Annotated in this window: 102 protein-coding genes, 3 tRNA genes and 4 pseudogenes (1 of these 109 running past the window's edge); 80 read left to right on the forward strand and 29 right to left on the reverse strand. The window is 71.5% G+C overall.

The features are described from left to right. Positions 1 to 240: 240 nt before the first annotated feature. Entirely contained in the window at positions 241 to 948 is a 708-nt protein-coding gene (locus DVR05_RS18650; RefSeq protein WP_116247201.1) for a DUF305 domain-containing protein, read from the reverse strand. A 281-nt stretch (positions 949 to 1,229) separates the two neighbouring features. On the opposite strand from DVR05_RS18650, the gene DVR05_RS18655 reads away from it, so the two are divergent. The 3 genes from DVR05_RS18655 to DVR05_RS18665 all read left to right on the forward strand — a co-directional run bounded on the left by DVR05_RS18655 (position 1,230) and on the right by DVR05_RS18665 (position 5,860). Then, positions 1,230 to 2,618 (forward strand): LVIVD repeat-containing protein, encoded by a 1,389-nt coding sequence (locus DVR05_RS18655; RefSeq protein ID WP_116247202.1) that lies wholly within the window; start codon positions 1,230 to 1,232, stop codon positions 2,616 to 2,618. Between the two features lie 135 nt (positions 2,619 to 2,753). Further along, a complete protein-coding gene (locus DVR05_RS18660) occupies positions 2,754 to 4,163 on the forward strand; it encodes an LVIVD repeat-containing protein (protein ID WP_116247203.1) in 1,410 nt (469 codons plus the stop codon). 269 nt (positions 4,164 to 4,432) lie between these two features. Continuing rightward, the gene (locus tag DVR05_RS18665) at positions 4,433 to 5,860 is read left to right on the forward strand and encodes an LVIVD repeat-containing protein (RefSeq protein WP_116247204.1); all 1,428 of its coding nucleotides are present in this window, start codon (positions 4,433 to 4,435) and stop codon (positions 5,858 to 5,860) included. An 84-nt stretch (positions 5,861 to 5,944) separates the two neighbouring features. On the opposite strand, the gene DVR05_RS18670 is transcribed toward DVR05_RS18665, so the two are convergent. After that, positions 5,945 to 7,201 carry a hypothetical protein gene (locus tag DVR05_RS18670; protein ID WP_116247205.1) on the reverse strand — a complete coding sequence of 419 codons (1,257 nt, stop codon included), beginning with the start codon at positions 7,199 to 7,201 and terminating at the stop codon, positions 5,945 to 5,947. A gap of 162 nt (positions 7,202 to 7,363) precedes the next feature. Here DVR05_RS18670 and DVR05_RS18675 point away from each other — a divergent pair, with 162 nt between their 5' ends. The 17 genes from DVR05_RS18675 (at position 7,364) to DVR05_RS18755 (ending at position 27,266) form a co-directional block, all read left to right on the forward strand. Continuing rightward, on the forward strand, positions 7,364 to 8,665 hold the full coding sequence (locus DVR05_RS18675) for a folylpolyglutamate synthase/dihydrofolate synthase family protein (protein WP_369974557.1): 1,302 nt from the start codon (positions 7,364 to 7,366) through the stop codon (positions 8,663 to 8,665). A 30-nt stretch (positions 8,666 to 8,695) separates the two neighbouring features. Then, complete coding sequence (locus DVR05_RS18680; RefSeq protein ID WP_116247207.1) at positions 8,696 to 9,088, forward strand: DUF4233 domain-containing protein; 393 nt, start codon at positions 8,696 to 8,698, stop codon at positions 9,086 to 9,088. A gap of 166 nt (positions 9,089 to 9,254) precedes the next feature. Further along, positions 9,255 to 9,662 (forward strand): nucleoside-diphosphate kinase, encoded by a 408-nt coding sequence (gene ndk, locus DVR05_RS18685; RefSeq protein WP_116247208.1) that lies wholly within the window; start codon positions 9,255 to 9,257, stop codon positions 9,660 to 9,662. A gap of 227 nt (positions 9,663 to 9,889) precedes the next feature. Then, the gene (locus tag DVR05_RS18690; protein ID WP_116247209.1) at positions 9,890 to 10,924 is read left to right on the forward strand and encodes a rod shape-determining protein; all 1,035 of its coding nucleotides are present in this window, start codon (positions 9,890 to 9,892) and stop codon (positions 10,922 to 10,924) included. 1 nt (position 10,925) lies between these two features. Next, a complete protein-coding gene (gene mreC, locus DVR05_RS18695; protein WP_116247210.1) occupies positions 10,926 to 11,825 on the forward strand; it encodes a rod shape-determining protein MreC in 900 nt (299 codons plus the stop codon). Further along, positions 11,822 to 12,382, forward strand: a complete 561-nt coding sequence (gene mreD / locus DVR05_RS18700; protein ID WP_116247211.1) for a rod shape-determining protein MreD — start codon at positions 11,822 to 11,824, stop codon at positions 12,380 to 12,382. Before mreC ends, mreD begins: the two co-directional genes overlap by 4 nt. Before the next feature lie 4 nt (positions 12,383 to 12,386). Then, a complete protein-coding gene (gene mrdA / locus DVR05_RS18705) occupies positions 12,387 to 14,546 on the forward strand; it encodes a penicillin-binding protein 2 (RefSeq protein WP_116247212.1) in 2,160 nt (719 codons plus the stop codon). 3 nt (positions 14,547 to 14,549) lie between these two features. Beyond that, entirely contained in the window at positions 14,550 to 15,722 is a 1,173-nt protein-coding gene (rodA, locus tag DVR05_RS18710; RefSeq protein ID WP_116247213.1) for a rod shape-determining protein RodA, read from the forward strand. A gap of 62 nt (positions 15,723 to 15,784) precedes the next feature. Beyond that, positions 15,785 to 17,725: a TIGR03960 family B12-binding radical SAM protein gene (locus DVR05_RS18715; protein WP_116247214.1), complete on the forward strand. Its 1,941-nt coding sequence runs from the start codon at positions 15,785 to 15,787 to the stop codon at positions 17,723 to 17,725. Between the two features lie 495 nt (positions 17,726 to 18,220). Beyond that, positions 18,221 to 19,000: a TIGR03936 family radical SAM-associated protein gene (locus DVR05_RS18720; protein WP_232832216.1), complete on the forward strand. Its 780-nt coding sequence runs from the start codon at positions 18,221 to 18,223 to the stop codon at positions 18,998 to 19,000. 157 nt (positions 19,001 to 19,157) lie between these two features. Continuing rightward, a complete protein-coding gene (locus DVR05_RS18725) occupies positions 19,158 to 22,166 on the forward strand; it encodes an Rne/Rng family ribonuclease (RefSeq protein ID WP_116247216.1) in 3,009 nt (1,002 codons plus the stop codon). A 456-nt stretch (positions 22,167 to 22,622) separates the two neighbouring features. After that, positions 22,623 to 22,934 (forward strand): 50S ribosomal protein L21, encoded by a 312-nt coding sequence (gene rplU / locus DVR05_RS18730; protein WP_116247217.1) that lies wholly within the window; start codon positions 22,623 to 22,625, stop codon positions 22,932 to 22,934. Positions 22,935 to 22,947: 13 nt separating this feature from the next. Next, positions 22,948 to 23,208 (forward strand): 50S ribosomal protein L27, encoded by a 261-nt coding sequence (gene rpmA, locus DVR05_RS18735; protein ID WP_075928003.1) that lies wholly within the window; start codon positions 22,948 to 22,950, stop codon positions 23,206 to 23,208. Positions 23,209 to 23,340: 132 nt separating this feature from the next. Beyond that, a complete protein-coding gene (gene obgE, locus DVR05_RS18740; protein WP_116247218.1) occupies positions 23,341 to 24,705 on the forward strand; it encodes a GTPase ObgE in 1,365 nt (454 codons plus the stop codon). A 96-nt stretch (positions 24,706 to 24,801) separates the two neighbouring features. Further along, positions 24,802 to 25,959: a glutamate 5-kinase gene (gene proB / locus DVR05_RS18745; protein ID WP_116247219.1), complete on the forward strand. Its 1,158-nt coding sequence runs from the start codon at positions 24,802 to 24,804 to the stop codon at positions 25,957 to 25,959. Continuing rightward, positions 25,956 to 26,762: an endo alpha-1,4 polygalactosaminidase gene (locus DVR05_RS18750; protein WP_116247220.1), complete on the forward strand. Its 807-nt coding sequence runs from the start codon at positions 25,956 to 25,958 to the stop codon at positions 26,760 to 26,762. Before proB ends, DVR05_RS18750 begins: the two co-directional genes overlap by 4 nt. A 57-nt stretch (positions 26,763 to 26,819) precedes the next feature. Next, positions 26,820 to 27,266: a type II toxin-antitoxin system PemK/MazF family toxin gene (locus DVR05_RS18755; RefSeq protein ID WP_116247221.1), complete on the forward strand. Its 447-nt coding sequence runs from the start codon at positions 26,820 to 26,822 to the stop codon at positions 27,264 to 27,266. 85 nt (positions 27,267 to 27,351) lie between these two features. On the opposite strand, the gene DVR05_RS18760 is transcribed toward DVR05_RS18755, so the two are convergent. Next, positions 27,352 to 28,314, reverse strand: a complete 963-nt coding sequence (locus DVR05_RS18760; RefSeq protein ID WP_116247222.1) for a cyclase family protein — start codon at positions 28,312 to 28,314, stop codon at positions 27,352 to 27,354. 168 nt (positions 28,315 to 28,482) lie between these two features. Between DVR05_RS18760 and DVR05_RS18765 the strand changes: the two genes are divergently transcribed. Next, on the forward strand, positions 28,483 to 29,535 hold the full coding sequence (locus DVR05_RS18765; protein WP_116247223.1) for an aldo/keto reductase: 1,053 nt from the start codon (positions 28,483 to 28,485) through the stop codon (positions 29,533 to 29,535). 112 nt (positions 29,536 to 29,647) lie between these two features. Here the strand turns inward: DVR05_RS18765 and DVR05_RS18770 are convergent, their stop codons facing one another. After that, positions 29,648 to 29,944, reverse strand: a complete 297-nt coding sequence (locus DVR05_RS18770) for a putative quinol monooxygenase (protein ID WP_116247224.1) — start codon at positions 29,942 to 29,944, stop codon at positions 29,648 to 29,650. Between the two features lie 240 nt (positions 29,945 to 30,184). Here DVR05_RS18770 and DVR05_RS18775 point away from each other — a divergent pair, with 240 nt between their 5' ends. Continuing rightward, entirely contained in the window at positions 30,185 to 31,405 is a 1,221-nt protein-coding gene (locus tag DVR05_RS18775) for an MFS transporter (protein WP_232832217.1), read from the forward strand. Positions 31,406 to 31,482: 77 nt separating this feature from the next. On the opposite strand, the gene DVR05_RS18780 is transcribed toward DVR05_RS18775, so the two are convergent. Further along, on the reverse strand, positions 31,483 to 33,102 hold the full coding sequence (locus tag DVR05_RS18780) for an FAD-dependent monooxygenase (RefSeq protein ID WP_116247226.1): 1,620 nt from the start codon (positions 33,100 to 33,102) through the stop codon (positions 31,483 to 31,485). A 146-nt stretch (positions 33,103 to 33,248) separates the two neighbouring features. Here DVR05_RS18780 and DVR05_RS18785 point away from each other — a divergent pair, with 146 nt between their 5' ends. The 7 genes and pseudogenes from DVR05_RS18785 to DVR05_RS27965 all read left to right on the forward strand — a co-directional run bounded on the left by DVR05_RS18785 (position 33,249) and on the right by DVR05_RS27965 (position 40,884). Further along, on the forward strand, positions 33,249 to 34,790 hold the full coding sequence (locus DVR05_RS18785; protein WP_116247227.1) for an MFS transporter: 1,542 nt from the start codon (positions 33,249 to 33,251) through the stop codon (positions 34,788 to 34,790). A 61-nt stretch (positions 34,791 to 34,851) separates the two neighbouring features. Beyond that, positions 34,852 to 35,913: an aldo/keto reductase gene (locus tag DVR05_RS18790; RefSeq protein ID WP_116247228.1), complete on the forward strand. Its 1,062-nt coding sequence runs from the start codon at positions 34,852 to 34,854 to the stop codon at positions 35,911 to 35,913. A gap of 141 nt (positions 35,914 to 36,054) precedes the next feature. Next, on the forward strand, positions 36,055 to 37,140 hold the full coding sequence (locus DVR05_RS18795; RefSeq protein ID WP_116247229.1) for a ScbA/BarX family gamma-butyrolactone biosynthesis protein: 1,086 nt from the start codon (positions 36,055 to 36,057) through the stop codon (positions 37,138 to 37,140). A 46-nt stretch (positions 37,141 to 37,186) separates the two neighbouring features. Then, positions 37,187 to 37,963 (forward strand): HAD family phosphatase, encoded by a 777-nt coding sequence (locus tag DVR05_RS18800; protein ID WP_116247230.1) that lies wholly within the window; start codon positions 37,187 to 37,189, stop codon positions 37,961 to 37,963. After that, a complete protein-coding gene (locus tag DVR05_RS18805) occupies positions 37,960 to 39,015 on the forward strand; it encodes a 3-oxoacyl-ACP synthase III family protein (RefSeq protein ID WP_116247231.1) in 1,056 nt (351 codons plus the stop codon). The genes DVR05_RS18800 and DVR05_RS18805 overlap by 4 nt, the downstream gene beginning before the upstream one ends. Positions 39,016 to 39,024: 9 nt before the next feature. After that, positions 39,025 to 40,512 (forward strand): annotated as a pseudogene (locus DVR05_RS18810) (acyl-CoA carboxylase subunit beta); the annotation flags it as partial. Between the two features lie 132 nt (positions 40,513 to 40,644). Continuing rightward, entirely contained in the window at positions 40,645 to 40,884 is a 240-nt protein-coding gene (locus DVR05_RS27965; RefSeq protein ID WP_116247232.1) for an acyl-CoA carboxylase epsilon subunit, read from the forward strand. Here the strand turns inward: DVR05_RS27965 and DVR05_RS18820 are convergent. The 3 genes from DVR05_RS18820 to DVR05_RS18830 form a co-directional block, all read right to left on the reverse strand. After that, the gene (locus tag DVR05_RS18820; RefSeq protein WP_116247233.1) at positions 40,817 to 41,272 is read right to left on the reverse strand and encodes a MarR family winged helix-turn-helix transcriptional regulator; all 456 of its coding nucleotides are present in this window, start codon (positions 41,270 to 41,272) and stop codon (positions 40,817 to 40,819) included. The two genes, DVR05_RS27965 and DVR05_RS18820, sit on opposite strands and share 68 nt — an antisense overlap. Before the next feature lie 113 nt (positions 41,273 to 41,385). After that, positions 41,386 to 42,351: an aldo/keto reductase gene (locus tag DVR05_RS18825; protein WP_116247234.1), complete on the reverse strand. Its 966-nt coding sequence runs from the start codon at positions 42,349 to 42,351 to the stop codon at positions 41,386 to 41,388. 92 nt (positions 42,352 to 42,443) lie between these two features. Continuing rightward, a complete protein-coding gene (locus DVR05_RS18830; protein ID WP_116247326.1) occupies positions 42,444 to 43,652 on the reverse strand; it encodes an AMP-dependent synthetase in 1,209 nt (402 codons plus the stop codon). Positions 43,653 to 44,237: 585 nt separating this feature from the next. Here DVR05_RS18830 and DVR05_RS18835 point away from each other — a divergent pair. The 5 genes from DVR05_RS18835 to DVR05_RS18855 all read left to right on the forward strand — a co-directional run bounded on the left by DVR05_RS18835 (position 44,238) and on the right by DVR05_RS18855 (position 49,166). Then, complete coding sequence (locus DVR05_RS18835; protein ID WP_116247235.1) at positions 44,238 to 45,512, forward strand: glutamate-5-semialdehyde dehydrogenase; 1,275 nt, start codon at positions 44,238 to 44,240, stop codon at positions 45,510 to 45,512. A 297-nt stretch (positions 45,513 to 45,809) separates the two neighbouring features. Then, positions 45,810 to 46,781, forward strand: a complete 972-nt coding sequence (locus tag DVR05_RS18840; protein ID WP_116247236.1) for a hypothetical protein — start codon at positions 45,810 to 45,812, stop codon at positions 46,779 to 46,781. A gap of 305 nt (positions 46,782 to 47,086) precedes the next feature. Then, a complete protein-coding gene (locus tag DVR05_RS18845) occupies positions 47,087 to 47,851 on the forward strand; it encodes an SDR family NAD(P)-dependent oxidoreductase (RefSeq protein ID WP_116247237.1) in 765 nt (254 codons plus the stop codon). After that, the gene (locus tag DVR05_RS18850; RefSeq protein WP_116247238.1) at positions 47,848 to 48,675 is read left to right on the forward strand and encodes an enoyl-CoA hydratase family protein; all 828 of its coding nucleotides are present in this window, start codon (positions 47,848 to 47,850) and stop codon (positions 48,673 to 48,675) included. The genes DVR05_RS18845 and DVR05_RS18850 overlap by 4 nt, the downstream gene beginning before the upstream one ends. Further along, complete coding sequence (locus DVR05_RS18855) at positions 48,675 to 49,166, forward strand: RidA family protein (RefSeq protein WP_116247239.1); 492 nt, start codon at positions 48,675 to 48,677, stop codon at positions 49,164 to 49,166. The genes DVR05_RS18850 and DVR05_RS18855 overlap by 1 nt, the downstream gene beginning before the upstream one ends. A 138-nt stretch (positions 49,167 to 49,304) precedes the next feature. Here DVR05_RS18855 and DVR05_RS18860 read toward each other — a convergent pair whose 3' ends face one another. Beyond that, entirely contained in the window at positions 49,305 to 50,180 is an 876-nt protein-coding gene (locus DVR05_RS18860) for a PaaX family transcriptional regulator C-terminal domain-containing protein (protein ID WP_232832218.1), read from the reverse strand. A 161-nt stretch (positions 50,181 to 50,341) separates the two neighbouring features. Between DVR05_RS18860 and DVR05_RS18865 the strand changes: the two genes are divergently transcribed. Genes DVR05_RS18865 through DVR05_RS18880 form a run of 4 tightly spaced genes read left to right on the forward strand, consistent with a single transcriptional unit; the run spans position 50,342 to position 56,296 of the window. Further along, complete coding sequence (locus tag DVR05_RS18865) at positions 50,342 to 51,499, forward strand: acyl-CoA dehydrogenase family protein (RefSeq protein ID WP_116247241.1); 1,158 nt, start codon at positions 50,342 to 50,344, stop codon at positions 51,497 to 51,499. A gap of 21 nt (positions 51,500 to 51,520) precedes the next feature. Continuing rightward, the gene (locus tag DVR05_RS18870; RefSeq protein ID WP_116247242.1) at positions 51,521 to 53,146 is read left to right on the forward strand and encodes a benzoate-CoA ligase family protein; all 1,626 of its coding nucleotides are present in this window, start codon (positions 51,521 to 51,523) and stop codon (positions 53,144 to 53,146) included. A 36-nt stretch (positions 53,147 to 53,182) separates the two neighbouring features. Further along, complete coding sequence (locus DVR05_RS18875) at positions 53,183 to 55,540, forward strand: bifunctional salicylyl-CoA 5-hydroxylase/oxidoreductase (protein WP_116247243.1); 2,358 nt, start codon at positions 53,183 to 53,185, stop codon at positions 55,538 to 55,540. 27 nt (positions 55,541 to 55,567) lie between these two features. Further along, positions 55,568 to 56,296: a S9 family peptidase gene (locus tag DVR05_RS18880; RefSeq protein ID WP_198659242.1), complete on the forward strand. Its 729-nt coding sequence runs from the start codon at positions 55,568 to 55,570 to the stop codon at positions 56,294 to 56,296. A 13-nt stretch (positions 56,297 to 56,309) separates the two neighbouring features. Here the strand turns inward: DVR05_RS18880 and DVR05_RS18885 are convergent, their stop codons facing one another. Beyond that, positions 56,310 to 57,356: a M48 family metallopeptidase gene (locus tag DVR05_RS18885; protein ID WP_116247245.1), complete on the reverse strand. Its 1,047-nt coding sequence runs from the start codon at positions 57,354 to 57,356 to the stop codon at positions 56,310 to 56,312. 229 nt (positions 57,357 to 57,585) lie between these two features. On the opposite strand from DVR05_RS18885, the gene nadD reads away from it, so the two are divergent. From nadD to DVR05_RS18905, 4 genes are read left to right on the forward strand one after another with little or no spacing between them, the layout of a single operon-like run. Next, positions 57,586 to 58,218, forward strand: coding sequence for a nicotinate-nucleotide adenylyltransferase (nadD, locus tag DVR05_RS18890; protein WP_116247327.1), 633 nt, complete (start codon positions 57,586 to 57,588; stop codon positions 58,216 to 58,218). A gap of 17 nt (positions 58,219 to 58,235) precedes the next feature. Beyond that, on the forward strand, positions 58,236 to 58,634 hold the full coding sequence (gene rsfS, locus DVR05_RS18895) for a ribosome silencing factor (protein ID WP_116247246.1): 399 nt from the start codon (positions 58,236 to 58,238) through the stop codon (positions 58,632 to 58,634). Positions 58,635 to 58,681: 47 nt separating this feature from the next. After that, the gene (locus DVR05_RS18900; RefSeq protein WP_116247328.1) at positions 58,682 to 59,314 is read left to right on the forward strand and encodes a histidine phosphatase family protein; all 633 of its coding nucleotides are present in this window, start codon (positions 58,682 to 58,684) and stop codon (positions 59,312 to 59,314) included. A 49-nt stretch (positions 59,315 to 59,363) separates the two neighbouring features. Beyond that, positions 59,364 to 59,639 (forward strand): hypothetical protein, encoded by a 276-nt coding sequence (locus tag DVR05_RS18905; RefSeq protein WP_116247247.1) that lies wholly within the window; start codon positions 59,364 to 59,366, stop codon positions 59,637 to 59,639. Between the two features lie 60 nt (positions 59,640 to 59,699). Here DVR05_RS18905 and DVR05_RS18910 read toward each other — a convergent pair whose 3' ends face one another. Both DVR05_RS18910 and DVR05_RS18915 read right to left on the reverse strand, forming a co-directional pair. Further along, a complete protein-coding gene (locus tag DVR05_RS18910; protein WP_116247248.1) occupies positions 59,700 to 59,873 on the reverse strand; it encodes a DUF397 domain-containing protein in 174 nt (57 codons plus the stop codon). Next, positions 59,870 to 60,643 carry a Scr1 family TA system antitoxin-like transcriptional regulator gene (locus DVR05_RS18915; RefSeq protein ID WP_116247249.1) on the reverse strand — a complete coding sequence of 258 codons (774 nt, stop codon included), beginning with the start codon at positions 60,641 to 60,643 and terminating at the stop codon, positions 59,870 to 59,872. The genes DVR05_RS18910 and DVR05_RS18915 overlap by 4 nt, the downstream gene beginning before the upstream one ends. Before the next feature lie 77 nt (positions 60,644 to 60,720). Between DVR05_RS18915 and DVR05_RS18920 the strand changes: the two genes are divergently transcribed. The 3 genes from DVR05_RS18920 (at position 60,721) to DVR05_RS18930 (ending at position 62,355) form a co-directional block, all read left to right on the forward strand. Next, a complete protein-coding gene (locus DVR05_RS18920) occupies positions 60,721 to 60,921 on the forward strand; it encodes a hypothetical protein (RefSeq protein WP_116247250.1) in 201 nt (66 codons plus the stop codon). 4 nt (positions 60,922 to 60,925) lie between these two features. Then, positions 60,926 to 61,138, forward strand: a complete 213-nt coding sequence (locus DVR05_RS18925) for a hypothetical protein (RefSeq protein WP_116247251.1) — start codon at positions 60,926 to 60,928, stop codon at positions 61,136 to 61,138. A 365-nt stretch (positions 61,139 to 61,503) separates the two neighbouring features. Then, positions 61,504 to 62,355: a hypothetical protein gene (locus DVR05_RS18930; protein WP_157982478.1), complete on the forward strand. Its 852-nt coding sequence runs from the start codon at positions 61,504 to 61,506 to the stop codon at positions 62,353 to 62,355. Between the two features lie 474 nt (positions 62,356 to 62,829). Here DVR05_RS18930 and DVR05_RS18935 read toward each other — a convergent pair whose 3' ends face one another. Next, the gene (locus tag DVR05_RS18935) at positions 62,830 to 63,816 is read right to left on the reverse strand and encodes a recombinase family protein (RefSeq protein WP_255423097.1); all 987 of its coding nucleotides are present in this window, start codon (positions 63,814 to 63,816) and stop codon (positions 62,830 to 62,832) included. Continuing rightward, a pseudogene (locus tag DVR05_RS27775) lies at positions 63,805 to 64,185 on the reverse strand (recombinase family protein); the annotation flags it as partial. The pseudogene DVR05_RS27775 and the gene DVR05_RS18935, both read right to left, overlap by 12 nt. A gap of 268 nt (positions 64,186 to 64,453) precedes the next feature. Here DVR05_RS27775 and DVR05_RS18940 point away from each other — a divergent pair. Both DVR05_RS18940 and DVR05_RS18945 read left to right on the forward strand, forming a co-directional pair. Then, a tRNA-Ala gene (locus tag DVR05_RS18940) sits at positions 64,454 to 64,526 on the forward strand. 308 nt (positions 64,527 to 64,834) lie between these two features. Then, positions 64,835 to 65,377 (forward strand): hypothetical protein, encoded by a 543-nt coding sequence (locus tag DVR05_RS18945; protein WP_116247254.1) that lies wholly within the window; start codon positions 64,835 to 64,837, stop codon positions 65,375 to 65,377. Positions 65,378 to 65,499: 122 nt separating this feature from the next. Here DVR05_RS18945 and DVR05_RS18950 read toward each other — a convergent pair whose 3' ends face one another. Both DVR05_RS18950 and DVR05_RS18955 read right to left on the reverse strand, forming a co-directional pair. Continuing rightward, positions 65,500 to 67,128: a glycoside hydrolase family 13 protein gene (locus tag DVR05_RS18950; RefSeq protein ID WP_116247255.1), complete on the reverse strand. Its 1,629-nt coding sequence runs from the start codon at positions 67,126 to 67,128 to the stop codon at positions 65,500 to 65,502. 26 nt (positions 67,129 to 67,154) lie between these two features. Beyond that, positions 67,155 to 68,174 carry a LacI family DNA-binding transcriptional regulator gene (locus DVR05_RS18955; RefSeq protein WP_116247256.1) on the reverse strand — a complete coding sequence of 340 codons (1,020 nt, stop codon included), beginning with the start codon at positions 68,172 to 68,174 and terminating at the stop codon, positions 67,155 to 67,157. Between the two features lie 218 nt (positions 68,175 to 68,392). On the opposite strand from DVR05_RS18955, the gene DVR05_RS18960 reads away from it, so the two are divergent. From DVR05_RS18960 to DVR05_RS18970, 3 genes are read left to right on the forward strand one after another with little or no spacing between them, the layout of a single operon-like run. Then, positions 68,393 to 69,703 (forward strand): ABC transporter substrate-binding protein, encoded by a 1,311-nt coding sequence (locus tag DVR05_RS18960; RefSeq protein WP_116247257.1) that lies wholly within the window; start codon positions 68,393 to 68,395, stop codon positions 69,701 to 69,703. Positions 69,704 to 69,758: 55 nt separating this feature from the next. Further along, positions 69,759 to 70,607 (forward strand): carbohydrate ABC transporter permease, encoded by an 849-nt coding sequence (locus DVR05_RS18965; RefSeq protein ID WP_116247329.1) that lies wholly within the window; start codon positions 69,759 to 69,761, stop codon positions 70,605 to 70,607. Then, positions 70,604 to 71,503, forward strand: a complete 900-nt coding sequence (locus tag DVR05_RS18970) for a carbohydrate ABC transporter permease (protein WP_116247258.1) — start codon at positions 70,604 to 70,606, stop codon at positions 71,501 to 71,503. Before DVR05_RS18965 ends, DVR05_RS18970 begins: the two co-directional genes overlap by 4 nt. A 200-nt stretch (positions 71,504 to 71,703) precedes the next feature. Here DVR05_RS18970 and DVR05_RS18975 read toward each other — a convergent pair whose 3' ends face one another. Continuing rightward, entirely contained in the window at positions 71,704 to 71,997 is a 294-nt protein-coding gene (locus tag DVR05_RS18975) for a co-chaperone GroES (protein WP_017597826.1), read from the reverse strand. A 153-nt stretch (positions 71,998 to 72,150) separates the two neighbouring features. Between DVR05_RS18975 and DVR05_RS18980 the strand changes: the two genes are divergently transcribed. Next, positions 72,151 to 72,223: transfer RNA gene (locus DVR05_RS18980), tRNA-Ala, on the forward strand. A gap of 531 nt (positions 72,224 to 72,754) precedes the next feature. Here the strand turns inward: DVR05_RS18980 and DVR05_RS18985 are convergent. Continuing rightward, positions 72,755 to 73,792 carry a LacI family DNA-binding transcriptional regulator gene (locus tag DVR05_RS18985; protein ID WP_116247259.1) on the reverse strand — a complete coding sequence of 346 codons (1,038 nt, stop codon included), beginning with the start codon at positions 73,790 to 73,792 and terminating at the stop codon, positions 72,755 to 72,757. A 216-nt stretch (positions 73,793 to 74,008) separates the two neighbouring features. On the opposite strand from DVR05_RS18985, the pseudogene DVR05_RS27970 reads away from it, so the two are divergent. From DVR05_RS27970 to DVR05_RS19030, 11 genes and pseudogenes are all read left to right on the forward strand, one after another. Continuing rightward, positions 74,009 to 74,581, forward strand: a pseudogene (locus DVR05_RS27970) (HAD family hydrolase); the annotation flags it as partial. Between the two features lie 455 nt (positions 74,582 to 75,036). After that, a pseudogene (locus DVR05_RS27500) lies at positions 75,037 to 75,300 on the forward strand (hypothetical protein); the annotation flags it as partial. Continuing rightward, entirely contained in the window at positions 75,230 to 75,589 is a 360-nt protein-coding gene (locus DVR05_RS27505) for an HAD hydrolase-like protein (protein ID WP_232832224.1), read from the forward strand. The pseudogene DVR05_RS27500 and the gene DVR05_RS27505, both read left to right, overlap by 71 nt. A gap of 10 nt (positions 75,590 to 75,599) precedes the next feature. Next, entirely contained in the window at positions 75,600 to 76,532 is a 933-nt protein-coding gene (locus tag DVR05_RS18995; protein WP_116247260.1) for a cell division protein FtsQ, read from the forward strand. Then, positions 76,529 to 78,289 carry an ABC transporter ATP-binding protein gene (locus DVR05_RS19000; protein ID WP_116247261.1) on the forward strand — a complete coding sequence of 587 codons (1,761 nt, stop codon included), beginning with the start codon at positions 76,529 to 76,531 and terminating at the stop codon, positions 78,287 to 78,289. The genes DVR05_RS18995 and DVR05_RS19000 overlap by 4 nt, the downstream gene beginning before the upstream one ends. Beyond that, complete coding sequence (locus DVR05_RS19005; RefSeq protein ID WP_116247262.1) at positions 78,282 to 79,112, forward strand: energy-coupling factor transporter transmembrane protein EcfT; 831 nt, start codon at positions 78,282 to 78,284, stop codon at positions 79,110 to 79,112. The genes DVR05_RS19000 and DVR05_RS19005 overlap by 8 nt, the downstream gene beginning before the upstream one ends. Positions 79,113 to 79,212: 100 nt before the next feature. Further along, positions 79,213 to 79,285 (forward strand) — tRNA-Ala (locus DVR05_RS19010). Positions 79,286 to 79,685: 400 nt separating this feature from the next. Further along, positions 79,686 to 80,132 carry a hypothetical protein gene (locus DVR05_RS19015; protein WP_116247263.1) on the forward strand — a complete coding sequence of 149 codons (447 nt, stop codon included), beginning with the start codon at positions 79,686 to 79,688 and terminating at the stop codon, positions 80,130 to 80,132. An 82-nt stretch (positions 80,133 to 80,214) separates the two neighbouring features. Next, a complete protein-coding gene (locus tag DVR05_RS19020; RefSeq protein ID WP_116247264.1) occupies positions 80,215 to 80,565 on the forward strand; it encodes a helix-turn-helix transcriptional regulator in 351 nt (116 codons plus the stop codon). Further along, complete coding sequence (locus DVR05_RS19025; RefSeq protein ID WP_116247265.1) at positions 80,558 to 81,031, forward strand: SRPBCC family protein; 474 nt, start codon at positions 80,558 to 80,560, stop codon at positions 81,029 to 81,031. The genes DVR05_RS19020 and DVR05_RS19025 overlap by 8 nt, the downstream gene beginning before the upstream one ends. A 92-nt stretch (positions 81,032 to 81,123) precedes the next feature. Further along, entirely contained in the window at positions 81,124 to 83,205 is a 2,082-nt protein-coding gene (locus DVR05_RS19030) for an ATP-dependent DNA helicase (protein ID WP_116247266.1), read from the forward strand. 72 nt (positions 83,206 to 83,277) lie between these two features. On the opposite strand, the gene DVR05_RS19035 is transcribed toward DVR05_RS19030, so the two are convergent. Beyond that, positions 83,278 to 83,802: a DUF6315 family protein gene (locus DVR05_RS19035; protein ID WP_116247267.1), complete on the reverse strand. Its 525-nt coding sequence runs from the start codon at positions 83,800 to 83,802 to the stop codon at positions 83,278 to 83,280. Between the two features lie 155 nt (positions 83,803 to 83,957). Continuing rightward, positions 83,958 to 84,305, reverse strand: a complete 348-nt coding sequence (locus DVR05_RS19040) for a hypothetical protein (protein ID WP_116247268.1) — start codon at positions 84,303 to 84,305, stop codon at positions 83,958 to 83,960. A gap of 209 nt (positions 84,306 to 84,514) precedes the next feature. On the opposite strand from DVR05_RS19040, the gene DVR05_RS19045 reads away from it, so the two are divergent. After that, positions 84,515 to 86,050: a hypothetical protein gene (locus tag DVR05_RS19045; RefSeq protein WP_116247331.1), complete on the forward strand. Its 1,536-nt coding sequence runs from the start codon at positions 84,515 to 84,517 to the stop codon at positions 86,048 to 86,050. Here the strand turns inward: DVR05_RS19045 and DVR05_RS19050 are convergent. Then, the gene (locus tag DVR05_RS19050) at positions 85,993 to 86,784 is read right to left on the reverse strand and encodes a glutamate racemase (RefSeq protein WP_198659244.1); all 792 of its coding nucleotides are present in this window, start codon (positions 86,782 to 86,784) and stop codon (positions 85,993 to 85,995) included. The two genes, DVR05_RS19045 and DVR05_RS19050, sit on opposite strands and share 58 nt — an antisense overlap. Before the next feature lie 278 nt (positions 86,785 to 87,062). On the opposite strand from DVR05_RS19050, the gene DVR05_RS19055 reads away from it, so the two are divergent. The 5 genes from DVR05_RS19055 to DVR05_RS19075 all read left to right on the forward strand — a co-directional run bounded on the left by DVR05_RS19055 (position 87,063) and on the right by DVR05_RS19075 (position 92,971). Continuing rightward, a complete protein-coding gene (locus DVR05_RS19055; RefSeq protein ID WP_116247269.1) occupies positions 87,063 to 88,508 on the forward strand; it encodes an FAD-binding oxidoreductase in 1,446 nt (481 codons plus the stop codon). 59 nt (positions 88,509 to 88,567) lie between these two features. After that, positions 88,568 to 89,902, forward strand: coding sequence for a cyclopropane-fatty-acyl-phospholipid synthase family protein (locus tag DVR05_RS19060; protein ID WP_116247332.1), 1,335 nt, complete (start codon positions 88,568 to 88,570; stop codon positions 89,900 to 89,902). A gap of 127 nt (positions 89,903 to 90,029) precedes the next feature. After that, a complete protein-coding gene (locus DVR05_RS19065) occupies positions 90,030 to 90,527 on the forward strand; it encodes a hypothetical protein (RefSeq protein ID WP_116247270.1) in 498 nt (165 codons plus the stop codon). A gap of 144 nt (positions 90,528 to 90,671) precedes the next feature. Then, positions 90,672 to 91,955: a sugar ABC transporter substrate-binding protein gene (locus DVR05_RS19070; protein WP_116247271.1), complete on the forward strand. Its 1,284-nt coding sequence runs from the start codon at positions 90,672 to 90,674 to the stop codon at positions 91,953 to 91,955. Positions 91,956 to 92,092: 137 nt separating this feature from the next. After that, on the forward strand, positions 92,093 to 92,971 hold the full coding sequence (locus DVR05_RS19075; protein ID WP_116247272.1) for a carbohydrate ABC transporter permease: 879 nt from the start codon (positions 92,093 to 92,095) through the stop codon (positions 92,969 to 92,971). Positions 92,972 to 93,021: 50 nt separating this feature from the next. On the opposite strand, the gene DVR05_RS19080 is transcribed toward DVR05_RS19075, so the two are convergent. Further along, complete coding sequence (locus DVR05_RS19080; protein ID WP_116247273.1) at positions 93,022 to 93,309, reverse strand: hypothetical protein; 288 nt, start codon at positions 93,307 to 93,309, stop codon at positions 93,022 to 93,024. Between the two features lie 176 nt (positions 93,310 to 93,485). On the opposite strand from DVR05_RS19080, the gene DVR05_RS19085 reads away from it, so the two are divergent. Beyond that, entirely contained in the window at positions 93,486 to 94,382 is an 897-nt protein-coding gene (locus tag DVR05_RS19085) for a carbohydrate ABC transporter permease (RefSeq protein WP_369974554.1), read from the forward strand. 441 nt (positions 94,383 to 94,823) lie between these two features. On the opposite strand, the gene DVR05_RS19090 is transcribed toward DVR05_RS19085, so the two are convergent. Next, positions 94,824 to 96,380 carry a long-chain fatty acid--CoA ligase gene (locus DVR05_RS19090; RefSeq protein WP_116247274.1) on the reverse strand — a complete coding sequence of 519 codons (1,557 nt, stop codon included), beginning with the start codon at positions 96,378 to 96,380 and terminating at the stop codon, positions 94,824 to 94,826. Positions 96,381 to 96,742: 362 nt separating this feature from the next. Here DVR05_RS19090 and leuS point away from each other — a divergent pair, with 362 nt between their 5' ends. The 3 genes from leuS (at position 96,743) to DVR05_RS19105 (ending at position 100,577) form a co-directional block, all read left to right on the forward strand. Next, positions 96,743 to 99,238: a leucine--tRNA ligase gene (leuS, locus tag DVR05_RS19095; protein WP_116247275.1), complete on the forward strand. Its 2,496-nt coding sequence runs from the start codon at positions 96,743 to 96,745 to the stop codon at positions 99,236 to 99,238. A 92-nt stretch (positions 99,239 to 99,330) separates the two neighbouring features. Further along, complete coding sequence (locus DVR05_RS19100; RefSeq protein ID WP_116247276.1) at positions 99,331 to 99,942, forward strand: hypothetical protein; 612 nt, start codon at positions 99,331 to 99,333, stop codon at positions 99,940 to 99,942. Further along, positions 99,939 to 100,577, forward strand: coding sequence for a hypothetical protein (locus DVR05_RS19105; RefSeq protein WP_116247277.1), 639 nt, complete (start codon positions 99,939 to 99,941; stop codon positions 100,575 to 100,577). The genes DVR05_RS19100 and DVR05_RS19105 overlap by 4 nt, the downstream gene beginning before the upstream one ends. Positions 100,578 to 100,593: 16 nt before the next feature. On the opposite strand, the gene DVR05_RS19110 is transcribed toward DVR05_RS19105, so the two are convergent. Next, a complete protein-coding gene (locus tag DVR05_RS19110) occupies positions 100,594 to 101,625 on the reverse strand; it encodes an alpha/beta hydrolase (RefSeq protein ID WP_116247334.1) in 1,032 nt (343 codons plus the stop codon). Positions 101,626 to 101,764: 139 nt separating this feature from the next. Next, positions 101,765 to 102,481 (reverse strand): transcriptional repressor LexA, encoded by a 717-nt coding sequence (gene lexA / locus DVR05_RS19115; protein WP_116247278.1) that lies wholly within the window; start codon positions 102,479 to 102,481, stop codon positions 101,765 to 101,767. A gap of 649 nt (positions 102,482 to 103,130) precedes the next feature. Between lexA and nrdR the strand changes: the two genes are divergently transcribed. From nrdR to DVR05_RS19140, 5 genes are all read left to right on the forward strand, one after another. Beyond that, positions 103,131 to 103,604 carry a transcriptional regulator NrdR gene (gene nrdR, locus DVR05_RS19120; protein ID WP_116247279.1) on the forward strand — a complete coding sequence of 158 codons (474 nt, stop codon included), beginning with the start codon at positions 103,131 to 103,133 and terminating at the stop codon, positions 103,602 to 103,604. 58 nt (positions 103,605 to 103,662) lie between these two features. Continuing rightward, positions 103,663 to 106,479, forward strand: coding sequence for a vitamin B12-dependent ribonucleotide reductase (locus tag DVR05_RS19125; RefSeq protein WP_116247280.1), 2,817 nt, complete (start codon positions 103,663 to 103,665; stop codon positions 106,477 to 106,479). Between the two features lie 91 nt (positions 106,480 to 106,570). Then, positions 106,571 to 106,987, forward strand: coding sequence for a prevent-host-death protein (locus DVR05_RS19130; protein WP_116247281.1), 417 nt, complete (start codon positions 106,571 to 106,573; stop codon positions 106,985 to 106,987). Further along, entirely contained in the window at positions 106,984 to 107,409 is a 426-nt protein-coding gene (locus DVR05_RS27510) for a cytotoxic translational repressor of toxin-antitoxin stability system (RefSeq protein ID WP_116247282.1), read from the forward strand. The genes DVR05_RS19130 and DVR05_RS27510 overlap by 4 nt, the downstream gene beginning before the upstream one ends. A gap of 93 nt (positions 107,410 to 107,502) precedes the next feature. Further along, positions 107,503 to 107,937 carry a CBS domain-containing protein gene (locus DVR05_RS19140; protein ID WP_116247283.1) on the forward strand — a complete coding sequence of 145 codons (435 nt, stop codon included), beginning with the start codon at positions 107,503 to 107,505 and terminating at the stop codon, positions 107,935 to 107,937. Between the two features lie 28 nt (positions 107,938 to 107,965). On the opposite strand, the gene DVR05_RS19145 is transcribed toward DVR05_RS19140, so the two are convergent. Next, a complete protein-coding gene (locus DVR05_RS19145) occupies positions 107,966 to 108,271 on the reverse strand; it encodes a hypothetical protein (protein WP_116247284.1) in 306 nt (101 codons plus the stop codon). A gap of 302 nt (positions 108,272 to 108,573) precedes the next feature. Between DVR05_RS19145 and DVR05_RS19150 the strand changes: the two genes are divergently transcribed. Both DVR05_RS19150 and DVR05_RS19155 read left to right on the forward strand, forming a co-directional pair. Then, positions 108,574 to 110,262 (forward strand): SPFH domain-containing protein, encoded by a 1,689-nt coding sequence (locus tag DVR05_RS19150; RefSeq protein WP_116247285.1) that lies wholly within the window; start codon positions 108,574 to 108,576, stop codon positions 110,260 to 110,262. Next, positions 110,259 to 111,710, forward strand: coding sequence for an SPFH domain-containing protein (locus DVR05_RS19155; protein WP_116247286.1), 1,452 nt, complete (start codon positions 110,259 to 110,261; stop codon positions 111,708 to 111,710). Before DVR05_RS19150 ends, DVR05_RS19155 begins: the two co-directional genes overlap by 4 nt. A 114-nt stretch (positions 111,711 to 111,824) precedes the next feature. Here DVR05_RS19155 and DVR05_RS19160 read toward each other — a convergent pair whose 3' ends face one another. The 3 genes from DVR05_RS19160 to DVR05_RS19170 form a co-directional block, all read right to left on the reverse strand. Beyond that, positions 111,825 to 112,016, reverse strand: a complete 192-nt coding sequence (locus tag DVR05_RS19160; protein ID WP_116247287.1) for a hypothetical protein — start codon at positions 112,014 to 112,016, stop codon at positions 111,825 to 111,827. Between the two features lie 171 nt (positions 112,017 to 112,187). After that, a complete protein-coding gene (locus tag DVR05_RS19165) occupies positions 112,188 to 112,847 on the reverse strand; it encodes a hypothetical protein (protein ID WP_116247288.1) in 660 nt (219 codons plus the stop codon). Between the two features lie 73 nt (positions 112,848 to 112,920). After that, entirely contained in the window at positions 112,921 to 113,511 is a 591-nt protein-coding gene (locus DVR05_RS19170; protein ID WP_116247289.1) for a DoxX family protein, read from the reverse strand. 116 nt (positions 113,512 to 113,627) lie between these two features. Here DVR05_RS19170 and DVR05_RS19175 point away from each other — a divergent pair, with 116 nt between their 5' ends. Next, positions 113,628 to 113,705, forward strand: the 5' end (the start) of a protein-coding gene (locus tag DVR05_RS19175; RefSeq protein WP_232832219.1) for a ribonuclease HII. It continues 675 nt past the right edge of the window; the window shows 78 of its 753 coding nt (coding positions 1-78); the start codon lies at positions 113,628 to 113,630; the stop codon falls past the right edge of the window.

Below are 113,705 nucleotides of genomic sequence, written 5' to 3' on the forward strand. Positions count from 1 at the left end.
GTGGGTCAGGTGATCATCACGCGGGAGACGGTGATCGACAACGTCAACCCCACCATCGTCCCCAGGACCCAGCGCGACGCCGGCCCCGAGGAGAAGTCCGCCTGAACCGAACTCCGATCCCCGCTCCCCCCGGGAGCGGGGATCGTCGTGTGTCACGGGGACGCCGCGGCGTCCACCCGGGGACCACCCGGCCGGTGGCCCCCGCGGTCCGCCGACGGCGACCGGTCACCGGGGGAGCGGTCAATCCTCCTGCAGGATCTGCTCCATGCGCTCGATGTCGGCGGTCTGCTCGGCGATGACGTCGTTGGCCATCCGGATCACGGTGCGGTCGTGCCCCTCGGCGAGCAGGTCCTCGGCCATGATGATCGCGCCCTCGTGGTGGGTGGTCATGAGTTCCACGAAGAGCCGGTCGAACTCGTCCCCCTCGGCCGCGGCCAGCCGCGCCATCTCCTCGTCGGAGGCCATCCCCGGCATGTCGTCGTGGTCGACCTCCAGGTCGCACCCGGGCAGGTCCTCGTCCCCGCCGCCGTGGTGGGAACCGTCGCCCTCCAGCCCGCAGAAGTTCCGGTAGGCGGGGTTGTCCCGGGCCGGACCCAGGACGTTCTCCTCCAGCCAGCTCTCCATGGCCGTGATCTCGGGGCCCTGCGCGGCCGCGATGCGGTCCGCGATGCTGTCGATCCCGTCCCGCTGGTGCCGGTCCGGGACCAGGTCGGTCATCTCCAGGGCCTGCCGGTGGTGCTCGATCATGAGCACGAGGTAGTTGACGTCGGCGGCGTTGTGGCCCTGCTCCTCGGCGAGGGCGGCGATCTGGTCGGACGTGGCGGGTGAGGACGACTCACCGGGCGCCCCGGGAGCGATGACGTTGGCCGACCCCTGTCCGTCGTCGGTGCAGGCCGAGACTCCGAGCAGTGTGAGGGCGGTTCCTGCCGCGAGTGCCAGGCGACGCACGGGTGTCCTCCAGACGGGGTTGGCGGATGGGGGTCCGCGAAGGGGCGTCAGCGCGACACCCTGCCGGTTTTCTACTCACTACGTGGGTGTCTTGTCCAGCCCCGCCGACGTGTCGGTTCCGGTTCCCGCGATCCCCGCCGAGTTCCCTGCCCAGGTCGGGGGGTGGTGGATACCGGGAGGGATGTCCGATCTCGGCGTTTCGCCTGGAGTGTGTTCTCTGCGTAGAGTATAACGCAAGGTAGTCAATTGACTGCTTTGTGTATCTGCCGGGGGTGTCTGTCATGGCCGCGTTCACACGACGAGGCGGGGTCGGTCCGGCGGGGTGGTGGGGCGCCCTCGGCGCGGGCTGCGCGCTGCTCCTGGGGACGGCGGCCCCCGGCGCGCTCGCGGACGACGCCGACGCCCCCGTCCTCGGCGGCGGCGTGGAGCACCTGGCCAACGTGCCCAAACCCGCCGCGCTGGCCGACTCCGCGGCCTACAACTCCGACCTGGCGTTCACCGGCGACTACGCCATCGGCGGCAACTACGACGGCTTCGTCGTCTACGACATCTCCGAGCCGGCCGCCCCCCGGATCGTCTCCGAGGTGCTGTGCCCCGGCGGGCAGGGCGACGTGAGCGTGAGCGGCGACCTGCTGTACTTCTCCGTCGACTACCCCAGGGCCGACGAGGAGTGCGGCTCGGCCCCGGTCTCCCCGGCGGACCCGGACGGTTTCGAGGGCATCCGGATCTTCGACATCTCCGACAAGGCCAACCCGCAGTACGTGGCGGCGGTGCGCACCGACTGCGGTTCGCACACCAACACACTGGTCCCGGGCGCGGACGGGCGGCGCGACTACGTCTACGTGTCCTCCTACTCGCCTTCGGAGGAGTTCCCCAACTGCCAGCCCCCGCACGACAGGATCACCGTCGTCGAGGTGCCCCACGACGCGCCCGAGGAGGCCGCGATCGTCAGCGAACCCGCCCTCTTCCCCGACGGCGGAGACGTGACCACCACGGGCTGCCACGACATCACCGCCTACCCTGAGCGGGGCCTGGCCGCCGCCGCGTGCCTGGGGGACGGGCTGCTCCTCGACATCTCCGACCCGGTCGCCCCGGTGGTGCTCGACCGGGTGCGCGACGAGAACTTCGCCTTCTGGCACTCGGCCACCTTCACCAACGACGCGGCCAACGTGGTCTTCACCGACGAGTTGGGTGGCGGGTCGGCGGCGGTGTGCACCGAGGAGGTCGGACCCGAGCGCGGCGCGGACGCCGTGTACTCGCTGGACCATGCGGGCGAGACGCCCACCCTGGAGTTCCGGAGCTACTACAAACTGCCACGTCACCAGTCCGAAACGGAGAACTGTGTGGCGCACAATGGGTCGCTGATCCCCGTGCCCGGCGGTGACTTCTTCGTCCAGTCCTGGTACCAGGGCGGGGTGTCGGTCATCGACCTCACCGACCCCGACCACCCGGAGGAGATCGGTCACCTCGACCGCGGCCCCTGGGACCCGAACACCCTGCGCACGGCGGGATCCTGGTCCGCCTACTACTACAACGGACACGTGTACTCGTCCAACATCCAGCGCGGTCTGGACGTGCTGCGCCTCACCGACCCGCGGTTGACGCCCGCGGCGGACGTCACACTCATGGAGTTCAACCCGCAGTCCCAGCCGTCACTTCCGGGTTCCTAGGCAGGGTGTGCAGACGGATCGGAGTGGGGGGACACAGTGTTAACGATCATGTTTCCTTTGTCTCCCCCTATACATTCCGACCTTTAACTGTGTACGTTCTTCGTGTTTCGCTCTAATCGGAACTCTGGAGTACATATGGCGTCATCCCCCCGCCCCCCTCGCGCCCGTTCCGGGCGCGGCGCCGCCGGACTCGCCCTCGCCGGAGCGGCGGCCCTCGTCACCGGACTCCTGGGCCCCTCCACCGCGCTGGCTCAGGAGACGTTCACCAGCGACGCCGAGACCAGCGACAACGTCACCCACGTGGCCAACGTCCCCAAGTCGGAGGCGATGGACGCGTTCAACTCCGACCTGGCGTTCACCGGCGACTACGCCATCGGCGGCAACTACGACGGCTTCGTCGTCTACGACATCTCCGAGCCGGAGTCGCCTCAGGTGGTCTCCGAGGTGCTGTGCCCCGGCGGGCAGGGCGACGTGAGCGTGAGCGGCGACCTGCTGTACTTCTCCGTCGACTACCCCAGGGCCGACGAGGAGTGCGGCTCGGCCCCGGTCTCCCCTGCGGACCCGGACGGCTTCGAGGGCATCCGGATCTTCGACATCTCCGACAAGGCCAACCCGCAGTACGTGGCGGCGGTGCGCACCGACTGCGGTTCGCACACCAACACCCTCGTCCCCGGCAAGGACGGCGAGCACGAGTACGTCTACGTGTCCTCCTACTCGCCCCGCAGCGCCTTCCCCAACTGCCAGCCCCCGCACGACAAGATCACCGTCATCGAGGTCCCGCTCGACGACCCGGCCTCGGCCCGGGTCCTGGACACCCCCGTGCTCTTCCCCGACGGCGGCAACGCCGGCACCTCCGGCTGCCACGACATCACGGCCTACCCGGAGGGCGACGTCGCCGCGGGCGCGTGCATGGGCGACGGCATCCTGATGGACATCTCCGACCCGGCGGCGCCGGTGGTCACCGACGTCGTCCGAGACGAGAACTTCGCGTTCTGGCACTCGGCGACCTTCACCAACCGGGGTGAGACGGTGCTGTTCACCGACGAGCTCGGCGGTGGCGGCGGTCCCACCTGCAACGAGGCTGTCGGCCCCGAGCGCGGCGCCAACGCCATCTACACGATCGGCGGCACCGACGAGGCCCCCGAGATGTCCTTCGAGGGCTACTACAAGCTCCCCCGCCACCAGGCCGACACCGAGAACTGCGTGGCGCACAACGGTTCGCTGATCCCCACCCCGGGCCGCGACTTCTTCGTCCAGTCCTGGTACCAGGGCGGCGTGTCGGTGATCGACTTCAACGACCCCACCGACGCGACCGAGATCGCCTACTTCGACCGTGACCCGATCGACGACAGCGCCCTCGTCCTGGGCGGCTCCTGGTCGGCGTACTACTACAACGGCTACGTCTACTCCTCCGACATCACTCGCGGCCTCGACGTCATCAGGCTCGAGGACCCGAGGTTCCGGGTGGCCGAGCGCGTCCGGATGGACGAGTTCAACCCGCAGTCCCAGCCGGTGTACCGGCCGGGCCGGGGCCACGGCCGCTAGGGCGTGTTCGGTGGGCGCTGCCCGTCGCACAGTGGGGCAGGCTGTCCGCGCCGACCACGCCCTGAAGCCGACGGACCTCCCGGCGGCTCCTCCTGGGGAGCCAGGGCAACGGGAGAGGGGCCGCGACCGCCACGGTCGCGGCCCCGCCGTCCGTTCCCCGACCAGGCCGTGCCCGGGGCCGACCGCCCCGGGCACGGCCCCCACCGAAGCGGGGTGACCGGCGACCGAGCCGGGAGCCCCGCGCAACCCCCGAGCGCACGAGGAGACCCATGCGCGTACCCCCCATCCACCGGTCCCGTCGCGGTCCGAGACGGTCGGCGACCCTGGCCGCGACGGCGGCGGCCTCGCTCGTCGTCGGCCTGCTGTCCCCGGCGGCGGCCCTGGCCGACACGCCGCCCGCCGACAGCATCACCAGCGACAACGTCACCCACGTGACCAACGTCCCCAAACCCGAGGCGGTCCGCAGCGTCAACTCCGACCTGGCGTTCACCGGCGACTACGCCATCGGCGGCAACTACGACGGCTTCGTCGTCTACGACATCTCCGAGCCGGAGTCGCCTCAGGTGGTCTCCGAGGTGCTGTGCCCCGGCGGGCAGGGCGACGTGAGCGTGAGCGGCGACCTGCTGTACTTCTCCGTCGACTACGCGCGGGCCGGCGACGAGTGCGGTGCCCCCGCCACCTCGACCAGCGACCCGAACGGTTTCGAGGGCATCCGGATCTTCGACATCTCCGACAAGGCCAACCCGCAGTACGTGGCGGCGGTGCCCACCGACTGCGGTTCGCACACCAACACCCTCGTCCCGAGCGAGGACGGCGAGAGCGACATCATCTACGTGTCCTCCTACTCGCCCCGCAGCGCCTTCCCCAACTGCCAGCCCCCGCACGACAAGATCACCGTCATCGAGGTCCCGCACGACGCGCCCGAGGAGGCGGCGATCGTCAACGAGCCGGTCCTGTTCCCGGACGGCGGCAACCACGACCAGGACGGTCTGCTGCTGCCGACCCAGGGCTGCCACGACATCACCGTCTACCCGGCCAAGGACCTCGCGGCCGGAGCCTGCATGGGCGACGGCATCCTGATGGACATCTCCGACCCCGTCAACCCGGTCGTCACCGCCAGGGTCACCGACCAGAACTTCGCGTTCTGGCACTCGGCGACCTTCACCAACAGCGGTGACACGGTGATGTTCGTCGACGAGCTCGGCGGCGGCGGCGCCCCCACCTGTACCGAGGAGATCGGCGGCGACCGCGGCGCCAACGCCATCTACACGATCGGGGGCGATGACGACGAGCCCACCCTGGAGTTCGCCAGCTACTTCAAGATCGAGCGCTACCAGGGCGACCAGGTGTGCGTGGCGCACAACGGTTCGCTGATCCCGGTCCCGGGCCGCGACTACTTCGTGCAGTCCTGGTACCAGGGCGGGGTGTCGGTGATCGACTTCAACGACCCGAAGCGACCGCGTGAGATCGGCTACTTCGACATGGACTCCCGTGTCGAGGACGGTGTCCAGGACAACGACACCTGGTCGACCTACTACTACAACGGCTACGTGTACTCCTCCGACATCGTGCGGGGCCTGGACGTCCTGCGCCTGGAGGACCCGAGGCTGCGCGCGGCCGAGCGGGTCGTGATGGACGAGTTCAACCCGCAGTCCCAGCCGGTGTACCGGCCGGGCCGGGGCCACGGCCGCGACTGACCGGCCGCTGACCCGAGAGGGTCCGCCGTTCGGGCCGAAGCGGGCACGGTGGGGGCCGGGGACCGCGGGTCCCCGGCCCCGACGTCAGTCCGGGGGACCGAACAACCGGTCGGTGGGCGCGTCCACGGCCTCCAGCACCCGCCCGGTGAAGTACACCGTGCCCATCGCCAGCAGGCGGTCGCCCAGCGTCGCGATCGCGGCGGGGGACAGCTCCTCGGCCCGCATCGTCCGCCAGTGCGGCGGCAGGGAGTGCTCGAACCGCAGGTGGGCCTCGGGCAGGACCACCGTCGTGACCGGCACGTCCCCCAACGCCGCGACCGCGCCAGACACGTCCTTGTGGTCGGGCAGGCAGAGCAGGACGTGGTCCACCCCGCCCCACAGGCGGCGGGCGTGCGCGAGCGCCGCCGCGACCCCCGCACCGTTGATCGCCGAGTCCACCACGATCTCGGCCGATCCGGAGCCGGGCACCCGGTGCCGGGACAGGCGCGCGGGCAGCCGGACCGTGCCCAGCACCTCGTGCAGCCGCTTGCGCGAGGGGCGCGCACGCCCCAGGACGTCCAGCATCCGCAGCGCGGCCGCCGTTCCCAGGACCCCCGAGGCCGCCGACAGCCCGGCCGGGCGCAGTTCCACCGGGGGCTCGGCGCCCTCCGCGTCGGGGTCCGCGGTCTCGGCCCTGACCCGGCCTCCGGTCGCCTCCGCCAGGGCGTCCGCCACCGCGTCGGTCACCTCGGCGGTCTGGGGCAGGGTCACCAGAGCGCGGGTGCGGTCCCCGACGACGCGGGCCTTCTCCCGGGCGATCTCGGGAATCGTGTCGCCCAGCACCCCCAGGTGCTCACCGAACACCTTGCCCAGGGCCACCACGTCCGGGCCGATCACGCGCAGCTCGTCGCGGTGTCCGCCCGCGCCCGCCTCCAGGACGCACACGTCCGCCCCGACCTCCCGCGCCCGCAGCAGCCCGGCGATGAGGAACAGGCCGCTCGGGGCCAGGTGCCCGCCGGTCTCCTCCACGGGGGGCAGGGTCAGCCTGGCGGACTCGATGCGGGCCCCCAGTGCGTCCAGCTCCGCGTCGGTCAGCGACACCCCGTCGACCCGCACCCGTTCACGGTAGGAGCGGAAGCTCGGGCCGGTGCACAGGACCGTGCGCATCCCCGCGGCCGACAGCGCGGCCGAGGCGTAGGTCGCGGTGCTGCCCTTGCCCTTGGAGCCGACCACGCCGAGGACCGGTACCGCCGTCGGATCCAGGTCCAAAGCCGCCATGAGCCGCCGGGCGCGTTCGCGGCTGCGGGTCTGTCCGGGGCGTTTGCGCGCCCACTCGGTGAAGAACGGGTCAAGGGTGTCCATGCTCTCAGTATGCTTTGCGCCGCTCGTGTTAGCGGACCGTTAATCCGGGCATGACGTGCTGGTCCGGGCGCGTACACTGGCGCCCGTGTACATCCCGACCACCGAGACGCCGTGACCGGCGTGAGCGCCGCCGAGCGCTACGCCGAGGTGACCGCCGAGATCATGTCCCGCACCCCCGAGTCCGAGATCGACCCTCGGCTCGACAGGGTCCGTACCCTGTTGGACCTCCTGGGTGATCCGCAGCGCGGATTCCGGGCCATCCACGTGACCGGCACCAACGGCAAGACGTCCACCGCCCGCATGATCGACGCGCTCATGCGCGCTCGTGGCCTGCGCGTGGGCCGCTACACCAGTCCCCACCTGCGCACGGTGCGCGAACGCATCGTCGTCGACGGCGAACCCGTCTCGCAGGAGCGGTTCGTCGAGGCCTACGACGACATCCGCCCCTACGTGGAGATGGCGGACGGGATGAACGACGCGCCCCTGTCGTTCTTCGAGCTGCTCACCGTCATGGCCTACGCCGTCTTCGCCGACACCCCGGTGGACGTGGCCGTGGTCGAGGTCGGGATGGGCGGCCGGTGGGACGCGACCAACGTCATCGACGCCGACGTCGCCGTCGTGACGCCCATCGGGATCGACCACACGGAGTACCTGCCCGACACACTGGAGGGCATCGCGGAGGAGAAGGCGGGCATCATCAAGCCCGACTCCGTCGCGATCCTGGCCCAGCAACCGCTGCCCGCCGCCGAGGTCCTCGTCCGCCACGCCGCCGAGGTCGGCGCCCGCGTGGCACGCGAGGGCCTGGAGTTCGGCGTCACCGCCCGCGACGTCGCGGTCGGTGGACAACAGGTCGCCGTCAAGGGTCTGACCGGCGGCTACGAACAGCTCTTCCTGCCGCTCTTCGGCGCCCACCAGGCCGGCAACGCCGCCGTCGCCATCGCCGCCGTGGAGGCCTTCGCCGCCACCGGTGAGGACGCCGGTGGCCTGGATCCCGAGATCGTCGGTGAGGCCCTGTCCGGGGTCGACTCCCCGGGCCGGATGGAGGTCGTGCGCACCAGCCCGACCGTGATCGCCGACGCCGCACACAACCCGGCCGGAATGACCGCGACCGTCGCCGCGGTGGAGGAGTCCTTCTCCTTCGCCAAGCTGGTCGGCGTCGTCGCGATCATGGCCGACAAGGACGTGGAGGGGATTCTGGAACCCCTCGAACCACTACTCGACGAAATCGTCGTCACCCGCAACTCCTCGCCGCGTTCCCTCGAACCGGCGCGGCTGTCCGCTCTCGCACAGCAGATCTTCGGTGAGGACCGCGTACACGTGGCTCCCCGGCTCGACGACGCCATCGACCGGGCCGTGGGCCTGGCCGAGGACGGCACCGAGTTCGGTGGAGCCGGGGTCCTGGTCACCGGTTCGGTCGTCACCGCCGGTGACGCCGTCCACCTGCTGCGGGGCGCGGGGGAGTAGCGGCGGACGGCACCACGAAGGGAACCCGCCGTGCGCGTAGTCTGCGCTGTCGTCCTGGCCTTCGAGGTCATCATCCTCGGACTGGCCATACCCGTGGCCATCAACCTCGAGGGCATCGAACCCGCCCGGGCCGTGGGGGTCTGGGGAGGGTTGGCCGTCGCCGCCCTCGTGCTCAGCGCCCTCCAGCGGTACACCTGGGCCCACTACGCGGCCTGGGTCCTCCAGGCGGCCATGCTGTTCAGTTCGTTCCTGGTGTCGGGGATGCTGCTGATCTCGGTCGTGTTCGGCTCCCTGTGGGTGGTCGGCGTCATCGTGGGCCGCAGGGTCGACGAGACGCGTGCGGCCCACGCGGCGCACGCCGAGTCCGCCCCGGAGGGGACGGAAGCGGCCGTGGGCACCGCGTCGGAGGCTCCGAGGCGGTAGTGTGGCGCAGGTCCGGGCAGGTGGCCGGTCCCTTCTCGGGGCGTGCCCCGATCGCGGCCCCGCCTCCCGTGACACCCACCCACCCCGTTCTCCGCGTGCGGCCGTCGCCGTGGGCGCCGTCGTCCACCCGTGCCACGCGGAAATCCAGTAAGGAGTTGTACCGCCCGTGGAGCGCACTCTCGTTCTCATCAAGCCGGACGGTGTCCGTCGCAACATCGTCGGCGAGGTCATCTCGCGCATCGAGCGCAAGGGCCTGAAGCTGGTCGCCATGGAGCTGCGCACGCTGGACGTCCCGACCGCGAAGACGCACTACGAGGAGCACGCCGAGCGTCCGTTCTTCGACTCGCTGGTCGAGTTCATCACCGGCGGCCCGCTCGTGGCGATGGTGGTCGAGGGCGAGCGTGCGGTCGAGGCCTTCCGCTCCCTGGCCGGCGCCACCGACCCGGTCGCCGCCGCCCCGGGCACCATCCGCGGCGACTTCGCCCTGGAGGTGCAGGCCAACATCGTGCACGGCTCGGACTCCACCTACTCCGCCGACCGCGAGATCAAGCTGTTCTTCCCCGACCTGGCCTGAGCCGGGTCCACACCGAGTGCCCGGACCGCGCGGAGACCGACGGTCCGGGCACTCGGCGTCGCCGGGCATATCGGTTTTCGTCCATGGCCAGGCAACAATTCGGTGTGTTTGCGTAACGTCGTAAGTGCGGTCCGTTACGATACGGGGGCTGGATACCGATCGTGCCGGAACGACTACCTATGGTCGCGCCGGTCAACCGCGTCCGACACGGCGCCTGAGGACGTTACATGCCGAACAACCTTGCTTTTCTCGGCCGGGACATGGCCGTCGACCTGGGAACGGCCAACACGCTCGTGTACGTGCGCGGGCGCGGCATCGTGCTGAACGAGCCGTCGGTCGTCGCCGTGAACACCTCCACGGGCAGGATCGTCGCGGTCGGCATCGAGGCCAAGCAGATGATCGGCCGGACCCCGACCAACATCACCGCGATCCGACCGCTCAAGGATGGGGTCATCGCCGACTTCGAGATCACCGAGCGGATGCTGCGCTACTTCATCCAGAAGATCCACCGGCGCCGCCACTTCGCCAAACCCCGCGTCATCGTCGCCGTCCCCAGTGGGATCACCTCCGTCGAACACCGCGCGGTCAAGGAAGCCGGGTACCAGGCGGGCGCCCGCAAGGTGTACATCATCGAGGAGCCCATGGCCGCCGCCATCGGCGCCGGGCTCCCCGTCCACGAACCGACCGGCAACATGGTCGTCGACATCGGCGGCGGCACGACCGAGGTCGCGGTCATCTCCATGGGCGGCATCGTCACCTCCCAGTCCATCCGCGTGGGCGGCGACGAGCTCGACCAGGCCATCATGACCTTCGTCAAGAAGGAGTACTCCCTGATGATCGGGGAGCGCACCGCCGAGGAGCTCAAGATGGCGATCGGCTCGGCCTACCCCACGGGGGCCGAGGAGCTCCAGGCCGAGGTGCGCGGGCGCGACCTCATCAGCGGCCTGCCCAAGACCATCGTCCTGTCCGAGACCGACGTCCGCCAGGCGATCGAGGAACCGGTCACCGCGATCATCGACGCCGTCCGCACCAGCCTCGACAAGTGCCCGCCCGAGCTGTCCGGCGACATCATGGACCGGGGCGTGGCCGTCACCGGCGGCGGGGCCCTGCTCCGCGGGCTGGACGACCGCCTGCTGCACGAGACCGGCATGCCCATCCACGTCGCCGACAACGCGCTCGACTCCGTGGCCATCGGGTCGGGCACCTGCGTGGAGAACTACGAGCGCCTGCACCAGGTCCTGGTCCCCGAACGGCGGCGGTGACATGTTCCGCGACTCACCCAGGTCCCGGCTCGTCCTCGCCGTCCTCGTGGTGGCGGCCGTGGCCCTCCTCGTCCTGGACTCCCGCCCCGGACCGGACCCGGTCACCTCGGCCGGACGCGCCGCGGGCGAGTACGTCTTCACCCCGGCCGCCGCCGGCGTGGGCTGGGCCGCCGGGCCCGCCGTGTCCCTCTACGACGGTCTGCGCCAGGCCCCGCACGCGGCCGAACGCATCGCCGAGCTGGAGGCGGCCAACGCGGAACTCCAGGCCCGGCTCCAGGCGACCGCCAACGACGGCGAGCGCGCCGACCAGCTCGCCGAACTCCTCCACCTGTCCGGGCTCGGCGGATACGAGATCGTCCCCGCCCAGGCCGTCACCCGCGTCACCGCGCGCGGCCTCGCCCACACGGTGACCCTGGACGTGGGCACGGACTCCGGGGTCCGGCCCGACATGACGGTGGTCAACGGGCACGGACTCGTGGGGCGTGTCGTCGAGGCCGGAGCGAGCACCTCCACGGTCGTCCTGGCCACCGACGTCGCCTCGGCCGTCGGAGCGCGGCTGGAGGACACCCGCAAGATCGGCGTCGTCCGGGGCGGCACGGTCCCGGGCGGCCCCGACGCCGAGCTCACCCTGGAGCTGTTCGACATGGAGGCCCCGGTGGAGGCCGGGGACCGCGTCGTCACGCTCGGCTCGCACGAGGGCGCCCCCTTCGTCCCCGGTGTCCCCATCGGCACCGTCGAGGAGGTCCAGTCCGCGCCGGGCGCGCTGAGCCGACTCGCCCGTCTCGCCCCCGCCGTCGACTTCTCCGCGCTCGATCTGGTGGGGGTGGTGGTCGCGGGCCCGGCCGAGGATCCGCGCGACTCCGTCCTTCCGCCCCGACCCGAACCCGAGGGGGACCGATGAGATCAGCGGCGACCCTGGTCATCGTGGCCGTCGCGGTGCTCGTCCAGGCCACCGCCGTCAACCGGGTCCAGTTCGACTGGGGGCCCGGCCCCGACCTGGTGGTCGCCGCCCTGGTCGCGGTGGCCCTGACCGCCACCCCCGCCGCGGCGGCGGGCGCGGGCTTCGCCGCCGGTCTGGCGATGGACCTGCTCCCGCCCGCCGAACACCCGGTGGGCCGGTACGCGCTCGTGCTGTGCGTCGCCGCCTACCTGGTCGCCCTGCTGCGCGCCAACACCGGATCCCCGGGGGCGGTGGGTTCCCCGCCGTCGGCGTGGACCGGTATCGGGACCACCGCGGCCGTGTCGTTGGGCGTCGGCCTGGGGTACGCGGCCGTGGGGCTGGTGATGGGCGACCCGCGCGTGTCCCTCGGCGCGACGACGGCCGCCGTGGGCGTGGGCACGCTCCTGACGACACTCGTCTCCCCACTGGTCACGGTGCCCCTGCTGTGGGTCCGCAACGCGTTCACCGAAAGCGAGTTCGCCACCATCCAGGGGCCGACCGGCCTGGGAGGGTGGTGACCCCGTGCGCAGACCACCGGTGGACCCCTCCCAGCCCGGCCGCAAGCTCGGCACGACGGGCATCGTCCTCGTCCAGATCCTGGTCGTGGCGCTGTTCGCGCTGCTGGGGGTGCGTCTGTGGTACCTCCAGGTGCCCAGGGGCGAGCACTACCGCGAACTCGCCGTGTCCAACCACCACCAGCGGCTGGTCGTCCCCGCCACCCGGGGCCAGATCCTCGACGCCAGGGGCCGTCCCCTGGTGAGCAACCGGACCGAGCTGGTCGTGTCCGCCGACTACCACGAGCTCACCGGTATGGACGACGGCGGCGAGGCCGTCCTGTCCGACCTGTCCGAGGTGCTCGACGTCCCGCTGGAGGAGCTCCAGCAGCGGATGCGCCTGTGCGGCCCCGACGTCCAGCGCCCCTGCTGGCCGGGGTCGCCCTACCAGCCGGTCACCCTGGCCGAGGGCGTCGACGCGCCCGTCGCGCTGCACATCATGGAGCGGGCGGACGAGTTCCCCGGGATCACCGCCCAGGCGCACGCCATCCGCGAGTACCCGGGCGGCGCGCTCGCCGGGCAGGTGCTGGGCTACCTCCAGCCGGTCACCCAGGAGGAGCTGGAGGCCCGCGAGGATCTGCGCACGCAGTTCACCGGAATCGACCACGTGGGCCGCGACGGGTTGGAGAAGGTCTACGACTCGCGGCTGCGCGGGACCGCCGGTCTGCGCACGCTCGGCGTGAACAACCACGGCCAGGTGATGGAGGTGATCTCCGACCGGCCGCCCGAACCCGGGATGCACCTGGTCACCCACCTCGACCTGGAGGTCCAGCGGATCGCCGAGGAGGCCCTCGCCCGGGGGATGGCCGCGGCCCGGCCGCGCTACAAGGCCGACGCCGGCGCCGCCGTCGTCTTGGACGTGCGCACCGGCGGCGTCGTGGCGCTGGCCAGTGTGCCGACCTACGACCCCAGCGTCTGGCAGGGCGGGATCGACCAGGAGACCTTCGACGAGATGCTCAGCGAGGAGGCGGGCGAGCCCCTGCTCTCCCGGGCGATCCAGGGCCAGTACCCGCCGGGTTCGACGTTCAAGGTGTCGTCGCTGTCGGCCGCCGCCGAGAACGGGTACTCACTGCGCAGCACCTACGCCTGTCCCGGATCGGTCAACATCGGCGGGCAGAGCTTCTCCAACTACGCGGGGCAGGGTCATGGGTCGATCACGCTGCACCGGGCGATCGTGGTCTCCTGCAACACCGTCTTCTACAACTTCGGCTACCAGATGTGGCTGAGCGACGGCGGGCTGCACCCCGAGGGCGAGCCGGAGGAGGCCATGGCCAACATGGCCCGCGGCTACGGCTTCGGGTCGCCGACGGGGATCGACCTGCCCTACGAGACGAGCGGGCGCATCCCCGACCGCGAGTGGAAGCGCACGTTCTGGGAGGCCACCCGGGAAACCAACTGCCACCGCGCCGAGCACGGCTACCCGGACGTGGCCGAGACCGACCCCTCGCACGCGGCCTACCTCAAGCGCCTCGCCCACGAGCACTGCGTGGAGGGCTTCGAGTGGCGCGCGGGCGAGGCGGTCAACTTCGCCATCGGCCAGGGCGACGTGCTGGTCAGCCCCCTGCAACTGGCCAACGCCTACGCGGCCATCGCCAACGGCGGCACCCGGTACGAGCCGCGTGTGGGCAAGGCGTTCATCTCCGCCGACGGTTCGGTCGTGGAGGAGATCGAGCCGGTCGTGGCCGGGCGTCTGCCCGTCAGCGACGAGACCCTGAGCTACCTCCAGGCGGCACTGACCGAGGTGCCCAAGGCGGGTACCGCGAGCGGCGCCTTCGGCGGTTTCCCGCAGGACCGGGTGTCCATCGCGGGCAAGACCGGCAGTGCCGACGTCGTGGGACGCCAGGTGTCCTCGTGGTTCGCCTCCTACGCCCCCGCCGACGACCCGCAGTTCGCCATCGTCGTGCTGGTCTCCCAGGGCGGTACCGGTGGCGCGACCGCCGCGCCCATCGCCCGGGAGATCTACGAGGGGATCTACGGTTTCTCCGGCGAGGGCGCAGAGGAGGCGGACGCGGAGGACGCCGAGGACGACGACGGGGGCCGCACCGAACCCGCGCTGCCCGGCGGCGCCCCCTGGGAGGGCCTGCCCACGGTCCGCCCCGACGGTTCCATCGACCTCCTGGACCGGTGAGCGATGAGCACACACGTGGGTCTGCCCGGCCCCTCCCGGGCCCGGATCGGCCGATCCGCGGCGGGCGCCGCGCGCCGCCTGGACCGGACGCTGATCGGCGCCGTGCTGGCGCTGTGCGTGATCGGTTCGCTGCTGGTGTGGTCGGCGACCCTGCCCGGTGACGGCAGCGGTCCGCTGGAGGCCACCGGGCACGTGCGCCGCCACCTGGCCCACCTCGCGGTGGCCTGGGTGCTGTGTCTGGCGGTGGCCTCGGTCGACTACCGGTCCGTGCGCGCCTACGCGCACCTGGTCTACGGCGCCACGGTGATCGCGCTGATCCTGGTGCTGACGCCCCTGGGCGCGGTGATCAACGGGTCGCGCGGCTGGATCGTGATCGGCGGGTTCCAGTTCCAGCCCAGTGAGCTGGCCAAGGTCGGCCTGGTGCTCATGCTGGCCACGCTCCTGGGGGAGCCCCGCGACGGCGAGACCAAGCCGATGACCCGGGACGTGCTGTACGCCCTGCTGGTGCTCGCCCTGCCGCTCACACTGGTGCTGTTGCAGCCCGACCTGGGGACCACGCTCGTGTTCGGCGTGATCTTCCTGGGGGTGCTCACGATGTCGGGGGCCCCGATCGTGTGGGTGGCGGGCATGCTGGCGTGCGGGGTGGCGGCCGGGTTCGCGGTCTGGTGGTTCGACCTGTTGGAGCCCTACCAGCTGGACCGGCTGGCCACGCTGGTGGATCCGGCGGCGGACCCGCAGGGGGCGGGGTACAACTCGGCCCAGGCGCTGATCGCCGTGGGTTCGGGCGGGTTCGACGGCACCGGCCTGTTCCAGGGGGAGCAGACGCACGGGCGGTTCGTGCCCGAACAGCACACGGACTTCATCTTCACGGTGGCCGGCGAGGAGCTCGGGTTCGTGGGGGCCGGGGCGATGGTCGCGCTGTTCACCGTGGTGTTCTGGCGGATCCTGCGGATCGCCCAGGGGTGCGACCAGCCCTACCCGCGCCTGCTGTGCGTGGGGGTGGCCGCGTGGTTCGCCTTCCAGAGCTTCATCAACATCGGGATGGGGCTCGGGATCGTCCCCGTCACGGGCCTGCCGCTGCCGTTCGTCTCCTACGGCGGCACCGCCATCGTCGCCAACCTCGTGGCGCTCGGCCTGGTCCTGGCCGTGAGCTCGCGGGACCGCGGGTTCGAGTGATCCGCTCCGTGCGTCGGTAACCTGGAGAAACCGCACGTCCATCATCGACCGAAGGTCTCGCCATGTCCGTCGAAAGCGTCTTCCCGCTGCTGGAGCCCCTGCTCGCGAAGGTGAGCAAACCCATCCAGTACGTCGGGGGCGAACTCAACTCCGTGGTCAAGGAGTGGGACGACACCTCGGTGCGTTGGGCGCTGATGTACCCGGACGCCTACGAGGTCGGGGTGCCCAACCAGGGGGTGCAGATCCTCTACGAGATCCTCAACGAGCGTGAGGGGGTGCTGGCCGAGCGCGCGTACGCGGTCTGGCCGGACCTGGAGGCGCTGATGCGCGAGCACGGCGTCCCGCACTTCACCGTGGACGCCCACCGTCCGGTGTCGGCGTTCGACGTGCTGGGGGTGAGCTTCGCCAGCGAGATGGGGTACACCAACCTGCTCACGGCGCTGGATCTGGCGGGCGTCCCGCTGTGCTCCGCGGACCGGGGCGAGGGGCACCCGATCGTGCTGGGGGGCGGTCACTCGGCCTTCAACCCGGAGCCGATCGCGGACTTCCTGGACGCCGCGGTGCTGGGCGACGGGGAGGAGGTCGCGCTCGCGATCACCGAGATCATCCGGGAGTTCAAGGAGGAGGGCGAGCCCGGCGGGCGTGACGCGCTCCTCCTCCGGCTGGCCGCGACGGGCGGGGTGTACGTGCCGCGCTTCTACGACGTGGCCTACCACGACGACGGCCGGATCGCCGCCTACACGCCCAACCGTCCCGGGGTGCCGGGCACGGTGCACAAGCACACCGTGATGGACCTGGACCGGTGGCCCTACCCCAAGAAGCCCATCGTGCCGACCGCCGAGTCGGTGCACGAGCGCTACAGCGTGGAGATCTTCCGCGGGTGCACCCGGGGCTGCCGGTTCTGCCAGGCGGGGATGATCACCCGCCCGGTACGCGAGCGCAACCGGGAGACCGTCACGAGGATGGTCGACGAGGGGGTGAAGGCCACCGGCTTCCAGGAGGTCGGCCTGCTGTCCCTGTCGAGCGCCGACCACAGCCAGATCGGTGACATCGCCAAGGGGCTGGCCGACCGCTACGAGGGCACCAACACGGGGCTGTCCCTGCCCTCCACGCGCGTGGACGCCTTCAACATCGAGCTGGCGGACGAGCTGACCCGGAACGGGCGCCGTTCGGGTCTGACCTTCGCCCCCGAGGGCGGCAGCGAGCGGATGCGCCGGGTGATCAACAAGATGGTCACCGAGGAGGACCTCATCCGCACGGTGACCGCCGCCTACGCGGCCGGGTGGCGCCAGGTGAAGCTGTACTTCATGTGCGGGCTGCCCACCGAGGAGGACGAGGACGTCCTGGCCATCGCCGACCTGGCCACCGCGGTGATCCGCACCGGCCGTGAGGTGACCGGGCGCAGGGACATCCGGTGCACGGTGTCCATCGGCGGGTTCGTGCCCAAGCCGCAGACCCCGTTCCAGTGGGCGGGACAGACTCCGCACGAGGTGGTCGACGCGCGCCTGCGCAAGCTGCGCGACCGGCTCCGGGGCGACCGCAGGTACGGAAAGTCCATCGGGCTGCGCTACCACGAGGGGCGGCCGTCGATCATCGAGGGGCTGCTCTCGCGCGGCGACCGCCGCGTGGGCCGGGTCGTGGAGGAGGTGTGGCGCGCGGGCGGCCGGTTCGACGGCTGGAGCGAGCACTTCTCCTACGACCGCTGGGTCGAGGCGGCGAAGACCGCGCTCGCCGACACACCGGTGGACCTGGACTGGTACACCGTCCGCGAGCGCGACGAGGACGAGGTCCTGCCGTGGGACCACCTCGACGCGGGGCTGGACCGCTCGTGGCTGTGGCAGGACTGGCAGGACTCGCTGCACGGGGAGGAGTCGGTCGAGGTCGACGACTGCCGGTGGAACCCCTGCTACGACTGCGGTGTGTGCCCGAGCATGGGCACGGAGATCCAGATCAACGCTCCCGCGGACGGCCGTCCGCTGCTCCCGCTCACCGTGAAGACGTGACTGCCGGGGGCGGTCCGGCATCCGTGCGTGACCGTCCAGTAGGATGCGCGCTCCGAGAGCTCTACCCCGTGGGGGAGCTCTCCGGAAGGAAGGAGTACGGCCCGGCGCCCCGCTCGCGCCGGGCCGTACGTGTAGTAGGACTCGCGGGGTGGGCGCGGGGTTGCCATCGGATCCGGATTTTCTCCGGATTTTTTTTCGGGCCCTCCGCGTTCTGGTGGTGAATGCCGGTTCGCTCTCCGCCCGGATGGCATCGGGACTTTTCGACCGCAGGTCAGTGGGGGAGATACCGGTATGCGTGGTCCTGTTGGCGCATGTGCACCACCGCGCACCGTACGCTGAACAGGACTGAGGAACAGCCCCTTCAGGTCGCAGGCCGACCCCACCGGGGGCATGAGGAAAGGAGTTGAGCTGCCCCCCGCATCCGAGGGCACCACCTCACCCTCCACCACCAGACCCGGCCAACGGCTCCGTGTCCGCTACGCCAAGCGGGGCCGGATGAGATTCGCCAGTCACCGCGACATCGCCCGGGCGTTGGAGCGCGCTCTGCGCAGGGCGGACGTGCCGGTCGCGTTCTCCGCGGGCTTCTCGCCGCACCCGAAGGTCTCCTACGCCGGTGCGGCCCCCACCGGGGTCGCCAGTGAGGCGGAGTACCTCGAACTGACCCTGGCCGAGGAGCGCGACCCCGAGCAGGTCAGAGCCGATATCGACGCGGCCATGCCCGAGGGCGTGGACGTCGTCGAGGTCGTCGAGGCCCACGGCTCCGGGATCGCCGACCGGCTCCAGGCCTCCGAGTGGCGGGTGGAGCTGGCGGGCGTCGACCCCGACGCGGCCGCTGCGGCGGCGAGCGCCTTCCTGGCCGCCGACAGTGTCGAGGTGGAACGGATGACGAAGAAGGGCCGACGCCGGTTCGACACACGCCCGGCGGTGGTCCGACTCGACGTGGTCGGCGTGCCCGACGGGCGCGCCCCAGGGGAACAACACGCGACATATGCCATACTTCGAATGGTCGTTCGGCACACGACACCTGCCGTTCGACCGGACGACGTGCTGACCGGCCTGCGTCTCGTGGCCGACCTCGCGCCGCCGTCATCACCGTTGATGACCCGGCTGGCGCAGGGGCCACTGGACGAGACGACAGGTGCGATCGCGGACCCGCTCACCGCGGACCGGCCCGACGCCCACACCACCGTGGGCACCGGATCCGTGGGCCAAGGTGACGAGCGGAGCGAGAACGCACCACGGCCGTCGGCGCCCATGACGGGACCGCGCCCATGAGCGGCCCCAGGTGGGGTACATGGGCGCGACCACAGGACTTTGCCCCGGCGACACTCCGGTGCCGCCGGCGCTGACACAGCGACGACAGTTCTCGTGAGCCGCGCCGCCGACCGAGAGGTCGCGGCGCGCCCGGGGACTTTGACGGGAGACCGCCCGGATGCTCGACAACGAGCCCACGAACGGCGCCGAGGGCGCCGCGGGTACAACTGAAACAACCGACGCCAAGGCGGCGACGCCCCCTCCGGGGGACGGCGAGGTGCGGGTGACCACACCCGCGTCCGCCAAGGGCGCACGCCGCGCCGCTGGACCACCCCCCGAACCTGACGACACCACCGCCGCCCCCTCCCGGCCGGTGACCACCCTCGCCGGGTCCGGTGAGGTGGGCACGGTCAAGACCGCGGTGGCCGCCGCCCCGCGCAGGCGCACCGTACGCGCCGCGGGCAGCCCCGCCGAGGAGGCGCCCGCGAGCCGTGAGCGCCCCGCCGCCACGACCGCCGCGAGGAAGGGCGCCGAGGCCGCCACGGCCGAGGAACCCCGGACCACCGGGCGCAGGACCACCGGGCGCAGGGCCGCCGAGTCCGCCACGCAGACGCAGACGCAGACGCAGACGCAGGCCCCGGAGCCGGAGGAGACCGAGGCCGCCCCGGTCGAGGAGGCCACCGGCACCGCCGTCTTCCAGTCGCCCCCCGTGCTCTTCCAGCCGCCGGTCGCCCAGCGGGGCGCGCCCGCGCGGGCCGAGTCGGCCGGAGCCGGGACGGCGGAGGACGAGGAGGCCGCCGAGGAGACGGGCTCCCGGACCGAGGAGTCCGCCGAGTCCGCGGAGGCCGCCGACACCTCCGAGGAGCGACCGAGTCGCCGTCGCCGCCGTCGTGGCGGCCGGGGCCGGGGCCGCTCGCGCACCGGCGAGGAGGCCGGCGGCGAGCCCCAGGAGACGGCGGAGCGCACGGACGAGGAAGCGCGGGGCGAGGGCGCGAAGGCCGCGGAGGAGACCACCGAGGCCGCGCCCGAGCAGCCCGCCGCCGCGGAGGAGGGTGAGCGCGGCAGCCGCCGCCGGCGCCGCCGACGCCGCAGGGCCGGCACCGCTGCCGGAACCGCCGTCGACACCACCACCGACGACCCGCCCAACACCGTGGTCAAGGTGCGCGAGCCGCGCCAGGAGAAGCCGATCGAGGACGAGGTCCAGGCGGTTCGCGGCTCCACCCGGCTGGAGGCCAAGAAACAGCGCCGTCGCGAGGGCCGTGAGCAGGGCCGTCGCCGCGCCCCGATCGTCACCGAGTCGGAGTTCCTCGCACGCCGCGAGTCGGTCAAGCGCGACCTCGTGATCCGTCGCAACGGCGACCGCACCCAGATCGCGGTGCTGGAGGACGACGTCCTCGTCGAGCACTACGTCGACCGGTCCACCCACCGCTCCTACGTGGGCAACGTCTACCTGGGCCGCGTGCAGAACGTCCTGCCGTCCATGGAGGCCGCCTTCGTCGACATCGGCAAGGGCCGCAACGCCGTCCTGTACGCGGGCGAGGTCAACTGGGACTCCTTCGGCCTGGACGGCCAGCCCAAGCGCATCGAGTCGGTCCTCAAGTCGGGCCAGTCGGTCCTGGTGCAGGTCACCAAGGACCCGATCGCGCACAAGGGCGCCCGGCTGACCAGCCAGATCAGCCTGCCCGGCCGTTACCTGGTGTACGTGCCCGGCGGCTCCATGACCGGGATCAGCCGCAAGCTCCCGGACAAGGAGCGCGCGCGCCTCAAGCAGATCCTCAAGAAGGTCATGCCGTCCGGCGCGGGTGTGATCGTGCGCACCGCCGCGGAGGGGGCCAGCGAGGAGGAGCTGGAGCGCGACATCTCGCGTCTGGCCAACCAGTGGGAGTCCATCAAGCGCAAGTCGAAGTCGGCGAGCGCCCCGTCGCTGCTCAACAGCGAGCCCGACCTCACGGTGCGGGTCGTGCGGGACGTGTTCAACGAGGACTTCTCCAGCCTGGTCGTCTCCGGTGAGGAGGCGTGGGACACCGTCCACGAGTACGTGGACTACGTGGCGCCCAACCTGTCCGAGCGGCTCTCCCACTGGACCGAGGACCGCGACGTCTTCGCCGCCTACCGGATCGACGAGCAGATCAACAAGGCCCTGGAACGCAAGGTGTGGCTGCCCAGCGGCGGGTCGCTGATCATCGAGCGCACCGAGGCCATGACCGTGGTCGACGTCAACACCGGCAAGTTCACCGGTCAGGGCGGCAACCTCGAGGAGACGGTCACCAAGAACAACCTGGAGGCCGCGGAGGAGATCGTCCGCCAGCTCCGGCTGCGCGACATCGGCGGCATCATCGTGATCGACTTCATCGACATGGTGCTGGAGTCCAACCGCGACCTCGTGCTGCGCCGCATGCTGGAGTGCCTGTCCAGGGACCGCACCAAGCACCAGGTGGCCGAGGTCACCTCGCTCGGCCTGGTGCAGATGACCCGCAAGCGGGTCGGTCAGGGGCTCCTGGAGGCCTTCTCGCACTCGTGCGACCACTGCAACGGCCGCGGCCTGGTGCTGTCCACCGAGCCGGTGGAGGGCAAGGGCGGCAACAGCGGCCGCAAGAAGAAGAAGGGCAAGGCCGAGGCGGACCAGCCCTCGGACAAGGTCGAGAAGGCCGACAAGTCCGAGAAGCAGGAGAAGGCGGACAAGCAGGACAAGGCCGATCGGAAGAAGGCCGACCGGGCGGAGAAGGCGGCGGCTGAGAAGGCCGAGAAAACCGAGGCCGCCGAGGAGCCCGCCGCGCCCGCCGCAGAGGAGGGCGAGGCCGCCGAGAAGCCCGCGAAGCGGACCCGGAAGCGGACCACCCGCGCCCGCAAGGCCGCGGAGGAGCCGACCGGGGACGAGGCCGGCGACGGACGGCGAACGGCCGAGGAGGCCGCCGGGGCCGCGGAGACGGCCGAACCAGCCGCTCCGGAGGCCGCCGAGCCGACCGGGGACGAGCCCGAGGCGCCGGTGAAGAAGACCCGGACCAGGCGGACCACGACGCGCCGGACCGCCCGGGCGGCGTCCGAGACGCCCGCCGAGGACACGGCCCCGGAGCCGGAGGCACCCGCCGCCGGTACCGAGGACGAGGCGGCGGAACGCCCGAAGCGCCGCCGAACCCGGCGCACCAAGGCGGCGGCCACCCCGCCGACCGCGGTGGAGGCCGGTTAGATCACCGGTCGCGTCCGTCCCCCGTGGCCCGGGCCACGGGGGACGGACGCGTGCTGTGGATCGCCTGTGCGGTCACCCCCAGGGGGCTGTGGTTCGGGCGACGTGCGGGCCGAAGCGGAGCGGAAGGTCCGAAACACACCGGCTGTGCAGCCCCGCGGTGGGGCAGTGGTAATCTGATGGGCGGTGCGTCGGCGCGCTCCGTGTGATCACGCGCCCCGACACCGAAGTGCTCTCCACGCAGGGTTTGTTTCCCTCAGATCCCCGCGCCCCGCTACAGGCGATCAGTGGATCGTGGAACGAGGCTTCTTCCCACCGCGGTGGGAGCGGCCCCTTCACAGCCAGGCCTGGCACAGGCAGGGCTGACCCGGGGGCCCCGCGCGAGCGGGCCTGGACTTCCCCCGGGAATGGTCCCAGTGAGTGCATTATTCGTTGAGCGAGCAGGAAGAGAGTTACCCGGTGTACGCGATCGTGCGAGCGGGCGGCCGACAGGAGAAGGTGTCCGTCGATGACGTCCTGAACATCGACAGGGTCTCCGAGGAGGCCGGCGCCACCCTGACCTGGCAGCCCATCCTTGTGGTCGACGGCGACAACGTCATCAGCGAGGCCGACAAGCTGAGCGGGTACACGGTCACCGCCGAGGTTCTTGGTGAGACCGCCGGCCCCAAGATCAACATCCTGAAGTACAAGAACAAGACCGGTTACAAGAAGCGCATGGGTCACCGCCAGAAGCACACCCAGGTGCGCGTCACCGGCATCGCGGCGAAGTAGGAGGCCTGGAGAGATGGCACACAAGAAGGGCGCTTCGTCCAGCCGTAACGGTCGTGACTCCAACGCCAAGCGGCTTGGTGTCAAGCGCTTCGGCGGTCAGACCGTTTCGGCCGGCGAGATCCTGATCCGTCAGCGCGGCACCAAGTTCCACCCGGGCGCCAACGTCGGCCGTGGCGGCGACGACACGCTGTTCGCCCTGGTCGCCGGCGAGGTCAAGTTCGGCAACTACCGCGGCCGCAAGGCCGTGAACATCGTTCCCGCCGCCGCCGAGTAGGTCACGCGCGGACGTTGTGGATTTCGGGGCGGGCCAGGGAACACTGGCCCGCCCCTCGCGTTGTCACTGGTTGACGCGTGTGGTTCGCGGTCTCCGTCACCGGACGGGGCCGCACGAGTAACGGGGAGAGCTATGCCTGACTTCGTCGACGAGGCGGTCTTGCACGTCAAGGCCGGGAACGGCGGGCATGGCTGTGCCTCCGTGCACCGGGAGAAGTTCAAGCCGTTGGGCGGACCGGACGGCGGGAACGGCGGTCGCGGCGGTGACGTCGTCCTCGAGGTCGACGCCCAGACGGCCACGCTCCTGGACTACCAGCGCCGACCCCACCGCAGCGCCCAGAACGGCACCCCCGGTCAGGGCGGCCACCGCGCCGGCGCCAACGGCGCCGACCTCGTGCTCACCGTCCCCGACGGCACCGTGGTCACCCGCATGGACGGCGAGGTCATCGCCGACCTGGTCGGCCACGGGACCCGGCTCGTGCTGGCCAGGGGCGGTTCCGGCGGGCTGGGCAACGCGGCGCTGGCCTCCAAGAAGCGCAAGGCGCCCGGCTTCGCCCTCAAGGGCGAGGAGGGAGAGTCCTTCGACGTGCGCCTGGAGATGAAGACCATCGCCGACGTCGGCCTGGTGGGCTTCCCCAGCGCGGGCAAGTCGTCGCTCATCGCCGCCCTGTCCGCGGCGCGCCCCAAGATCGCCGACTACCCCTTCACCACCCTCATCCCCAACCTCGGCGTGGTCGAGGCGGGCGCCGTCCAGTACGTGATCGCCGACGTGCCCGGCCTCATCCCCGGGGCCAGTGACGGCAAGGGCCTGGGCCTGGAGTTCCTGCGCCACATCGAGCGCTGTTCCACGCTGTTGCACGTGCTCGACTGCGCGACCTACGAGTCCGGCCGCGACCCGATCAGCGACCTGGAGGCCCTGGAGGCCGAGTTGGCCGCCTACGGTGAGCGCACCGGCGTCGACCTGTCCGACCGGCCGCGCATCGTCGCCCTGAACAAGGTGGACGTGCCCGAGGCCCGTGAACTCGCCGAGCTGGTCACCCCGATGCTGGTCGAGCGCGGGTACCGCGTCCTGGAGGTCTCCGCCGCCTCCCGTGAGGGTCTGCGCGAACTGTCCTTCGCCCTGGGCGAGCAGGTGGCCGCGGCGCGCGAGGCCGCGCCCGCCGCCGAGCCCACCCGGATCGTGATCCGCCCGAAGATGATCGGCGACACCCCGTTCGAGGTCGTTCCGCTGGGGGACAACGCCTTCCGCGTGCGCGGCGACAAGCCCGCCCGCTGGGTGCGCCAGACCGACTTCTCCAACGACGAGGCCGTCGGCTACCTGGCCGAGCGGCTCAACCGCCTCGGCATCGAGGAGGAGCTGGCCAAGGCCGGCGCCACCGAGGGCGCCGAGGTGCACATCGGCACCGAGGAGGACTCCGTGGTCTTCGACTGGGACCCGTCGACCGACGCCGAGGCCGTCCCGTCCGGCCCGCGCGGCACCGACGCCCGGCTGGGCTGACCCGCGCGGGGACACCGCTCCACACCAGCCGGACCCACACTCAGGTACGCGCACGGCGACCGGACCCGGAGCCGTGCCACGGATGGAAAGCCCCCGGTGGACAGCGTGAGAACCGAACAGATCGACGCACTCGAGGTCGCGGGCCGCGAGGCGGTGGCGACCGCCCGACGGGTCGTGGTCAAGGTGGGGTCGTCGTCGCTGACGACGCCCCAGGGCCGGATCGACTCCGGCCGGATCCGCGACCTCGTCGAGGTCCTGGCCACCCGTCGTGCGCTCGGCCAGGAGGTCATCCTGGTCTCCTCCGGCGCCGTCGCGGCCGGGATGACCCCTCTCGGGCTGACCCGGCGCCCGCGCGACCTGGCCTCACAGCAGGCGGCGGCCAGCGTCGGTCAGGGGTTGCTGCTCGCCTCCTACACCGCCGAGCTGGCCGGGCACGGTCTCAACGCCGCCCAGGTCCTGCTCACGGTGGAGGACATGATGCGGCGGGTGCAGCACCGCAACGCGCAGCGCACGCTGCGTCGCCTGCTGGACATCGGGGCGGTGCCGATCGTCAACGAGAACGACACCGTGGCCACCCACGAGATCCGGTTCGGCGACAACGACCGCCTCGCCGCACTCGTCGCCCACCTCATGCGCGCCGACGCGCTCATCCTGCTCTCCGACGTGGACGCCCTGTACGACGGCGACCCCTCCGACCCGTCCACCTCCGTGGTCGACCTCGTGCGCGGCCCGGAGGACCTGGACGGGATCGACATCGGTACCGCGGGCAAACGGGGCGTGGGCACCGGCGGCATGGTGACGAAGGTGGAGTCGGCGCGCATCGCCACCGAGGCGGGGGTGCAGACGGTGCTGACCTCGGCCGCCAACGCGCGCGCCGCCCTGGCCGGGGAACGGGTGGGCACCCTCTTCGCCCCGGCCGAGGGCCGCCGTCCCTCGACCCGTCAGCTGTGGCTCGCCCACGCGACCGCCGGCCGGGGCAGCCTGGTCCTGGACCCGGGGGCGGTGGTGGCGGTCGTGAGCGAGAAGGCCTCGCTGCTGCCCGCGGGCGTGGTCAAGGTCCTGGGCGACTTCAGCGCGGGGGACCCCGTGGACCTGCGCGACGAGCGCGGCACCGTGGTCGCGCGGGGGCTGGTCAATTACGACGCCTCCGAGGTCCCCGACATGATGGGCCGGTCCACGCGGTGGCTGGCCCGGGAGATGGGGCCCTCCTACGAACGCGAACTGGTGCACCGCGACGACCTCGTGGTCCTGTGACCCGGGGCGCCGCCGGCGGGGCTCTCGCCCTGACCGTCCTGTGCGCCGGATGTTCGGCGGGCGGGGCCGACGAGGTTCGGCTTCCGCCCGCCGGAGCGTTCGACTACCAGCTCGGCGGCGCCTACGAGCCCGCCCCGGGGGTGGTGACCGTGGTACGCGACGCCACGGCCGAGCCCGTCGCGGACCTGTACTCGGTCTGTTACGTCAACGGGTTCCAGACCCAGCCGCAGGAGCGGGAACGGTGGGTGGCCGAGCACCCGGACCTGCTGCTGCGCGACGCGGACGGCGAGTTCGTCGTCGACCCCGACTGGCCGGACGAGATCCTGCTGGACGTGTCCACCGGGGAACGCAGGGAGGGGATCGCCGAGCTCGTCGGCGCGACCGTGCGCGAGTGCGCCGAGCGGGGGTTCGACGCCGTGGAGTTCGACAACCTCGACTCCCACACCCGCTCCGGTGGCGCGTTCACGGCCGACGACGCCCTCGCGCTCGCCGCCGACCTCGCCGAGACGGCGCACGGGCACGGTATGGCCGTCGCGCAGAAGAACGCCGCCGAACTCGCGGGGCGGGCCCGGCGGGAGGCCGGGTTCGACCTCGCGGTCGCCGAGGAGTGCGCGGCCTTCGACGAGTGCGCCGCCTACACGGCCGTCTACGGTGACGCGGTGCTCGCCGTCGAGTACCCCGACACCCTCGACGTCCCCTTCGCGGACGTGTGCGCCGACCCGGACACCCCCGCCAGCGTGATCCTGCGCGACCGCGACCTGGTCGCCCCGGACGGGGCCGGGTACCTCTTCGACACCTGCTGACCCGGTCCGCGTGTCGGAGGCGCTCCGCCCGCCCGGGACACGGCCTAGGATGCCCACGTGAGTGAACACACAGCGCGCGGGCGAGACCCGCACCCCCAGCGCGGCCGGGTCCGCGAGATCCCCACCGAGCAGAACGCGACCCGGATCGCCTACGCCCCCGAACGCGACGGCCTGGCCGACGCGGGCGAGATCGTGTGGACGTGGGTTCCCTACGAGGAGGACCCCGCCCAGGGCAAGGACCGGCCGATGCTCGTTGTGGGGCGCAGGGACGGTCGGCTGCACGGTCTCATGCTCTCGTCCCAGAGCCCCGAGAGCTGGGAGAGCCAGGACTGGCTGCCCCTCGGCAGCGGACCGTGGGACCGCGAGGGCCGGGACTCCCACGTCCGGGTGGACCGCCTCTTCGAGTTCGAGGAGGACGGCATCCGCCGGGAGGCCGCGGTCCTGGACGAGGAGCGGTTCTGGCTGGTCGCGGACGTGCTGCGGGGACGGTACGGCTGGAGCTGACCGGGGCGGGTCGCGTGAGGCCCCCGAGGGCGCCGACGGCCAAGACCGGCGTCCTCGGGGGCCGAGTGCCAGGGGAGCGGTTCGGTCAGCGGACGGCCATCAGGCGGGTGGGACCGCCGGTGCCGCCCTGGGTCTTGAGGACGCCGACGACGGCGATGGCGCCGCAGTCGGGGGCCTGGTCCATGTTCGCGGTGATCTCCAGGCCGTACTTGTTCGCGCCCAGGGTCAGGATGTGGGCCTGGGGGTCGGAGACGGACAGGGGGCCCGGGTCCAGGCTCGGGGTGTCCACCGCGATACCGGCGATGTCGCGGTGGTTCAGCAGCCAGGCGCACGCCTCCGCGCTGAATCCGGGGAAATGGGGGATCCCCTCGCTGTCCCGGTTCAGCATGTCGGCCGCGCCGTTGAGCACGCGCCGGGTCCAACCGGAGTCCATGGCGACGAGGGCGCGTCGGGGGATGCGTCCGTAGCGCCGCTCCCAGCGGCGCAGGTCCCGCACGGTGACCTCGGCGTCCAGGTCCCTCTCGGCGCGGTCGACGATGCGGATCACCACCAGGGGGCAGACCAGGTTCGCCGGGTCGAGCTGGTCGGTGCGCAGGGCGTCGTCGTTGTCGTAGAAGTGCCAGGGGGCGTCCATGTGGGTCCCCGTGTGCTCGTCGATCTCCAGCTTGAGCGCGTTGTAGCCGTCGTCGTCCACCCGCGCGGTCTGGAAGATGTTGGGCTCCAGGACGAAGGGCGAGTAGACGGGGAAGTCGGTGTGGATGGCGTGGCTGAGGTCGAGGACCCGCAGGCGGGAGGCGGAGACACCGTTGATGGCCTGGGCGTAGGCGGGATCGCTGTTGGCGACCCCCAGGGCGCCGATGCCGGTGAGGAGCGCTCCCACGGCCGCGGAGCCCGTGAGCATCCGGCGTCGGCCCACACCCGTGCCGGTGGGCGGTGCGGTGACCGAGGGGGCGGGGGTCGTCGTTGCGGGCGCCGTCATCGTCGCGGTGTCGGCGTTGTCCTCGGCGAGACTGCTCTGGGCGTTGCGGATCAGCTCGGGTCCACACATGGGGGCACCTCTTCCAGGTCGGTGGGTGTGCGGGTCCCGATAAGTATACGTATTCTTATAATCGAAGGAACCCTGATGGTGGATTGATTTCGATCAAATATCTGGTCTCATGTGAGAGACTGGGATCTGATGCTCGGACGCACCGACACGACCGATGGGAGTACGCGAATGAGCCTGCACACCCGCCCACTGGGCGACACCGGGATGGACATCACCCGGGTCGGCCTGGGCGCCTGGGCGATCGGAGGCGGTGGTTGGCGCTACTCGTGGGGGGAGCAGGACGACGCCGAGTCGATCGCCGCCATCCGCCACGCCGTCGAGAACGGCGTCAACTGGATCGACACCGCCGCCGTCTACGGCCTCGGCCACTCCGAGGAGGTGGTCGGCAAGGCCGTCGCCCACATCCCCGAGGCCGACCGGCCGTTCGTCTTCACCAAGTGCGGTCTGGTCTGGGACGAGGACGACCCGGAGGCGCCCCCGCACCGGATCATGCGCCCCGACAGCGTCCGGCGCGAGGTCGAGGGCTCCCTCTCCCGGCTGGGGGTGGACAGGATCGACCTGTTCCAGGTGCACTGGCCCGACACGGGCGCCTCGCTGGAGTACAGCGGGGAGGAGTCGGGCGGCCCGGCGCCCCAGGCGACCCCGATCGAGGAGTACTGGGCGGTGATGGCGGACCTGAAGGCGGAGGGCAAGGTGCGTGCCATCGGCCTGTCCAACCACGACGTTCCGCTCCTGGAGCGGGCCGAGGCGGTCGGCCACGTCGAGGCCGTCCAGCCGCCGTTCTCCGCGATCAACCGGTCCAACGCGGCCGAGGTGGCCTGGTCCGCACGGAACGGCACGGGCGTGATCGTCTACTCGCCGATGCAGTCCGGACTGCTCACCGGGGCCTTCTCCCGGGAGCGGGTCGAGGAGCTCGACCCCGCCGACTGGCGGCGGGGGCACGTGGACTTCACCACCAACCTGGAGCGCAACCTCGCCCTGGCGCGGGCGCTGGAGCCGGTCGCCGAGCGGCACGGAACCACGGTCGCGGCCGTCGCGGTGGCCTGGGCGGCCGCCTGGCCCGGTGTGACCGGCGCCATCGTCGGCGCCCGCCGCCCCGAACAGATCGACGCGTGGCTGGCCGCCGGTTCGCTGGAGCTGACCGAGGCCGACCTGTCCGAGATCGCCGAGGCCACGGTGCGCACCGGCGCGGGTGAGGGGCCGGTGACCCCCGAGGGGTGACCGGGTGACCGGTGCCGCGATCTCCCCTCCTCCGCTCCCGGGGGCGGAGGAGGGGAGCGAGGAGGCCCGTGCGGTGGAGTTCCACCGCACGGGCCTCGTGTGGATCAGGGGGTCAGACGTGCTGGGTACCCCGCACCAGCCACTCGGGGCCCTCCTGGCCCCAGCCGCCGATGATGTCGAAGAACTTCTTGAAGTGCGGGCCGTCGCAGTGCGCCTGGAAGGCCTCCTCGTCCTCGTACGCCTCGATCAGGTAGAAGCGGTTGGCGGTCTCCTCGTCCTCGACCAGGTTGAACGCCAGCGTGCCGGGCTCGTCGGCGTTGGAGTTCCGGCCGTCCTCCAGGGCGGCGGCGATGAACTCGTCGCGGTGCTCGGCGGGCACGTCGAACTTCACGGCGATGTGGTAGGCCACGATCTTTCCCTTCTGGGTCCTGCTCTGTCCTGGGGTTCCCCCGCCGCGAGCCGCCCGGGGAGGCGGTGGATGACGTTCCGTGCGGAAGCCGATCCAGGCGGTTCATGAGATACGCTATCTTATATCTAGCAGATCTTGGTTACCCGCTCGCTAATAGATAGTCATCAGGTCTCTTTGGCTTCCTGGTCTGACCCCCTGTGCCAGGCCAGTCGCATCACCGACACGTTGAGTGAGGAACTCGTGGCACAAGACCAACAAGGCGTCCGGGCGACGTCCAATCTCCTCTGGACGGCCGTGGGGCTGGTGTTGCTCGCGGTCAACCTCCGCCCGGCCATCGGAAGCGTCTCCCCCCTGCTCGGACGGATCCAGGAGGACCTGGGCCTGTCCGGCGCGACCATCAGCCTGCTCACCACGCTCCCGGTCCTGTGTCTGGGCGTCTTCGCCCTGCTCGCCCCTGCGTTCGCCCGCAGGATCGGTGTCAACAGCGCCGTCACCCTGGCGCTCGTCCTGATCGTCGTCGGCCTGGCCATCCGGTTCGTCCCGGCCGTGCCGACCCTGTTCGTCGGCACCGTCCTGGCCGGTGCCGGTCTCGCCATCGGAAACGTCCTGATCCCCGCGGTGGTCAAGAGCGCCTTCCCCGACCGGATCCGCTTCTACACCGGCCTCGCCACGGCGGTCCTCAGTGGTGGGGCGGCCCTGGCCTCCGGCGTGACCGTTCCCCTGCGCGACGGTCTCGGCGTCGACTGGCCCACCGCCCTGGCGCTGTGGGCCGGGCTGGCGATCCTGGCCCTGGTCGTGTGGGTGCCCCTGGCCCTGAGCCAGGGAAGGCCGCGGGGGGCGGCCGCGCCGCCCCCCGTCCTGGGCGGACTGCTGCGCGACGCCGTCGCCTGGCAGGCCACGCTCTACCTGGCGCTTCGCGCCCTGGCCTTCTTCACCGCCCTGGGGTGGCTGCCGACCATCCTCATCGCCCGGGGGGCCGCCGAGGCGGGCGCTGTGCTCTCCCTGTGCATGCTGGTGAGCATCCCGGCCGCGGTGCTGGCCCCGGTGCTCTCCGGACGGCTGCGTCCGGCGACGGTGACCGTCGCGGTCGCCGTCCTGGGGGCGGTGGCCAACCTCGGACTGATCGTCCAGCCCGACCTCGCCACGTTCTGGGCCGTCATCCTCGGCCTGGCCCTGGGCGGCGGGTTCGCGATGGCGATGACCTTCATCGGGCTGCGCTCGCCCGACCCCGGCGTCGCCGCCCAGCTGTCGGGCATGGTGCAGACGGTCGGCTACATCGTGGGCGCGGTGTGCGGCCCGCTCCTGTTCGGCCTGATCGGGTCGGTCACGGGCAGTTGGACCCCGGCCCTGGCGCTGCTGATCGTGCTCGCCCCGGTCGAACTGGTCATCGGTCTGCTCGTCAGCCGGGACCGCAAGGTCCTGGCCTCCCGGACGGGCGATCCGGTCGCGGCCGGAGGCTGACACCGGGCACGGTACGAGGGGCGGCGGGGCGCCGGATCATCGCGATCCGGCGCCCCGCTCCGGTGCGGGCGGGGCGGTCAGCGGGCGGCGGCCCCGAGGTGGGCCGTGAGTTCGGCGCGCAGCCGCATCCGGTCGTTCCCGTGTCCGTGCGCGGCGACGTAGCCGTCCGGACGGATCAGGTGGTAGCCGGCGGCCGGGCAGAGCCGGTGCTCGGCGGCGTCGCGGGAGGCCAGCGTCCGCACCGCGACCTCCGGCCGGTTCGCGATCGCCCTGGCCAGGTCCTCCTCCAGGCCGGGGCGGCCCGTTGTGACGGCGAGCGTCCACCGGGGAGGGGTGACGGCCTCGCCGTCGCGCGGCTCCCGGCCGCCGACGCCCAGCGCGACGGCGAGCGCGCGGGGCAGGGCGTGCCCGACCCGGATGGCTCCCGGCCGGTGCCGGGACAGCAGGCAGGAGGAGGGCCAGGCCGGTTCCTGCGTGGCGCGGGCGGGGCCGTACCGGAAGCGGTACCCGGCCATCACCGGGAGGTAGTGCCGCTCCAGCACCGGTTCCAGGAGGCGGAACGCCGCGTCGCGGGCCCCGGTCTGGAGCGGGTGCCTGAGCATCCAACCCCGCGTCTGGATGTCGGTGTCGCGCACCACCTGCCGGGCCACGTCCTTGCGCTCCTGCCCGTAGGTGTACAGCAGGGAGGGGGCGGCCTGGCCGCCGATCACGGCGGCCAGCTTCCAGGCGACGTTCTGCGCGTCCTGCATGCCGGTGTTGAGCCCCTGGCCGCCCGCGGGGCTGTGCACGTGGGCGGCGTCCCCGGCCAGGAAGACCCGGCCCCGCTGGAAGTCGTCGGCGTGCCTGCGGTGGACGCGGAAGACCGACTCCCACACGGGGTCGACCAGGCGGACGCCGCCGGGGCCCTGCTCGTCGGCGATCCGCTGGAGCAGCTCCACGCTCACCTTCTCGCCGGGCGGGAGGCTGGCGAAGAAGCGGAAGACCCCGTCGGGGAGGGCGACGATGACCAGCGCGCCCTGCGGTGACTGGTAGTAGAGGGCCTCGTCGCCGGGCAGATCGCCCTCGATGCGGCAGTCGACGAGGGCGAACGCCGACTCGTAGGTGCTGCCGCCGAACCCGGTGCCGATCTGGGCCCGCACGGCGCTGCCCGCGCCGTCCGCACCGATGACGAAGGGCGCGCGGTAGCGCTCCACGGTTCCGTCGGCGTGCTCCAGGACGGCGGTCACCCCGTCGGTGGCCGTGATGTCCCCGGAGAAGTCCATGCCGTCGAAGGCGAGCAGTCGCACGCCGCGCTCGACCCGCCCGCCGAGCTCCAGCAGCCGGTCGTGGAGTACGCGTTCGGTCTCGCTCTGCGGCAGGCACAGCGGCGTCAGGTGTTCGGGGAAGGTGAACGAGGCCAGCGGCGCGCCCGAGGAGTAGTAGCGGAACGTGTTGATGTCGATGCCGGCCTTCCTGGCCGCGTCGAGCGAGCCGAGGTCCTCCAGCATGTCGAGCGTGCGCGGCCAGAGCAGGAGGGCCTTGGGGAAGGGGGAGGGCCCGGCCGCTCGGTCGACGAGCCGCACGCGCACCCCGCGTCGCAGGAGTTCACACGCAGCGGTCAGCCCCACGGGTCCGGCGCCGACGACCAGGACGTCGACCGGGTCGGCGGGGGGTCGGGGCTCACGGGCGGCGGTGCTGTCATCACTGGTCAACGGCATTTCGATGGGCTCCGATCGATAGGTGTCGGTGTCCGGTCGGGGGCGTCCTCGCTCCCACCGTCGCCATAAGATTGACGATGATAGTAAGATACCTTATGCTCCTTCGTGAGTAGATAGTCATCAGCAATCGATCGAGGGGCAAGGCAATGGCGATCGACGCAACGGAACGACAGGGGGCTCCAGCCGCCCTGACCAGGGGGCAGGGGGTGGCCACACTCGTGGCCGTCGCCCTGGCCAGCGTGATGCTGCCGCTCGCCGTGACCGCGCCGGCGGTGGCGCTCACCCAGCTCGCGGCCGAACTGGACGCCAGCGTCGGGCAGGCCCAGTGGGTGCAGAACGCCTACAACGTCACCTTCGCGGCGTTCATGCTCGCCGCGGGCGGACTGGCCGACCGGTTCGGCCGCCGCAGGATCCTCGTCGTCGGTGTCGTGGTGTTCATGGCGATGGCCGCCGTCATCGGGCTGTCCTCGAACATCGTCGTCATCGACGTGGCCAGGGCGGTGCAGGGCGTCGGGGCCGCGGGAATCCTCACCAGCGGCGCCGCGATCCTCGCCGACGGGTTCCGGGGAGCGGCCAGGGCGCGCGCCTTCGGCGTCCTGGGGAGCTCCTTCGGGTTCGGCCTGGCACTGGGGCCGCTCGTCGCGGGGGTGCTGGTCAACCTCGCGAGCTGGCGCGCGGTCTTCCTGATGAACGTCGTGCTCGGACTCATCGTGCTCCTCCTGGTCCGCGCCATCCGTGAGTCGCGTGACCCCGAGGCGACGAGCGTGGACTGGGGCGGTGTCGTCACGTTCAGCGCCAGCCTCTTCCTGCTGTCGCTGGCGTTCGTCCAGGGCGCCGAGACGGGGTGGCTCAGCCTGAGCACGATCGGCGCGGTCGTCGGTTTCGTCGTCTTCCTCGCGGCCTTCATCGCCGTGGAGTCACGGGTCCGGCGGCCCATGTTCGACCTGGCGCTCTTCCGCCGCCCGACCTTCGTCGTCGTGGTCTGCCAGCCCTTCACCATCACCTTCGGCTTCGTGGTCCTGCTCGTCTACCTGCCGCCCTTCTTCCAGGGCGTGGGCGGTTTCGGTTCGACGGAGGCGGGCGCGCTGCTCCTGCCCCTGACCCTGCCGGTGCTGCTCCTGCCGCTGGCGGCCGGACAGATCGCCGCCAAGGTCCCCCTGCGCGTCATGCTCGCCGTCAGCTCGCTGCTGATCGCCGGCGGCTCCCTGTGGCTGATGGTCCTCGAACCGGGGCAGTCCTGGACCGCCCTCATCGCACCCCTGGCCCTGTTCGGCGTCGGCGTGGGCAGCGCGTTCGGGGTCATGGACAACGCGGCCGTCAGCACCGTGGAGGTCGAACGCGCCGGGATGGCCTCCGGGATCTTCAACACCATGCGCATCACCGGCGAGAGCGTGGCCATCGCGGGCGCGGGGTCGCTGCTGACCAGCCTGTCGCTGCGCTCGCTCGACCTGCCCTTCGCAACGGACGAACAGGAGCGGACCCTGGCGGGAGAGGCCACCCAGGGACGGCTGGACACCGGACTGGCCCAGCTGGCCGCCGACGACCGCGGTCCCGCGCTGGAGGCGATCTCGGACAGCCTCACCTCGGCCATGCACGCCACGTTCCTCGGTCTGGCGGTCCTGGCCCTGCTCGGAGCCGTGGTGACGTTCCTCGTCGTCAAGGAACGCGAACTCCGCAAGACCGACTAGACCCATCCCCCACCCCCTCGGGCGAACCCGCCCACCACACCAACGAATGGAGACACCTCACATGCGGTACCGCTATCTGGGAGACACGGGGCTGTCCGTCTCCGAGCTGTGCTACGGCTCGTTCAACTTCGGAGGGAGCGCCAAGTTCCTGGGAGCGCCCGACAAGGACTGGGCCGAGTTCGGCACGGTCGACGACGACGACGTCTTCACCCTCATCAACACGGCCCTGGACGCCGGGATCAACTTCTTCGACACCGCGGACGTGTACAAGAACGGCATGGGTGAGGAGTTCCTCGGCGCCGCGCTCAAGAAGGTGCGCGACCGGGTCGTCATCGGGACCAAGGGACGCTGGCGCATCACCGACGACCCCAACGACCTGGGCGCCTCCCGCCACCACCTGTTCGCCGCCGTCGAGGCGAGCCTGCGCCGCCTGAACACCGACTACATCGACCTGTACCACATCCACGGGTTCGACCCCCGCACCTCACTGGACGAGACCCTGCGCGCCCTGGACGACCTGATCCGGGCGGGCAAGATCCGCTACATCGGTGTGTCCAACTTCGCCGCCTGGCACCTGATGAAGGCGCTGTCGGTCTCCGAGCTGCGCGGCCTGTCCCGGTTCGTCTGCTACCAGGGCTACTACAACCTGGCCGCCCGCGACCTGGAGCGGGAGATCGTGCCGCTGGCCGTGGACCAGAAGGTCGGCATCACCGCCTGGAGCCCGCTCGCGGGCGGCTTCCTCACCGGCAAGTACAAGCGCGGTGAGCGTCCCGAGGGCAGCCGTCTGGCCAACGCCACCGCCGCCGAGTCCGCCCCGCTCACCGACGAGGAGCAGGCGCACGACATCGTCGACGTGCTCCGGGAGATCGCCGAGAAGCGGGACGCGAGCATCGCCCAGGCCGCCGTGAACTGGCTGCTGGCCAAGCCCGGCGTCACCTCGGCCGTCATCGGCGCGAGCAAGCCGCACCAGCTGGAGGACAACCTCAGGGCGATGGAGTGGACGCTCAGCGAGGAGGAGGTGGCCCGGCTCGACGAGGTGAGCGAGGTGCCCGCCCCCTACCCCTACTGGCACATCCGCACCGTCGGCGCCGACCGCAAGCTCCCCGGGGACGTCTACCCCTAGGTCGGCGGCGCCTCCTCGAACCTTCGCCTCCCCGACCCGACCCTGCCCCGTCCACTGCTCCAACGCTCCAGGGGAGGCCGCCCCGCCCCGGCGGCCTCCCCGCCTCCCAGGCCCACGAGCAAGAGGAATGTGAGACACACCATGCAGCTGCCCACACAACGCCTCCTCGACGTCGACGCCCCGGTCGGCGGAGCCGACGACCCGCGCCTGGACTACGCGCGTACCCTCGACCGCGCCTTCGTCCACCGGGAGTCCCTGGCGGAGGTCTTCGTCACCGACACCCAGTCCCTGGGCGGCGACGCCCACGCGGCCGCGGCCCAGCTCCCCCGTTCGCACTCCTACTTCGGCGACCACCTGCTCAGACCCCGCCTCCACGATCCGGTGCTGCTGCTCGAAGCGTGCCGACAGGTGGGCCTGGCCATCGCCCACGCCCACTACGGGGTGCCGTTCGACCACAAGTTCATCCTCACCACCCTGGGCGTCAGCATCACCCGGCCGGACCGGATGGTCGTGGGGCCCCTGCCCTGCGCGCTCAAGATGCTCTGCTCGGTCGAGGACAAGCGGGTCAAGGAGGGGCGCGTGGTCGGCTACGACTGCCGCTTCCGCCTCTTCGTCGACGGGGCCGAGGTCGGCGCCGCCGTCGTGGGCCTGCGCTTCAAGTCCCCCGAGAGCTACGGCAGGCTGCGGCTGAGCAACCGGTCGGGCGTCCCGGTGCCCTCCACGGCGACCTTCGAGTTCCCCGCCGCCGGAGAGGTCCCCACCCCCTACCTGGTGGGGCGGGGCAGCAGTGACAACGTGGTGCTGTCCGGACTCAGCACGGACGTGGACGTCACCTCCGCCGCCCTGCGGGTGCTGCCCCAGCACCCGAGCATGTTCGACCACGCCCAGGACCACCTCCCGGGAATGGTCCTGGCCGAGGCCGGACGCCAGCTGGCCCTCAACGCCCTCCTCGAGGCCCGGGGAGCCTCACCGGCCAAGACCTACCCGGCCGAGCTCACCGCCTCCTTCACCAGCTTCGGCGAGCTGGAGCACCGCACCGACCTCCTGGCCCGCGTCGTGCCCGCCGAGGAGGCCGACCCGGACGTCTACTACACCCAGGGCGGAACGGTGGAGTATCCGGCCGCCTCCGACTCCGCCGCAGGCCCGACCCCCGTCGAGGTGGACGTCCGACAGCGGGGCGAGTCGATCTGCCGGTTGGCCGTCGGTCTCGTCCGCCTGCCGTCCTGACCCGGACCGACGGTACGAACGCACCTTCCACAGGTAGGAGACGCACATGGCCGCCACCGGCGGAGCGCCCGGCACGGGGACACGGACACCGAGCATCGCCTTCTTCGACGTGGACGAGACACTCATCGCCCCCAAGAGCATGTTCTCGTTCCTGGAGTTCTACTTCCACAACAGCGCCCGCCCGGCCGGCAGCTACGAACGGGTCGTGGCCGAACTGCGCGAGGCGGCCGCACAGGGGGCGCCCCGCCAGGACGTCAACCGCCGTTACTACCGGCTGATGAGGGGGGAGTCCGCCGACCGCCTGCGGGCGATGGGCCGGGAGTGGTTCGCGGTCACGTCCCTCAAACCCGGCTTCTGGCACTTCCCGGTGGTGGAGCGGCTGCGCCGACACCGTGCCGCGGGAGACCTGGTCGTCCTGCTGTCGGGATCCTTCTTCGCCTGCCTGGAGCCGATCCGCGAGACGGTCGGAGCGCACTGGGCCCTCGGCACCCGGCCCACCCTGCGCGGGTCCCAGCTCACCGGCGAGGTCCTGGTCCCGATGATCGGCGCCGCCAAGGGGACGGCGGCGCGCGCGGCCGCCGCCGTGCGCGGGGTCCGCCTGACCGACTGCACCGCCTACGGCGACCACTCCAGTGACCTGTCGCTGCTGTCGGCCGTGGGACGTCCGGTCGCCGTCGGCCAGGACCCCGCGCTCGGCGCGCACGCCGACCGGCACGGGTGGGAGCGCATCCGGCTCACCGTCGCCCCCTCACCGACCGGCAGCGCCGCCGTGGAGGCGGAGCAGGGCCATCCACAGCTCAGCAAGAAGGAGACAGCACGATGACGATCGCCATCCTCGGTACGGGCTCCTACCTTCCGGTCGAAGTGGTCGGCAACGATCTGATCGCGAGCACGGCCGGTGTGGACGACGAGTGGATCCGCCGTAAGACGGGGATCCGGGAGCGCAGACGCGCCGCGCCGGACCAGGCCACCTCCGACCTCGCGGCCGAGGCGGGCCGCCGGGCGCTGGCCCAGGCGGGCGTCCCCGCCGGGCGGCTCGCCTACATCATCGTCGCCACGTCCACCCCCGACCATCCCCAACCGGCGACGGCCAGCATCACCCAGCACCTGCTCGGCGCCCGCGACGCCGCCGCCTTCGACGTGAACTCCGTGTGCAGCGGGTTCGTCTATGCCCTCTCCGTGGCCGAACACCTGCTGCGCCCCCAGGCCGAGGCCTACGCGCTGGTCATCGGGGCGGACATCTACTCCCGCATCCTCGACTACGGCGACCGGAGGACCGCCCCGCTGTTCGGTGACGGCGCGGGAGCCGTCGTCCTGGGACCCGCCTACGACCGCGACGGGGTCCTGGGCGCCCGCCTGATCACCGACGGCGACCACCACGACCTGATCCGGGTCCCCGCCGGGGGATCGCGGATGCCCGCCTCCGCGGCGGTCCTGGACCGGGGGGAGCACTTCTTCAAGATGGAGGGGCGGGGTGTGCGCGACTACGTCGTCCGACGCCTGCCCGAGACCATCCACCGGACACTCGACGGTCTGGGAGTGGCCGGTGACGAGATCCGCCACTTCGTCCCCCACCAGGCCAACGGCGCCATGCTCTCCGACGTCTGGCCCTCGCTCGGCCTCGACTACGCCCACATGCACCTGACCGTCGACACCCAGGGCAACACCGGGGCGGGGTCGATCCCCCTGGCCCTGGACACGGTGCACCGGTCGGGTGTGCTCCGGGAGGGCGACCTCGTCCTGCTCGCCGGGTTCGGCGGCGGGATGAGCGTCGGTCTGGCCCTGGTGCGGTGGAGCCCGATCCCCCTGACCCCGACCCGTGTCCACCAGGCCGTCCCCCTCGACGCGGCGGCCCCGGCATCCGTGTCCGCGTGATGTCCGCCGGACGAGGCCGCCACCCGACGCCAGCACGACAAGGGCAAGCTCACCGTCAGGGAACGGATCGACCTGCTCTTCGACAAGGGCGCCTTCGTCGAGATCGAGCCGCTGCGCCGGCACCGGGCCACCGGGTTCGGGCTGGAGGACAGGCGCCCCCACACCGACGGGGTCGTCACCGGTTGGGGGCGCGTGCACGACCGACGGGTGTTCGTGTTCGCACACGACTTCCGGCTGTTCGGCGGAGCGCTCGGCGAGGCCCACGCGCAGAAGATCCACAAGATCCAGGACATGGCCCTGAAGGCGGGCTGTCCGATCGTCGGGCTCAACGACGGCGCGGGCGCCCGCATCCAGGAGGGGGTGGTCGCCCTCGCGGGGTACGGCGGGATCTTCCAGCGCAACGTCCGCTCCTCGGGTGTGATCCCGCAGATCAGCGTCATGCTCGGCCCGTGTGCGGGCGGAGCGGTCTACTCGCCCGCGCTCACCGATGCCGTGTTCATGGTGCGCGGGACCTCGCGGATGTTCATCACCGGTCCCGACGCCGTGCGGGCCGTCACGGGGGAGGAGATCACCGCGGACGACCTGGGCGGGACCGACGTGCACGCCCTGCGCTCGGGCGCGGCGGGCATGGTCCACGACGACGAGGAGTCGTGCCTGGCCGACGTGCGGTTCCTGCTGTCGCTGCTGCCCTCCAACAACCGGGAGGTGGCGCCGTCCCACTACGGCGAGGACCCCGTCGACCGGGTCTCGGAGAAGCTGGCGGACATCGTGCCCGCCGACAACCGGCGGTCGTACGACGTGCGGGACGTGGTCCGTGAGGTCGTCGACGACGGCGACTTCTTCGAGACCCACGAGCGGTGGGCGCCCAACATCGTGGTCGGGTTCGCCCACATCGGGGGCCGACTCGTGGGCGTGGTCGCCAACCAGCCCTCGGTCCTGGCCGGGGCGATGGACATCGACGCCTCCGAGAAGGGCGCCCGCTTCGTCCAGATGTGCGACGCCTTCAACATCCCGCTCGTGACCTTCGTCGACGTGCCGGGCTTCCTGCCCGGCAGGGACCAGGAGCACGAGGGGATCATCCGGCACGGGGCGAAGCTGCTGTACGCCTACTGCGACGCGACCGTGCCCCGGATCCAGGTGATCCTGCGCAAGGCCTACGGCGGCGCCTACATCGTCATGGACTCGCTGTCCGTCGGCGCGGACCTGTCCTACGCCTGGCCCACCAACGAGATCGCGGTCATGGGCGCCCAGGGAGCCGCCGACATCGTCTTCCGCCGTGAGATCGCGGCCTCCGACGACCCGGAGGCGACCCGTGCCGAGCGGATCCGCCAGTACGAGGAGGAGCTCATGCACCCCTTCTACGCGGCCGAACGAGGACTGGTCGACGACGTGATCGACCCCGCCCGGACCCGGCAGGTCCTGGCCGGCGCACTGGAGGCGCTCAGCGCCAAGCACGCGGAGGGGCCCAGCCGCAAGCACGGCAACCCGCCGATGTGACCGGGTGTCCGCCGCGCGCCCCCACCGTCCGGGGGAGCGGCGGACACCCCGTCCTCCCGTCCCCTCACACCGACGACGCCGGCCGCCGACGGCGGCCGCGACCGCTCACGGACCGCCGAAGGGGGAACTCGCATGAGTGAGCCGACGCAGACGGAGGAGGCCCTCGTGGCCGAGAACATCCTGATCCTGGACATCCTGAGGGGACGGCCGACACCGCAGGAGGTGCGGGCGCTCACCGAGGCGCTGCGGAGCACCATCCGGGCGCAGCAGCGGCGCCGGTCCGGCGCCGCGGGTCACGCCTCGTTCACAGGTCCACCAGTTCGGTGCGGGCCTCGGCGGAGGCCTCGGCGCACCGGGCCAGGAAGCGGATGAACTCCTCCTCCTCGGCCTTGGTGAACGCCTGGCTCAGCCGCGTCTCGACCCGGACCGCGGCTTCGTCCGCCTGCTTGAGCAGGGCGTGACCGCTCTCGGACAGTCGGGTCTCCAGGATGTGTGAGTGCAGCGGGTGCGGTTTGCGCTCGATGAGTTCCCGCCGACTGAGCGTTGCGAGGACGGACGACATCGTCTGCGGGGTCACCAGGCACCGCCGTGCGAGGATCGCGCCGGACAGGCCGGGTTCCTCCGACAGCACCAGAAGCACGGTGTACTGCGGGACGGACAGGTTGAACTGACGCAGCACCGCGTGCTTGGCCGCGATCAGTTCCTGTTCGGCCCGTTTCAGGTGATGACCGATCCGCTGGTCCATGGGAAGCTGGGTCATCTGCGAATCGTATATCAGGGCGGTTGTCCCTCCGTGCTCGTCGGCCCCTCCGGGGGCCGGCACCAAGGCGATACCCGAGGCGGGCGCCTGCACACCCGCCCTGAGGGAGGCCATCAGTACCGACCGCCCACCACGGCGGAGGCGATGGGGTCGAGCGCGTCCAGGTCCTCCCGGGTGAGGGTCAGCTCGGCGCCCCGCGTGTTCTCCTCCAGACGGTCACGGCGCTTGGTGCCCGGGATCGGTACGACCGGCAGCCCCCACGTCGAGGACTGGGCGTGGACCCAGGCGAGTGCCACCTGGCCGGGGGTCGCCCCGTGCGACGCGGCGACCCGCTCGATGACGGCGAGCAACGTCCGGTTGCGGGCGGCGTTCTCCTCAAGGAACCGTGGCTGCCCCCGCCGGAAGTCGTCCTCGGCCAGCCCCTCGGTGGCGGTGAACTTCCCGGTGAGGAAGCCGCGTCCGAGGGGGGAGTAGGGGACGAAGCCGATCCCCAGCTCCCGGCAGGCCGCCAGGATCCCCTCGTCCTCCACGTGCCGGGTCCACAGCGAGTACTCGGTCTGGACGGCGGCGATCGGGTGGACGGCCCGGGCCGCGCGGATCTCCTCGGCGGTCACCTCGGACAGGCCCAGGTGGCGGACCTTGCCCGCGGCCACCAGCTCGGCCATCGCCCCCACGGTCTCCTCCACGGGCACGTCGGGGTCGCGGCGGTGCATGTAGTAGAGGTCGATCGTGTCCAGCCCCAGACGGCGCAGGCTCGCGTCACAGGCGGAGCGGACGTACTCGGCGTCGCCCCGGATCGTGCGCGCCCCGGTCCGCCGGTCGCGGACGATCGCGAACTTGGTGGCGAGGACGACCTCGTCGCGCCGCTCGCGGACGACCTTCCCGACGAGTTCCTCGTTGGCGCCGTGGCCGTACATGTCGGCCGTGTCCAGGAACGTGACACCGAGGTCGAGGGCGTGGTGGAGGGTCGCGATGGACTCCGCGTCGTCGCCGGGGCCGTAGAACTCACTCATCCCCATGCACCCGAGTCCTTGGGCGGACACGGTGGGGCCGTTGGCGGTCAGCGGGACGGTCCGCATGGCGCACTCCTGTGGTCGGGGGTCGGTCGGCACGACTCAGGGGCGGCTCGCGGCCGACAGGGGAGGATGGGCGCGGTCCGGTCCTCCTGAATCTACGTAATCAACCTATCATAAGGATGCTGATTAACTGTAGATGTCGATGGAACTACGTATCTCTGTCCTTCGCGGAGCACCACCGCGGGCGCGCCGTCGTCCAGGCAGCTGAACAGCAGGCGGGGCGCCGTGACGACCTCGAACACCTCCGGCGATTCGTCCGTGATCGCGGACAGGGCCAGGCAGCCGGAGACCATGTGGTGCCGGATCCACTCGCTGGTGTACAGGTCGGGCTCGACCCCCGGTACCAGCCGGATCCTCAGGTGCAGCCGTTCGTCCTCGGTGTGCGGGTCCACCACCACGACCTGAGCCTCGTCCACCGAGTCCAACCGGCGCGCGAGCGACACCAGTTCGAGGGGGGAGACCAGCCGGGCCAGCCGCCCCAGGGGGGCGTCGATCCGGCTGTGCGTCCGGATCGCCGGTCCGGGCAGGTCGCACCGGCAGCGCGTCCACTCCGCCGAGATCCCGGTGTCGTACCGGAGCAGGGGGATGACCGCCTTCTCATGGGTCACCGTCACGAGCATCCGGCCGTCGTCGATCTCCGTGTACTGGTGCGGGAGCAGATGGAGGGTGTCGTCGGAGCACGTGGGGCCGCTGTGCCCTATGATCCAGGTCTCCGCCGACCCGAAGAGCGCCCAGGTGCGCAGATGGGGGAACCGGGACCGGATCAGCGTCCGGGTGCCGGAGTCCAGCGCCGGGCCGCTCCAGACCACCTTGCGCAGGAAGTCCAGGCCGCGCCCCTCCGCGGCGCAGAACCGGAGCAGGCGGCGGACGGTGTCGAGAGTGGTGGCCAGCGCGGTCACGCCCCGCTGCTCGAACAGGTCGAGGTAGGGGCCGATCATCGTGTCGTTCGGCGCGTCCATCGACAGCGTCGGCGCACCCGCCCGCCTGGCCAGGGCGGTGTGCAGGTCGTGCGAGGCTCGCATGTGGAAGGGCGTGGTCAGGCTGGCGAGGAGGTCGCCGGGCTCGAACGGGTTCACGTGCGGGGCGATCTCGTCGAGGTACAGGTCGGCGGGCAGCGCCCCCATCCGCATCGTCGAGGTCGTCCCGCCCATGATGTGCAGCGAGGCGCGGTTCAGGGCGGTCGGGGCGTCCCGCATCAGGGCGTCGGTGGCCTCACCCAGTTCGTCCCGGGTCAGGGTGGGGAGTTCCGTCAGGCGGGGAGGGCGGCTCCGACCCGCGTAGTGACTGTACTTGTCGCGGACCACCGGGATTCTGGAGAGCCGGGCCAAGGCGCTGGACAGAGACCGGGCCGCGTAATGTGATTCCTCTGCCCCGGACGTCATTGTCATTCTCGTGCTCGCATTCCTGGCTATTCCCAGTGGCCGTCATCGGTCAGCTGGATGGTTGCGGTGCCGTTAATGAACTAGGGCATCCGGGAATAGCCTCCCGGAAGCTCTCTCGGTGGCCGACGGGGTGCAGTCGGTGTCACTCGCACAGTAAAGCAGGTTCCCGCGACAATCGACCGGGGGCGGAGACTCTTTGTTGGTGACCGAATGAATGCGTATGGTTATTCCATCTCGTCGGAGGCGGTGTTCGGAACGGCTCAAGATCATTACTGAACGTGTGAGCTTGGTCACATGACCTTTCTATGCCACGGGGCAACGTGAAGGAAATGGAAAGTGTTCCGAGAGTGCTTCGGGTTGAACCGGCCGCGGGCCGGGAACGCGCGTGCGGGGCCCGGGCGGGGGTGACCGGCGGCATATACCCTGGAGACCGACGCCCCGACACGGCGCCGTGCGCGGCGCGGCCGGTGTGCCGGGGCGCCCTCCCGACCACAAGAGAGAGCACCCATGAGTGACATCGAGCGCGAGGTCCGTGCGGTGGCCGAACGTGCCGGGGAGGCGGCGGTCGACCTCGCCCCGCTCAGCCGGGCCGTGAAGGACGCCGCCCTCCTGGCCGTCGCCGACGCCCTCGTCAAGAGGACCGACGAGATCACCGCCGCCAACGCCGAGGACGTTGAGCGCGCCCGGAGCGAGGGCACCACGCCGGCCTTCGTCGACCGCCTCACCCTGACCCCCCAGCGGATCGAGGCCGTCGCCGACGCCGTGCGCCACATCGTCGAGCTGCCCGACCCGGTCGGGGAGTCGGTGCGCGGCGGTGTGCTCCCCAACGGTCTGGACCTGCGGCAGATCCGGGTGCCGCTCGGTGTCATCGGCATCATCTACGAGGGGCGGCCCAACGTCACGGTCGACGCCGCCGCGCTGTGCCTCAAGAGCGGGAACGCCGCCCTGCTGCGCGGCTCCTCCTCCGCCTACGCCTCCAACACCGCCCTCGTCGCGATCATGCGCGAGGCGTTGGAGGGGACCGGTGTCCCGGTCGACGCCGTGCAGCTGGTGCCGGGCCGTACCCGCGAGTCCTCCACCGCGCTCATGCGGGCGCGCGGGCTGGTCGACGTCCTCATCCCGCGCGGGGGCAACTCGTTGATCCAGGCGGTCGTGCGCGACTCCACGGTCCCGGTGATCGAGACGGGCGAGGGGCTGTGCCACGTGTACGTGGACGAGGCCGCCGACCTCGACAAGGCGGTCGCGATCGCCACCAACGCCAAGGCGCAGCGCTGCTCGGTGTGCAACTCGGCCGAGACGCTGCTCGTGCACGAGGCGGTCGCGGACGCGTTCCTCCCGCGGGCGCTGGAGTCCCTCGCCGAGGCCGGGGTCACGGTGCACGGCGACGCCCGCGTGCTGGCCGTGGCCGAGGCCGCCGGCGGCGCGGCGACGGTGGTCGAGGCCACCGAGGAGGACTGGGCCACCGAGTACCTGTCCATGGACCTGGCCGTGCGCGTGGTCCCGACCATCGACGACGCCCTCGCCCACATCCGGCGGTACTCCACCCGGCACACGGAGGCCATCGTCACCGACTCGCTCGCGGCGTCCCGGTATTTCGTGTCCCGGGTCGACTCGGCAGCGGTCATGGTGAACGCCTCCACCCGTTTCACCGACGGCGGTGAGTTCGGCTTCGGCGCGGAGATCGGTATCTCCACCCAGAAACTGCACGCCAGGGGGCCGATGGGGCTCACGGAGATGACCTCGACCAAGTATGTGGTCACGGGTGACGGGCATCTGAAGTAGGACTCACGGGACCTTACCCACACGGGGCCGCCGGGTATGCCGGGCGGTCCCGGTGTGTGTATGGGGTACAAAACAACACAAACACGCCATGTGTCGCACATGCCACAGGCAGACCTCGTGGATCCTTGATGCATGCGCAGTTTCCCCTGTCGAAACCTAGACAAACGAGATTATTCGCCTCAGAAGTATTCCCAAATCGCCTAGGCATCGGTACGTTCCTGGATGTGTCCCGGCGCTCCGCCCGCACCGATCTCCGGAGCGCCGCCCCCACGGTCACGATGAAAGGAACACCCCCGAATGAAGCTTCCGAGCAAGGCCGCGGCGCTCGCCACCGCCTCCCTCGCCGTCGGCGGAGCAGCGCTCGTCGCCACCCCCGCGCAGGCCGACCTGGTCACCCTGTGCTCGGGTCACGGCGGCGCGGTCACCCTTCCCACCGACCTCGCGGTCCCCGAGGGCGAGAGCTGCTACCTGGACGGCACGGTCATCCAGGGTGACGTCACCGTCCGCGCGGACGCCAACCTGCACATCATCGGCGGTGAGATCGAGGGCGAGGTGACCGTCCAGGGCAACGGCTACTTCGACGCCTCCAGCACCACCCTGGGCGACAGCGTCGTCAACAACGGCTCCTTCGGCACCCACCTGGAGGAGAGCACCAGCGGCGCCGGTGTCAGCGCGCTTCCCGTCGAGGGCGGCAACACCGAGGGCTTCGTCTTCGTCGTGGACTCCTCGGTCGAGGGCCTCAACTCCGAGGTGGGCGAGGTCTACGTCAGCGGCTCGCGGATCGGCGGCGACGTCAGCGCCGACGGCGCCGCGTACGTCGACGTGTACGACACCGCCGTCCGCGGCGACCTGTCCGTCACCGGTGCCGCCGGCGGGGGCATCCTGTGCGACAGCGAGGTCCTGGGCGCGGCCACCTACTCCGGCGGTGGCGGCCCGGTCGCGGTCGGCGCGGGCGAGCAGGAGGGCTTCTGCGAGTCGCTCAACTACGTCGACGGGGACCTCACCGTCACCGGCGTGACCGGCGGCGTGTACGTGGACAACAACATCGTCGGCGGTGACCTGGTCACCTCCGACAACCAGCCCGTCGCCCAGGTCGGCGACAACAACCGCGTCCGCGGTGACGTCCTGACCCAGGAGGTGGCGCTGCGCTCCTTCGCCGCCGCCGCGGCGGAGGAGTTCGAGGCCCACGAGGAGGGGCTGACCGAGCAGGTCGAGGAGGCCCGGGCCGAGACGATCGACGAGGCCATGGCCGCGGGTCCCGCCTTCTAGGGAGCTGTGCCCGCCCCGGTCCTTCCGCTTCGCGGCGGGACGGGGCACCCTCGACGGACGGCTTCGGCGAGGCATTCGCTCCGGTCGGGCGCCCGCGAGGCCGGGGACGCCTCATCCCCGGCCTCGCCTGACGCTCGTTCCTCGTCGGCGGCCCGCCTCGTCCTGCGGCACCCGGGCCTCACCCCCCGGGCGCGCTCACGGCGGCGCCGACGGTTCCCCCGTCGGCGCCGCTCCGCGTGCGCGGGGCGACACCGCGGTATGTCGTCCTACTGACGATGGTCAAAGTTGAGTGATACAGTCCCCTCATGGCTGACTCCGTGCGGCGTGTCGTGGTCACCGGTGGATCGGGCGGTATCGGGCGGGCGGTCGTGTGCGCGCTCGCCGCCGAGGGGTACGGGGTGGTCGCCCTGGGCCGGGACTCCGGACGGCTCGCGGCGCTGGAACGCGAGAGCCGCGCGCACGGACTCGACGTCACCACGCGGGTGTGCGACGTGACCGACGAGGCCGCCGTCGCCGCGACCGCCGACGCCCTCGGCCCCGTCGACGTTCTGGTCAACAACGCGGGTACGGCCGCGACCGCCCCGCTGCGCCGCACCGGGCTCGACATGTGGGAGAGCCACCTGCGGACCAACGCCACCTCGGCCTTCCTCATGACCCGCGCCCTACTGCCGGGCATGCTCGAACGCGACCACGGCCGCCTCGTGTTCGTCGCCTCCACCGCCGCCCTGGTCGGAACCCGGTACACGGCCGCCTACACCGCCTCCAAGCACGCCATGATCGGGCTGGCCCGGGCCGTGGCGGCCGAGGTGGCCGGGACCGGGGTCACCAGCAACGCGGTGTGCCCCACCTTCGTCCGCGGCCCGATGACCGACCGCTCGGTGGCGCGGATCGTCGAGCGGACCGGCCGCGACCGGGAGCACGCCGAGGCCGCGCTGGCCTCCGCCGCGCCCCTCGGCCGACTCCTGGAACCCGAGGAGGTGGCCGCCGCCGTGTCCTACTTCGCCAACCCCCTGGCGCGCGCGGTCAACGGCCAGTCCCTCACCATCGACGGAGGAGGAACCCACACGTGAGTCCGTTCCGCGCGTCCGCCCCCCTGACCGAGGACTGGAACCACTTCGACGTCCGGCGCGCCGACGGCGTCACCACCGTCACCCTGGACCGCCCCGACCGGCTCAACGCGCTCACCTTCGAGGTCTACGCCGACCTGCGCGACCTGCTGACCGAACTGCCCCACCGGGACGACACCCGGGCCCTCGTGCTGCGCGGCAGGGGCCGGGGGTTCTGCTCGGGAGGGGACGTCCACGAGATCATCGGGCGCACCCTGGCGATGGACCCCGACGACCTGCTCGCCTTCACCCGGATGACGGGCGAGGTGGTCAAGGCGATGCGCGAGTGCCCGGTTCCGGTCATCGCGGCCGTCCACGGCACGGCCGCGGGCGCCGGTTCGGTCCTGGCGCTGGCCGCCGACTTCCGCGTGGTGGCCCGGTCGGCCCGGTTCGCCTTCCTGTTCACCAAGGTCGGTCTGGCCGGGGCGGACATGGGCGCCGCCTACCTGCTGCCGCGCGTCGTCGGCCTCGGCCACGCCACCAAGCTCCTCATGCTCGGCGACACCGTCGGAGCCGAGGAGGCGGACCGCTACGGACTGGTCAGCGAGCTCGTCGACGACGACGCGCTGGACGCGTCGGTCGCGGCGCTGGCCACCCGGCTGGCCGAAGGCCCCGCGTTCGCCCACGCGCAGACCAAGGCGCTGCTCTCCCGCGAACTGGACATGAACCTGTCGGGTTCGGTCGAACTGGAGGCGACGACCCAGGCGCTGCTGATGAAGAGCGCCGACTACGCCGAGTTCCACGCGGCGTTCACCGGTCGGCGCGCACCCGAGTGGAAGGGCCGCTGATGGCGGACGCACGCACCCCCCCGACACCCCACACCCTGGTCGACCCGCCCGAGCTGGGGGCGGGCTCCGGGTTCGCCCACGCCGTGGTCCCGGCCCCGGGACGGACCGTGTACCTGGCGGGGCAGATCGCCACCGGTCCCGACGGGAGGGTGGCCGCCGAGGGCCTGGTCGCCCAGTTCGACCTCGCCCTGGCCAACGTCCTGACCGCACTGCGCGCCGCGGGGGGTTCCCCCGGGCACCTGGTCAACCTGGCCGTCTACACCACGGACGTGCCGGGCTACCGGGCCGCCGCCCGGGAGATCGGCCGCGCCTACCGGGGCCGGCTGGGCCGCCACTACCCGGCGATGGCCCTGTTCGGCGTGACCGGACTGTTCGACCCCGACGCCCTGGTGGAGCTGGTCGGGGTGGGGGTCGTCCCGGAGGGTCCGGGCGCCGCCGGAGTGCTGCGGGACGAGGCAAGCCGCGAGCGAGGAACGAGCGAGGAAGGATGACCGCGCCGCAGGCGTCGGTTGAGGGTGGTGGAGGGCGACGGGCGGGCGTGGCCGAGGATGAAGCACCCCCGGCCCTTCGGGCGCCCGGACACGGGCCGAAGCGAAGCGGAGGCCCAGAACACCCAGAACAAGCACGGTCTACCCCCTGACGGTGGCGCGGACGTGCTCCAGGCCCGGGTCGCGCAGCAGGGAGTGCAGGTCGAAGAAGACCCGCGCCGCCCTGCTGCCCGCCCACGGGTCCGGGAGCAGCTCCGGCGGCAGCCCGGGGTCGAGGTAGGGCATCCGCCGCCAGGCGTCCACCGCGCGCAGGTGGTCGGCGAACGCCGCCGGTCCCGGTTCGGGCGCTCCCGCACGGCCGCCGCGGCGCCGCCACGCCTCCAGGACCGGTTCGTGCTCGGCCAGGAAACCCCGGTACATCTCCTGGAGCGCGGGCAGGTCCCACCAGCGCGCCACGGCCTCGGCGGGGCCGCCGAAACCGAGGTGGTCGGCGTGGAAGAGTTCCACGTACCCCTCCAGGCCGAGGTCGCGCAGGACGCGGCGGGCCTGGTCGGTCAGGTGCGCCGGGGCGATCCACACCCCGGCGGTGGTGGTGCCGAAGCCGAGTCGGGTGAGCGCGCTGCGCAGGGCGTGGCGGCGGCCGCGTTCGGACTCGGGCACGGAGAAGACCACGAGCACCCACCCGTCGTCGATCCGGGCCACCCGGTGGCCGAAGATGCGCTGGTCGCCCTCGGCCAGGACACGGTGCCCCTCCTCGGACAGGCGGTATCCGGCCACCCCGCCGATCCGCTCTGAGACGAGCAGACCGCGCCGTTTGAGCCGGGAGACCGCCGAGCGCACGGAGGGCGCGTCGACACCGAGACCGGCCATGAGCGCGATGAGGTCGGCCACGCCGATCCATCCGCCGAGGTCGCGGGCGTAGGTGCCGAAGAACGACACGATCAGCGAGCGCGGTCGCCGGTTGGTCCGACCGTCGCCTTCGGGGGAAACGTGTGCCTGTTCACTGTTCTCCGTCACGCCCACACGATAGTGCTTCTCCCGTCAGACCTCCCATTACCAGCTCTCAGCCAGCAGAGGGAGGCAGTCAGCGCAAGGATTCATATCGATCTCTTGACGATCGTCTGTACTCCTGTACATTCAGGAAGTGGGATGGATCACTATCCGAGTCGAGGTCGCCCATGGGGTTCGCCCTGAACGACGCTGACCGCGCCTTCGCCGACTGGGCGGGGGCGCGTGCCGGGGAGCTCGCCGCCACCCCCTGCGGGGAACCGACGGGCCGGGTCGACCGACCGCTCCTCGGCCGCCTCGCCGACCTGGGCCTGCTCCCCGCCCTGTTCCCCGGCGCCAGGGACGGCGGTCCCCTCCGCGAGGCCCCCGCCACCCGCCTGTGCCTGCTCCGGGAACGCCTGGCACGCGTGGACACCCACGCCGAGACCGCCCTCGCCCTCCAGGGGCTGGGCGCCTACCCCGTCCTGCAGTCCGGCACCCCCGCCCAGCGCCGCCGCTGGATCCCCGCCGTCGCCGCGGGCGAGGCCGTGGCCGCCTTCGCCCTCACCGAACCCGACGCGGGCTCCGACGCCGCCGCCCTCGCGCTGCGCGCCGAACCGGACGGCGACGGCTGGCGCCTGCACGGCGAGAAGACCTGGATCTCCAACGCCCCCGACGCCGACTTCTACACCCTCTTCGCCCGCACCACCCCCGGCGCCCGGGCCCGGGGCGTCACCGCCTTCCTCGTCCCGGCCGACCGCCCCGGCCTCACCGGATCCCCGCTGGAGATGCTCTCCGAACACGCCCTGGGCCACCTGGTCCTGGACGGCGTCCCCGTCGGAGCCGACGACGTGGTGGGCCGCCCGGACGAGGGGTTCTCCGTCGCCATGCGCACCCTCGACCTCTTCCGCCCCAGCGTCGGGGCGTTCGCGGTCGGGATGGCCGACGCCGCGCTGACCGCCGCCCGTGCGCACACGCGCGACCGCCACGCCTTCGGAGCGCCGCTCGACCGCCTCCAGACCGTCGCCCACACCCTCGCCGAGATGGCCACCCGCGTCGAGGCCGCCCGCCTCCTCGTCTACGCGGCGGCCGAGGAGTACGACACGGACGGGGGCGAGGTCACCCTCAGGGCCGCCATGGCCAAACTGCTGGCCACCGAGACCGCCCAGTACGTGGTGGACACCGCGGTGCAGCTGCACGGCGCGCGCGCACTGCGCCGCGGCCACCTCCTGGAACGCCTGTACCGGGAGGTCCGCGCGCCGCGCATCTACGAGGGCGCCTCGGAGGTCCAGCGTCAGATCATCGCCCGCCACCTGCCCCCGATCCCGGACGCCCCGCCCGCCTCGTAGGTCTCGACCGCGGAGGTCCCCATGCCGCCGACCCTGTCACCCACCGGCCACGTCGACACCTTCACCCGCGACCACCTCCCACCGCCCGAGCAGTGGCCCGAGCTCGTCCTCGACCCGCCCGCGCCGCGCTACCCCGACCGGCTCAACTGCGCCGAGGAACTCCTGGACGGCACCATCGCCGCCCACGGGGCCGACCGCCCCTGCCTGGTCGGCGAGGACGAGACCCTCACCTACGGCGCCCTGCGCGACCGGGCCGACCGGGTGGCGCGCGTCCTGGTGGAGGAGACCGGCCTGGTCCCGGGCCAGCGGGTCCTGCTGCGCGGTCCCAACTCCCCCTGGCTGGCCGCCTGCTGGTTGGGGGTCCTGCGGGCCGGGGGAGTGGTCGTCACCGTCCTGCCGGTCCTGCGCGCCGATGAGCTCGCCACCGTCATGCGCTCCGCCCGCGTCACCCACGCCCTGTGCGACGCCCGCTTCCTCGACGACCTGTCCGCCGCCGCGGCCCAGATGGCGGGCACCCCGCACGTGATCGCCTACGGGGGAGCGGGCCCCGGGGACCTCACCGCGCTCGCCGCCGCCCGACCGTCCGGTTTCACCCCCGTGCGCGTGGCCGCCGACGACGCGTGCATGATCGCCTACACCTCCGGGACCACCGGCGCCCCCAAGGGCTGCGTCCACTTCCACCGCGACGTCCTCGCCGTCGCCGACACCTACGCCGCGCACGTGCTGCGGCCCACCCCGGACGACGTGTTCACCGGCAGCCCGCCGCTCGGCTTCACCTTCGGCCTCGGCGGCCTGCTGATCTTCCCCCTGCGCGCGGGCGCCTCCTCGGTCCTGCTGGAACGGCCCCGCCCCGAGGCCCTGCTCGCGGCCGTCGCCGAACACGGCGTCACGGTCCTGTTCACCGCCCCCACCGCCTACCGCGCCATGCTCACCCGGCTCGACGGCCACGACCTGTCACGGCTGCGGCGCTGCGTCTCGGCGGGAGAGCACCTGCCCGCCGCCACCTGGCACGCCTGGCACGAGGCCACCGGGCTGCGCATGCTCGACGGGATCGGCGCCACCGAGATGCTGCACATCTTCGTCTCCTCCACCGACGAGCACATGCGCCCCGGCTCCACCGGTCGGCCGGTTCCCGGGTTCGAGGCGGCCGTGCTCGACGACGACGGCCGACCCGTACCCGACGGGCGGCCCGGACACCTGGCCGTGCGCGGGCCGGTCGGCTGCCGCTACCTCGACGACGACCGTCAGCGCGACTACGTCCGCGACGGCTGGAACCTCACCGGCGACACCTACGTCCGCGACGCGGACGGCTACCTGTGGTACCGGGCGCGCAGCGACGACATGATCGTCACCGCCGGGTACAACGTCGCCCCGGCCGAGGTCGAGGAGGCCCTGCTCACCTCCCCGGACGTGGAGGAGGCGGCGGTCGTGGGCGTCGCCGACCCCGGCCGGGGACAGATCGTGCGCGCCTACGTCGTGCTGCGCGACGGCCTCGCGCCCGACGAGGGGCGGGCCGAACGGCTCCGGGAGCACGTGCGCTCACGCATCTCCCCGTACAAGACCCCGCGCTCCGTCGAGTTCCTCCCGGCGCTGCCCCGGACCGCCACCGGCAAGCTCCAGCGGTTCCGACTGCGCCAGGCGCCCTGACCGGGGCGGACGACCACCGACAGGAAGGCGGACCGGATGCGCATCGCGTGTGTCGGGGCGGGCCCCGCGGGGCTCTACTTCGCCGCCCTGGCCAAACGGCTGGACGGCGACCACGAGATCACCGTGTACGAACGCGACCCGGCCGACGCCACCTACGGTTTCGGGGTGGTGCTCTCCGACGAGACCCTCGGCGGCATCGAACACGCCGACCCCGACGTGTACGCGGTCCTGACCGCCGAGTCGGCCCACTGGGACGACATCGACGTCCACCACCGGGGGGCCGTCGTCACCTCGGGCGGCCACGGGTTCTCCGCGATCGGCCGCCGGACCCTCCTGCGGATCCTGCGCGACCGCTGCACCGAGCTCGGCGTGCGCGTGCTGACCGGCGCCCCCGCCCCGCCCACCGGCGCGCTGGCCGCCGCCCACGACCTGGTGGTGGCCGCCGACGGGGCGCACAGCCGCACCCGCGCCGCGTACGCCGACGCCTTCGGCACCACCCTGGAACACGGCCGCAACCGGTTCATGTGGCTGGGCACCGACCGGGTCTTCGACGCCTTCCGGTTCCATGTCCTGGAGACACCGCACGGCGTCATGCAGCTGCACTGCTACCCCTACTCCGCCGACACCAGCACGTTCCTGGTGGAAACCCACGAGGACGTGTGGCGGGCGGCCGGTTTCGCCGACCTCGCCGAGCGCTGCGACCCCCGGCCCGGGCACAGCGACACCGCGAGCATCGCCCGGTGCTCGACACTCTTCGCCGACGTCCTCGACGGCCACCGCCTGCTGCCCAACAACTCCCGGTGGCAGCACTTCACCACCGTGCGCAACCGCTCCTGGCACCACGGCAACATCGTCCTCCTCGGCGACGCGGCGCACACCGCCCACTTCTCCATCGGCTCGGGCACCAAACTCGCGATGGAGGACGCCCTGGCCCTGGCCGCCTGTCTGCACGAGAACCCCACCGTCCCCTCGGCCCTGACCGCCTACGAGGCCGAACGCCAGCCCGTCGTGGCCAGCACCCAACGCGCCGCCCAGGCCAGCATGGAGTGGTTCGAGGGCATCGGCCGCCACGTCGGACAGGAACCCGTCCAGTTCGCCTTCGACCTGCTCACCCGCAGCCGTCGGGTCACCTACGACAACCTGCGCCTGCGCGACCCCGAGTTCGTCGCCGCGGTCGACCGCTGGTTCGCCGACCGCGTCGGCGCCGCCACGCCCCGCCCGCCCATGTTCCACCCCTTCCGCCTGGGCTCCCTGGAACTGGCCAACCGGGTCGTGGTCTCGGCCATGGACATGTACTCGGCCGTGGACGGCACCCCGCAGGACTTCCACCTGGTCCACCTCGGCGGCAAGGCGCTCGGCGGCGCCGGACTGGTCATGACGGAGATGGTGTGCGTGTCCGCGGAGGGGCGCATCACCCCCGGCTGCACCGGCCTGTACCGGCCCGAGCACGAGACCGCCTGGCGGCGCGTCACCGACTTCGTGCACGCCCACACGGGGGCGTGCGTCGGCGTCCAGCTCGGCCACTCCGGACGCAAGGGCTCCACCCGGCTCATGTGGGAGGGGATGGACCAGCCGCTCGCGGAGGGCAACTGGCCGGTCGTCGCGCCGTCCCCGATCCCCTACCGGGAGGGCGTCAACCAGGTCCCGCGCGAACTCGACCCCGCCGCCATGGCCGCGATCCGCGACGAGTTCGTCGCCGCCGCGCGCGCCGCCGACCGGGCCGGGTTCGACCTGCTGGAACTGCACTGCGCCCACGGGTACCTGCTGTCCAGCTTCCTGTCCCCGATCACCAACCGGCGCACCGACGCCTACGGCGGCGACCTGACCGCCCGCCTGCGCTACCCCCTGGAGGTGCTCACCGCCGTGCGCGCCGCCTGGCCCGACCACAAACCGCTCACCGTGCGGATCTCCGCCACCGACTGGGTCGAGGGCGGCACCACCGCCGCCGACGCCGTGGCGGTCGCCCGCGCCCTGGCCGACGCCGGGGCCGACGCCATCGACGTCTCCACCGGCCAGGTCACCCCCGACGAACGGCCCGCGCACGGCCGCAGCTACCAGGTGCCCTTCGCCGAACGCATCCGCCGGGAGACCGGGGCCCCGGTCATCGCGGTGGGGGCGATCTCCTCCCACGACGACGTCAACTCCACCATCCTGGCCGGTCGCGCCGACCTGTGCGCGCTGGGGCGGCCCCACCTGTACGACCCGCACTGGACGCTGCACGCGGCCGCGGAGCAGGGGTACGAGGGGCCCGGCGCGACCTGGCCGCTCCCCTTCCGCGCGGGCAGCCGGAAACCGCCCACGGGCCGGACCGACGGCCCCCGCCCCCGACTCGACCTGCTACGTTCCCCGGGAGCCGACGCCACCCGCCACCGGCGCTGGCGCCCCGGCCGATGACACCCGTCCACGACGATGGAGAGACCCGTGCCGACGACCCACAGCTACGGGGACCACCCCAGCCAGACCGTCCGCCGGTGGGCGCCCGCCGACGGCGCCGACCGGCCCGCGCCCGTCGCGGTGCTGCTGCACGGCGGATGGTGGCGCGACCGGCACGACGCCGGTCTCATGGAGCCGCTGGCCCGGGACCTGAACGCCGCCGGGTGGGACGTGTGGAACGTGGAGTACCGGCGCACGGGGGCCGACGGGGGAGGGTGGCCGCACACCCGTGACGACGTCGCCCGCGCCCTGGACCTGCTGGCCGACACCATGCGCCGCGAGGACGGCGCGCTGGACACCTCCCGCGTGGTGTCGATCGGCCACTCGGCCGGCGGCCACCTGGCCCTGCTCACCGCCGCGGACTCCCCGGTCACCGCGGTGGTGGCGCTCGCCCCGATCACCGATCTGCGGCGCTGCGCCGACGCGGGGCTGGGCGAGGGAGCGGTCGGGCCGTTCCTGGGCCCCGACCCCGGCCCGGGGCTGTACGAGACCACCTCACCCCGCCACCGGCTTCCGGTGGGGGTGCCCCAGATGGTCGTGCACGGCGCCGCGGACGACCGCGTCCCGGTGGGGCACAGCCGCGACTACGTGGCGGCGGCCCGCGCGGCCGGGGACGCGGTGGACTACCGGGAGGTGGCCGACGCCGACCACTTCGCGGTCATCGACCCCGCGCACCCCGCCTGGGGCGCGGTCCGCGACCGCCTGGGCCGGGGCTGACCCGGCCCGGGGTTCAGGACGAGCCGGAGGAGTTCCGGGAGGATCCGCCCCGCCAACGGTCGGCGACGGTGTCGAAGATCTTCCCGCCCGCGCTGGCCGCGCTCCCGGCGACGTCGCGCAGGGTGCCCAGGAGCGGGTCCTCCGAGCGCTCCCACGCCTCCTTGTAGTGGTTGGCGGCGTTGCGGGCCTCCTGGCCGACGCTGGCGTCGCGGTCGGAGGAGCGGCGCGGGTAGTCGCCGCCCAGGATGCGCTGGTAGGAGCCGTCCTCCACCCACCGGTGCAGCTCGGCCAGACGGACCACCGCGAACGGGTGGGTCTGGCCGCTGAGGCTGAGCAGCTTGAGGAGGCTGTCGCGCGCGTCGCCGCCGCGCTCGTACTCGCGGGCCTGCTCCAGGAAGGCGTCGGGGTTCATCTCCGCCAGCGTGGAGCCGCCCGCCATCTTCATCAGGGCGCGCTTGCCCGCCTCGGGATCCTGGCAGGCCAGGACACCCGCGCGGTCGCAGGACAGCTCGGACTTGCGGTACCACTCCTCCAGCGCGGACACGATGGCGCGCAGGCCGATGTAGCCCAGCGGGATCCACGCCACGCGGGCGGCGAGCTGGATCAGGGCCAGCAGCATCGTGCGGTAGACGGCGTGGCCGCTGAGGATGTGGCCGACCTCGTGGCCGATGACGAACCGCTGCTCCTCGGCGTCGAGCAGGTCGAACAGGCCCGTGGTCATGACGATGAACGGCTTCTGGCTGCCGATCGCCATCGCGTTGGGCTTGGGGTTCATCTGGATGTAGAGCTCGGGAACCTCGTCCAGGTCCAGGACGTAGGCCGCGTCGCGCACGTAGTCGTACACGTGCGGGAACTGGGTGGGGCCCACGCGCACCGCGCTGGACAGGAACATCAGGCGCAGCGCCCGCTCGTTGAAGAGCCCGGACATGCGCTTGAACACCTCGTCGAACCCGCGCAGCGAACGCAGCGCGACCAGGGCGCCCCGGTCGGCCGGGTGCTCGTAGGCACGGGGTGAGATCTCGGAGAGCCGGACGCGTACGCGGTCTGGTGAGTTCGCCATACGGGCATGCTATGCGTCGCGATGACGGTTGGCCACGGTTTCGGGCAATCGAGATATGACGCGATTCACCGATCCTTCGGGAACGGAGGGGAAGGAACCCGCACCGCCGCTCGTTGACCCAGTTCCAGGGATATACCGGGAGCAACCGCCGACGGTGGTGCACTCCGTCGGCTACTCTCGGTTGGCCGATCCCGGCAACGACCACGACCACGGCGAAACGGAGCGCACAGTGGCCAACGAAGCGACCGGCGCGTCCACCCGGGCCGGAGCCACCCCCACCAAGGTCGGCATCATGGGTGGCACCTTCGACCCCATCCACCACGGGCACCTCGTCGCCGCCAGTGAGGTGGCCCACCTCTTCGACCTCGACGAGGTCGTGTTCGTCCCCACGGGCCAGCCCTGGCAGAAGGACCCCGACAGCGTCACCCCCTCCGAGGACCGCTACCTCATGACGGTGATCGCCACCGCGGAGAACCCCCAGTTCCGGGTCGATCGCATCGAGATCGACCGCGCCGGACCCACCTACACCCTGGACACCCTGCGCGAGATGCGCGCCTCCTACGGCTCCGACGTCGAGCTGTACTTCATCACCGGGGCCGACGCGCTCGGCGCCATTCTGAGCTGGCACAACGTCGACGAACTCTTCGAGCTCGCGCATTTCGTAGGCTGTAACCGTCCCGGGCACCACCTCAGTGACTCCGGGCTGCCCGAGGGCAAGGTCTCGCTGGTGGAGGTCCCCGCGCTGGCCATCTCCTCGACCGAGTGCCGGGAGCGGGTCCGCAAGGGCGAACCCATCTGGTACCTGGTCCCCGACGGCATCGTCCGCTACATCAACAAGACCGGGCTCTACCGAGAGAGCTGAAAGGCAGCAAGCACAACGTGACAGCCACCGACAGGGCGCTGGAGCTGGTCAGGGTCGCCGCAGAGGCCGCCTCCGACAAGCTCGCGCAGGAGATCATCGCCTACGACGTCAGCGACCAGCTCGTCATCACCGACGCCTTCGTGCTGTGCTCGGCGCCCAACGACCGGCAGGTCCGCGCGATCGTCGACGAGGTCGAGGACCAGCTCCGCCTCAAGGCCGGAGCCAAGCCGGTGCGGCGTGAGGGCGAGCGGGACGGCCGCTGGGTGCTGCTGGACTACGCGGACATCGTCGTGCACATCCAGCACGAGGAGGAGCGCGGGTACTACGGCCTCGAACGCCTGTGGAAGGACTGCCCCGAGATCGGCCTTCCCGAGAACGCGCGCGGAGCCGAGCGCACCCCGCTGGACGAGCAGTAGCCGCCGAACGGGAAGAGACACCACACGTGAGCGACACCACCCCCCGCGTGCTGTTCTGGCGGCACGGACGCACGGCCTGGAACGTCGAGAACCGTTTCCAGGGGCAGACCGACATCGGACTCGACCGGCTCGGCCACGCCCAGGCCGAACGGGCGGGCCGCGTGCTCGCGACCCTGGAACCCGACGTCATCGTCGCCTCCGACCTGCGGAGGGCCGCCGACACCGCCGGGTACCTCAGCCGTGCGTCCGGGGTCCCGGTCGAGTACGACAAGCGGCTGCGTGAACGCTTCGGCGGGTCCTGGGAGGGGCTGACCGGGGCGGAGCTGTCCGCGCGCTGGCCCGCCCAGCACGCCGTGATGGACATCCCCGACGGGGAGGACATCTCCGAGGTCGGGGACCGGATGACGGCGGCGGTGGACCGCGCGCTGGAGCGGACTCCGTCCGGAGGGCTGCTGGTCGTGGTCAGCCACGGAGCCGCCGTCCGGGTGGGGATCTCCAGGATGCTGGGGATCCCCGACGAACAGCGGGAGGTGCTCGGCCCGCTCAGCAACTGCTGCTGGTCGGTCCTCCAGCGCAGACGGGACGGATGGCGGCTCATGGAGCACAACGCCTCGAGCCTACACATATCTTCCAAGTTGGACCCAGCTCCAACGGAAGATCAGGCTCCGGAGACGCCCTGACCTGAGGTAAGCCGCCTCCCGGAGCCTGCGACTCCGGGAGGCGGGCACCATGACCACCATCGACCTACAAGACGTGGCCGAGGACCTGAACCTGGTCATCGACACCCAGCGCAGCGACGCGCCCACGGTCACGCTCACCTATGACGGGAGCACCCGCCAGACGTGGACCGCGACGGTCCGGCTCGGCACCGCCGACACAGACGGCGCGGTGCACGAACTGTTCGACCGGCTCTACGACGTGCGGGACACCGAACTCAACCGCGATGTCCAGGGCACCGTGAGCGGCGCTCTCCGGGCGGTAGCCGCCATGACCGACCAGTCCTAGAACACAGCACGAACCCCCGGCCTAAGGTGGCCGGGGGTTCATCATGTTCACGATCGTGCGCTACCGGTCCGTGTTCACCCCCGCTAGGAGAGCCACCCACTCCCCCGAGGGGAACGGCAGGTGTCCTGCCTCGCGGTTCTCAGTGTCACGGACGTCCGCCCCGGACTCATGCTCACGGACCTCGACGCACGTTGATGTGCTGGGGCTGTAACTGGACTTGTGCCAGTCGTTCACGTCGCCATCTCCTTCACCATCTCGATTGACTGTCCTGCGGACAGGGCAACCTGAGTCGCCCGCTGGATACGGGCTGTCAGGACCTCTATCTGTCTTGGTTTGCCGTGCGTCACAACGTCCCAGTTGTGTTCGCTGGCCAGAACCCGGGTTCCGTCCGTGAGGTGGAAACTCATCAACGGAGCGACCATGTCGAGAATCGCGTCCTCACCCAACAGGTTCACGGTCAGGCGGCCACCCTCGACCAGGTCAACCAATCGCCGAGCCTGTGTCCTCCTGACCGGTGGGGGCAGACGGGACAGGCACGATGCTGGGAACACTGCCGTCACCCAGGGCGCACCGTTAGCGGCGAGCGCATCGTAACGCCCGGCACGTGCCTTGGCTTCGGCGCGGATCACATCGTCAGATCCCGGGTACTGCCCTTCCCTCAGCAACAGTTCCGCGTATGCCCTCGCGTGCACCAGGCCAGGGATGCCGTACGGGTAGACCAGGTGGATCGCCACCGAGTTGCGTTCAAGGTCGGGGATGCGCTGTTTCCACGGGGCGACCACCTCCCCAGTCATGTCAATCTGCCAGTCCCTGAGCAGTTCACCACCACACCTGAGCACCCGGTCCAGCTCTTCGGCATCGTCACGGTCGGGGAGGTAGTCGCCCCGTTCCCACCTGGTCACGGTGGACGGGGAGCGGCTGACGCGGGAGGCTAGCTGGGACTTGGACAGCCCCATATTTTTGCGTGCCCGCGTCAGGGATGCGCAAAAGACTTTGCTCTCCATGCAGGGACGGTAGCGCTGTTTGCGCGCATCCGTCACCCAGTAGAGACAGGCCGTAGTAGTGGTGTGACCTTGGTCCCATGAAAGAGCGCCAGAGCACCACCCCCGCCGCCCTCACGGCCCTCCGACGACTCCATCCCGCGTGGACGATCTCGGCCGCCGAAGACGGGTACGTCGCCCGCCACACCAACCCCGAGACTGGCGACACCGACGACATCATCCGCGCCGACACCGCCGAGACTCTCGGGTCCCGCCTGCACGCCACCCAACACCGGAGGTGACCGCATGCCCCAGTGGGAACCCCGACGCGCCGACCAATTGAAGCGCCGAGACATCGTGTTGATGCCCAATGACGAGATCCGCGCCGTAACCGACGCCAACCCACCCTACGGCGGTAGCGTCCACATCCGACTCGGAACCACCTGGTATGCGTTCCCCGTCGACACCAAGCTCCCCGTGGACATCCGACGTTGGGGAGTCGACGGTGCCGACCGGTGACCCCGTGGTCTCTTATCTGGGCAACGGCTGGTGGTCCGTGGGCGACACCACCGGAACCTGGCACACCTGTTATTGGGTTCTCACTCGCCAGTACGGGATGTGCCACAGCGAGGCGAACGCTGTTCTCGCGTCCGCCTCACGAACCAGAATGAGTACATCTATCATCCAGGAGGGACGTTGAGAATGGACACCTGAGACACCTGTAAGTGAGTTGATGTACAAAACGGGCAGGTTCTGCCCTGACCATGATGAGTTCTACTACGAAGGAGTCAACATGTCCGGTGAAGTGTGCGGAGACTGCAACAAAGAGATGAGCGACTGCACCTGCGATATCGGTAACCCTAGCTACTGAGGGGGCAACCGTGGTGTCCCACACCATCGAAACCGCATGGAGCGCACGAACCTTGCAAGGCGTGGGGATCTCTCGGGATCAGATCCTCAACGAGGCGGAATGTCGCCTCGGCGTGCGTCTGATACGCGAAGGACAGACCCCGGGTAATAGCAACCCATCCATCGGCATGCCGACTCAGGAGCGAACCTGGGTTCGTCTGAACTGGTATCAGCCTGGGAGTATCTTCTCTCGTGAGCTGAGTGGGCTGGAGGAGTCACTCGGTATCCAGGGTGTCCCCCGATCTGAGTTCATCCAGGCATGCCACTGGGCACATGCGGGTGTCATCTTCCGGGCTGAGGAGATGACCCTGGCCGAGGATCCGGTCGCCTGTCCCCGATCCACACCGACCCACGTTCCCGACGTGAATGAGAAGTGGTGGGAGGATCTGACGCAGGCGTTGGTGAATCTGTCCGACACCACGACTAGGCGCGTCTCCCTTCCCCCGGGGCCGATCGTGAGGGACCTGAAGAAACATGCGGGGTTGGAACTGGAAACCCGCACCTGGGATTGGGTTGTTGGGCACGGTGACCTGCACTGGGGCAACCTCACCGCACCCCGCCTGTGCATCCTGGACTGGGAGTGCTGGGGCAGGCTACCCAGGGGAGCCGATCCTGCGACATTGTGGGCCTGTTCCTTTTTCGTGCCGGAGTTGGCCGATGAGGTCCAACGTCGTTTCCACGACGATCTCTTCTCTCCAGAGGGGCGAGCCTGCATGTTGTGGGCCTCCTATCGACTCTTGCGTCCGGACATCGAGGAACGTCACGGCCCAGAACAACTTGAGCGGTTGCGCTCAGCCCAGGAGGACCTGATCGAGTCCCTGTCCTGAGGTTGCCTCGCCAGCCCCCGGCCGACCCCTCACGGCTGGGGGCTCTACCTGTGGTAGCTAACCGGAGGATGTTTGTACCAATGTTTGTCGGGGGCTCAAAACGCTGAGGGGAGGGGGGAAATAGGGTGGCGCGGGGTCGCTGGCTGTCACCTACCGCCGCCCCCTACCCCCCGGTGGTGCCGGTGGGGTCCCGGCCGAGGCTCCCCGGTATCCCGGCGGGTCGGGTGGTGAGGAGCCGGGGGTTGCGGGTGGCTGTGGGGTGTTGAAGACGTCATGCCGTGGCTCGGGAATCCCTATCTCCCTACGCGTGTGGAGACTCACGAGGCGCTGAGGAGATTCACGCAGCCTTGATGAAGGTCGCCTCGTCCGGTGTCACACGCACGAAACCCCCGCAGCCTCTGCGACTGCGGGGGTTTCGTGCAGTTTATTGAGGTCGTAGGCGATATTGTTCTCCAGGAACTCGGGGGGTCGACGTTAATCCCTTCGGATCACCAGCCGATCCGTGGCGGGCTCCAGACGGTGCGCGGCCTTACGGATACGCACCTCACCCAGGACCCCGGGCACGAGCAATAGCCTCGCCACCCTGCGCTTCACCTCCAGCGGTGTAGCCTCCCACCGGCCGCGCACGTCACCGCCCGGCTCGATCAGCGCCAGCAGGTCGGGCGGTGTCGACAACTCACGCTCCAGCTTCTCCAAGTCGGAGATCTCCGACTCGTTGGTCTCGATCGACCTCGCTATCACGCGCGCCTCCGCCAACGTCGCTGGCTCGGCCCCCTCCAATTCCGCCAAGTTTGCGCGCCGCTCGGCCAACTGTCCACGAACATCGGACAGTTCACCCGAAGCCCCCGACCACCGGCGGGACAGATCCTCGTACACGTCCGCGCGAGACAGGTACCCGACAATCAATTCTGTGACGAATTCGTCGACGGGGGCCTGGGCGACCCGCACGCACCCCTTCCGGTGGCACCTGTACCGGGGGCCATCGGGTGTGGGGCGGGTCGGGTTGAAGCTGGACAGCGGACCAACGCACACGCCACACCTGAGGGTCATCGTGAACGGGTGACCGGCACGCCCCGGTCGGGCACCCTTCCGGGTGCCCGACAGCCGAGACTGCACCGCCCAGAACGTCTCAGTGTCCACGATCGGCTCCCACGTGGCGGGGTACATCGTGCCGTGGTGGCTGCGGAAGCCCGCGTACGCGGGCTTTTTCAACAGACTTCGCACGTGCTGGTCTGTGAACGGGTTCCCGGACCGGTTCCGCCAACCGTCTGCGTTCATCTGCATGGTGGCACCCCGGATGCTCACCCCTCGCCGGACCATGTCGAACAGCTCGCGGATCAGGGGTGCGTACTTCGGGTCTTCCTCCCATGTGACGAGCTTCCCGGTACGGGTGTCGTGGACGGCTCGCAACCCGATCGGTGCCTGCCCGTGGGGGTGCCCTTTACGGGCGATGTCTGACATGTCCCGCGAGACGCGGGCGCTTGTCTCGTCTGAGGATGCCTCCGAAGCCGACGCGTCGTCGCGGAGTGCCTTCCTGTCCCGCCAGTTCGCAGGGTTGTACACGCGATCGTGGCTGGTGATGAAGATCCGTACTCCGGCTTCGCGGCAGAGTTCGATCAGGGTGTACCACTCCAGGGATCGGCGGGAGCCGCGCGACCCTTCCCAGAGCACCAACACCCGTGCGCCGAACCGGCCGGATTCCAGGTCCTGTATCAACTGGGCGTAGTCGCCGCGCGGGCGACGGGCATACCTACTGGCGCTGCCGATGTCGGAGTACGGGGCGTCGGAGATGGTGATGCCATGCCCAGCGGCGGCGCGCACGTTCTCGTCGTGCCTGTTGGGCGTTGGACTTTTCGTGGCCGGATCTGTCTACGGAGACACGTAGGTACTCGCGGCCGGTGAGGTGCTGGTCAAGGGTTGGGCTCAACGTGGTCATGGTGTCCCCCTATCCTCATGGGTACCACTAGTACGGTGATAGCCTGCCGGAGCCCGTCGTGCTCAGCGACGACACCTGACCGGGATTCCGTTTCGACGTTCGCGTCGGATTCCGCTACAGTTCTGGGAGTCGGCGGGTCACGCACCCGCACGACTCCCACACGGGGCTATGGCGCAGTTGGTAGCGCGCCTCCATGGCATGGAGGAGGTCTGGGGTTCGAATCCCCATAGCTCCACGGACTCAGGACGACCCTGCTCGGGGGCCTTCGGCCGCCTCGCCGGGTCGTCCTTCGTGTTTACCGGGGGCGACCCCCCGAACCCCCCGAGGTACCCCCCTGTGGCCCGGGTCGCGCTGATCGGTGGGGTGGATGGGCCATACCCTGACAACGCGGGGCTGTGCCCCGTGGTTTGTACTGGGGTCGCCCAAGGTCCAACTCGCCTCCGAGACGACTCTGCTCGCGCGTGATCGCGCTCGCCGGGTCGTCTCGTCGTCTCTTCTGGGGGTGACCCCCAGACCCCCGATGCACGGAACCGGGGAGCCGCGGTGACCGTCGATCCGGGTGTGGGAGTCGACGGGAGAGCCGGGACGGGCGGGGCGCGGCGGACGCACGCGGACGAGGTCGGGGAGCGCGTCCGACGGCACGCCGACAGGATCGAGGGTGTCTGGGAGGGGCGCGGCACCGCCACCGGTCTCAGCGTGGACCTCACCGGCGTGATCCCGCGCGCCCGGCTGCGTACGGACGGGGCGGACGCGGAGGACCTGGCACGGCGGGTGTACCGGGGGCTGCCCTTCGAGGTGCGACTCCACAAGGCGCGGAAGCTGCGCGGGGAGTGGTACGAGGCGCTGTTCGGGGACATCGTGCGGCGTGGGGGCGGGACGTCGATGCCCAGGGCGCCGCGTGAGCGCATGCGGTGGCACGTCGAAGAACTCGCCCTGGAGCTGGAGGCGGGCCTCGGTGAGGTGCGGCGCGCTCACGCGCTGACCGGTTCGGCGGGCGGGTGCTGCGAGTACGACTTCCTGTGGGTGGACTACCTCCTGCTCACCGACGACTGGGTCGTCGTCCTCCACGTCGGCGAACTGGACTGACGGCCGGGGCGGGACTCAGGCTGCTCCGCGTGGTGGCGTGGGGCGCCGCCTCCCCGCCCGTGCGCGCCCCGGGCGGGGGCTGACGCCGGGCGTCGGCGGGGAGACGGTCGTCCGACCCTCCCTCACGCACGCGGACGACGCAGCCACACGGCGGTGTCGCCCGGCAGCGCCCCGTTCGGGTCGGCGCTGGCCACTAGGACCTCGCCCGGCGGCAGCCCCACCGCGTCGGCGCCGGTGTTGACCAGGACCAGGACCTCCGGACCGCGCCAGAACGCCAGCACCGGCCCGCGGTTCAGCTCCGCGTCCCAGACCAGGGACTCGTCGGCGGAGAACCCCCGCCGTGCGGCGAGCGCCCGCCGGTACAGGTTCAGCGTCGAGTCCGGATCCCCCGTCTGCACCTCGACCGACCAGCGACCCCACCCCTCGGGCTGGGGCAGCCAGGAACCGTCGGCACCGAAGCCGTGGGAGGAGCCGTCCACCGTCCACGGCAGCGGGACCCGTGAGCCGTCCCTCCCCTTGTCGGTGCGTCCGCTGCGCAGCCAGCGCGGGTCCTCCAACGCCTCGGGGGGAAGGTCGGCGACCTCGGGCAGTCCCAGCTCCTCGCCCTGGTAGAGGTAGGCCGAGCCGGGCAGGGCCAGCGCCAGCAGGGCCAGTGCCCGGGCGCGGCGCGTGCCCAGGTCGAGGTCCGGGGCGGGATCGCGGCCGTCGGCGAGCAGCCAGGACCGCAGGTCGGTGCCCGGGGGCAGGCCCAGGACCGACACCCGGCGCACCAGGTCGTGGTTGTTGGTCACCCACGTGGCCACCGTGCCCGTCCGCGCGGCGTCGGCGATGGAGGCGTCGATCACGCGCCGGTAGGCGTCGGCGTCCCAGGGGGTGAGCAGGAAGTCGAAGTTGAAGGTCTGGTCCAGCTCGTCGGGGCGGGTGTAGCGGATCCGGCGGTCGGCGGGCAGCCACACCTCGCCGACCGTGGTGGGGGGCGGGTCGAACTCCGCCAGCACCCGGCGCCAGTCCCGGTACACGTCGTGGACCCCGGGACGGTCCATGAGCGGGTGGTCCGGGTTGGCCGCGATGTCCTCGTACCGGCCGCCGTCCACCAGGACCAGGTCGCGCAGCGGCTCGGTCAGGTCCTTGACCAGCCCGTAGGCGACGTCGATCCGGAACCCGTCCACCCCGCGGCGGCTCCAGAACCGCAGGATGCCGCGGAACTCCTCGCGCACCCGGGGGTCGTCCCAGTTCAGGTCGGGCTGTTCGGGGGCGAAGAAGTGCAGGTACCACTGCCCGTCGGGCACCCGGGTCCAGGCCGGGCCGCCGAAGGTCGACCGCCAGTTGGACGGCGGCAGGTCCCCGTTCGGCCCCCGGCCGTCCCGGAAGACGTACCGGTCGCGCTCGGGCGAACCGGGACCGGCCGCCAGGGCCGCCTGGAACCACGGGTGCGCCTCCGAGGTGTGGTTGGGCACGAGATCGATCACCACGCGAAGATCGAGCCCGTGGGCTGTCCGCACCAGCGCGTCGAAGTCGTCCAGACTCCCCAACAGCGGGTCCACGTCCCGGAAGTCGGCGACGTCGTAGCCGCCGTCCGCCCACGGAGTGGGGTGGAACGGGGTCAGCCAGACCCCGTCGGCCCCCAGATCGCGGACGTGCTCCAGGCGGGCCGTGATCCCCGGGAGGTCGCCCACACCGTCACCGTCGGAGTCGGCGAAGCTGCGCGGGTAGATCTGGTAGAGGACCGCGTCGCGCCACCACTGCTGCATGAGTTCTCCCTGTGGTCGGGTGTGCGTCAGGACAGGCCGCGCGTCCCCCTGGGGGCCGCGGTGGAGTGTCGCAGGATGATCTGGGTGGGCCGCTCGACGTGGGTGTCGGGCCGGGCCGTGCCCGCCAGGACGTCCACCGTGAGCCGCCCCGCGGCCAGCCCCGTCTCGTAGGGGCACTGGTCGACCGTGGTCAGGTCCAGGACCGAGGCCGCGTCGTGGTTGTCGAAGCCCATGAGCGAGATGGCCCCCGGCACCGGCACGCCCGACCGGCGCAGCGTCCGGTGGGCGCCCATCGCGATGCCGTCGAACTCGGCGAGGACGGCGGTGGGCGGGTCCGCGGCCGACAGCAGCTCTCCCATGGCCAGCTCTCCGCCCTCCTGGTCCGGGGACCGGACCAGGATCCACGGGTCCAGCCCGGCGTCGGCCATGGCGGCCTCGTGGCCCGCCAGACGGTCCCGGGCACTGCCGCTGAACCACTCCGGGGTCCGGGAACCGATGTAGGCGATCCGGGTGTGCCCCAGGTTGAGCAGGTGGCGGGTGGCCCCGGCGGCGGCCTCCCGGTCGTCGATGAACACGCTGGCCCGCCCCGGAACCCGTTGCCCGGTCAGGACGGCGGGCACGCCGACGTCGTCCAGCCGTCGGCACTCCTCCTCGGACAGGTCCATGGCGACCGTGACCACCGCGTCCGCGTTGCGGCGCAGGGGCAGCGCGCGCGTCCAGCCCCGCCGGGACCGGACCTCCCCGACCTGGTAGACGAGCATGTCGAGGTCGGCGGCGCGCAGCGCGTCGCCGAGACCGGCCAGGACCCCGCCGAAGAACCAGGGACGGAGGGTGGGCGCGACCACGGCCACCCGGCCGGTGCGCCCCGTCACCAGTCCCGAGGCGTTGCGGGAGACCACGTAGCACAGTTCGTCGGCCGCGTCCTGGACGCGTTGGCGCACGTGCGGGGAGACCCCCGGCGCGTCCCGCAGCACACGCGAGACCGTTGACGGGGACACGCCCGCGTGCCGGGCGACGTCGCGCATGCTCGCTGGTCTGTTCACCATGCGACCACGGTAGGAGTGTGGCCTGGGTCATGGCAACGTTTTCATGGCTTCGTGTTCACGATCCGCCGATGATGCGAGGAATCGTCCACAAGTGGGCGAGGGGCACTGTTGACTTCATCACATTCTCGGTGGCATCGTTTTCACACACCTCGGGGGGCGAACCACGACAGGCTCGACACCGCGCGTCCGGCCCCGGGCCGGCGCGAAAGGAGAGTGCTATGTCCGTTGTTGCACGGCGCCGGAGGCCGGTGGCCCGCGGATGCGCCGCCGGGCTCGGCGCACTGGTCCTGACCCTGGCCACGGCCTGCGGAGAACCACCGGGCGAGGGCGGGGCGGGCCCCGAGGGAGGGACCGCCGGACTGGCCGACGACCCCCAGATCGTCTGGGCGGTCACCGGGGCCGATCGGCGGATCCACGAGGAGGTCGTGCGCCTGTGGAACGAGGAGAACCCGGACCGCCAGGTCGACGTCTTCTTCCTGGCGCCCACCGCCGACGAGCAGCGCCAGGCCATGTTCCAGGACCTCCAGAGCCAGGCGGGCGAGTTCGACGTCCTCGGCCTGGACGTGATCTGGACCGGTGAGTTCGCCGAGTTCGGCTACATCGAGAGCCTGGAGGACCTGCGCCCGGAGGTCGAGGGCGCCAGCCTGGCGGGTGCCCTCGACAGCGCCCAGTGGCAGGAGGAGCTGTACGCGCTGCCCTACTCCTCCAACGGCGCGTTCCTCTACTACCGCACCGACCTCGTCGACGAGCCGCCCACCACCTGGCAGGAGCTCTACGACACCGGAACCGCCGCGGCCGAGAAGGCGGGCATCTCCGCCTACGTCGGCCAGGGCGACCAGTACGAGGGCTTCGTCGTCAACTTCCTGGAGCTGTACTGGTCCGCGGGCGGCGAGCTGTTCGACGCGTCCCAGGAGAACAGCACCTTCCTGGAGGGCGACGCCGCCGAGACCGCCCTGGAGTTCATGACCGAGGCCTACGAGACCGGCTTCTACGCGGAGGGCTTCGACTCCATGGTCGAGGACGACGCCCGGGCCCTCTTCCAGGCGGGCGAGGCCGTCTACATGCGCAACTGGCCCTACGCCATCCCGCTCCTGGAGGGCGAGGACGGCGAGGAGAGCGCGGTCGCCGGGAACTTCGCGGTCGCTCCGCTGCCCACCTTCACCGGTGAGGGCACCGTCAGCGCGCTCGGCGGACTCAACAACGCGGTCAGCACCCTGAGCGACAACCCCGAACTCGCCCGCGAGTTCGTCGTCTGGGCCGCCACCGACCCCGGGGCGCAGGCGATCCTGGCCGACAACAGCCTGCCCCCGACCCTGCTCAGCGCCTACGAGGAGGTCGACGACCCCAACTTCGAGCTCCTGGGTGACATCCTCTCCCAGGCGCGGGCCCGGCCCCCGGTGCCCGGCTACAACGCCCTGTCGCTGACCATCCAGGACCACCTGCACCCGGCCTACCTCGGCCAGGGCGACCCCGCCGAGGCGCTGGAAGCCGTCGACCAGGGGGCCCAGGCCGCCCTCGAACACGAGTAGGACCATGACCACGACCCCGAGCGTCCGTACCCGCCAGGGCCTGGGCGAACGGGCGATGGGGCGGGTGTTCCTCGCCCCGTCGTTCGCCTTCATGGCCGTGATCGCGCTCTTCCCGGTCTTCTACGCGGTCGGGATGAGCCTGTACGAGATCCGCGGCTTCCGGCGTGAGCCGGTCGGCGTCGACAACTACGTCCGCGTGCTGGGCGACTCCGGTTTCCTCAACGCCGTCGGCAACACGCTGGTGTTCACCGTCGCGTCGGTGGCGCTGGAGTTCGTCATCGGGATGGCCTTCGCGCTGATCATGCACCAGGCATTCGTCGGCCGGGGGCTGACCAGGGCGGTCATCCTGGTGCCCTGGGTGATCCCCACCGCGGTCGCGGCCCAGGTGTGGCGGTACATGTTCGACCGCAACCCGGGCTTCGTGAACGCGGTGCTGGGCACCGACGTCAACTGGCTGCGGGACCCGGCGTGGACCATGGTCGGCATCATCAGCGCCGACGTGTGGAAGACGGCGCCGTTCGTGGCGCTTCTGCTCCTGGCCGGACTCCAGACCATCCCGAGGGACTACTACGAGGCGGCCAAGGTGGACGGGGCGAACGCGGTTCAGCGGTTCGTGCACGTCACCCTGCCGCTGCTGCGCCCGGCGATCGTGGTCGCGCTGCTGTTCCGCACGGTGGACGCGCTGCGCATGTTCGACTTCGCGTACGTGTTCGCGGGGTACTCCAACTCGGTCGCCACCCTGTCGGTGTACGCCCAGCGGTACCTGGTCGCCGACCCGCGACTGGGCTACGCCAACGCTCTGTCCACGGTCACGTTCGTCGTCGTCATGCTCGTCGGACTGGCCTTCATCAGCCGGATGGGCCGCCACATGGTCGGTGACGCGGCGGGGAAGGAGAGGCGATGACGGTCGACACGGCGGCCCCGGTCCGGTCGGGGCGCGCCCGCCGCCGGGGGACGCCCCCGCTGGCGGGCCACGCGCTCAGACTGCTCGGCCTGCTCCTCGTGCTGGGCTGGTGCCTGTTCCCGTTCCTGTGGATGGCCATGACCAGCCTGCGCACGGGGTCGGTGGCGCTGACAGACCCGAACATCCTCCGGGGTCCGTTCAATCTGGACAACTACCAGCAGGTCATCGACCAGGGCTTCCACTTCGCGTTGCGCAACTCCCTGATCGTCGCGGCGGTCACCACGGCGATCTGCGTGCCGGTGGCCTCCCTGGCGGGCTACGCGCTGGCCCGGCTGCCGTTGGCGGGCAAGTTCCTGATCCTGGCCGCGACGCTGGTCGCCACCCTGTTCCCACCGGTCGCGCTGGTCAACCCGCTGTACCAGATGTACCTGGAACTCAACGACTGGACCGGGATCAACCTGCTCAACAGTTACGCGGGCATGGTGATCCCGTACGTGGCGCTGACCCTGCCCCTGTCCATCTTCATCCTCACCACGTTCTTCTCCGGTATCCCACGGGAGATCGAGGAGTCGGCGAAGGTCGACGGGGCGACCCCCTTCCAGACCTTCCTGAGGGTGGTCGCCCCGCTGGCCGCGCCGGGGGTCGGGGCCGCTGCCATCCTCACCTTCGTCTACGCCACCAACGAGTTCCTGCTGGCCTTCTCCTTCGCCCCCAACGACCTCAACGTGCAGACCGTCCCGGTGTTCGTGGGCACCTTCGAGCGGGTCGGCTACGAGAACCCGATCGGGCAGATCATGGCGGCCTCGGTCCTGGTCTCGATCCCGCTCATCGTCTTCGCCCTCGTCCTGCAACGCCGGATCGTGGCGGGGCTGACCTCGGGAGCGGTCAAGGGGTGAACCGCCCTCGCGGGGGCGCCCGGCCCCCGCGAGGGGCCGTCGGCCCACGGCACGAAGACCGGGCCGCCGGGGCGCCCGCCTCCGACGTGCTCGACATGCGCCCGCCGTCCCCGGTGAAGGCGGTGTCCGCCGAACCGCCGAACCGAACCGGACAGCGAAGCCCACCGCGCGGGAGAGCACGGCGGGCGACGGAACACGGGTCAGAGGTAGAGGCCGGTTCCCCGTTCGGGGGACTCGTTGGCGACGGCGTGCACGTCGCGTTCGCGCAGGATGACGTAGCGCTCGCCGTTCAGTTCGACCTCACCCTGGTCCTCGGGGTCGAACAGCACGCGATCGCCGGTCTTGACGTGGCGGGCGCCCGTTCCGGCGCCGCAGACCTCACCCCAGGCGAGCCTCGTCGCCAGCTTCACCGTGTCCGGGATGACCAGACCGGCGCTGCTACGCCGCTCGCTCTTGTCCGGGACCGCTCTCACCAACAGGCGGTCGTGGAGCATCTGGATTTCAAGCTTTGATTCGGGCACCACTCCAGGGTATTCGGCCCCGACCGCGAGTCCTCACCATCCACCGGGGAGGCCGATGGCACGACCCACTCCCGGACTCCGGTAGAGTATTGCCAACGCCGAGCGGGGGAACCGCCCGGCACACCAGGGGCTATGGCGCAGTTGGTAGCGCGCCTCCATGGCATGGAGGAGGTCTGGGGTTCGAATCCCCATAGCTCCACGGACTCAGGACGACCCTGCTCGGGGGCCTTCGGCCGCCTCGCCGGGTCGTCCTTCGTGTTTACCGGGGGGCGACCCCCGGACCCCCGATGTGACTCCGAGACGACCCTGCTCGCGCGTGACCGCGCTCGCCGGGTCGTCTCGTCGTTTCTTCTGAGGGTGAGCCCCGGACCCCGGTGAATTCGAGGGGTCGTCGCAACACAGGCTGATCAACTGGTCACGGCCAGGAGCTTAGCCAAACGCTCGGCCAGGAGTTTCCTGCGCCCCTGTGGTTTCCGGCTCTTGCGGATCTCGAAGTCGTCCATCGCACCCCTAGGGACGTGGGGTGTTGCAACGACTACTAGAACTCAAGCCCCGATGCGGGGCTTTCCCCCGCGTGCGCGGGTGAGGTCCCGTCAGGTCCACCAGGTGCGGGCTGCCGCTCGCCGCGACCCGCACCTGTGGTTCGGCGGGACCCCCGACGCGCCGCCCGGCCCTTCGGCCGTCGCGCCTCGCGGCGCCGCCCGCGTAGGGTCCGGGGGACCGGTCGGGCTCACCCCTTCGTGGCGGGACGAGCGGTCGAGGCCCGGATCACCAGGCTCGGCGTGAGGACCTCGTGCCGGTCCTCGCTCCGCCCCGACAGCCGCTCCACCACCATCTCCACCGCCAGACCCCCCATCACCAGGCGAGGCTGGTCCACACTGGTCAGGCGCGGCCGCACGGTGTCGGCGAGGGAGGTGTTGTCGTACCCCACGACCGACAGCTCATCCGGGACGGCGATCCCCTCCGCGTGGGCTTGGTCCAGGACCGCGAGCGCGGCCAGGTCGTTGACGGCGAAGACCCCCGTCGGGCGGGCGGCCAGCAGGGCCTCGGCCGCGCCCTCCCGTCCACACGGGTCGTCGCCGACCTCCCGGACCGCCACGCGCCCCTCCAGGCCGAGGGAGGCCATGGCCTCCCGGTACCCCTCCTGACGGGCGCGCGAGGCCGGGCGCCGGGACCCCGCCAGATGGGCGATCCGCTCGTGTCCGAGCCCGGCCAGGTGCCGGACCGCCGCCTCCGCCCCCGCGCGGTCGTCGTTGGCGATGGTGTCCACCCCCGGGGTGAACCGCTCGGGGCGACCCACCATCACGACCGGGGCGCGGCGCGCGGCATCGGCCAGGGCGTCCGGCTCGACCCAGGAACTCACCACGACCACGCCGTCCACGTTCAGTTGCAGCAGCGCGTCGAGCTGGTGGGTCAGCCGCGCCCGGTCGCGTCGTCCGTGCGCCATGAGGACGGTGAGGCCCCTGGCGTCCGCGGACTCCTCCACCCCCGCCACGACCTCGGTGTGGTAGGGGTTCGCCAGGTCGGTGAGGAGCACCCCGAGGATCATCGTGCGTCCCTGGACCAGGCCCCGGGCGAGGGCGTTGGAACGGTACCCCAGCCGTTCCGCGGCCGCCAGGATGCGCGCGCTGGTCGCGGCGCTCACGCCGTCGCCCCCGCGCAGCGCCAGGGACACCAGTGACTTGGACACCCCCGCGGCGGCGGCGACGTCCACGATCGTGGGACGTCCTCCGCGCCGGGCCCGCCCGTCTCCGCCTGTGGTCGTCACCCCGCCATTGTGTCGTGTCCGGGGCGGCACGGCCCATCCGAATCTGGAACGTTCCAGATTCGTTTCCCCCCGGGTCACCCACAGGATCCGCAGTGTCGGTGGCGCGTGCCTACGGTCGCTGGTGAACACGGCCCCGCCCCACAGGAGACATTCGTGGACCACCCTCCCCCGCCCCTGCTCCGCCGTCCGGAGGCGCTCCTCCTCGACTTCGGCGGAGTGGTCTTCCAGACCCGCAAACGCCCCGACGGCCGTGCCGACGTCGCCCGCCACCTGCACGGCGTCCTGGCCCGCGCCGGACACGACGTGGCGGTCGGCCCGCTGCGCGACTCACTCGACGCCGGGCTCGCCGCGCTCAAGGACTGGAAGAACGCCGCCGGACGGCGCCGCACCCCCGCCGAGCTCGACCACCGCACGATCTGGACCGACTTCCTCGCCTCCGACCTGGACGCGCGGGCACGGGAGGTGCTGGCGGGCGACGCCGCCGGGCTCCTGGCGGCCATGTCCCCGCTGCTGTCCGAACACGAGGTACGGCCGGGCGTCCGCGACCTCCTCGCCGTCGCCCGTGACCTCGGGGTGCGCGTCGGCATGGTCTCCAACGCCCACTCCGGCCGCTCCCACCGGACCCTCGTGCGCGACGCCGGGCTGGAGGAGTACTTCGACGTGCAGGTCTACTCCGACGAGGTCGGCATCCGCAAACCCCACCCGGAGATGATCGGCCTCGCCGCCCGGGCGCTCGGCACGGTTCCCGAACGCTGCTGGTACGTCGGAGACACCCAGGACCGGGACGTGGTCGCCGGGCGGCGCGCGGGCGTGGGAGCGGTGGCCCTCACCCGCCACCACCACACCGACACCCCGCCCTACCCCGTCCGGGACCGGGCCGACGCCGTCCTGGACACCCCCGAGGGCCTGGTGGACCTCCTCCGGCACAGCCGCCCCGCGTCCGGCGCCTCCTCACCGGAGCCCGTCCGTCGGCCCCCCGCCGCGCGGCGCGGATCCGACCGGCTCCCCGGCGCCCTCCTGCTGGACCAGGGCGGGGTCGTCGTCCTGTCCACACCGACCCCGGACGCCCGGCGCTCCTTCGCCGAGAGCGTCGCCGAACGGCTCGGCCGGGTCGGGTACGCGACCCCCCCGACGCCGTCGACGCCCTCGTCCGCGAGGGGCGCGAGCGCTACCGCGCCTGGAAGGCCGCACGTCCGGACTCGGGGCCGATCCCCGAGATCACCCCGCGGGAGTTCTGGCGCGACATGGTCGGGCGGGACCTGCCCGAGCCCGCCCGCACCCTGCTCCTGGCCGAGTCGGCCCAGCTCACCCTGGAGTACGCGCGGTCCAAGAGCCACGCGGTCCCGCGCCGCGGCGTCCGCGAGGTCCTGGAGTTCTGCGCCGACCGCGCGATCCCGGTCGCGATCGTCTCCAACACCGTGTGCGGCCGGGCGGCGCGTGAGGAGCTCGCCCGCTTCGGCCTCGCCCCCCTCATCGGCGCCCACGTCTACTCCGACGAACTCGGCCGCCGCAAACCCGACCCCGCGACCGTCCGCGCCGCCGTCACCGCCCTGGGCGTGGACCCCGCCGACTAGCTGGTTCGTCGGGGACAAACCCTGGCGCGACACCGCGGCGGCCCACGCGGGCGGGGTCGGCACGGCGGTGGTCGTGCGCGGCGGCTCGGCCGACGACGCGGAGATCGACGCCGCGCTCACCGGCCCCCCGGAGCGGCGGCCCGCGCACGTCATCGACGAGATGCACGACCTCCTCGGCCTGTGGGCCGGCGCACCCCTCCCCCTCACCCCCTCCACCACCTGAAAGGCGCGCCATGTCCGACTCCCCCCGCACCACCGCGATCCCCGACCCGCGGGAGCGCTCCGGCCCGCCGGAACTCAACTCCGGACAGAAACTCATGGTCTTCGTGCTCTCGATGACCCTGTTCGGGCTGGCGAACATCGTCACCGAGGTCCTGCCCGAGATCGAGGTCGGCCCCGTCGAACTCGGCGTGTCCTACCTGACCTTCGTCCCCGTGCTCATGGTCGCCCTCTTCCACCCGCTGTACGCGGCCCTGGGGGCGCCCCTCGGCGAGATCGTCTTCGCCGATCTCCTCATGGGCGACTTCTCCGGCATCGGGGAACTGGAGGGATACCTCCAGATGTTCCTGGCCCTCTACGTCGCCGGGTGCCTGGTCCGCGACCCGGGCCGCAGGTGGCAGCTCGCCCTGGCCAGCGTGGTCACGGTCGTCGTGGACAAGATGCTGTCCGCCACCGTGGACGTCGCCAAGGTGTGGGTGGGCGTCGAGGAGGCCGACTCCGTGCCCGGCCTGCCCGAGTCGGTCCTCGTCCTGGAGGGGATCGACTTCGTCGTCTCCCTCGTCATCAGCGGCGTCCTGTTCGGCGTCCTGCCCGCCATGATGCTGGGCCCCCGGCTGCACGGGCGGATCGAGCCGCTGCTCGGCCTGGCGCCGCGCGACCCCCGGCGCCGGTTCCGCCTCGCCGAACGCGGGACCGGCGCGTTCCTCCTGCTCGCGGTCTTCCTCTCCTTCGTGGCGATGATCGCGGCGTTCACCAACGAGATCGTGGACAACTTCGGCGTGTGGGAGCCCGACTTCGTCGAGCTCTACGGCGCCCGCTTCCTGTGGGTCGGCGTGTCCGCCGCGCTCATCGTGCTGGTCGGGCTGGTCGTCTCGGTCCGGTTCGTCCTGCGGTCGCGCGGGCGGCGCGCCGCCCAGGACCGCGAGGCGGGGGAGCGGCGGTCATGACCTCCACCGAAGCCGTCCCCGCGCCGGGCCCCGCCGACACCTCCGCGCCCGCGGTCGAGGTGTCGGGCCTCACCTTCCGCTACCCGGGCGCCGACCACGACACCCTGCGCGGCGTGGACCTGCGCATCGACCGCGGCGACTTCGTCGCGGTGGTCGGCGGCAACGGCTCCGGCAAGACCACCCTCTGCAAGGCGTTCAACGGACTGGTCCCGCACTACTGGTCGGGAACCTTCCGGGGCCGGGTCAGGGTCCTGGGCCGGGACACCCGTGAGATGTCCGTCGCCGCCCTGTCCCATCTCGTCGGATACGTCTACCAGGACTTCGGCAACCAGTTGGTGCGGCCCACCGTGCGCGACGAGGTCGCCTTCGGCCCCGTCAACTTCGGCCTGCCCGACCACCGCGAACGCACCGACGAGGTCATGGAGCTGCTCGGCGTCGCCCACCTGGCGGACCGCTTCACCTGGCAACTGTCCGGCGGTCAGCAGCACCTGGTCGCGCTGGCCAGCGTGATGGCGCTGCGCCCGGGCGTGGTCGTCGTCGACGAACCGGTCGCCGAACTCGACCCGGCCCGGGCGAACCGGATCTACGAGGTCCTCAAAGACCTCAACCGGCGTCTGGGCACCACGGTCGTCGTCATCGAACACCACGCGGAGTACGTGGCCCGCCACGCCCGTTCCGTGGTGCTCATGGCCGACGGCGCGCCCGTCTGGCACCTGCCGACCCGCGCCGCCCTGGACCGGGCCGAGGAGCTGGAGCGCCACGGAATCCCCGCGCCCCAGGTGGTGCGGGTGGCGCGCGGACTCGAACCGGCCGCACCGCCCCCGCTGACCGTGGCGGAGGCCGCCGACCGGCTGCGGGGGCGGGAGGTGCTCCCGGCCGACCGCCGCGCCGACCGCGAGACGGACCCGGAACCCCCGGGGGAGGCGGTCGCGGAACTGGTCGGGGTCCGGCACGGTTACCGCGACGTCGACGGGGACCTGTCCGTCGTCCTGGACGGCCTCGACCTCACCCTGCGCGACGGGGAGCGCGTCGCTCTCGTGGGCGGCAACGGCGCGGGCAAGTCCACCCTGCTGCGCCTGCTCACCGGAGTGAAGGTGCCCCGGGAGGGGACCGTGCGGGTCGGCGGCACCGACACCCGGACGGTCCGGCCGAACGCCCTCGCCGACCGGGTCTGCCACCTGTACCAGCGCCCCGAGCAGATGTTCCTCAAGGACAGTGTGCACGAGGACGTGGCCATGTTCCCGGGGGGGCGCGGCCGGGCCGACACCGACTCCCTCGTCACCGCCGTCCTCGACCGGGTCGGCCTGTCCGGTCTCGCCGGGCGCGACGGCCGCCTGCTCTCCGGAGGCCAGCAGCGCAGGGCGACGCTGGCCATCGGGCTGGCGACGAGTCCGGCGCTGCTCCTGCTGGACGAACCCACCTCCAGCCTGGACACCGCCAGTCGCGACGCGGTCATCGCCATGCTGGACGCGCTCGCCGACACCATCCGGTGCACGGTCGTGGCCACCCACGACATGCACCTGGTCGCCGAGTGGGCCGGGAGGGTCCTCGTGCTCGACGGGGGGCGGGTGGCGGCCGACACCGATCCGGCCGGACTGTTCGCGGACACCGCGCTCATGGAGTCCGTGGGGCTCGTGGCGCCCGAGGTCACACGTCTGGGAACGGCTCTGGGCGTGGCGCCGCCGCCGCTGTCGGTGCCGGAGCTGCTGACCCGGCTGGGCGGGGTCCCGGCGGAGGAGGTGGGCGAGCGTGCGTAGGGAACGCGACCGGCTCTCGGTGGAGTGGGTCAAGCTCGAACTGCTCAGGACCGCCTACGCCACCCGTGGCGGACTGCTGGCCGGGAGGGACCCCCGGGCCGTGATCGGCTGGTACCTGATCCTCGCCGTGGTGCCGTGGTTCACGCACAACGTCACGGTGCTCGTCGGACTGTTCGTCGTGTGCGCCGTCGCCGTCGTGCTCAGCAGGGTCGGTCCGCTGATCCTGGGGCTGTTCGTCATCGGCTTCGTCCTGGAGGGCCTCTACGTCCTGTTCGCCGCGTGGCTGTTCGGCGGTGACACGAGCACCGTCCTGGCGCTGGCCGAGCTCACCCTGAAGCTGGCGACCGTGAGCCTGGCCAGCATGGCGGCGTTCGTCTCGCTCGACCCGGAGAAGCTCTCCGACGCCCTGCTGAGCCTGCACGCGCCCGCCATGCTCAGCTTCGGGGTCAGCTACGGGTACCGGATGCTGCCCGTCCTCATGGAGGAGTTCCACACCGTGGTCGACGGGCACCGGTTGCGCGCCGCGCCGCTGGTCTCGAAGGGGTTCCTGGGCTGGCGGGTGGCCGTCCGGACGGCCACGACGCTCGTGGCCGCGTTCTACCCGCTCATGCTCAACACGGCCAAGCGGACGCGGACCACGGTGGAGGCCCTGGAGACCCGGGGCTTCACCTACGCGGCCGAGCACCCCGACGGCAGGCGGATCCGCCTCGCCGCCCTGCGCGCGGACCGCTGGGACGCGGTGTTCCTGGGGGCCACACTGGTTCTCGTGGCCGCCTGCTTCGCCGTCGGCCGGGCCTTCCCCCTCCTGGGCGGGGCCGCCTGAGCGCCGACCCCCACGCGGCGGGCGCCGGGACGGGGCGCCCGCCGCTGGCCGGTCATTCCACCCCACGTCATCCTGTAGACTCTTCTCCGTCGCTTCACACGGGGCTATGGCGCAGTTGGTAGCGCGCCTCCATGGCATGGAGGAGGTCTGGGGTTCGAATCCCCATAGCTCCACGGACTCAGGACGACCCTGCTCGGGGGCCTTCGGCCGCCTCGCCGGGTCGTCCTTCGTGTTTACCGGGGGGCGACCCCCGGACCCCCGATGTGACTCCGAGACGACCCTGCTCGCGCGTGACCGCGCTCGCCGGGTCGTCTCGTCGTTTCTTCTGGGGGACGACCCCCGGACCCCCGATGCGGGGCTTTCCCCCGCGTGCGCGGGTGAGGTCCCGTCAGGTCCACCAGGTGCGGGCTGCCGCTCGCCGCGACCCGCACCTGTGGTTCGGCGGGACCCCCGACGCGCCGCCCGGCCGTAGCACGCCGGATCGGGCAGGAAGCCTCGTGTGCGAGGGAACCGGTTCGCCGCCACCCGCGTCCAAACAGACAAATCCCCAAAACCGACACACACGGGGGTGCAATGCGCAGTCTGTGGACCCGGATCTCCCTTCCCTCCTTCCTCCGCCGGACCGAACCGTCGTCGCCGACCCCCTGTCAGCACTGTGAATCCACGCCCGCCGCCCGCGTCCCCGCGCCGACCCCCGCCGTTCGGCGGCCCGTCGCGGAACCGTTCACCACGGCCGAGTGGGACCAGGTGGTCCGGGCCGCCGCGGTCGACAAGATCGAGCAGGTGCTGAGCGACAGCTACGCCCTCCTGTCCGAGCACACCCTCCGTGAACCCGCCGACTCCCCGGACCTGCGGCGGGTCCGCCGTATCCGCACGTCCCTGACCGCGCTCTCCGAGGACCTGGGGTCGCACTCGCGGCCCGCGCGCGGCGGGGAACGCGCCTGGATCGAGTCCGAGCTGCTGCCGACCGTGCTGGGCGCCGAGGTTGAGATCGGCCGTCTGTTCGCCGGACTGCGCTGAGCGTCCCCACCCCCTTGACCCAGGGGGTCCCACGACCCATAATCAACACATCAGTTGATTAACGGCAAGGTTGAATACGCAGATGGCGGATGACCCGTTGAGCCTCACGTTCGCCGCCCTGGCCGATCCGACCCGTCGGGCCCTGCTGGCCCGGCTCGCCCGGGGTGAGGCGACCGTCAACGAACTGGCGGAACCGTTCCCGATCAGCCTCCAGGCCGTCTCCCGGCACCTGAAGGTGCTGGAACGGGCGGGGCTGATCAGCAGGGGCAGGGACGCCCAGTGGCGCCCCTGCCGCATCGAGACCGCTCCCCTGGAACAGGTGTCGGAGTGGCTCGGGCGCTACCGCGACCAGTGGGAGGACCGCTTCGGGCGGCTCGACCGGGAGCTTCGCCGGATGCAGGGTGACACAGGAGGAGAGGACGGTCATGAGTGACCTCGAAGTCATCGTGGAACCCGGTCGTCAGGACATCGTGGTCAGGCGCGGCTTCGACGCCCCGCGCGAGGTCGTCTTCCGGGCGATGACCGAGCCGGATCTCGTCGCGCGGTGGTGGGGCCTCAAGGACTCCGAGACCCGTGTGGACCGATCCGACATCCGGCCGGGAGGGACCTGGCGCGTCGTGGAGAGGATGCCGAACGGCGAGGAACACGCCTTCCGCGGCGTGGTTCACGACGTCACCGCGCCCGGGTACTTCGTCCGGACCTTCGAGTACGAGGGCATGCCCGGCCACGTGATGCTGGAGACGCACCGCCTGGAAAGCGACGGGGACCGTACGCTCTACACGGCGCAGTCGGTCTTCCAGTCCGTCGAGGACCGCGACGGGATGGTCGCCTCCGGGATGGAGTCGGGCATGGCCGAGTCCATGGGCGCGCTGGACGAGGTCATCGCCTCCCTGGTGTGAACCGAGACCGTCGGCCGGGTCCGCCGCGGATCCGGCCGACGGGCCCTGTGGACGGCGCCCCGGCTGTCCCCCGCGGCGGGTACTGTCGATCCGTGGCAGATCTCCCCGACGTTCCCACCCTGCTCGACGCCGCCGTGAGCGCCCTCGGCGGCAGCCGTCGCGAGGGTCAGACGACCATGGCCGACGCCGTCGCAGAGGCGGTCGACCGGCGCGAACACCTGGTGGTCCAGGCCGGAACCGGTACCGGCAAGTCCCTGGCCTACCTCGTGCCCGCCGTCAGACACGCGATGGCCGAGGAGACCACCGTCGTGATCTCGACGGCCACCATCGCGCTCCAGAACCAGCTCATCGACCGCGACCTGCCGCGGCTGGCCGCCGCGCTCGCGCCGCTGCTGCCGCGTGAACCCACCTTCGCCGTGCTGAAGGGGCGACGCAACTACCTGTGCCGCAACCGCCTCCAGACGGCCGACGAGGAGGCCGAGGACGCCGAGCTCTTCGACCCCCGGCAGCTCTCCTCCCTGGGGCGCCAGGTCGCACGGCTGCACGAGTGGGCCGAGGAGACCGTCACCGGCGACCGCGACGAACTCGTGCCCGGGGTCAGCGACCTCGCCTGGCGCCAGGTCTCCGTCGGCGGCAACGAGTGCGTGGGCGCCCGGGTCTGCGCCTTCGGCCAGGAGTGCTTCGCCGAGTTCGCCCGCGAGGCCGCGCAGGGCGTGGACATCGTGGTCACCAACCACGCCATGCTCGCCATCGACATGACCCAGGGCCACCACATCCTGCCCGAACACGACACCATCATGATCGACGAGGCGCACGAGCTGGTCGACCGCGCCACCTCGGTGGCGACGGAGAGCCTCACCGAGCGCGCGGTGAGCACCGCCGCCAAGCGCGCCGGACGCCTCGTCGAACCCGGGGTCAGCGAGCGTCTCGCCGAGTGCGCCGACGGACTCGGCCTCATGCTCGCCGACGCCCCCGACGGCCGACTCGACCACATCGACGACGGACTCGCCGGCGCCGTCGCCGCCGTGCGCGACGCCGCGGCCGCCTGCGTCAACGCCATCGGTCCGTCCTCCGGGGAGTTCGACCCCGACACCGCCTCCGACCGGCGCCTGGCCCTGGCCGCCCTCGGGGAGGTCCACGACGCCGCCGTCAGTGTCCTGGAGTCCTACGAGCCTCCCCTGCGCGACCGCACCGAGGTCGTCTGGCTGACCAGGAGCCCCTCCCGTCCGCCCGCCCTCCACGTCGCCCCGCTCGGTGTGGGCGGACTGCTGCGCGAGAAGCTCTTCGGCGACCGCACGGTCGTGCTCACCTCCGCCACGCTCACCCTCGGCGGCTCCTTCGCCTCCCTGGCCCGCCAGTGGGGGCTGGGCCGCGAGGTGACCGAGGAGGCCGCCGAACGCGCCGTCGCGGGCAGGACCGATCCCACCCCCGACCAGGCGCCCGACCCCGACGACGACGGTCCGCACCGCGCGGCGGGGGAGCCCCGCTGGCGCGGCCTCGACGTCGGCTCACCCTTCGACCACGGGCGCAGCGGCATCCTCTACGTGGCCACCCACCTCCCCCCACCAGGCCGGGACGGACTGGCCGACCCCTACCTGGACGAGATCACCGAGCTCATCGAGGCCGCCGACGGCCGCGCCCTCGGACTCTTCTCCTCCATGCGCGCCGCACAGCAGGCCACCGAGGCGCTGCGCGAACGGTTGGACCACCCGATCCTGTGCCAGGGCGACGACTCCACCGGCCAGCTCGTCCGCAGGTTCGCCGAGGAGGAACAAGCCTGCCTGTTCGGGACCCTGTCACTGTGGCAGGGGGTGGACGTCCCGGGTCCCTCGCTGCAACTGGTGATCGTCGACAGGATCCCGTTCCCCCGTCCCGACGACCCGCTGGCCTCGGCCCGCCAGCGCGCGGTCGCGGCCCACGGCGGCAACGGCTTCCTGTCGGTGGCCGCCACCCACGCGGCCCTGCTGCTCGCCCAGGGCACGGGACGGCTGCTGCGCTCCACCGACGACCGGGGGGTCATCGCCGTGCTCGACCCGCGACTGGCCACCGCGCGCTACGGGGGGTTCCTGCGCGCCTCCCTGCCGCCCTACTGGGGGACCACGGACCCGGCGGTGGCCCGGGCGGCGCTGCGCCGCCTGTCGGAGCAGGCCGCACCGGCCGCGGCGTCGGGCTGAACCGGCGTCCGCGGGCCTGGCCCACCCGCCACCGCGTGCGGCGGGTGAGCCAGGCCCGCGGGGTCGACGGGGTCAGCGGCGGTCCCGGAAGCCGAAGAGGCGGATGGCGTAACCGGGGGAGTCGTCCTCGGGTTCCTGGATGTACCAGCGGTCGTCGTGTTCGCCGACCAGCAGCTCGTTCCACATCATGTCGATGAGCTTGAGCCGGGACACCACCGAGGCCTCCGGGTCCAGCACGATCGAGTAGGCCTGGTCGGTCAGCCGCTGCGTGACCATGCCGACGGACTGTCCGTCCCAGATCGCGGGAACGGGGGCGTGGCCGACCTCCACCCCGCACAGCCGCAGCTGTTCGACCTCCTCCTCCAACGCCTCGGCGGCCAGGGCGCCGTCCAGGCGCAGCGCGTCCTCCAGTTCGTCGCGGTCCTCGTCAGCGCGCAGGTAGGCGTGGTAGGTGCGGTAGCCGCACGTGCGGCACTTGCGCCAGACGACGCAGCGGGCCACGCCGTAGGCCGACTGCGCCTCGCCCACGCTCTGGTAGTCACTCACCTCGCGGATCATGCCGCACTCGCAACACAGGGCCGTGAGATCCTGCTTCATCAGAGTCCCCCCTCCCAGGCGAGTATGCGATGGAAGACACCCGTTAGGGAACCCGTTCGGCGAGGAAGTCGCGGCAAGGTGTCGTCATCAATGCCCAAAATGACCCGCTCGCGGGTTTCGCCCCGACCAGGGCAGGAAGGTCGGCGTGCCCGATCTCACTCGTCCATGGACAGTCCGCGCTTGTTGCGGGCGCTCCAGTCGCGCATCCGCTGCGGGTATCCGACGATCTGGACGTCGTAGGCGGGCGTCGCCAGACGGTTGGCCACCTTGCGGATCACGTCGGGGGAGCCGCACCGGCGGCGGATCCACTCGCCGTCGGTGGCCACCGCCACGGCGGTGGTCCGGGTGGCGAAGGTCTCGGGTTCGACGAAGAACTCCACCCCGACCCGGCTCTCGGCGAACTCGATGAGGGCCCGGATGTCGTCGTCCTCGGCGGCTCGGTCGAAGCGGGCCTTGCCCTTGCGGTTGGCCTTGCGGAGTCCGAAGCGGTCTCGCCATCCCATGGGCGTTCACGTCTTCCTTGTGCAGCGGGTGGTCGGACGCCGACGTACCCCGCCGTCGGGGGGTGCGGCTGGTCCCGATTCTAGGCCCCGACCGCCCCCTCGGCCGGCCGAGGGCGGCCCGGAGAACACCGGTTTCACGCGTTTTCCGGACAGCCCTGTCACCGCGCTGCTACGTTCTGTTCTCACATGGCGTGACAGGGGGAGCGATGATGCCGATGTGGACATGGGCGGGGGAGACCGCGCGCCGCCTGCGGGCGGTCGGTCAGGTCGATCTCGCCGAGGCGGTCATGAGCCTGCCGCAGCTGTGCGAGGCGGGGGAGGCGGCCCGGGTGGAGGCCCTCGCCGGTTCCGCCCTGCGCACGGCCCGCCGACTGGTGGCCGAGGCGGGCGGTGAGCGAGCCGAGGTGCCGGGGGTCTTCGGGCCGCCGACACTGCTCTACCTCGCCCACTGGCCCCTGGCCGTACGGGTGGGGGCCCTCGCCGAGGGGCGGCGTGTCCTGGACCGGGCGGTCGCCGCGGCGGAGGGGGTACCCGACCCCCGCGCGCACGGATCGCTGCCCGTCTCCGCGGTGGAGACGCTCGTGCGCTGCCACGCCAACATCGACGCGGCCGGAACCACGCCCGAGCGCGCCGAACTGCTGTCACCGCGCCGGCTGGCCGGGTGGGAGCAGACCCCCGCCTGGCCCTCGTTCTGCCTGGCCCGCGCCCACCTGCTCATCGACGAGGGCCGACCGGACCGCGCCGAGGCCGACCTGCGGCGGTTCGAGCACACCGCCACCGGGCCCGCCTTCCTCGGCGCGGAGGGCGTGTTCACGCTGGTCCGCGCCCTGCGCCATCAGGACAGGCACACCGACGCCCTGGAGGCGTTGGACCGGCTCGAAGCCGAGGTCGAGCTGGGAGCGGACAGCCACGGCGGACGCCGGGTCGCCCTGCGCCGCCTGATCCGCTTCGAACGCGCACGGCTGCTGTCCTGGCTGGCGCGCCTGGGGCTGTACCCGTCCCGCGAGGCCGTCGTTCCCCTGCCCACCGTCGAGGAGGCCGAGGCCCACCCGAGCCTGCGCCCCGCCTGGGTGGAGGCGGTGGAGAACCTCGTGTGCCAGGGCACGGTCCGCAATGACTGGCGGCTGGGCGTGCGGGTCACCACGTGGTCGCGCTACTTCGAACGGGTGGGAGCCCCCCGGCGCGGCGCCGAACTGGCCCTGGCCGCCGCCCGGTTGGCGGCGGGCCGCGGCGCGCACTGGGTGGCCACGTGCTCGGCGCGGCGCGCCGAACGGCTCATCGGGGAGTTGGGCCGTACGGAGGAGATCGTCGGAGACCTCGACGAGGTGCGGGCCATGATCGGGGCCATGCCGCCGGTTCGGCCGCTGGCCCCCGCCGACCGGATCCTGGAGTACCTGCGCGCCCAGCCCGCGGAGGAGGTCAACCCCGAGGAGCAGGCGGAGCAGGTCAACGCCGCGTTGGCGGTCAGTCCGCACGACACGCCGCTGCTCACCGCCCTCGGCCAGGTCGGCCGCACGCTCATGCTCTCCGACGCGGCCACCGAGCCGCAGTGGCGCCACGTCCGGGAGCGCCCGGGGGACCAGCGCGCGGCGCTCTCACTGCTGGAGACGCTGATGCACGACAACGACACCGCCGGGGTGCGCGACCTGGTCCGCACCCTGGCCGCGGGCGCCCCGCACGGTGACGGTCACCGGGCCGCCCCGGGGGCCGGGGCCGCCGTGGCCAGTGCTCGCCCCGCCGGATAGGTCAGCGCGGCGGCGGGCAACCGGGAGGGGCGCCCGCTGGCGAGCACGGACACCCGCCCGGGGCGGTCGCCCGGGGCGACGTCGCCGATCCGGCGCAGGGTCTGTGCGGCCACCGCGTCGGCCGCCGTGAACAGCCGTGCCCGCCGGCCCAGGGCGGCGGTGATGCGCTCGCCCACCAGGTCGTAGTGCGTGCACCCCAGGACCACCCCGCGCACGTTCGCGGGGGTCCGCTCGGCCGCGTAGGACACGGCCTCGTCGATCAGTCGGGGATCGGCCGACTCCACGGCCTCGGCCAGACCGACACAGGCCACCGGGGTGACCTCGACCCCGGCGGCGAAGGTCTCGATGAGTCGGCGCTGGTAGGCGCTGTGGGTGGTCGCGGTCGTCGACCACACGGCGATCGGTCCCCCCGCCGCCGCGGCGGGCTTGATCGGCGGAACCGTCCCGACCACCGGCACCCGCGGCTCGAACTCGGCCCGCAGGTCGGCGAGCCCGTGCACGGAGGCCGTGTTGCACGGGACGACCACCGCGTCCACACCGTTCCCGTCCCCCGCCGCGCACGCCGCGCGTGCCCCGGCCAGGGCGCGCGCGATCACCTGCTCGGGCGCGCGGAGGCCCCAGGGCATGTGGTCGGGGTCCATGGAGAGCACCAGGTCGGCGTCCGGCCTGGCCGCGTGCAGGGCGGCCGCCGTGGACAGCATCCCGATGCCGGAGTCTACGAGAACGATGCGCACGGCAGCCGATTCTAGTCGGGACGCTCCACGGCGCCGCCCCGCACACCGCCGATCGGCGTGGTGGCGCTCCTTCCCGGGTGTTCCACGCCACACTCGAAGGGCGCGCGGACAATGCCCAGGTGAACGGAGTACGGCAGAGACACGGCCACAAATGGGGTAGCACGAAGCCGTTACCCGTAGGTAGAACAGAGGGGTGCCGGCCCGTTCCCGCATCCCTCCGGCGGGCCCCGGGTCGACCAACGCCGTGCGTCACGTGCGCCGAGACCGGAAGCGGGAAGATGGCAACTCCACAGCAGGACACGGGCAGCGTCACCGGGCAGCGGCCGGGACTGGCCGCGCACATCGCGGCGGTCCAGCGGCTGCGCCGCGAGTACCGGGCACTGCCCGAGGGCGCCCCCGTGCGGCTGGCCAAGCCCACCTCCAACCTCTTCCGCTTCCGCGAACCGACCACCGCGCCGCCGCTGGACGTGTCCGCCTTCTCCGGCGTCATCTCCATCGACCCGGTGGAGCGCCTGGCCGACGTGGGCGGGATGACCACCTACGAGGAGCTCGTCGCCGCGACCCTCCCGCACGGCCTCATGCCGCTCGTCGTCCCCCAGCTGCGCACCATCACCCTCGGCGGCGCGGTCACCGGTCTCGGCATCGAGTCCTCGTCCTTCCGCAACGGCCTGCCCCACGAGTCCGTCCAGGAGATGGAGATCCTGACCGGCGGCGGCGACGTCGTCACGGCCACCCGCGACAACGAGCACGCCGACCTCTTCCACGGCTTCCCCAACTCCTACGGCACGCTCGGTTACAGCCTGCGCCTGCGGATCGAACTCGAACCGGTCTCCCCCTACGTGCACCTTCGCCACCTGCGGTTCCACGACGCGGCCGAGGCCATGGACGCCCTCGCGCGGATCTGCGCCGACGCCGAGCACGACGGTCAGCCGGTCGACTTCGTGGACGGGGTCGCCTTCGGCCCCGACGAGCTCTACCTCAGCCTGGCCCGATTCACCGACCAGGCCCCCTGGACCAGCGACTACACCGGCACCGACATCTACTACCGGTCCATCCGGCGCCACGCGGGCAACGGCCCCGGCGACTACCTCACCATCCACGACTACCTGTGGCGGTGGGACACCGACTGGTTCTGGTGCTCGCGCGCCTTCGGCACCCAGCACCCTCTCGTCCGGCCGCTGTGGCCGCGCTCCCTCAAGCGCTCCGACGTCTACCGCAGGCTCGTCGCCTGGGACCGCCGCACCGACTTCTCCCGCCTGCTCAACCACTACCGGGGCAGGCGCCCCCAGGAGCCGCTCATCCAGGACATCGAGGTCGGTGTGGAGCGCGGCGCGGAGTTCCTGGAGTTCTTCCACTCCGAGATCGGCATGAGCCCCGTGTGGATGTGTCCCCTGCGGCTGCGTGAACCCCGGTCGTCCCGGACGGCGGAGGGCGAACACGTGTGGCCGCTCTACCCCCTCGACAACGACCGCCTCTACGTCAACTTCGGGTTCTGGGGGCTGGTCGACATGCTGCCCCGCCAACGCCGGGCACACCACAACCGCCTGGTGGAGGAGGAGGTCGCGCGGCTCGGCGGCCACAAGTCCCTGTACTCGGACTCCTTCTACACCGAGGACGAGTTCTGGCGGCTCTACAACGGGCCCGTCTACTCCCGTCTCAAGGAGTCCTACGACCCCGGGGGACGGTTGCTCGACCTGTACGCCAAGTGCGTGCGCAACCGCTGACACCGCAGACACCGGGCGGCCCCCTCCAGGGGCGCGCCCGGGAGAGGGAGGACGAGAACGTGCGGCTTGCAGAGATCTTCGAGCGGGTCGTCGGCCCCGACGCGCCCATCCGCTTCACCGCCTACGACGGCAGCTCCGCGGGGGACCCGGGCTCCGACGTCGCCCTCCACGTGCGCACGCCGGTCGCCGTCAACTATCTGGCCCAGTCCCCGAACGCGGTCGGCCTCACCCGCGCCTACGTGTCCGGCCACCTGGACCTGGAGGGCGACATGTACACCGCCCTGCGGCGCATGTCCGACTTCGTCCTCGCCACGGGGGTCAACCTCTCCCTCGGCGACCTGGTCGGCATCGTCCGCTCCGTGGGCTGGGTCAAGTTCGTCAACCGCGTGGCACCGCCACCGCAGGAGATGACCCGGGGCAGACTCGCGTCCCTGGGCTGGCGGCACTCCAAGAGCCGTGACGCCGAGGTCATCCACCACCACTACGACGTGTCCAACGACTTCTACGAGCTGGTGCTGGGCCCGTCCATGACCTACACCTGCGCCGTCTTCGACGACGAGGACGGCGCGCTGGACCGGGTGGGAGAGGAGGGCGCCGCGCCGAAGGCGTCGTCCGAGGCCGGTGCGGGGCGACGGAGGGGCGGCGCGCTGGAGAGCGCCCAGTTCCGCAAGTACGAGCTGGTCTCCCGCAAACTCGGCCTGGAGCGGGGCATGCGCCTGCTCGACGTCGGCTGCGGGTGGGGCGGCATGGTCATGCACGCCGCCCGCGAGTACGGGGTCAAGGCGCTGGGCGTCACCCTGTCCAAGGAACAGGCGGACTGGGCGGCCAAGCGGATCGCCCAGGAGGGGCTCTCGGAGCTGGCCGAGGTCCGTCACATGGACTACCGGGACGTCCCCGACGGCAGCTACGACCGGATCAGCTCGATCGGGCTGACCGAGCACATCGGCGCGCGCAACCTGGACCCCTACTTCGCGTCCCTGTACGCCAAGCTCGTCCCCGGCGGCCGCCTGCTCAACCACTGCATCACCCGCCCGCGCAACGACCTCAAGCCCATGGACACCAAGGGGGTCATCAACCGGTACGTGTTCCCCGACGGTGAGCTGGAGGGGCCGGGCACCATCCAGACCGCGATGAACGACGCCGGGTTCGAGATCCGCCACCAGGAGAACCTGCGCGAGCACTACGCCCTCACACTCCGCCACTGGGGCGCCAACCTCGACCGGAACTGGGACGAGGCGGTCTCCCTGGTGGGTGAGGGCACCGCCCGGGTGTGGCGGCTGTACATGGCCGGATGCGTGCTCGGCTTCGAGCGCAACGTCGTGCAGCTGCACCAGATCCTCGGCGTCCGTCTGGACGGCACCGACGCCCACCTGCCGCTGCGTCCCGCGTTCTGAGCGCGCGCCGGTGCCCCCTCCTGTTCGCCGGGAGGGGACACCGGCCCGTCAGCCACGCGCGGACGGTTCCCGGGCGGCATGATGGGAGCAGTCACACCGGCCAGCAGCACCGTGAAGGGACCCGACCGTGTCCTCCGAACCCTCCGACGAGAACGTGCCCCAGAACGGCGAGACCCCCGCGCCCGACCTGCCCGACCACGTCAAGCGCACCGCGATCGCGCTCGTGGGCGCCTATGCCGACCGCAACCGGGACGAACTCGACGAGGTGATCCCCCAGGCGGCCGACGACGTCGACGACGTGATGTCGGAGCTGAAGGTCATCGCCGCCTTCCTGAGCCGCCGGGTCCAGCAGACCGGCGTGGTGTGGAAGCCAGCCGACTCGCGTGAGGCCGTCGCCCGCACGGTCGCCGAGATGCTCCCGCCCGAGCTGGAGTTCGCCGTCAGCACCGCCTGGGAGGCGCACTCCGTCGGCGAGGAGGAGGCCGCCGAGCGCATCTCCCAGGGCGATCCCATGGTCTTCGTGCACATGCTCGCCGCGTTCAGCGCGGCCATCGGACTGGCCGTGTACCGGCGCCCCGAACTCGTGGCCACGCTCCGCCAGGTGACCGGGCTCGCGGAGGACTGACGGCGGCCCCGGCGCGGACGCCGGGGCCGTCTCCTCCTAACGGCTGAGACACAAGGACGTGTTGTTTACTTCACACGGGGCGCTTCCTTGCGTAGGTTTCCTACCACCGCCCGGGGACCCTCGACAGCAACGGGAGGCGCGCCGATGGCACGCAGACGAGCACACACCCACGTTCACCTCCCCGCCGCGGCGATGGCCCTGACCCTCGTCGCCACCGCCTGCGGTGCGGGCACGGGCGGCGGCCCCGTGTCCGAGACCCTCGTCGTCTGGATCATGGAGGGCACCAACCCCGACGAGACCGCCTACTTCGACGCGGCCAACACGGAGTTCACCAAGCGGACGGGTGTCGAGGTCGACGTCGAGTTCGTCCCGTGGAGCGACGCCCAGAACAAGATCTCCACCGCCATCGCCGGGGGGACGGTGCCCGACGTGGTCGAACTCGGCACGACCTTCGTCCCCGGGTTCGCCGACTCCGGCGCCCTGCACGACCTGTCCGACTACATCGACGACCCCTACGTCTACACCCAGAGCCTGCTCCGGATGGGGCAGATCGACGACCGGATCTACGGGGTGCCGTGGTACGCGGCCATCCGCTCCATCGTCTACCGCACCGACATCTTCGCCGAACACGACCAGGAGGTCCCCGAGAACTGGGCCGAGCTGCGGGAGACCGCCATCGCGCTCTCCGAGGCGGAGGAGGACATGATCGCCTTCCCGGTCCCCGGCGACGCGCAGTACTCGGTCATGCCCTGGATCTGGGGCGGCGGCGCGGAGCTCGCCGTTCAGACGTCCGACGGCACGTGGGTGTCGGAGATCGACAGCGACGGCGGCCGCGCCGGGATGGCCTTCTTCACCGGCCTGGCCCTGGAGGACGGCGTCTCCACCACCGGCGCGGTGAACTGGAACGAGATCGACGTGATGGAGTCCCTGGCCGAGGAGCGGACCATCATGGCGATCTCCGGCAGCAACAACCCCAAGGCGATCCTGGAGTCCAACCCCGACCTGGAGGGCAGGCTCGGCGTCTTCGTCATCCCGGGGCGGGAGGGCGGCTACACCGACTCCTTCGCGGGCGGTTCCCTCCTGTCGGTGTTCGAGGGGACCGGTCGGGAGGACGTCGCCTGGGAGTACGTCGACCACCTGACCAGCCACGAGTTCTCGTCGCGCTGGGCCGAGGAGACCGGGTTCTTCCCGGCGCGAGCGGCGGCGGTGACCGCCTTCGCCGAGTCCGAGGACCCGCTGGTCCGGCCCTTCGCCGTCCAGCTCAGCGCGGCCAGCCGCGGCACCCCGGTCGCCCCGGCCTGGGGGCGGGTGGAGTCCGAGAAGGTCATCGTCGCCATGCAGCAGAGCATCCTCAACGGTGACGCCACCGTGGAGGAGGCCACCGCGAGGGCCGCCGACGAGGTCGAGCGCATCCTCAACGGGGGCTGAACGTGGGCTCACCGGTCGGGCTGGGTGACCCGCGTGCGACACAGGAGGCCGTCCGCGGCGCCGAGGGGACGCCTCCGCCGAGGAGGCGCCGTCGGTGGCGACCGCCGCTCCCGCGCACGGGGGTGCGCGGGGCCCTCATGCCGTGGGCGCTGCTCGCGCCCGCGCTGACGGTCGTCGGGGTGCTCCTGCTGTTCCCCCTCGGACGCGTCGTGTGGCTGTCCTTCCGCGACTTCCACCTGCGCAACCTGGTCTCCGGGGAGTCCGACCCCGTCGGCTTCGACAACTACACGGCGCTCCTGGCCGACCCGTACCTGTGGCGGGTCGCCCTGCCCAACACGGTGGTGTTCGCCGCGGTCGCGGTGGTCTCGACCGTGGTCCTGGGCACCCTGGTGGCACTGCTGCTGTCCACGTTGCGCCCGCTCACCCGGGTGGTCGTCGTCTCCTGCGTGATGGTGGCCTGGGCGATGCCCGCGGTCAGCGGCACGTACGTGTGGATCTGGATCTTCGACGTCGACGAGGGCGTCGTGGCCCAGGCGCTGAAGTCCCTCGGCCTGCTCGGCCCCGAGGGGTACAACTGGTTCGGCGACCGCCTGCTGTTCTACGCGATCGTCACGCTCAACGTGGTGCACAGCGGCTTCCCGTTCGTGGCGGTCACGGTACTGGCGGGGCTGCTGACCGTGCCCGGGGAACTGTACGAGGCGGCGCTGATCGACGGCGCGGGCGCCTGGCGGCGCTTCTGGCACGTCACCTTCCCCCTGCTGCGCCCGGTGTTCGCGGTGGTGACCGTGCTCTCCACGATCTGGGACTTCAAGGTGTTCGCGCAGATCTACCTCATGCCCGGAGGGGACGTCGGCGGATCGCGGATGCTGAACCTGGGCGTGTGGGCCTACGTGCGCTCCTTCGGCCACAACGACTACGGGGCGGGGTCGGCCGTCGCGGTCCTGCTCACCCTGCTCCTGCTGGGGATCACGGTGCTGTACCTGCGCGCCCTGTTCCGGGAGGAGGAGCCGCGATGACCGGACGGCCCGCGAACGCGGCGGCGGGAGGGGACGGGGTCCGGCCCCGGTCAGGCGGCCCCCTCGATGAGCTTCTCGCGGACCCGCCGCCAGTCCACCGAGGCCAGGGGGCGCCGGTCCAGGTCCTCCAGGACCGCGTTCATCGTGCGCAGGTCGTACTCCTCCAGGGGGCGTCCGTCGTCGTGGCTCCGGTTCACCAGGTTGTTCACGTACACGAACAGGCGCTGCCCGGAGGGGTCGGCCAGGGCGTGGCGCACGGCGCTGTCGCGGAACCGCGCGTCGTGCGGGATCCAGCTGATGACGACCTCGGTGGGGGAGGGGCCGGCGGACTCGCTCACGGCCTCACTCCGCCGTCTCCGATGACCACGCCGACACGGCCGTCACCCCTTCTTCACTCGTCTCACCTCGGCGCCACGGGCGCCCCTCCACGAACAGAGCAGGAGTCTAACGGCCCCCTTCCGGCGGTCCACCACCCGACCAGGTCCGGTGCGGGGCACCGGGGAGAGGAGCCGTGTTGGGCACGCGTGTAACCGCACCCGACGTGCGTCGGCGGGACGAACGGAGCGTGCGGACCCGCCGCGGGGGCGGGGCGCCCCGGACCCTCCGGAGGGCGGGCCGGGCGGCCGGGGTGGCGGCCCTGTTGGCCTTCACTCTCTTCCCCGTCTACTTCATGCTGGTCAGCGCCTTCTCCGATCGGAGCACCTCAGGGACGGGCGCGCTGGTGCCGAGGGACGTCACGTTCGAGAACTTCACGTACGTGATGACCGAGGGCGACTTCACGCTCTACCTGCGCAACTCGCTGGCGGTCGCCTCGATCACCGTCGTGGGGGCGTGCCTCCTGGCGCTGCTGGCCTCGGTGGCCGTGGCGCGGTTCCGGTTCCGGTTCCGGACGTCGGTGCTCGTGCTCGTCCTCGTCGTGCAGATGGTGCCGCTGGAGGCCCTGGTCATCCCGCTGTTCCTCCAGGTGCGCGACCTGCGGATGCTCAACACGGTGCTGGGGTTGGGCGTGGTGTACGTGGCGCTGTCGCTGCCCCTGGCGGTGTGGATGCTGCGCGGGTTCGTGGCCGCGGTGCCCCGGGAGGTCGAGGAGGCCGCCTACATCGACGGCGCGTCGTGGCCGCGCATGTTCTGGTCGGTGCTCCTGCCCCTCGTCGCGCCGGGCCTGGTGGCCACGGCGATCTTCTCGTTCATCCTGGCGTGGAACGAGTTCGTGCTGGCCCTGACCTTCATGCAGCAGAGCGACCGGTACACGGTGGCGGTGGGGCTGCGCCAGTTCTTCGGCCAGTACGCCAACGAGTGGGGGCACGTCATGGCCGCGTCCACGATCATCACGCTCCCGGTGATGGTCTTCTTCATCCTGGTGCAGCGCTGGCTGGTCGCCGGCCTCGTCCAGGGCGCGGTGAAGGGCTGAGTCCGGTCCGTCGCCCCCGCCCCGGACCCGAACGCCGAGGGTGCGCGGCGGCTGGCCCCGCACTGCGGGGCCGCCCGTGCCGCCTACAACCGGGCGGTGGCGCGGGTGCCGGCCTCCTGGGACCACCGGGCGGCCGAGTCCTCCTAGGGGGTCCCCGAGGACGGGCGCGCTCCGTGGCGGCCTCCCGCAGGACCGGTGCCGGAGTGGCCGCAGACCGGGGCAGGCCGGTGTCGAAGCCCCGTGGAGCCGATCATGAGGCCCGCCTCCCGCCCCGGCCGTCGCGCGCCGGGGCGGGGGAGCCGAACCCGCCCCGGCGCGGGAAGGACGCGGGAGACCGTCGTCAGGACACCACCACGCGGCGCGTGGTGCGGTGACACCGGCACGGACCCTCCGGGCGGAGACGTCCGGGACGCTGATCTCTGACTACGGAACCGGTGACGGTCAGCGCAGTTCGCGTTTGAGGATCTTGCCCGTGGCGGTCATGGGCAGCTCCGTGCGGAACTCGACCTGGCGGGGGTACTTGTACGCGGCGAGGCGCTCCTTGGCCCAGTCGACCAGTTCCTGCTCGGTGAGCGTGGCTCCGGCCTCCCGGATCACGTAGGCCTTGGCCTCCTCGCCGTGCGTGTCGTGCGGCACGCCCACGACGGCGGCCAGGCTGACCTCCGGGTGGGTCATCAGGACCTCCTCGATCTCACGCGGGTAGACGTTGTAGCCGCCGCGGATGATCATGTCCTTGGACCGGTCGACGATGAAGTAGAAGCCGTCCTCGTCCCGGCGCGCGATGTCGCCGGTGCGGAACCAGCCGTCCCTGATGACCTCGGCGTTGACCTCGGGCCGGTTGTGGTAGCCCTTCATCACGCAGTGACCGCGCACCGCGATCTCGCCCTCGTTCTCGACCTCGTTCCACTCCGGGTCGATCAGCTTCATCTCCACGCCCCACACGGGCAGGCCGATGGAGCCGGTCTTGGCCCGGACCCTGGGGTTGTTGAAGGAGACGACGGGGGAGGTCTCGGACAGGCCGTAGCCCTCCTTGATCTCCACGCCGAAGGTCTTGGCGAAGTCCTCGGCGAGCTGGCCGGGCAGGGAGGAGCCGCCGGAGACCGCGTCGACGATGTTGCCCGTGATCTTCTCGATGTCGTAGGTGCCCGGCTCCGCCGACTGGACGGTGTTGAGCAGCCCCCAGTACATGGTGGGCACCCCGGCGAACCCCGTGACCCCCTCCTTCTCCATGAGCCGCAGCGCCTCGTCGGGCTCGAAGCGCGGCATGAGGACCAGGGTCCCGTGCCGGAACAGGGCCGCGTTGAGCATGACCGTCTGGCCGAAGATGTGGAAGAGCGGCAGGACGGTGAGGGACACGTCCCGACCGTCGGGGTGGGCGTTGACCAGGCTGGACGAGATGAACGCGTTCGTCATCAGGTTGTGGTGGGACAGCTCGGCGCCCTTGGGCTTACCGGTGGTGCCGCTGGTGTAGATGATGACGGCGGTGTCGTCGGAGTTGGCCTGCACGGTCTCGAACGTGCCGGGCTGCCCGTCGACGGCCTTCCACAGGGTCTCGGCCCCCTCGATGGTGGACTCGGTGGCGCCGGGGGAGGCGGGCAGGTCGATGTAGGTCTCGCAGGAGTCCACCTGGTTGAAGGCCTCGAAGGCGCGTTCGCCCAGGGGGAGTTCGGGGGAGCCGGTGAAGGCGAAGAGCGCCTTGGCGCCGGAGTCCTCCAGGTGGTAGGCGATCTCGCGCGGGGTGAGGAGCACGTTGAGGGGGACGACCACGGCGCCGGCCTTGAGGGCGCCGAAGTAGACGAAGGGGAAGTAGGGGAGGTTGGGGCTGGCGAGCGCGACGCGGTCGCCGGGTCGGACACCCCTGGCCACCAGGAGGTTGGCGACCTGGTTGGCGATCATGTCGGTCAGGGCGTAGGTGAGGCGGAGGTCGCCGAGGATCAGGCACTCCTTGTCGGGAACCGACCGGGCGCCGTCCTCCAGAAGCACGGACAGATTGAGCATGGGGGCCTCCCGCTACGAGTGTGGTGACGGACCCAGGTGTGGTCTGGGCCTCGTGGTCCGCGTCACATGAACGGCAGAGTAACAAACCAGCCGGTCGGTGTGGACAGCGGGGATCGGATCGAAACCTAACGGTGTTCGGAAAAGATTTCCAGGGGTCCCGTCGCCGCGGACCCCGTCGGCCGGGGCGGAGGACGGGGTCCGCGGCCGGGCGCCGCCGACCGGTCGCGGTGGTCGTCCACAGGGCGGAAAAGCCGTCTGCGGCCCCGGGCGGGTACCGCTAACCTGGGAACTGCACGCGTGGACGCCCGACCCGGTGTGTCCGCGTGCGACCGACCCAGAGACCGGCTAAGGGAACATCAGCGATGACAGCGGTAGACGGCGACCAGAAGACGGGCGACACCTACGACGCCCGCGCCCTCCAGGACAAGTGGCAGGCGCGCTGGGCCGCTGAGCTCCCGTTCCAGGCCAGCGAGGACCCGGCCGACACCCGGCCCCGCAGCTACGTGGTCGACATGTTCGCCTACCCCTCCGGCGACCTGCACATGGGGCACGCCGAGGCCTACGCCATCGGCGACGTCATCGGCCGCTACCGCTTCCAGCGAGGCGACAACGTCCTGCACCCCATCGGCTGGGACTCCTTCGGCCTGCCCGCCGAGAACGCGGCGATCAAGAACGACTCGCACCCCGCCGAGTGGACCTACGCCAACATCGAGACCCAGGCGTCCTCGTTCCGCCGGTACGGGATCGGCGTCGACTGGTCGCGCCGCCTGCACACCAGCGACCCCGAGTACTACAAGTGGAACCAGTGGCTGTTCCTGCGCTTCTTCGAGCGCGGACTGGCCTACCGCAAGGACGGCCAGGTCAACTGGTGCCCCAAGGACCAGACCGTGCTGGCCAACGAGCAGGTCGTCCAGGGCCGGTGCGAGCGGTGCGGCTCCGACGTCGTGCGCCGCAGCCTGAACCAGTGGTACTTCAAGATCACCGACTACGCCCAGCGCCTGCTGGACGACATGGACCAGCTGGACGGCGGCCGCTGGCCGGACGAGGTCCTGGCCATGCAGCGCAACTGGATCGGCCGCTCCACCGGAGCCGACGTCCACTTCGCCATCGAGGGCCGTGACGAGCCGGTGACCGTGTTCACCACGCGTCCCGACACCCTCTACGGCGCCACGTTCTTCGTCGTGGCCGCCGACGCCGAGCTGGCCGACGAGCTGTGCGCCCCCGAACAGCGCGAGAGCTTCGACGCCTACCGCGCCGAGGTCGCCAAGCTCTCCGACATCGAGCGCCAGGCCACCGAGCGCCCCAAGACCGGTGTGTTCCTGGGCCGGTACGCGATCAACCCGGTCAACGGCGAGCGCATGCCGGTCTGGGCCGCCGACTACGTCCTGGCCGACTACGGCCACGGCGCGATCATGGCCGTGCCCGCGCACGACCAGCGCGACCTCGACTTCGCCCTGGCCTTCGACCTGCCGGTCAAGGTGGTCGTGGAGACCGGGGAACCCGACCCGGTCGAGACCGGCGTGGCCACGGCGGGCGAGGGGACGCTGCGCGACTCCGGGCCGCTGGACGGGCTGACCAAGGCCGACGCGATCGACCGCATCATCGAGGTGCTGGCCGAGCGCGGCACCGGTGAGGCCACCGTCAACTACCGCCTGCGCGACTGGCTGCTGTCCCGCCAGCGCTACTGGGGTACGCCGATCCCCATCATCCACTGCCCGTCCTGCGGTGAGGTGCCCGTCCCCGATGAGCAGCTGCCGGTCACGCTGCCCGAGCTCAAGGGCGCAGAGCTGGCGCCTCAGGGCGTGTCGCCGCTGGCCGCGGCCACCGACTGGGTCGAGGTCGACTGCCCCTCCTGCGGCGGAGCGGCCCGCCGCGACACCGACACCATGGACACGTTCGTCGACTCGTCCTGGTACTTCCTGCGCTACTGCTCGCCGCACCTGGACACCGCCCCCTTCGACACCGAGGCGGTCAACAAGTGGGGCCCCGTCGACCACTACATCGGCGGCAAGGAGCACGCGACCCTGCACCTGCTGTACGCGCGCTTCTTCACCAAGGTCCTGTACGACATGGGCATGGTGGGCTTCACCGAGCCCTTCCGCCGCCTGACCAACCAGGGCCAGGTCATCAACCAGGGCAGGGCGATGTCCAAGTCCCTGGGCAACGGGGTGGACCTGGGCAAGGAGATCGAGTCCTACGGCGTCGACGCGGTCCGCCTGACCATGCTCTTCGCCAGCCCTCCGGAGGAGGACGTCGACTGGGCGGACGTGTCCTGCACCGCCGCGCAGAAGTTCCTCAACCGCGCGTTCCGCGTGATGTGCGAGGCGGGCGCCGCCGGTGAGCCCGGGGCCGACCCGGCCACGGGCGACACCGAGCTGCGCCGGGTCACGCACCGCACGATCGACCAGGTCACCACGCTGGTGGAGGCACGCCGGTTCAACGTGGCCATCGCCCGGGTCATGGAGCTGGTCTCGGCCACGCGCCGGGCGATCGACTCCGGCCCCGGCGCGGCCGACCCGGCCGTGCGCGAGGCGGCCGAGTTCGTGGCCGTGGCGCTGTCCCTGTTCGCTCCGTACGTGGCCGAGGAGGGCTGGGAGCGGCTGGGGCACGTGGGCACGGTCGCCGTCGGCAACTGGCCCGAGGCGGACCCGGAGCTGCTGGTCCAGGAGTCCGTGACCTGCGTGGTGCAGGTACAGAGCAAGGTCCGGGACAAGCTGACCGTGGCACCCGACATCGACCCGGCGGAGCTGGAGCGGCTCGCGCTGGCCTCGGAGAAGGCCCGGAACTTCATCGGTGACAAGCAGATCCGCAAGGTGATCGTGCGTGCGCCGAAGCTGGTGAACATCGTCGTCGGCTGATCCGGCGGCGGAGGCGGCGGTCGTGTTCGGCGACCGCCGCCTCCGCGTGACACGTCGGGACGAGTGACGACCGACAGGGAGGCGGTGGCCGGGTGTCCCCATCCGGTAGGTCGGGTGGCCCGCTGGTACGCGGGGCCGTCATCGTGTGCGGCGCCGCGGTGGTCTCCGTCGCGGCGATCGGCGGAGGGCTCGTGCTGGCCGGCGCCGACCCCGACGTCCCCGGCGCGGAGGACGTCCACACCGCCGCCCCCGACTGCGCCGCCGTACCCCAGGCCACGGTCGCCGAGGCCCTGCCCGAGGCGGTGCCCGAGACCGTCGAGTCCGGCCCCCGGCCCGGCGGTGACACCACCGTGTGCGTGTGGAGCTCACTGGGCGTCGCCGACGACCCCGGTGTGCTGCGGGTGGAGTTCTCCGCGCTGTTCACCGACACCTCCGGGGACGAGCCCGTCGCGGGTACCGAACACGCCGAACGGGTCCTGGCGGCCCTGGTGCCCCGGACGAGCGACGGTGTACGGCTCCCCTCGGACGTGGAGGGACACGTGTGGGCGGACGGGACACGCGGTACCGCGGACCTGGCTTTCCACACCGACAACCTGGTGGTCCGGGTGGCCTACACCGGCGTCTTCGGGGACGGGCCCGCCGACCGGGAGGACGCGCGTGAACTGACGGTGCGGGTCGCGGAACAACTCGTGGAGGCGCTTTGACCCCGCAGGACCCCCGTCCGGCCGTCCCGCCGGCCCAGCCCCAGAGCCGGGGGTGCGCGGTCGCCGGTGTCGTGGCACTGGCCCTGGCGGCGGTCCTGCTCGTCGCGGGTGGTGTGTGGTTCGTCCTGAACCGCGAGAGCCTGGAGTCGGGCGACTTCGACGCCGCACCGGAGTGCGCCGTGGGGGAGACCGGGGCCCTCGCCGCGTCGGTGCCCTCCCACATCCTGGAGATCGAGGAGCCGGTCGGCGGTCAGCAGGACACGTTCGGCAGCGGATGGCAGTGCCGGTGGGCCACCCCGGAGGGGCCGGGGGAGGCGGTACCGTCCTTCGCGACCCTGGTGATGGTGGCCGCGCCCAACCCGGGCGGGATCGAGACGGCCGCCGAGAACCTGCGGAACACCACCGCGAACCAGGAGACCACCGCTGTGGACGGTATCGGCGACGAGGCGGTCAGCTGGACCGACGAGTCCGACTTCCCGTTCGCCTGCGTGGCCTCCCGCGTGTCCAACCTGTACGTGGAGACCTGCTACGGCGCCGCCGCCGACTACGGCGTCACACGTGCGGCGGAGGCCGAACGCGGACTGGCGACGGCCGAGGAGCTCGCCCGGGCCGTGATCGCCGAGCTGCCCACCTGACCGGGGCGCTTCGGGGTCACCAGGCTCCGTCGAGGAAGTCCTCCAGCGCGGAGGCCACCTCCGGGGCGAAGGGCCGGTCGGCGTCGAGCACGGCGGCGCCGGGTTCGTCCCGGAACTCACGGAACACGTGGTCGGCACCGGGGACGTCGACGCGTTCGGCGCCGGTGAACCCGGTCATGAGGCGGTCGATGTCCGTCCGGGAGACCTGGGCGTCCTGTTCGCCCCACAGCACCAACACCGGGGTGCCCTCGGGGACCGCCCGGGCCAGATCCATGGGGTCGAAGGCGTCGATCCAGCTCAGGAAGGCCGCGTTCGAACTGGAGTAGACGCCCTCCAACATAGGCGACAGGTCGTCGGGCAGCGCGCGTCCACCGCGCAGCGCGGCGCGTCCGGCACGGGCGTCGGAGAGCAGCGCGACGCTGTCCTCCTCCCCGATGCGGCCACGTGCCTCAGCCGTGCGGACCCGCTCGGTGAGCTGGCGGTCGATGAGGTCCAGGTAACGGGTTCCGGGCGGGGCGGCCAGGACCAGCGCGGGGGACGCGTCCACGAGTTCGTGCGCGCGCAGGGCGAACAGGGCGCCCTCGCTGTGCCCGACCACGACGGTGCGCTCCGGGTCCACCTCGGGCTGGGCGAGCAGCTCCTCGTAGGCGGCGACCATCTGGTGGTCGAAGACCTCCGGGTCGACGGGTTCGTCCGGGTCGAGGTCGCCCAGACCGGTCTCCCCGCTACCGAGTTTGTCGTAGCGGAGCGAGGCGACACCGGCCTCGGCCAGCACTCGGGCGAGGTTCAGGTTGGTGTCGGCGTCGGGCCGTGTCGGTGCGTTGCCGTCCCGGTCGGTGGGGCCGCTGCCGGAGACGATGAGGGCGGCGGGCACCGTACCGGCGGTGCCCGCGGGCGCGGTGAAGGACGCGAACACCTCCTCGCCGTCCGCGGTGAACGACAGGTCCCGGGCCGATCCACCGACCCCGGGCGGAGGAACCGCGGGGTCCTCACCGGAGCAGGCGGTGGCGAGCAGGAGACCGACGGCCGCGCCGAGGGCGGCGAGCATCCGCCGGTGGCCGGGGACGGGGGAGACGGTGGGTGTGGACACGCCCCCAGCTTAGGGCGTGCCCAGCGGCCGCGTACTCCGCCGCATGAGCCGGTCCGCCTCCGGTGACGGGCGGACCGGGACGCGGGGCCGTCAGGGGTCAGACGCGTCGCATGACCGCGACGACCTTGCCGAGGATGGTGGCGTCGTCCCCGTTGATGGGCTCGTAGGCATCGTTGCGGGGCAGGAGCCACACATGGCCGTCGTCCTCACGGCGCAGCACCTTGACCGTCGCCTCGTCGTCCAACAGGGCGGCCACGATGTCGCCGTTGTTGGCGTCCTGCTGTTGGCGGACCACGACCATGTCGCCGTCGGTGATGGCGGCGTCCGTCATCGAGTCACCGACCACGGTGAGCATGAACAGTCGCCCCTCGCCGACCAGTTGGCGGGGGAGGGACAGCACGTCCTCCACGGACTCCTCGGCGAGGATCGGGCCACCCGCGGCGATCCGGCCGACGAGCGGCACGGCGGCGGCGCGCGAGGCGTCGGCGGTGAACTCCACGGGGTCCACCTGCGTGGGGGCGGAGCGGCCGGGGGTGCGCAGTTCGACGGCGCGGGGGCGGTTCTGGTCGCGGTGCAGGTAACCCTTGCGCTGGAGCACCTTGAGCTGGTGCGCCACGCTGGAGGGGCTGGACAGGCCGACCGCGTCGCCGATTTCCCTTATCGAGGGCGGGAAACCGCGTTCCCGTACGTATCGCTGGATGCAGTTCAGCACGCTCTGCTGACGCGCCGTGAGTTTGGGGGCGTCGGGCGTCGGCCCGCCCGCGTCGCCCACGGGCGAGAGGACGGTGGTGGTTCCGGGGTTCTCCTCCGGCACGGCCGGGCCTCCTCGGCGTTCGGTTCGGTCAGGGCCTGCTTGTGTGACGGGCCACGTCCGATTCGCGACCGTGTGGACCCGGGGGTCCACGTGATGGCGAAACCGGAGTGAAATCAACGTCAACATTAGTCGTTGCTGACGGTGATATCAAACAAGCGTTCGAGGTCGTGGATAATTGCGCACGCGTTTTCGCGGTCAATTCCCGGCCTCCACTTACGTGTACACGTGCGCCCGTCCCGGTGTCCGGGGAATGCGCCAACACGCGCGCGCCCGTGTCCGCTCGGGCCCCGCCGTCCCCGGCCGGTGCCCGCGCGCGAACCCCTGCGGGCACGGCGATCGCGCCGCCCGGAGGCCCCGCGGCGCGACGGCCGTGCGGCGCGTCGGCGGTATCCTGGGACGCGGGTTTCGGGCGGTCCGGGCCACCCTTCGCGGGCCGTCCGCCGCTCCCCTCCCCCTTCGTGAGCGCCGGTGTCCGCGTTCCCGTGCGCGGCCACCCGTGCGGACGTGGGGCGCGTCCTCGCCCAAGGTTGCGCCCCTACCCGTGGGCGCCTAGGTTCGACCACAACATCTGGGTGTGTCGGGGAGGTCATCGCCCAGAAGTTGTGGTTAAGTGGACGTACGGGGCGTCGAGGGAAGCAGGTGAACAGGGGTGCATTGTCCGTTCTGCCGCCATCCGGACACCCGGGTGATCGACAGCAGGTCCACCGACGACGGCGCGGCCATCCGCCGCCGCCGGTCCTGCCCCGCCTGTGAGCGCAGGTTCACCACACAGGAGACCGTCCTGCTGATGGTCGCCAAGCGCTCCGGCGTCACCGAACCCTTCAGCCGTACCAAGGTCATCGCCGGGGTGCGCCGGGCCTGCCAGGGCCGTCCCGTCTCCGAGGACGCCCTGGCCAAGCTCGGCCAGCGGGTCGAGGAGGAGATCCGCAGCCGGGGGCTGGCCGAGGTGCCCGCGCACGAGATCGGACTGGCCATCCTCGGCCCCATGCGCGAACTCGACGAGGTCGCCTACCTGCACTTCGCCAGTGTCTACCGCGGTTTCGAGAGCCTGGCCGACTTCGAGGCCGAGATCGCCAGCCTGCGCCAGGACCACGCGATCGGGTCCGGCGCGGACGAGGAGTAACACCTCCACCGCACGGCCGGGGCCGTGCCGTCGACGCGCTCTCAGGGGGGATGCCGTCATGACGGGGAGCACGAACGACCGGACGGGGCGCGCGGGGCTGCGGATGAGGCGCGTCCTCACCACCCCCGGCGTCCATCCGTACGACACCCTCGAATGGGAACGCCGCGACGTCGTCATGACCAACTGGCGGGACGGAACGGTCAATTTCGAGCAGCGCGGTGTGGAGTTCCCCACCTCGTGGTCGATGAACGCCACCCAGATCGTGGCGAGCAAGTACTTCCGGGGGACGGTCGGAACCCCCGAACGCGAGTGGAGCCTCAAACAGATCGTCGACCGCGTGGTGGGGGTCTACACCGAGACCGGCCGCTCGCACGGCTACTTCGCGAGCGACGAGGACGCCGAGACCTTCGACCACGAACTCAAGTACGCCCTCGTCCACCAGCTCTTCAGCTTCAACTCGCCCGTCTGGTTCAACGTCGGCACGGACTCCGCGCAGCAGGTGTCGGCCTGCTTCATCCTCTCCGTCGACGATACGATGGAGTCGATCCTCGACTGGTACAAGGAGGAGGGGATCATCTTCAAGGGCGGTTCCGGCGCGGGCGTGAACCTGTCCCGTATCCGCTCCAGCCGGGAGCCGCTCTCCTCCGGCGGCATGGCCTCGGGGCCGGTCTCCTTCATGCGCGGCGCCGACGCCTCGGCCGGGACGATCAAGTCCGGCGGCGCCACCCGCCGGGCCGCCAAGATGGTCGTGCTGGACGTCGACCACCCCGACATCGAGGAGTTCATCGAGACCAAGGCGCACGAGGAGCACAAGATCCGCGCCCTGCGCGACGCGGGCTTCGACGTGGACCTGGGCGGCGCCGACGTGTTCAGCGTCCAGTACCAGAACGCCAACAACTCGGTCCGGGTCTGCGACGCGTTCATGCACGCGGTCGAGAGCGGCGCCGACTTCGGTCTCACCTCGCGTACCACGGGCGAGGTCATCGCCACCGTCGACGCCAGGGAGCTGTTCCATCGCATGGCCCGCGCCGCCTGGGAGTGCGCGGACCCGGGCATCCAGTACGACGGGGCCATACAGGACTGGCACACCAACCCGGAGACCGGCCGGATCAGCGCCAGCAACCCGTGCTCGGAGTACCTCTCCCTGGACGACTCCTCCTGCAACCTCGCCTCGATCAACCTGCTGAGGTTCCTGCGCGAGGACGGCGCCTTCGACGTGGAGACGTTCACCCGGCTCACGGAGCTGGTGCTCACGGCGATGGACGTCTCCGTCACCTTCGCCGACTTCCCCACCGAGAGGATCGCGGAGACCACCCGGGCGTACCGTCAGCTCGGCCTCGGCTACGCCAACCTCGGCGCACTGCTGATGGCCACCGGTCACGCCTACGACTCCGACGGCGGCCGCGCCGTCGCCGCGGCGATCACCTCGCTCATGACCGCGACCGCCTACCGCCGCAGCGCCGAGTTGGCCGGGGTGGTCGGCCCCTACGCCGGGTACGAGCGCAACGCGCGGGCGCACCGGCGGGTGATGCGCAAACACGCCGCGGCCCACGACGACCTGCGCACCGTCGGCGCCCTGGAGGAGCCGATCCACGAGGCGGCCACCCGGGAGTGGGCGGAGTGCCTGCGTCTGGGAGAGCGGTACGGCTGGCGCAACGCCCAGGCGAGCCTGCTCGCGCCCACGGGCACCATCGGCTTCATGATGGACTGCGACACCACCGGCATCGAACCGGACTTCTCACTGGTCAAGTTCAAGAAGCTGGTCGGCGGCGGCTCCATGCGGATCGTCAACCAGGCCGTTCCGCGCGCCCTGCGCACCCTCGGCTACCAGGACGACCGGATCGGGGCGATCGTCGAGTACGTGTCCGAGCACGGCCACGTCGTGGACGCGCCCGGCCTGAACCCCGAGCACCACGAGGTGTTCGACTGCGCGATGGGGCTGCGCTACATCGAGCCGATGGGCCACGTGCGCATGATGGCCGCCGTGCAGCCCTTCCTGTCCGGGGCCATCTCCAAGACGGTCAACGTTCCGGAGGAGGCCACAGTCGCCGACTTCGAGCACCTCTACCTGGAGGGGTGGCGCAGGGGGCTCAAGGCCCTGGCCGTCTACCGGGACAACTGCAAGGTCGGCCAGCCGCTGTCCACCCGCGCCGCCGGGGGCGCGGCCGGGTCCCCGGCCGCGGGGGAGGTTCGTCCGGTCCGCCGCCGCCTGCCCAAGAAGCGCCCGAGCGAGACCACCTCGTTCTCCGTCGGCGGCGCCGAGGGCTACATCACCGCGGGCTCCTACCCGGACGACGGTCTGGGCGAGGTGTTCCTGAAGCTCGGCAAGCAGGGTTCCACCCTGGCCGGGGTGATGGACGCCTTCTCCATCGCCGTCTCCATCGCGCTCCAGTACGGGGTCCCGCTGGAGACCTACGTGGAGAAGTTCACGAACATGCGCTTCGACCCGGCCGGGGTGACCGACGACCCGGACATCCGCATGGCGCAGTCGGTCATGGACTACATCTTCCGCCGCCTGGCGCTGGACCACCTGCCCTACGAGGAGCGCGCCGCCCTGGGCGTGTTCTCGGCCGACGAGCGCAGGGCCCAGGCCGCGGGGGAGGACCCGTCCCAGCTGGCCGCGGAGGTGGAGTCCCTCGCCCAGTCGGCCGCCACCCAGGACCCCCAGGACACCGCTCCCCGGGGCGCCGACGCGCCGTCCGACGCGGGGGAGGGGCTGGACCCGGCCGAGCCGCACTCCAGCACCGAGCTGATGGAGCGGCAGCAGGGGTTCGTCGCGGACGCCCCGTTCTGCATGACCTGCGGCACGAAGATGCGTCCGTCCGGCAGCTGCTACGCCTGCGAGGGCTGCGGCGCCACCAGCGGGTGCAGTTGAGGCACGCGTTCGGAGCTGAAGGTACTTAGCGTACTTGACGTACTTAACTCTGGGTGGCAGGTTGGAGGTAAACGTCGTTGGAGGTACCGCCATGACACCCGTGCACTACGACAGCTACACCGAAGCTCGCACGCACCTCAAGGTTCTCCTGGACGCGGCGGAGCGGGGCCGGGTGGCCACAGTGCGCCGCGACTCGGTCAGAACCGCCGTTGTGGACGTCGAGAGACTGCGCCACTACCTCGCGACGGTCACCCCGTCCCGTGCGCAGGTGGTACCCGAGGCCGACGGTTGGTCCGTCTTCATCCCGGGGCTGCCCGTGGCAGCCGATGGGGCCTCCTTCGACGAGGCGATCAGTGAGATGGTCGCCGCTCTGCGTGAGTACGCGGAGGACTGGCAAGATCACCTGCTCGACGCCCCGAACCATCGGGATAACTGGGGACTGGTCCAGCTGATCAGCCTGAGCGACGATGGGCAGCTGCGCGACTGGTTGGTGGGGGAGACACGGTGACCTGGCCACGGCCCACGCGTGAGGACCACGACCGTTTCTGCAAGACCGAGGGATGGCGCGCGGTACGTGACGCCCGAGGTGGCAGGGGAACCCACCACATCACCTACGAGCTGGATCTGCCCGACGGACGGATTCTGCGGACGCGGGTGTCCCGGCCCCCGGACCGGACCGACTACGGTCGGAGCTTGTGGGCGCACATCCTCCGGGACCAACTCGACGTCGACGAGGCCACGTTCTGGTCGTGCGTCCGTGACGGTACTCCTCCTGACCGGGGAGCACTCGTACCGCCTTCGGAGGCTCTGCCCGCTGACCTCGTTCACCTGCTGATCTCCAAGCTCGGTCTCCATGAGGCCGAGGTCGCGGAGATGAGCAGGGAGGAGGCGCTCGCCAGGCTCCAACGGTACTGGACCGAGGGCGGCTGACCGGTAGCCGTTGGTCCAGACCTGTGGTTGGCGGGGCGGGGAAGCGGGTAACCCTTCGGGACCGAGCGCCCCGCCAGCGGAAGGTGGTCCTCCATGCTGATCGCCGCGATCCTGCGGTCCAAGGGGACGGAGGTGGTCAGCGTCGCCCCCGACGCGACCGTCGCGTTCCTGCTCACCGAACTCGCCCGGCACGGGATCGGCGCCGCCGTCGTCGTCGAGGACGGCCGCGTCGTCGGCATCGTCTCCGAGCGGGACGTCGTCCGAGGTCTCGACCGGTCCGGCCCCGAACTCCTCTCCGCCCCCGTCTCGACCATCATGACCGGCGACGTCTTCACCTGCACCACCGAGGACACCGTCGAGGACGTCGGTGAGGCGATGACCCTGCGGCGCTTCCGCCACGTTCCGGTGGTCGACGGGGGCAGGCTCGCGGGCATCGTCAGCATCGGCGACGTCGTCAAGAGCCGGTTGAGCGTGCTGGAGGACGACCGCGCGGCCCTGGAGGCCTACATCCAGGGCCGCCGCGCGTAGCTGCCGGAGGCGCGGACGGGCGCCCCCTCTAGTCGTGCGCCCGGTCTCCCACGGTGACCGCGACGGCCGCCGTCGCGGCGGTGACACCCAGGACGGCGGGCCAGGAGCCGACCTTCTTCGCCAGTGGGTGCGCCAGTCCGAACGCCCCCACGTACACCCCCGTCAGGGCGATCGCGGTCCCCACGCCCGAACGCCTGCGCCACGTCTCGAACGCCGCCGCGCCGAAGGCCGCCAGCACCGCTCCGCCCAGCGGGCGGTTGCCGGTGGCGCGGGCGGTGGCGTAGCCGCCGATCAGCCCCGCGGTGGTCAGCGCCGCGGTCGGTACCGAAGTCATCGGATGGTTCCTCCTCGTCGTGGCCGCTCCTGGCGCGGCCCCGTGGACGACGTTAGCCCCCGCTCCCCGGGGACCGCCATCCGGCACGCGTGCGGGGTTCTCCCCACGAGGGCGCCCTCCCGTGTCGTCGCAGGTCACGCTCAGGACACGGGAGATGTGTTTCGGACATGACTCATGCCAGAGTTGTTCCTGTCCACTACGGCTGATCCCACCCGTGTACCCACTCCGACCTGGAACCGGGCGAGGGTGGGCCGCGTCGAACCCGACAGTTCCCCGTCTCCGCCAGCAAGGAGTCCACGCCTATGTCGTTCGCGCAGACCGTGCGCGGCGCCGCCGACGCCGTCGTCCAGGGGGGCGATCCGCGTCAGGCGGTGGCCAGCGCAGTCCAACAGGTCTCGGACCAGGTCTCCGACCAGTCCGCCGGGGGAGGTGGTCTGGACCCCCGCGACTTCGTCGCCGCACGCGAGCAGGGCGAGTCCGTCGGAACCCGGATCGAACAGAAGACCACCTCCCTCAACAACGCGGGCGAGGCGCTCAACCGCAGCTACCACGAGCGCGGCCACAGCGGCCCGGTCCACGTCATCTGCCCCATGGTCATCCCCCGCGGCCGCACGTTCCTCACCATGCTCCCGGCGATCGCGCTGGTGGTCCTCGGCCTCCTCGGCGCCTTCGCCGTCCTCATCCCGGCCTCGCTCACCGGGGCCAACCCCCTCCTCAACCCCTTCTTCGGCATCCACTACTGGATCCTCACCGCCGCCGTCACGGCGTTCATGTGGTGGCGCCAGGGCATGGTGATGGTCCCGGAGGGCTGCGAGGCGATCGTCACCCGCTTCGGCAAGCGGGAGGACAACTTCAGCCCCGGCCGGGTCACCCTGCTCAACCCCTGGAAGCGCGTCTCCTACATCGTCAACACCACGCGCGAGTACCCCTTCAACGCCCCCATCCGCTCCGCCCCCACCAAGAGCGGCGTGCAGGCCTCGGTCGACCTGTTCGTCCAGTTCCGAATCGCGGACGCGACCGGCTTCGTCTACACCCTGGGCGGCGTGCACGGGTTCCAGGAGAAGCTCAACAACGCGATCAGCGAGACCACCCGCAGCCTCATCTACGAACAGGAGGCCTCGGCGATCTACGACATGGTCGGCGAGAGCACCCACGCCCTGCTCGACCAGCTCAACCGGCAGTTCGGCGGAATCGTCGTCCTGACCAGCGCCAACATCACCCACGCCGAGCCCTCCAGCCAGGAGTACCGGATGGACCTGGCGGCGCCGGAGATGGTGCGCGTGGCCAAGGACGCCTACACCTTCGAGTACGAACTCCAGCTGCGCAAGGAGCAGAACGAGGGTGACCTGAACAAGGAGCTGGCCACCCTCAACGAGACGCTCTCGGCGATCCAGGCGGACATCGCCCAGTACCAGGCGCAGATGGACACCGCCCTGGAGCGTGAGACCAACCGGGCGCGGGCGCTGGCCCGCCAGCGCTTCGTCGAGGCCGAGTCCGAGGCCAACGCGAACGCGGCCCTCCTCCAAGCCCAGGCCCTGGACATCCGGGCGGTCAGCGCCGCCGAGGCCCCCGAGATCCTCAACTACCGCTTCCGCGAGAACCTCCTGGACAAGCTGGAGGCCGTCGCCGACAGCCTCCCGCAGGTCCTGCGGATCGGTTCGGGCGACGCCGCCTCCGTCGACTACCTGCGCATCGCCCAGGAGATCATCGGCCAGACCGACACCGCCCTGTTCTCCGAAGCGGACATGGAGGCCATCCGCGCCCGCCTGGGGGAGATCTCCGCCCGCATCGCCGAACGCGAGGAGGAGATCAGCGCCCTCGTCGCGGACCCCGACCCCCAGCGGCGCCAGCCGGAGGGCGAGGACCCGGGTGAGGACCTGGTGGAGGAGATCCGCCAGTCGGTCTCGGAGGAGGCCATCGACGAACGCCTCGCGGAGGCCCCGCAGGACACCGAGGACCTCGGACCGAACCAGGGAGGGTTGTCCCGATGAGCCAGTCCGTGAACGTCGGCGGCGGTTCCAGCATCAAGGAGTCGCTCGCCTCCTGGGGAGACCTGGCCGGTCTGCTGCGCGGCGGCGACCAGGGCGCGCTCGTCCCCGTCGTCATCCCCCGCGACACCCGCGGCCTGCGCTGGACCGTGCCGCTCTGGTTCGGCCTGTTCGCCCTCTGCTCGGCGTTGATGATGGCCCTGAACGCCACGCTCGGCGACGGTGAGATCGTCTACACCCTCCTGGCGATCCCCACCATGCTCGTCGGCCTGTTGAGCGTCGTCGCCGCCGGCCTGTGGTGGTGGCGCGGTTCGATCGTGGAGATCGAGGAGGGAACCCACGGGATCCTCACCAAGTACGGCGCCATCGTCCGGGCGATCGGGCCGGGCCGCCACTACCTGTGGCACCCCTGGTCGCGGGTGGACTTCGTGGTCGACACCCGCACGGAGATCCCCTACACGGCGCCGGTCCTGGCGTGCCCGACCCGGGAGAACGTGCCGCTGAAGTCGATCGAGTTCTTCCTCAAGTTCCAGATCATCGACCCGATCCGGTTCGTGACGATCATCGGGGCGAGCAACTTCGACCTGGTGCTCTCCAGCGTCGTCCAGGACGCCATCCGTCAGCGCAGCCGCCAGGTCAACACCGAGTCCGCCTACGACCTGCGCGGATCCAACGTCGAGGACATGCGCCGCCTGCTCAACTCCCAGCTGGAGAAGTACGGCGTGCGCATCACCGGATGCAACATCCCCGACGTGCAGCTGCCCAACCAGTACCAGCAGCACCTGGCCACCCGGGAGCGGGTCGCCAAGGAACTCGTCGCCTACGAGCAGGAGTGGGAGCTGACGCGCAAGCGCCGCATCGACACCCTGCTCATGGACATCGAGCGCTCCAAGAAGACCCGCGACGCCAAGATCGTCGAGGTCAACGCCTCCCTCAACAAGGCGCGCAAGGACGTGGCGCAGATGCTGGAGGAGCAGGAGACCGAGGCGCAGCGGGTGCGGTACGAGATCGAGACACGCGGCCGCGCCGACCTGGTCGCCGCCGAGAACGAGGCCAAGGCCCAGCAGCGGCTGGCCACCGCCTACCGCGACAACCGGGCGGTGCTGGAGTACGAGCTGGCCCGCCGCCGCCTGGACGTGGGCGCCACGCTCGCGGAACGGGCGCCGCGTCCGGTGGTGGTGCAGACCGAGGCGGGTTCGGGCGACTCCTCGACACTGTCCACCCTGCTCACCGCGCAACTGCTGCCGCAGGTGCTCGACGGCGCGGCGGCGTCCTCCCGGGGCGCCTCCGTCACCTCGGCCTCGGGCGCCCAGGAGGTGGCGGACTCCGCCCAGGGCGCGATCGCGGCCGCCGCCGAGCGCCAGCAGCGGATGGCGGAGGAGTACCAGCGCCAGCAGGACACCGCGATGCGTCAGCAGTTCGAGCGCGGTGAGGGGTACGGCCGCCGCTGACCCCCGCGCCGGTTCCGGCCCCCGACCGCCGGAACCGGAACCGACGAGGACCCGCGACGCCCGTCGCGGGTCCTCGTGCGCGTCCGGGCCCTCCCGCGGGCGCGGTGTCCGGTGTCACCCGGCCACGGTGAGGGAGGCGTAGCCCGCCGCGATGTCGATGCCGTTGCGAACGGCGATCTCCACGAGGTCCTCCACCTCACCGGCCAGGCTGCTGGCCAGGTCGTCGTCGCCGGTGGCGTGCGCCCGGCGCAGCGCGGTGATGGAGTCGTGGATGCGCAGGTGGAGGGTGAGGGCGAACTCACGCATGGGGCATCTCCTCGGGTCGGTGGAGCCGTGGAGGAGGGGTCAGGGGACCCTTCCCGGGGGATGCCCCCTGTCTACAGAGCCAAGGTGAGAGCCGGGTGTGAGCACGGCAGCGGGCGGCAAAAGGGCGGGAAAGGGGGCCGTGGCGCCCGTCACCCGTGTGCGCGGCCGTCCTCAGTGGTTCACCCACACGTACCAGTCACCGGACACGTGCTCGTAGACCCGGGAGCCCTGGCCCGGGACGAACACCCCGACGGGGAGCTCCTCCGTGCTGTGGGCGAACCCGGCCGCGGGGGCCAGCAGACCGGCGCCGTCGACCGTGAAGTGGACGAGACCCGGGGAGACCGAGACCTCGTCCAGCGGGTAGGCCCCCGTCCACGCGCCGTCACGCGCGGCGGTCCCACCGTCGCCGACCTGGTCGGCGAGCTCCAGCAGCTGGTCGGCGGAGACCGCCATCCGCAGCTGGAGGGGCACGTCGGCACCGGACAGGCCGAGGGCGAGGGCCGCGATCAGCGGCGCGGAGATCCACCGCAGCCAGTAGTGGCGGATCATCGGACGGGCGACGGCCAGCGCGATCCCCAGCCGCAGGGCGCCCATCGCGGCGAGCAGCAGACCGCAGACCAGGCCGACGACGAACGCGGGCAGGTGCCCGGCCGGAACGCTGTCCTCGAAGATCAGGACGAGCGCGACGGCGGCGCACGCGGGGATGTAGAGCCGCCCGGGAGGACGCGAGGCCCAGTCGATCAGGCGCTGGCCGAGGGTCGGCCGTTCGGCGATCTCGATCAGTTTGGCCACCGACCCGTCGGGATCCGGGCCGGAACCTGCGGCGGACATACGTTCCCCTCCGTCGAATCCGCGTCCTCGAGACGCGGTCCGGCGGGAGTATCGAAGGGTCGAACCGGCCGCGTCACAGTCGAGACGGCCGTCCAAGCGCGGCCTCACCCACAGGATAGAGCAGTGGCGGAGCGTGTTCGGGGCGTCTGGGAGAAAAGGAGGGGACGCCGCGGTGCGCGGGCGCCCCCTCCGGGGCCGCGTCCCGGGACCGCTCGCCGCTCCGGGAGGGGCGCACGGTCGCGGGGGCCAGCACCAGGTGGTCCCACGACCACCGCCCGCCGCCGACGGCCATGAGCACGCACACCGCGGTGACCAGCATGGTCGTCGGCCAGGAGGCGAACGGGGAGGGGTCCGTTCCGCCGCTCTCCACGGCGAGCGCGCCGACCAGGGCGACCGTCGCGAGGAGGGGACCGGTCAGCCATGTGAGCAGTCCCACGGCGAAGGCGATCGACAGCCCGACCAGCAGCGCCGGAAGCGCGCCGACCAGGGCGCCCGCGATCGTCGACCCGGGGTCGGGCAGCGGGGCGGACACCTCGCCGGTCCGCCCCCGCATGTCCAGACCGTGTTCGACGAACATCCAGCCGACTCCGACCCGGGCGAGGGCGGCGACGACGTCGTACAGGTTCCTCCGGCAGCTCCGGGGGCGGCTCCTGGTGGACAGCATGTCCACCCCTCCTGGGGTTCGATCGTGGCTGTGCCGACAAGCGAAAACTACCCAACGTAGCCATGGGTGGCGCCACGTCGCGCCCGGTGAGTCGCGGAAACCCCTATGGTGGTCGGGTGAGCACCACGTCCACGAACGCAGACCCGCCCGCCGCCCCCACGTTCGAGGTGGAGGACGAGCTCCGCGGGGCCGGG

Source organism: Nocardiopsis sp. FIRDI 009 (assembly GCF_003386285.1).
Taxonomy (GTDB): Bacteria; Actinomycetota; Actinomycetes; order Streptosporangiales; family Streptosporangiaceae; genus Nocardiopsis.

Excerpts from the sequence above, each read along its gene's own strand:
- DVR05_RS18655 (WP_116247202.1), top strand. The coding sequence starts at position 1,230 with ATGGCCGCGTTCACACGACGAGGCGGGGTCGGTCCGGCGGGGTGGTGG.
- DVR05_RS18660 (WP_116247203.1), top strand. The coding sequence starts at position 2,754 with ATGGCGTCATCCCCCCGCCCCCCTCGCGCCCGTTCCGGGCGCGGCGCC.
- DVR05_RS18665 (WP_116247204.1), top strand. The coding sequence starts at position 4,433 with ATGCGCGTACCCCCCATCCACCGGTCCCGTCGCGGTCCGAGACGGTCG.
- DVR05_RS18670 (WP_116247205.1), bottom strand. The coding sequence starts at position 7,201 with ATGGACACCCTTGACCCGTTCTTCACCGAGTGGGCGCGCAAACGCCCC.
- DVR05_RS18675 (WP_369974557.1), top strand. The coding sequence starts at position 7,364 with ATGTCCCGCACCCCCGAGTCCGAGATCGACCCTCGGCTCGACAGGGTC.
- DVR05_RS18690 (WP_116247209.1), top strand. The coding sequence starts at position 9,890 with ATGCCGAACAACCTTGCTTTTCTCGGCCGGGACATGGCCGTCGACCTG.
- mreC (WP_116247210.1), top strand. The coding sequence starts at position 10,926 with ATGTTCCGCGACTCACCCAGGTCCCGGCTCGTCCTCGCCGTCCTCGTG.
- mreD (WP_116247211.1), top strand. The coding sequence starts at position 11,822 with ATGAGATCAGCGGCGACCCTGGTCATCGTGGCCGTCGCGGTGCTCGTC.
- rodA (WP_116247213.1), top strand. The coding sequence starts at position 14,550 with ATGAGCACACACGTGGGTCTGCCCGGCCCCTCCCGGGCCCGGATCGGC.
- DVR05_RS18715 (WP_116247214.1), top strand. The coding sequence starts at position 15,785 with ATGTCCGTCGAAAGCGTCTTCCCGCTGCTGGAGCCCCTGCTCGCGAAG.
- DVR05_RS18720 (WP_232832216.1), top strand. The coding sequence starts at position 18,221 with ATGAGATTCGCCAGTCACCGCGACATCGCCCGGGCGTTGGAGCGCGCT.
- DVR05_RS18725 (WP_116247216.1), top strand. The coding sequence starts at position 19,158 with ATGCTCGACAACGAGCCCACGAACGGCGCCGAGGGCGCCGCGGGTACA.
- rpmA (WP_075928003.1), top strand. The coding sequence starts at position 22,948 with ATGGCACACAAGAAGGGCGCTTCGTCCAGCCGTAACGGTCGTGACTCC.
- obgE (WP_116247218.1), top strand. The coding sequence starts at position 23,341 with ATGCCTGACTTCGTCGACGAGGCGGTCTTGCACGTCAAGGCCGGGAAC.
- DVR05_RS18760 (WP_116247222.1), bottom strand. The coding sequence starts at position 28,314 with ATGTGTGGACCCGAGCTGATCCGCAACGCCCAGAGCAGTCTCGCCGAG.
- DVR05_RS18765 (WP_116247223.1), top strand. The coding sequence starts at position 28,483 with ATGAGCCTGCACACCCGCCCACTGGGCGACACCGGGATGGACATCACC.
- DVR05_RS18780 (WP_116247226.1), bottom strand. The coding sequence starts at position 33,102 with ATGCCGTTGACCAGTGATGACAGCACCGCCGCCCGTGAGCCCCGACCC.
- DVR05_RS18785 (WP_116247227.1), top strand. The coding sequence starts at position 33,249 with ATGGCGATCGACGCAACGGAACGACAGGGGGCTCCAGCCGCCCTGACC.
- DVR05_RS18790 (WP_116247228.1), top strand. The coding sequence starts at position 34,852 with ATGCGGTACCGCTATCTGGGAGACACGGGGCTGTCCGTCTCCGAGCTG.
- DVR05_RS18795 (WP_116247229.1), top strand. The coding sequence starts at position 36,055 with ATGCAGCTGCCCACACAACGCCTCCTCGACGTCGACGCCCCGGTCGGC.
- DVR05_RS18800 (WP_116247230.1), top strand. The coding sequence starts at position 37,187 with ATGGCCGCCACCGGCGGAGCGCCCGGCACGGGGACACGGACACCGAGC.
- DVR05_RS18805 (WP_116247231.1), top strand. The coding sequence starts at position 37,960 with ATGACGATCGCCATCCTCGGTACGGGCTCCTACCTTCCGGTCGAAGTG.
- DVR05_RS27965 (WP_116247232.1), top strand. The coding sequence starts at position 40,645 with ATGAGTGAGCCGACGCAGACGGAGGAGGCCCTCGTGGCCGAGAACATC.
- DVR05_RS18820 (WP_116247233.1), bottom strand. The coding sequence starts at position 41,272 with ATGACCCAGCTTCCCATGGACCAGCGGATCGGTCATCACCTGAAACGG.
- DVR05_RS18825 (WP_116247234.1), bottom strand. The coding sequence starts at position 42,351 with ATGCGGACCGTCCCGCTGACCGCCAACGGCCCCACCGTGTCCGCCCAA.
- DVR05_RS18835 (WP_116247235.1), top strand. The coding sequence starts at position 44,238 with ATGAGTGACATCGAGCGCGAGGTCCGTGCGGTGGCCGAACGTGCCGGG.
- DVR05_RS18840 (WP_116247236.1), top strand. The coding sequence starts at position 45,810 with ATGAAGCTTCCGAGCAAGGCCGCGGCGCTCGCCACCGCCTCCCTCGCC.
- DVR05_RS18845 (WP_116247237.1), top strand. The coding sequence starts at position 47,087 with ATGGCTGACTCCGTGCGGCGTGTCGTGGTCACCGGTGGATCGGGCGGT.
- DVR05_RS18855 (WP_116247239.1), top strand. The coding sequence starts at position 48,675 with ATGGCGGACGCACGCACCCCCCCGACACCCCACACCCTGGTCGACCCG.
- DVR05_RS18865 (WP_116247241.1), top strand. The coding sequence starts at position 50,342 with ATGGGGTTCGCCCTGAACGACGCTGACCGCGCCTTCGCCGACTGGGCG.
- DVR05_RS18870 (WP_116247242.1), top strand. The coding sequence starts at position 51,521 with ATGCCGCCGACCCTGTCACCCACCGGCCACGTCGACACCTTCACCCGC.
- DVR05_RS18875 (WP_116247243.1), top strand. The coding sequence starts at position 53,183 with ATGCGCATCGCGTGTGTCGGGGCGGGCCCCGCGGGGCTCTACTTCGCC.
- DVR05_RS18885 (WP_116247245.1), bottom strand. The coding sequence starts at position 57,356 with ATGGCGAACTCACCAGACCGCGTACGCGTCCGGCTCTCCGAGATCTCA.
- DVR05_RS18905 (WP_116247247.1), top strand. The coding sequence starts at position 59,364 with ATGACCACCATCGACCTACAAGACGTGGCCGAGGACCTGAACCTGGTC.
- DVR05_RS18915 (WP_116247249.1), bottom strand. The coding sequence starts at position 60,643 with ATGGAGAGCAAAGTCTTTTGCGCATCCCTGACGCGGGCACGCAAAAAT.
- DVR05_RS18920 (WP_116247250.1), top strand. The coding sequence starts at position 60,721 with ATGAAAGAGCGCCAGAGCACCACCCCCGCCGCCCTCACGGCCCTCCGA.
- DVR05_RS18925 (WP_116247251.1), top strand. The coding sequence starts at position 60,926 with ATGCCCCAGTGGGAACCCCGACGCGCCGACCAATTGAAGCGCCGAGAC.
- DVR05_RS18935 (WP_255423097.1), bottom strand. The coding sequence starts at position 63,816 with ATGTCAGACATCGCCCGTAAAGGGCACCCCCACGGGCAGGCACCGATC.
- DVR05_RS18950 (WP_116247255.1), bottom strand. The coding sequence starts at position 67,128 with ATGCAGCAGTGGTGGCGCGACGCGGTCCTCTACCAGATCTACCCGCGC.
- DVR05_RS18955 (WP_116247256.1), bottom strand. The coding sequence starts at position 68,174 with ATGGTGAACAGACCAGCGAGCATGCGCGACGTCGCCCGGCACGCGGGC.
- DVR05_RS18960 (WP_116247257.1), top strand. The coding sequence starts at position 68,393 with ATGTCCGTTGTTGCACGGCGCCGGAGGCCGGTGGCCCGCGGATGCGCC.
- DVR05_RS18965 (WP_116247329.1), top strand. The coding sequence starts at position 69,759 with ATGGGGCGGGTGTTCCTCGCCCCGTCGTTCGCCTTCATGGCCGTGATC.
- DVR05_RS18970 (WP_116247258.1), top strand. The coding sequence starts at position 70,604 with ATGACGGTCGACACGGCGGCCCCGGTCCGGTCGGGGCGCGCCCGCCGC.
- DVR05_RS18975 (WP_017597826.1), bottom strand. The coding sequence starts at position 71,997 with ATGCTCCACGACCGCCTGTTGGTGAGAGCGGTCCCGGACAAGAGCGAG.
- DVR05_RS18995 (WP_116247260.1), top strand. The coding sequence starts at position 75,600 with ATGTCCGACTCCCCCCGCACCACCGCGATCCCCGACCCGCGGGAGCGC.
- DVR05_RS19000 (WP_116247261.1), top strand. The coding sequence starts at position 76,529 with ATGACCTCCACCGAAGCCGTCCCCGCGCCGGGCCCCGCCGACACCTCC.
- DVR05_RS19015 (WP_116247263.1), top strand. The coding sequence starts at position 79,686 with ATGCGCAGTCTGTGGACCCGGATCTCCCTTCCCTCCTTCCTCCGCCGG.
- DVR05_RS19020 (WP_116247264.1), top strand. The coding sequence starts at position 80,215 with ATGGCGGATGACCCGTTGAGCCTCACGTTCGCCGCCCTGGCCGATCCG.
- DVR05_RS19025 (WP_116247265.1), top strand. The coding sequence starts at position 80,558 with ATGAGTGACCTCGAAGTCATCGTGGAACCCGGTCGTCAGGACATCGTG.
- DVR05_RS19035 (WP_116247267.1), bottom strand. The coding sequence starts at position 83,802 with ATGAAGCAGGATCTCACGGCCCTGTGTTGCGAGTGCGGCATGATCCGC.
- DVR05_RS19040 (WP_116247268.1), bottom strand. The coding sequence starts at position 84,305 with ATGGGATGGCGAGACCGCTTCGGACTCCGCAAGGCCAACCGCAAGGGC.
- DVR05_RS19045 (WP_116247331.1), top strand. The coding sequence starts at position 84,515 with ATGCCGATGTGGACATGGGCGGGGGAGACCGCGCGCCGCCTGCGGGCG.
- DVR05_RS19055 (WP_116247269.1), top strand. The coding sequence starts at position 87,063 with ATGGCAACTCCACAGCAGGACACGGGCAGCGTCACCGGGCAGCGGCCG.
- DVR05_RS19070 (WP_116247271.1), top strand. The coding sequence starts at position 90,672 with ATGGCACGCAGACGAGCACACACCCACGTTCACCTCCCCGCCGCGGCG.
- DVR05_RS19075 (WP_116247272.1), top strand. The coding sequence starts at position 92,093 with ATGCCGTGGGCGCTGCTCGCGCCCGCGCTGACGGTCGTCGGGGTGCTC.
- DVR05_RS19090 (WP_116247274.1), bottom strand. The coding sequence starts at position 96,380 with ATGCTCAATCTGTCCGTGCTTCTGGAGGACGGCGCCCGGTCGGTTCCC.
- leuS (WP_116247275.1), top strand. The coding sequence starts at position 96,743 with ATGACAGCGGTAGACGGCGACCAGAAGACGGGCGACACCTACGACGCC.
- DVR05_RS19110 (WP_116247334.1), bottom strand. The coding sequence starts at position 101,625 with ATGCTCGCCGCCCTCGGCGCGGCCGTCGGTCTCCTGCTCGCCACCGCC.
- DVR05_RS19125 (WP_116247280.1), top strand. The coding sequence starts at position 103,663 with ATGACGGGGAGCACGAACGACCGGACGGGGCGCGCGGGGCTGCGGATG.
- DVR05_RS19130 (WP_116247281.1), top strand. The coding sequence starts at position 106,571 with ATGACACCCGTGCACTACGACAGCTACACCGAAGCTCGCACGCACCTC.
- DVR05_RS19140 (WP_116247283.1), top strand. The coding sequence starts at position 107,503 with ATGCTGATCGCCGCGATCCTGCGGTCCAAGGGGACGGAGGTGGTCAGC.
- DVR05_RS19145 (WP_116247284.1), bottom strand. The coding sequence starts at position 108,271 with ATGACTTCGGTACCGACCGCGGCGCTGACCACCGCGGGGCTGATCGGC.
- DVR05_RS19150 (WP_116247285.1), top strand. The coding sequence starts at position 108,574 with ATGTCGTTCGCGCAGACCGTGCGCGGCGCCGCCGACGCCGTCGTCCAG.
- DVR05_RS19155 (WP_116247286.1), top strand. The coding sequence starts at position 110,259 with ATGAGCCAGTCCGTGAACGTCGGCGGCGGTTCCAGCATCAAGGAGTCG.
- DVR05_RS19160 (WP_116247287.1), bottom strand. The coding sequence starts at position 112,016 with ATGCGTGAGTTCGCCCTCACCCTCCACCTGCGCATCCACGACTCCATC.
- DVR05_RS19165 (WP_116247288.1), bottom strand. The coding sequence starts at position 112,847 with ATGTCCGCCGCAGGTTCCGGCCCGGATCCCGACGGGTCGGTGGCCAAA.
- DVR05_RS19170 (WP_116247289.1), bottom strand. The coding sequence starts at position 113,511 with ATGCTGTCCACCAGGAGCCGCCCCCGGAGCTGCCGGAGGAACCTGTAC.